This window comes from Thalassobellus citreus (assembly GCF_044385915.1).
Lineage (GTDB): Bacteria > Bacteroidota > Bacteroidia > Flavobacteriales > Flavobacteriaceae > Thalassobellus > Thalassobellus citreus.
Genome location: NZ_JBISCC010000122.1, coordinates 115344 through 230686 on the forward strand (window position 1 = coordinate 115344; position 115343 = coordinate 230686).

The 115343-nt window shown below is 31.6% G+C and carries 115 protein-coding genes, 1 tRNA gene and 2 pseudogenes (2 of these 118 cut by a window edge); 49 read left to right on the forward strand and 69 right to left on the reverse strand.

Features of this window, described 5'->3' with window-relative positions:
• Nucleotides 1-360, forward strand: partial view of a GNAT family N-acetyltransferase gene (locus ACH5TX_RS08015; protein ID WP_439339010.1) — the 3' portion only. Its footprint begins 87 nt before the window's first position; the window shows 360 of its 447 coding nt (coding positions 88-447); the start codon falls outside the window, past its left edge; its stop codon occupies nucleotides 358-360.
• A 242-nt stretch (nucleotides 361-602) separates the two neighbouring features.
• Here the strand turns inward: ACH5TX_RS08015 and ACH5TX_RS08020 are convergent, their stop codons facing one another.
• Entirely contained in the window at nucleotides 603-3239 is a 2637-nt protein-coding gene (locus ACH5TX_RS08020; RefSeq protein ID WP_439339011.1) for a valine--tRNA ligase, read from the reverse strand.
• Between the two features lie 272 nt (nucleotides 3240-3511).
• Between ACH5TX_RS08020 and ACH5TX_RS08025 the strand changes: the two genes are divergently transcribed.
• Nucleotides 3512-3937: a DUF1573 domain-containing protein gene (locus ACH5TX_RS08025; protein ID WP_439339012.1), complete on the forward strand. Its 426-nt coding sequence runs from the start codon at nucleotides 3512-3514 to the stop codon at nucleotides 3935-3937.
• Between the two features lie 54 nt (nucleotides 3938-3991).
• On the opposite strand, the gene ACH5TX_RS08030 is transcribed toward ACH5TX_RS08025, so the two are convergent.
• Nucleotides 3992-5329 carry a retropepsin-like aspartic protease gene (locus tag ACH5TX_RS08030; RefSeq protein WP_439339013.1) on the reverse strand — a complete coding sequence of 446 codons (1338 nt, stop codon included), beginning with the start codon at nucleotides 5327-5329 and terminating at the stop codon, nucleotides 3992-3994.
• Between the two features lie 120 nt (nucleotides 5330-5449).
• Here ACH5TX_RS08030 and ACH5TX_RS08035 point away from each other — a divergent pair, with 120 nt between their 5' ends.
• The 4 genes from ACH5TX_RS08035 to ACH5TX_RS08050 all read left to right on the forward strand — a co-directional run bounded on the left by ACH5TX_RS08035 (nucleotide 5450) and on the right by ACH5TX_RS08050 (nucleotide 9053).
• A complete protein-coding gene (locus ACH5TX_RS08035) occupies nucleotides 5450-6640 on the forward strand; it encodes a pyridoxal phosphate-dependent aminotransferase (RefSeq protein WP_439339014.1) in 1191 nt (396 codons plus the stop codon).
• Nucleotides 6640-7653, forward strand: coding sequence for a UDP-N-acetylmuramate dehydrogenase (gene murB / locus ACH5TX_RS08040; RefSeq protein ID WP_439339015.1), 1014 nt, complete (start codon nucleotides 6640-6642; stop codon nucleotides 7651-7653). The genes ACH5TX_RS08035 and murB overlap by 1 nt, the downstream gene beginning before the upstream one ends.
• 69 nt (nucleotides 7654-7722) lie before the next feature.
• On the forward strand, nucleotides 7723-8256 hold the full coding sequence (locus ACH5TX_RS08045; protein ID WP_439339016.1) for an RNA polymerase sigma factor: 534 nt from the start codon (nucleotides 7723-7725) through the stop codon (nucleotides 8254-8256).
• Between the two features lie 8 nt (nucleotides 8257-8264).
• Nucleotides 8265-9053, forward strand: a complete 789-nt coding sequence (locus ACH5TX_RS08050) for an anti-sigma factor domain-containing protein (protein WP_439339017.1) — start codon at nucleotides 8265-8267, stop codon at nucleotides 9051-9053.
• Nucleotides 9054-9129: 76 nt separating this feature from the next.
• Here the strand turns inward: ACH5TX_RS08050 and aqpZ are convergent, their stop codons facing one another.
• Nucleotides 9130-9816: an aquaporin Z gene (aqpZ, locus tag ACH5TX_RS08055; protein ID WP_439339018.1), complete on the reverse strand. Its 687-nt coding sequence runs from the start codon at nucleotides 9814-9816 to the stop codon at nucleotides 9130-9132.
• Between the two features lie 149 nt (nucleotides 9817-9965).
• Here aqpZ and ACH5TX_RS08060 point away from each other — a divergent pair, with 149 nt between their 5' ends.
• From ACH5TX_RS08060 to ACH5TX_RS08090, 7 genes are read left to right on the forward strand one after another with little or no spacing between them, the layout of a single operon-like run.
• Nucleotides 9966-10169: a membrane or secreted protein gene (locus tag ACH5TX_RS08060; protein ID WP_439339019.1), complete on the forward strand. Its 204-nt coding sequence runs from the start codon at nucleotides 9966-9968 to the stop codon at nucleotides 10167-10169.
• Between the two features lie 6 nt (nucleotides 10170-10175).
• Complete coding sequence (locus tag ACH5TX_RS08065; RefSeq protein ID WP_439339020.1) at nucleotides 10176-11288, forward strand: glycosyltransferase; 1113 nt, start codon at nucleotides 10176-10178, stop codon at nucleotides 11286-11288.
• Complete coding sequence (locus ACH5TX_RS08070) at nucleotides 11279-11824, forward strand: RNA polymerase sigma factor (protein WP_439339021.1); 546 nt, start codon at nucleotides 11279-11281, stop codon at nucleotides 11822-11824. Before ACH5TX_RS08065 ends, ACH5TX_RS08070 begins: the two co-directional genes overlap by 10 nt.
• Before the next feature lies 1 nt (nucleotide 11825).
• Nucleotides 11826-13040, forward strand: coding sequence for an Nramp family divalent metal transporter (locus tag ACH5TX_RS08075; protein WP_439339022.1), 1215 nt, complete (start codon nucleotides 11826-11828; stop codon nucleotides 13038-13040).
• Nucleotides 13041-13087: 47 nt separating this feature from the next.
• Nucleotides 13088-13966 (forward strand): lipoyl synthase, encoded by an 879-nt coding sequence (gene lipA / locus ACH5TX_RS08080; protein ID WP_439339023.1) that lies wholly within the window; start codon nucleotides 13088-13090, stop codon nucleotides 13964-13966.
• A 2-nt stretch (nucleotides 13967-13968) separates the two neighbouring features.
• Nucleotides 13969-14985, forward strand: a complete 1017-nt coding sequence (gap, locus tag ACH5TX_RS08085) for a type I glyceraldehyde-3-phosphate dehydrogenase (protein WP_439339024.1) — start codon at nucleotides 13969-13971, stop codon at nucleotides 14983-14985.
• Between the two features lie 27 nt (nucleotides 14986-15012).
• Nucleotides 15013-17244: an ATP-binding protein gene (locus tag ACH5TX_RS08090; protein ID WP_439339025.1), complete on the forward strand. Its 2232-nt coding sequence runs from the start codon at nucleotides 15013-15015 to the stop codon at nucleotides 17242-17244.
• Here ACH5TX_RS08090 and lpxK read toward each other — a convergent pair.
• Nucleotides 17241-18209: a tetraacyldisaccharide 4'-kinase gene (gene lpxK / locus ACH5TX_RS08095; protein ID WP_439339026.1), complete on the reverse strand. Its 969-nt coding sequence runs from the start codon at nucleotides 18207-18209 to the stop codon at nucleotides 17241-17243. The genes ACH5TX_RS08090 and lpxK overlap by 4 nt on opposite strands.
• Before the next feature lie 177 nt (nucleotides 18210-18386).
• On the opposite strand from lpxK, the gene ACH5TX_RS08100 reads away from it, so the two are divergent.
• The 3 genes from ACH5TX_RS08100 to msrA all read left to right on the forward strand — a co-directional run bounded on the left by ACH5TX_RS08100 (nucleotide 18387) and on the right by msrA (nucleotide 21417).
• Nucleotides 18387-19481 (forward strand): Nif3-like dinuclear metal center hexameric protein, encoded by a 1095-nt coding sequence (locus ACH5TX_RS08100; protein ID WP_439339027.1) that lies wholly within the window; start codon nucleotides 18387-18389, stop codon nucleotides 19479-19481.
• A 3-nt stretch (nucleotides 19482-19484) separates the two neighbouring features.
• Complete coding sequence (locus ACH5TX_RS08105) at nucleotides 19485-20264, forward strand: zinc ribbon domain-containing protein (RefSeq protein WP_439337003.1); 780 nt, start codon at nucleotides 19485-19487, stop codon at nucleotides 20262-20264.
• Between the two features lie 496 nt (nucleotides 20265-20760).
• Nucleotides 20761-21417 carry a peptide-methionine (S)-S-oxide reductase MsrA gene (gene msrA / locus ACH5TX_RS08110; RefSeq protein ID WP_439339028.1) on the forward strand — a complete coding sequence of 219 codons (657 nt, stop codon included), beginning with the start codon at nucleotides 20761-20763 and terminating at the stop codon, nucleotides 21415-21417.
• Nucleotides 21418-21631: 214 nt separating this feature from the next.
• Here the strand turns inward: msrA and ACH5TX_RS08115 are convergent, their stop codons facing one another.
• The 4 genes from ACH5TX_RS08115 to ACH5TX_RS08130 form a co-directional block, all read right to left on the reverse strand.
• Complete coding sequence (locus ACH5TX_RS08115; RefSeq protein WP_439339029.1) at nucleotides 21632-22090, reverse strand: carboxymuconolactone decarboxylase family protein; 459 nt, start codon at nucleotides 22088-22090, stop codon at nucleotides 21632-21634.
• 51 nt (nucleotides 22091-22141) lie between these two features.
• Entirely contained in the window at nucleotides 22142-22996 is an 855-nt protein-coding gene (locus ACH5TX_RS08120; protein ID WP_439339030.1) for an N-acyl homoserine lactonase family protein, read from the reverse strand.
• Nucleotides 22997-23052: 56 nt separating this feature from the next.
• Nucleotides 23053-23622, reverse strand: a complete 570-nt coding sequence (locus ACH5TX_RS08125; RefSeq protein ID WP_439339031.1) for a TetR/AcrR family transcriptional regulator — start codon at nucleotides 23620-23622, stop codon at nucleotides 23053-23055.
• Between the two features lie 224 nt (nucleotides 23623-23846).
• Complete coding sequence (locus ACH5TX_RS08130) at nucleotides 23847-24647, reverse strand: class I SAM-dependent methyltransferase (protein ID WP_439339032.1); 801 nt, start codon at nucleotides 24645-24647, stop codon at nucleotides 23847-23849.
• A gap of 33 nt (nucleotides 24648-24680) precedes the next feature.
• Between ACH5TX_RS08130 and ACH5TX_RS08135 the strand changes: the two genes are divergently transcribed.
• The 5 genes from ACH5TX_RS08135 (at nucleotide 24681) to ACH5TX_RS08155 (ending at nucleotide 30351) form a co-directional block, all read left to right on the forward strand.
• Complete coding sequence (locus tag ACH5TX_RS08135) at nucleotides 24681-25328, forward strand: hypothetical protein (RefSeq protein WP_439339033.1); 648 nt, start codon at nucleotides 24681-24683, stop codon at nucleotides 25326-25328.
• A gap of 242 nt (nucleotides 25329-25570) precedes the next feature.
• Nucleotides 25571-26842, forward strand: a complete 1272-nt coding sequence (gene kynU / locus ACH5TX_RS08140) for a kynureninase (RefSeq protein WP_439339034.1) — start codon at nucleotides 25571-25573, stop codon at nucleotides 26840-26842.
• A 251-nt stretch (nucleotides 26843-27093) separates the two neighbouring features.
• Nucleotides 27094-28491 carry an FAD-dependent oxidoreductase gene (locus ACH5TX_RS08145; protein ID WP_439339035.1) on the forward strand — a complete coding sequence of 466 codons (1398 nt, stop codon included), beginning with the start codon at nucleotides 27094-27096 and terminating at the stop codon, nucleotides 28489-28491.
• Between the two features lie 232 nt (nucleotides 28492-28723).
• On the forward strand, nucleotides 28724-29248 hold the full coding sequence (locus ACH5TX_RS08150; RefSeq protein WP_439339036.1) for a 3-hydroxyanthranilate 3,4-dioxygenase: 525 nt from the start codon (nucleotides 28724-28726) through the stop codon (nucleotides 29246-29248).
• 20 nt (nucleotides 29249-29268) lie between these two features.
• Nucleotides 29269-30351 carry an amidohydrolase family protein gene (locus ACH5TX_RS08155; protein ID WP_439339037.1) on the forward strand — a complete coding sequence of 361 codons (1083 nt, stop codon included), beginning with the start codon at nucleotides 29269-29271 and terminating at the stop codon, nucleotides 30349-30351.
• Here ACH5TX_RS08155 and ACH5TX_RS08160 read toward each other — a convergent pair.
• Together ACH5TX_RS08160 and ACH5TX_RS08165 are read right to left on the reverse strand one after the other, a co-directional pair.
• Complete coding sequence (locus ACH5TX_RS08160; RefSeq protein WP_439339038.1) at nucleotides 30343-31107, reverse strand: LytR/AlgR family response regulator transcription factor; 765 nt, start codon at nucleotides 31105-31107, stop codon at nucleotides 30343-30345. The two genes, ACH5TX_RS08155 and ACH5TX_RS08160, sit on opposite strands and share 9 nt — an antisense overlap.
• Before the next feature lie 12 nt (nucleotides 31108-31119).
• The gene (locus tag ACH5TX_RS08165) at nucleotides 31120-33027 is read right to left on the reverse strand and encodes a sensor histidine kinase (RefSeq protein WP_439339039.1); all 1908 of its coding nucleotides are present in this window, start codon (nucleotides 33025-33027) and stop codon (nucleotides 31120-31122) included.
• Nucleotides 33028-33178: 151 nt separating this feature from the next.
• On the opposite strand from ACH5TX_RS08165, the gene ACH5TX_RS08170 reads away from it, so the two are divergent.
• Nucleotides 33179-33820 carry an O-methyltransferase gene (locus tag ACH5TX_RS08170; RefSeq protein ID WP_439339040.1) on the forward strand — a complete coding sequence of 214 codons (642 nt, stop codon included), beginning with the start codon at nucleotides 33179-33181 and terminating at the stop codon, nucleotides 33818-33820.
• On the opposite strand, the gene ACH5TX_RS08175 is transcribed toward ACH5TX_RS08170, so the two are convergent.
• The 5 genes from ACH5TX_RS08175 to ACH5TX_RS08195 all read right to left on the reverse strand — a co-directional run bounded on the left by ACH5TX_RS08175 (nucleotide 33815) and on the right by ACH5TX_RS08195 (nucleotide 38849).
• Entirely contained in the window at nucleotides 33815-34102 is a 288-nt protein-coding gene (locus tag ACH5TX_RS08175; protein WP_439339041.1) for a Sec-independent protein translocase subunit TatA/TatB, read from the reverse strand. The genes ACH5TX_RS08170 and ACH5TX_RS08175 overlap by 6 nt on opposite strands.
• A 133-nt stretch (nucleotides 34103-34235) precedes the next feature.
• On the reverse strand, nucleotides 34236-36497 hold the full coding sequence (locus ACH5TX_RS08180; RefSeq protein ID WP_439339042.1) for a M1 family metallopeptidase: 2262 nt from the start codon (nucleotides 36495-36497) through the stop codon (nucleotides 34236-34238).
• Between the two features lie 110 nt (nucleotides 36498-36607).
• Nucleotides 36608-37111 (reverse strand): DUF6702 family protein, encoded by a 504-nt coding sequence (locus tag ACH5TX_RS08185; RefSeq protein WP_439339043.1) that lies wholly within the window; start codon nucleotides 37109-37111, stop codon nucleotides 36608-36610.
• Nucleotides 37112-37162: 51 nt separating this feature from the next.
• Nucleotides 37163-37957: a hypothetical protein gene (locus tag ACH5TX_RS08190; protein WP_439339044.1), complete on the reverse strand. Its 795-nt coding sequence runs from the start codon at nucleotides 37955-37957 to the stop codon at nucleotides 37163-37165.
• A 34-nt stretch (nucleotides 37958-37991) separates the two neighbouring features.
• Nucleotides 37992-38849, reverse strand: a complete 858-nt coding sequence (locus ACH5TX_RS08195; protein WP_439339045.1) for a carboxypeptidase-like regulatory domain-containing protein — start codon at nucleotides 38847-38849, stop codon at nucleotides 37992-37994.
• A gap of 106 nt (nucleotides 38850-38955) precedes the next feature.
• Between ACH5TX_RS08195 and pepE the strand changes: the two genes are divergently transcribed.
• A complete protein-coding gene (pepE, locus tag ACH5TX_RS08200) occupies nucleotides 38956-39663 on the forward strand; it encodes a dipeptidase PepE (protein WP_439339046.1) in 708 nt (235 codons plus the stop codon).
• Nucleotides 39664-39695: 32 nt separating this feature from the next.
• On the opposite strand, the gene ACH5TX_RS08205 is transcribed toward pepE, so the two are convergent.
• Nucleotides 39696-39768, reverse strand: a tRNA-Gly gene (locus ACH5TX_RS08205).
• Between the two features lie 48 nt (nucleotides 39769-39816).
• A complete protein-coding gene (locus tag ACH5TX_RS08210) occupies nucleotides 39817-40245 on the reverse strand; it encodes a GNAT family N-acetyltransferase (protein WP_439339047.1) in 429 nt (142 codons plus the stop codon).
• A gap of 60 nt (nucleotides 40246-40305) precedes the next feature.
• Here ACH5TX_RS08210 and ACH5TX_RS08215 point away from each other — a divergent pair, with 60 nt between their 5' ends.
• Nucleotides 40306-40758 (forward strand): GNAT family N-acetyltransferase, encoded by a 453-nt coding sequence (locus ACH5TX_RS08215; RefSeq protein ID WP_439339048.1) that lies wholly within the window; start codon nucleotides 40306-40308, stop codon nucleotides 40756-40758.
• 73 nt (nucleotides 40759-40831) lie between these two features.
• Here ACH5TX_RS08215 and ACH5TX_RS08220 read toward each other — a convergent pair whose 3' ends face one another.
• On the reverse strand, nucleotides 40832-41233 hold the full coding sequence (locus ACH5TX_RS08220; protein ID WP_439339049.1) for an ankyrin repeat domain-containing protein: 402 nt from the start codon (nucleotides 41231-41233) through the stop codon (nucleotides 40832-40834).
• A gap of 252 nt (nucleotides 41234-41485) precedes the next feature.
• Here ACH5TX_RS08220 and gpmI point away from each other — a divergent pair, with 252 nt between their 5' ends.
• The 5 genes from gpmI (at nucleotide 41486) to ACH5TX_RS08245 (ending at nucleotide 45935) form a co-directional block, all read left to right on the forward strand.
• Nucleotides 41486-43000, forward strand: a complete 1515-nt coding sequence (gene gpmI / locus ACH5TX_RS08225; protein WP_439339050.1) for a 2,3-bisphosphoglycerate-independent phosphoglycerate mutase — start codon at nucleotides 41486-41488, stop codon at nucleotides 42998-43000.
• Nucleotides 43001-43053: 53 nt separating this feature from the next.
• Nucleotides 43054-43458 carry a BT0820 family HAD-type phosphatase gene (locus ACH5TX_RS08230; RefSeq protein ID WP_439339051.1) on the forward strand — a complete coding sequence of 135 codons (405 nt, stop codon included), beginning with the start codon at nucleotides 43054-43056 and terminating at the stop codon, nucleotides 43456-43458.
• Between the two features lie 68 nt (nucleotides 43459-43526).
• Entirely contained in the window at nucleotides 43527-44345 is an 819-nt protein-coding gene (gene map, locus ACH5TX_RS08235) for a type I methionyl aminopeptidase (protein ID WP_439339052.1), read from the forward strand.
• 5 nt (nucleotides 44346-44350) lie between these two features.
• Nucleotides 44351-45151 (forward strand): DUF3050 domain-containing protein, encoded by an 801-nt coding sequence (locus ACH5TX_RS08240; protein ID WP_439339053.1) that lies wholly within the window; start codon nucleotides 44351-44353, stop codon nucleotides 45149-45151.
• A 19-nt stretch (nucleotides 45152-45170) separates the two neighbouring features.
• Nucleotides 45171-45935 (forward strand): class I SAM-dependent methyltransferase, encoded by a 765-nt coding sequence (locus tag ACH5TX_RS08245; RefSeq protein ID WP_439339054.1) that lies wholly within the window; start codon nucleotides 45171-45173, stop codon nucleotides 45933-45935.
• On the opposite strand, the gene ACH5TX_RS08250 is transcribed toward ACH5TX_RS08245, so the two are convergent.
• The 6 genes from ACH5TX_RS08250 to ACH5TX_RS08275 all read right to left on the reverse strand — a co-directional run bounded on the left by ACH5TX_RS08250 (nucleotide 45936) and on the right by ACH5TX_RS08275 (nucleotide 50777).
• The gene (locus ACH5TX_RS08250; RefSeq protein WP_439339055.1) at nucleotides 45936-46625 is read right to left on the reverse strand and encodes a uracil-DNA glycosylase family protein; all 690 of its coding nucleotides are present in this window, start codon (nucleotides 46623-46625) and stop codon (nucleotides 45936-45938) included.
• Nucleotides 46612-47343 (reverse strand): hypothetical protein, encoded by a 732-nt coding sequence (locus tag ACH5TX_RS08255; RefSeq protein ID WP_439339056.1) that lies wholly within the window; start codon nucleotides 47341-47343, stop codon nucleotides 46612-46614. The genes ACH5TX_RS08250 and ACH5TX_RS08255 overlap by 14 nt, the downstream gene beginning before the upstream one ends.
• 51 nt (nucleotides 47344-47394) lie before the next feature.
• Nucleotides 47395-48153, reverse strand: a complete 759-nt coding sequence (gene yaaA / locus ACH5TX_RS08260; protein ID WP_439339057.1) for a peroxide stress protein YaaA — start codon at nucleotides 48151-48153, stop codon at nucleotides 47395-47397.
• A gap of 31 nt (nucleotides 48154-48184) precedes the next feature.
• Nucleotides 48185-48838, reverse strand: a complete 654-nt coding sequence (locus tag ACH5TX_RS08265) for a VOC family protein (RefSeq protein ID WP_439339058.1) — start codon at nucleotides 48836-48838, stop codon at nucleotides 48185-48187.
• Nucleotides 48839-49183: 345 nt separating this feature from the next.
• Nucleotides 49184-50218, reverse strand: coding sequence for an RluA family pseudouridine synthase (locus ACH5TX_RS08270; protein ID WP_439339159.1), 1035 nt, complete (start codon nucleotides 50216-50218; stop codon nucleotides 49184-49186).
• A gap of 4 nt (nucleotides 50219-50222) precedes the next feature.
• Nucleotides 50223-50777 (reverse strand): PASTA domain-containing protein, encoded by a 555-nt coding sequence (locus ACH5TX_RS08275; RefSeq protein WP_439339059.1) that lies wholly within the window; start codon nucleotides 50775-50777, stop codon nucleotides 50223-50225.
• Nucleotides 50778-51139: 362 nt separating this feature from the next.
• Here ACH5TX_RS08275 and ACH5TX_RS08280 point away from each other — a divergent pair, with 362 nt between their 5' ends.
• The 3 genes from ACH5TX_RS08280 (at nucleotide 51140) to ACH5TX_RS08290 (ending at nucleotide 53101) form a co-directional block, all read left to right on the forward strand.
• Complete coding sequence (locus ACH5TX_RS08280) at nucleotides 51140-52114, forward strand: D-alanine--D-alanine ligase (RefSeq protein WP_439339060.1); 975 nt, start codon at nucleotides 51140-51142, stop codon at nucleotides 52112-52114.
• Between the two features lie 18 nt (nucleotides 52115-52132).
• A complete protein-coding gene (coaD, locus tag ACH5TX_RS08285; RefSeq protein ID WP_439339061.1) occupies nucleotides 52133-52588 on the forward strand; it encodes a pantetheine-phosphate adenylyltransferase in 456 nt (151 codons plus the stop codon).
• 66 nt (nucleotides 52589-52654) lie between these two features.
• Nucleotides 52655-53101, forward strand: coding sequence for a HEAT repeat domain-containing protein (locus ACH5TX_RS08290; protein ID WP_439339062.1), 447 nt, complete (start codon nucleotides 52655-52657; stop codon nucleotides 53099-53101).
• A 17-nt stretch (nucleotides 53102-53118) separates the two neighbouring features.
• Here ACH5TX_RS08290 and ACH5TX_RS08295 read toward each other — a convergent pair whose 3' ends face one another.
• From ACH5TX_RS08295 to gyrB, 7 genes are all read right to left on the reverse strand, one after another.
• Nucleotides 53119-53406, reverse strand: coding sequence for a YciI family protein (locus ACH5TX_RS08295; RefSeq protein ID WP_439339063.1), 288 nt, complete (start codon nucleotides 53404-53406; stop codon nucleotides 53119-53121).
• A gap of 9 nt (nucleotides 53407-53415) precedes the next feature.
• Entirely contained in the window at nucleotides 53416-55080 is a 1665-nt protein-coding gene (locus tag ACH5TX_RS08300; protein ID WP_439339064.1) for a SulP family inorganic anion transporter, read from the reverse strand.
• Between the two features lie 194 nt (nucleotides 55081-55274).
• Nucleotides 55275-58259, reverse strand: a complete 2985-nt coding sequence (secDF, locus tag ACH5TX_RS08305) for a protein translocase subunit SecDF (RefSeq protein ID WP_439339065.1) — start codon at nucleotides 58257-58259, stop codon at nucleotides 55275-55277.
• Between the two features lie 192 nt (nucleotides 58260-58451).
• The gene (locus tag ACH5TX_RS08310; RefSeq protein ID WP_439339066.1) at nucleotides 58452-59072 is read right to left on the reverse strand and encodes a hypothetical protein; all 621 of its coding nucleotides are present in this window, start codon (nucleotides 59070-59072) and stop codon (nucleotides 58452-58454) included.
• A 138-nt stretch (nucleotides 59073-59210) separates the two neighbouring features.
• Nucleotides 59211-60137: a malate dehydrogenase gene (mdh, locus tag ACH5TX_RS08315; protein ID WP_439339067.1), complete on the reverse strand. Its 927-nt coding sequence runs from the start codon at nucleotides 60135-60137 to the stop codon at nucleotides 59211-59213.
• A gap of 243 nt (nucleotides 60138-60380) precedes the next feature.
• Nucleotides 60381-61412, reverse strand: a complete 1032-nt coding sequence (locus tag ACH5TX_RS08320) for a DUF6588 family protein (RefSeq protein WP_439339068.1) — start codon at nucleotides 61410-61412, stop codon at nucleotides 60381-60383.
• A gap of 153 nt (nucleotides 61413-61565) precedes the next feature.
• Nucleotides 61566-63515: a DNA topoisomerase (ATP-hydrolyzing) subunit B gene (gene gyrB, locus ACH5TX_RS08325; protein ID WP_439339069.1), complete on the reverse strand. Its 1950-nt coding sequence runs from the start codon at nucleotides 63513-63515 to the stop codon at nucleotides 61566-61568.
• 572 nt (nucleotides 63516-64087) lie between these two features.
• Here gyrB and ACH5TX_RS08330 point away from each other — a divergent pair.
• The 6 genes and pseudogenes from ACH5TX_RS08330 to ACH5TX_RS08355 all read left to right on the forward strand — a co-directional run bounded on the left by ACH5TX_RS08330 (nucleotide 64088) and on the right by ACH5TX_RS08355 (nucleotide 71116).
• Complete coding sequence (locus tag ACH5TX_RS08330; protein WP_439336961.1) at nucleotides 64088-64354, forward strand: hypothetical protein; 267 nt, start codon at nucleotides 64088-64090, stop codon at nucleotides 64352-64354.
• 4 nt (nucleotides 64355-64358) lie between these two features.
• Entirely contained in the window at nucleotides 64359-65759 is a 1401-nt protein-coding gene (locus tag ACH5TX_RS08335; RefSeq protein WP_439339070.1) for an amidase family protein, read from the forward strand.
• Nucleotides 65759-67187 (forward strand): annotated as a pseudogene (gene gatB, locus ACH5TX_RS08340) (Asp-tRNA(Asn)/Glu-tRNA(Gln) amidotransferase subunit GatB); the annotation flags it as partial. The gene ACH5TX_RS08335 and the pseudogene gatB, both read left to right, overlap by 1 nt.
• Nucleotides 67188-67369: 182 nt before the next feature.
• Nucleotides 67370-69094, forward strand: a pseudogene (gene aspS / locus ACH5TX_RS08345) (aspartate--tRNA ligase); the annotation flags it as partial.
• Nucleotides 69095-69477: 383 nt separating this feature from the next.
• Nucleotides 69478-70272 carry a hypothetical protein gene (locus tag ACH5TX_RS08350; RefSeq protein WP_439339071.1) on the forward strand — a complete coding sequence of 265 codons (795 nt, stop codon included), beginning with the start codon at nucleotides 69478-69480 and terminating at the stop codon, nucleotides 70270-70272.
• Between the two features lie 301 nt (nucleotides 70273-70573).
• Complete coding sequence (locus ACH5TX_RS08355) at nucleotides 70574-71116, forward strand: DUF2911 domain-containing protein (protein ID WP_439339072.1); 543 nt, start codon at nucleotides 70574-70576, stop codon at nucleotides 71114-71116.
• A 92-nt stretch (nucleotides 71117-71208) separates the two neighbouring features.
• Here ACH5TX_RS08355 and ACH5TX_RS08360 read toward each other — a convergent pair whose 3' ends face one another.
• Nucleotides 71209-71838: a 7-carboxy-7-deazaguanine synthase QueE gene (locus ACH5TX_RS08360; protein WP_439339073.1), complete on the reverse strand. Its 630-nt coding sequence runs from the start codon at nucleotides 71836-71838 to the stop codon at nucleotides 71209-71211.
• 152 nt (nucleotides 71839-71990) lie between these two features.
• Here ACH5TX_RS08360 and ACH5TX_RS08365 point away from each other — a divergent pair, with 152 nt between their 5' ends.
• From ACH5TX_RS08365 to ACH5TX_RS08380, 4 genes are read left to right on the forward strand one after another with little or no spacing between them, the layout of a single operon-like run.
• Nucleotides 71991-73535, forward strand: a complete 1545-nt coding sequence (locus ACH5TX_RS08365; protein ID WP_439339074.1) for a helicase HerA-like domain-containing protein — start codon at nucleotides 71991-71993, stop codon at nucleotides 73533-73535.
• A gap of 46 nt (nucleotides 73536-73581) precedes the next feature.
• A complete protein-coding gene (locus ACH5TX_RS08370) occupies nucleotides 73582-74136 on the forward strand; it encodes a hypothetical protein (RefSeq protein WP_439339075.1) in 555 nt (184 codons plus the stop codon).
• A gap of 42 nt (nucleotides 74137-74178) precedes the next feature.
• A complete protein-coding gene (locus ACH5TX_RS08375) occupies nucleotides 74179-75006 on the forward strand; it encodes an alpha/beta hydrolase family protein (RefSeq protein WP_439339076.1) in 828 nt (275 codons plus the stop codon).
• Between the two features lie 19 nt (nucleotides 75007-75025).
• Nucleotides 75026-75793 (forward strand): pseudouridine synthase, encoded by a 768-nt coding sequence (locus ACH5TX_RS08380; RefSeq protein ID WP_439339077.1) that lies wholly within the window; start codon nucleotides 75026-75028, stop codon nucleotides 75791-75793.
• 85 nt (nucleotides 75794-75878) lie between these two features.
• On the opposite strand, the gene folD is transcribed toward ACH5TX_RS08380, so the two are convergent.
• The 3 genes from folD to ACH5TX_RS08395 form a co-directional block, all read right to left on the reverse strand.
• Nucleotides 75879-76757: a bifunctional methylenetetrahydrofolate dehydrogenase/methenyltetrahydrofolate cyclohydrolase FolD gene (gene folD / locus ACH5TX_RS08385; RefSeq protein WP_439339078.1), complete on the reverse strand. Its 879-nt coding sequence runs from the start codon at nucleotides 76755-76757 to the stop codon at nucleotides 75879-75881.
• A 105-nt stretch (nucleotides 76758-76862) separates the two neighbouring features.
• On the reverse strand, nucleotides 76863-78191 hold the full coding sequence (gene ffh, locus ACH5TX_RS08390; RefSeq protein WP_439339079.1) for a signal recognition particle protein: 1329 nt from the start codon (nucleotides 78189-78191) through the stop codon (nucleotides 76863-76865).
• Nucleotides 78192-78560: 369 nt separating this feature from the next.
• Nucleotides 78561-80312, reverse strand: coding sequence for a hypothetical protein (locus tag ACH5TX_RS08395; protein WP_439339080.1), 1752 nt, complete (start codon nucleotides 80310-80312; stop codon nucleotides 78561-78563).
• 114 nt (nucleotides 80313-80426) lie between these two features.
• Between ACH5TX_RS08395 and ACH5TX_RS08400 the strand changes: the two genes are divergently transcribed.
• From ACH5TX_RS08400 to ACH5TX_RS08425, 6 genes are all read left to right on the forward strand, one after another.
• A complete protein-coding gene (locus tag ACH5TX_RS08400; RefSeq protein ID WP_439339081.1) occupies nucleotides 80427-80942 on the forward strand; it encodes an RNA polymerase sigma factor in 516 nt (171 codons plus the stop codon).
• Nucleotides 80943-81050: 108 nt separating this feature from the next.
• Nucleotides 81051-81950: a FecR family protein gene (locus ACH5TX_RS08405; RefSeq protein ID WP_439339082.1), complete on the forward strand. Its 900-nt coding sequence runs from the start codon at nucleotides 81051-81053 to the stop codon at nucleotides 81948-81950.
• 37 nt (nucleotides 81951-81987) lie between these two features.
• Nucleotides 81988-84297, forward strand: coding sequence for a TonB-dependent receptor plug domain-containing protein (locus ACH5TX_RS08410; protein WP_439339083.1), 2310 nt, complete (start codon nucleotides 81988-81990; stop codon nucleotides 84295-84297).
• A 106-nt stretch (nucleotides 84298-84403) separates the two neighbouring features.
• A complete protein-coding gene (locus ACH5TX_RS08415) occupies nucleotides 84404-86044 on the forward strand; it encodes a DUF1800 domain-containing protein (protein WP_439339084.1) in 1641 nt (546 codons plus the stop codon).
• Nucleotides 86045-86047: 3 nt separating this feature from the next.
• Entirely contained in the window at nucleotides 86048-87679 is a 1632-nt protein-coding gene (locus ACH5TX_RS08420) for a DUF1501 domain-containing protein (RefSeq protein ID WP_439339085.1), read from the forward strand.
• A gap of 3 nt (nucleotides 87680-87682) precedes the next feature.
• Nucleotides 87683-88450 carry a DUF5050 domain-containing protein gene (locus ACH5TX_RS08425; protein ID WP_439339086.1) on the forward strand — a complete coding sequence of 256 codons (768 nt, stop codon included), beginning with the start codon at nucleotides 87683-87685 and terminating at the stop codon, nucleotides 88448-88450.
• 23 nt (nucleotides 88451-88473) lie between these two features.
• On the opposite strand, the gene ACH5TX_RS08430 is transcribed toward ACH5TX_RS08425, so the two are convergent.
• From ACH5TX_RS08430 to argS, 4 genes are all read right to left on the reverse strand, one after another.
• Entirely contained in the window at nucleotides 88474-88602 is a 129-nt protein-coding gene (locus tag ACH5TX_RS08430) for a DALR anticodon-binding domain-containing protein (protein WP_439339160.1), read from the reverse strand.
• 149 nt (nucleotides 88603-88751) lie between these two features.
• Nucleotides 88752-90959, reverse strand: a complete 2208-nt coding sequence (locus tag ACH5TX_RS08435) for a rhamnogalacturonan lyase family protein (protein WP_439339087.1) — start codon at nucleotides 90957-90959, stop codon at nucleotides 88752-88754.
• A gap of 506 nt (nucleotides 90960-91465) precedes the next feature.
• On the reverse strand, nucleotides 91466-92620 hold the full coding sequence (locus ACH5TX_RS08440; RefSeq protein WP_439339088.1) for a hypothetical protein: 1155 nt from the start codon (nucleotides 92618-92620) through the stop codon (nucleotides 91466-91468).
• Between the two features lie 389 nt (nucleotides 92621-93009).
• Nucleotides 93010-94794, reverse strand: coding sequence for an arginine--tRNA ligase (argS, locus tag ACH5TX_RS08445; protein WP_439339089.1), 1785 nt, complete (start codon nucleotides 94792-94794; stop codon nucleotides 93010-93012).
• A gap of 446 nt (nucleotides 94795-95240) precedes the next feature.
• On the opposite strand from argS, the gene ACH5TX_RS08450 reads away from it, so the two are divergent.
• The gene (locus ACH5TX_RS08450; RefSeq protein ID WP_439339090.1) at nucleotides 95241-97307 is read left to right on the forward strand and encodes a tetratricopeptide repeat-containing sensor histidine kinase; all 2067 of its coding nucleotides are present in this window, start codon (nucleotides 95241-95243) and stop codon (nucleotides 97305-97307) included.
• On the opposite strand, the gene ctlX is transcribed toward ACH5TX_RS08450, so the two are convergent.
• The 30 genes from ctlX to rplB form a co-directional block, all read right to left on the reverse strand.
• Entirely contained in the window at nucleotides 97304-98239 is a 936-nt protein-coding gene (gene ctlX / locus ACH5TX_RS08455; protein ID WP_439339091.1) for a citrulline utilization hydrolase CtlX, read from the reverse strand. The two genes, ACH5TX_RS08450 and ctlX, sit on opposite strands and share 4 nt — an antisense overlap.
• A gap of 4 nt (nucleotides 98240-98243) precedes the next feature.
• On the reverse strand, nucleotides 98244-99158 hold the full coding sequence (locus tag ACH5TX_RS08460; RefSeq protein WP_439339092.1) for a dimethylarginine dimethylaminohydrolase family protein: 915 nt from the start codon (nucleotides 99156-99158) through the stop codon (nucleotides 98244-98246).
• A 194-nt stretch (nucleotides 99159-99352) separates the two neighbouring features.
• A complete protein-coding gene (locus ACH5TX_RS08465; protein WP_439339093.1) occupies nucleotides 99353-100639 on the reverse strand; it encodes a citrate synthase in 1287 nt (428 codons plus the stop codon).
• Nucleotides 100640-100806: 167 nt separating this feature from the next.
• Complete coding sequence (eno, locus tag ACH5TX_RS08470) at nucleotides 100807-102099, reverse strand: phosphopyruvate hydratase (RefSeq protein ID WP_439339094.1); 1293 nt, start codon at nucleotides 102097-102099, stop codon at nucleotides 100807-100809.
• A 155-nt stretch (nucleotides 102100-102254) separates the two neighbouring features.
• A complete protein-coding gene (gene carA / locus ACH5TX_RS08475; protein ID WP_439339095.1) occupies nucleotides 102255-103361 on the reverse strand; it encodes a glutamine-hydrolyzing carbamoyl-phosphate synthase small subunit in 1107 nt (368 codons plus the stop codon).
• Nucleotides 103362-103449: 88 nt separating this feature from the next.
• The gene (gene rplQ, locus ACH5TX_RS08480) at nucleotides 103450-103923 is read right to left on the reverse strand and encodes a 50S ribosomal protein L17 (RefSeq protein WP_439336935.1); all 474 of its coding nucleotides are present in this window, start codon (nucleotides 103921-103923) and stop codon (nucleotides 103450-103452) included.
• Between the two features lie 59 nt (nucleotides 103924-103982).
• A complete protein-coding gene (locus ACH5TX_RS08485) occupies nucleotides 103983-104975 on the reverse strand; it encodes a DNA-directed RNA polymerase subunit alpha (RefSeq protein ID WP_415863350.1) in 993 nt (330 codons plus the stop codon).
• Between the two features lie 96 nt (nucleotides 104976-105071).
• Nucleotides 105072-105677: a 30S ribosomal protein S4 gene (gene rpsD / locus ACH5TX_RS08490; protein ID WP_439339096.1), complete on the reverse strand. Its 606-nt coding sequence runs from the start codon at nucleotides 105675-105677 to the stop codon at nucleotides 105072-105074.
• 175 nt (nucleotides 105678-105852) lie between these two features.
• Nucleotides 105853-106236 carry a 30S ribosomal protein S11 gene (rpsK, locus tag ACH5TX_RS08495; protein WP_298339242.1) on the reverse strand — a complete coding sequence of 128 codons (384 nt, stop codon included), beginning with the start codon at nucleotides 106234-106236 and terminating at the stop codon, nucleotides 105853-105855.
• A 97-nt stretch (nucleotides 106237-106333) separates the two neighbouring features.
• On the reverse strand, nucleotides 106334-106708 hold the full coding sequence (gene rpsM / locus ACH5TX_RS08500; protein WP_194766089.1) for a 30S ribosomal protein S13: 375 nt from the start codon (nucleotides 106706-106708) through the stop codon (nucleotides 106334-106336).
• 2 nt (nucleotides 106709-106710) lie between these two features.
• Nucleotides 106711-106827, reverse strand: a complete 117-nt coding sequence (gene ykgO, locus ACH5TX_RS08505; protein ID WP_013305171.1) for a type B 50S ribosomal protein L36 — start codon at nucleotides 106825-106827, stop codon at nucleotides 106711-106713.
• A 4-nt stretch (nucleotides 106828-106831) separates the two neighbouring features.
• Nucleotides 106832-107047: a translation initiation factor IF-1 gene (infA, locus tag ACH5TX_RS08510; protein WP_007094967.1), complete on the reverse strand. Its 216-nt coding sequence runs from the start codon at nucleotides 107045-107047 to the stop codon at nucleotides 106832-106834.
• An 11-nt stretch (nucleotides 107048-107058) separates the two neighbouring features.
• Nucleotides 107059-108417 (reverse strand): preprotein translocase subunit SecY, encoded by a 1359-nt coding sequence (gene secY, locus ACH5TX_RS08515; RefSeq protein ID WP_439339097.1) that lies wholly within the window; start codon nucleotides 108415-108417, stop codon nucleotides 107059-107061.
• 14 nt (nucleotides 108418-108431) lie between these two features.
• On the reverse strand, nucleotides 108432-108884 hold the full coding sequence (gene rplO / locus ACH5TX_RS08520; protein ID WP_439336932.1) for a 50S ribosomal protein L15: 453 nt from the start codon (nucleotides 108882-108884) through the stop codon (nucleotides 108432-108434).
• An 11-nt stretch (nucleotides 108885-108895) separates the two neighbouring features.
• Complete coding sequence (gene rpmD / locus ACH5TX_RS08525) at nucleotides 108896-109078, reverse strand: 50S ribosomal protein L30 (RefSeq protein ID WP_439336931.1); 183 nt, start codon at nucleotides 109076-109078, stop codon at nucleotides 108896-108898.
• Nucleotides 109079-109089: 11 nt separating this feature from the next.
• Nucleotides 109090-109614, reverse strand: coding sequence for a 30S ribosomal protein S5 (gene rpsE, locus ACH5TX_RS08530; protein ID WP_439336930.1), 525 nt, complete (start codon nucleotides 109612-109614; stop codon nucleotides 109090-109092).
• Nucleotides 109615-109620: 6 nt separating this feature from the next.
• Nucleotides 109621-109977 carry a 50S ribosomal protein L18 gene (rplR, locus tag ACH5TX_RS08535; RefSeq protein ID WP_439336929.1) on the reverse strand — a complete coding sequence of 119 codons (357 nt, stop codon included), beginning with the start codon at nucleotides 109975-109977 and terminating at the stop codon, nucleotides 109621-109623.
• A 10-nt stretch (nucleotides 109978-109987) separates the two neighbouring features.
• Nucleotides 109988-110530: a 50S ribosomal protein L6 gene (gene rplF / locus ACH5TX_RS08540; RefSeq protein ID WP_439336928.1), complete on the reverse strand. Its 543-nt coding sequence runs from the start codon at nucleotides 110528-110530 to the stop codon at nucleotides 109988-109990.
• Between the two features lie 17 nt (nucleotides 110531-110547).
• A complete protein-coding gene (gene rpsH, locus ACH5TX_RS08545; RefSeq protein ID WP_439336927.1) occupies nucleotides 110548-110946 on the reverse strand; it encodes a 30S ribosomal protein S8 in 399 nt (132 codons plus the stop codon).
• A gap of 75 nt (nucleotides 110947-111021) precedes the next feature.
• Nucleotides 111022-111291 (reverse strand): 30S ribosomal protein S14, encoded by a 270-nt coding sequence (gene rpsN, locus ACH5TX_RS08550; RefSeq protein ID WP_298239217.1) that lies wholly within the window; start codon nucleotides 111289-111291, stop codon nucleotides 111022-111024.
• A 3-nt stretch (nucleotides 111292-111294) separates the two neighbouring features.
• Nucleotides 111295-111846: a 50S ribosomal protein L5 gene (rplE, locus tag ACH5TX_RS08555; protein WP_439336926.1), complete on the reverse strand. Its 552-nt coding sequence runs from the start codon at nucleotides 111844-111846 to the stop codon at nucleotides 111295-111297.
• A 2-nt stretch (nucleotides 111847-111848) separates the two neighbouring features.
• Complete coding sequence (rplX, locus tag ACH5TX_RS08560; protein ID WP_439336925.1) at nucleotides 111849-112160, reverse strand: 50S ribosomal protein L24; 312 nt, start codon at nucleotides 112158-112160, stop codon at nucleotides 111849-111851.
• 14 nt (nucleotides 112161-112174) lie between these two features.
• Nucleotides 112175-112543 (reverse strand): 50S ribosomal protein L14, encoded by a 369-nt coding sequence (rplN, locus tag ACH5TX_RS08565; protein WP_069831953.1) that lies wholly within the window; start codon nucleotides 112541-112543, stop codon nucleotides 112175-112177.
• Nucleotides 112544-112545: 2 nt separating this feature from the next.
• A complete protein-coding gene (rpsQ, locus tag ACH5TX_RS08570; protein WP_019386276.1) occupies nucleotides 112546-112803 on the reverse strand; it encodes a 30S ribosomal protein S17 in 258 nt (85 codons plus the stop codon).
• A 12-nt stretch (nucleotides 112804-112815) separates the two neighbouring features.
• Nucleotides 112816-113007 carry a 50S ribosomal protein L29 gene (gene rpmC / locus ACH5TX_RS08575; RefSeq protein ID WP_298532135.1) on the reverse strand — a complete coding sequence of 64 codons (192 nt, stop codon included), beginning with the start codon at nucleotides 113005-113007 and terminating at the stop codon, nucleotides 112816-112818.
• Between the two features lie 13 nt (nucleotides 113008-113020).
• Nucleotides 113021-113440 carry a 50S ribosomal protein L16 gene (gene rplP, locus ACH5TX_RS08580; RefSeq protein WP_439339098.1) on the reverse strand — a complete coding sequence of 140 codons (420 nt, stop codon included), beginning with the start codon at nucleotides 113438-113440 and terminating at the stop codon, nucleotides 113021-113023.
• A 21-nt stretch (nucleotides 113441-113461) separates the two neighbouring features.
• Nucleotides 113462-114187 carry a 30S ribosomal protein S3 gene (gene rpsC, locus ACH5TX_RS08585; RefSeq protein WP_439337516.1) on the reverse strand — a complete coding sequence of 242 codons (726 nt, stop codon included), beginning with the start codon at nucleotides 114185-114187 and terminating at the stop codon, nucleotides 113462-113464.
• 7 nt (nucleotides 114188-114194) lie between these two features.
• Nucleotides 114195-114602, reverse strand: coding sequence for a 50S ribosomal protein L22 (gene rplV, locus ACH5TX_RS08590; RefSeq protein WP_439336923.1), 408 nt, complete (start codon nucleotides 114600-114602; stop codon nucleotides 114195-114197).
• Between the two features lie 6 nt (nucleotides 114603-114608).
• Complete coding sequence (gene rpsS / locus ACH5TX_RS08595) at nucleotides 114609-114887, reverse strand: 30S ribosomal protein S19 (protein ID WP_042499126.1); 279 nt, start codon at nucleotides 114885-114887, stop codon at nucleotides 114609-114611.
• Between the two features lie 3 nt (nucleotides 114888-114890).
• Nucleotides 114891-115343: the 3' portion of a 50S ribosomal protein L2 gene (gene rplB / locus ACH5TX_RS08600; RefSeq protein ID WP_439339099.1), read on the reverse strand. Its footprint extends 375 nt past the window's final position; 453 of the gene's 828 nt are visible here — the last part of the coding sequence; its start codon lies beyond the right edge, outside the window; the stop codon is at nucleotides 114891-114893.

Below are 115343 nucleotides of genomic sequence, written 5' to 3' on the forward strand. Positions count from 1 at the left end.
TTAAATCCAGATAAAGCAGAATCAATTATTAAAACTAGATTATGGGAAATGATGACTTATGATAATTATCAGCTCTTTGGGTTTTATAAATATGGCAGGCTTAAAGGAATATTAGGTGGTTGGACGTTGACAAAAATCTACTCAGGCAAGCAGTTAGAAATTGATAATTTTATTATCGATGACACCGTGCAATCTAAAGGTTATGGCAAACAATTTCTTGATTTAGTTCAAAATTGGGCTAAACAAAATAATTATCATTCTATAGAATTAGATGTTTATACCGAAAACCGTAGAGCACATAAATTTTATTACTCTAAAGGCTATGAAATTTTTGGGTATCATATGATTAAAGCTTTGTAACGTTACAGCTGATGTAATCTGTATTGGAAAGAATAAAAACTATTGTCACTTTAAATAATATAACGAGTAATTGATTAATTGTGAATAAAAGCACTATAGACAACAATGTGTATTGTTAATTACTACGTAATTCCTTCGCAGGAATTCACTCGAATTAATTAACTTCGTCGTACGTCGGAAAATCCTAACTGATTTTCCGTAACTAACCATACACAAACACGTTAAACGAACCTCCTAAAAACCTACCCCAAACTAGCCAAACTCGTTTTTAAAGTTTCAATTTTAGCTAAAGCATCGGCTTCTTTCTTACGTTCGTTTGCTATAACTTGCTCTGGTGCTCCTGCAACAAAACGCTCGTTAGATAGTTTCTTTTGTACCGATTTTAAAAAGCCTTCAGTATAATTTAACTCTTCTGTTAGTTTTTTAATTTCAGCTTCCACATCAATAGCTCCAACCATAGGAATAAAATACTCGTTAGATTTTACTCTAAAGGTTAAAGCGCCTTCAATAGCTACCGTAGTATCTACTATACTTTCAAGGTTTCCTAATTTTGCTATAACACCATTAAAAGTGGTATTCGCCTTTTCATTGTTTATTACTGAAAAACCAATAGCATCCTTAAAAGCAATATTCTTTTGTTTACGGATGTTTCTAATTCCTGAAATCACTTCCGAAGCAAATTCAAATTCAGTAATTAACGTTTCATTTATAGCTTTAGATTCTGGCCATTTAGCAACAATTAATGCTTCTTCTGGCGTTCTTTCAGAAATATACTGCCAGATATCTTCAGATAAAAATGGCATAAACGGATGCAATACTTTAAGATTATTTTCGAAAGCTTCAATTACCGATTTATATGTTTTAGCATCAATAGGTTTTTGATACGCTGGCTTGATAATTTCTAATAACCATGACGAAAAATCGTCCATGATTAACTTGTAAATAGCCATTAAAGCATCACTTAATCTGTACTTACTAAAATGATCTTCTATTTCGACTAAAGCTTTTTGAAACTTAGCTTCATACCACTCCAACCCTACTTTTGAGGTTTCTGGTTGTGGAATAGTTTCATCTATTTCCCATCCTTGAATCAATCTAAAGGCATTCCAAATTTTATTTCCAAATGCTTTTCCTTGTTGGCAAAGTGCTTCATCAAACATTAAATCGTTTCCAGCAGCAGAACTCAATAGTAAACCAACACGAACACCATCGGCACTATATTGCTCAATAAGTTTTAAAGCATCAGGAGAATTCCCTAAACTTTTACTCATTTTTCGACGTTGCTTATCACGAACCAAACCTGTTAAATATACATTATTAAACGGCTTCTCGTCTTTATACTCGTAACCTGCAATAATCATTCGGGCTACCCAAAAGAAAAGAATATCGGGTCCTGTAACTAAATCGTTTGTTGGGTAGTAATATTTTATTTCTTCGTTTTCTGGATTACGAATACCATCAAACACACTCATTGGCCATAACCAAGATGAGAACCAAGTATCTAGAGCATCTGTATCCTGACGTAAACTATCGGCTGTTAATTCTTGATTGTTAGCTGCTACTCTTGCTTTTATTACAGCTTCTTCAACATTTTTTGCAACTACAAAATCCTCTTTTCCATCACCATAGAAATATGCAGGAATTTGTTGTCCCCAAAGGAGTTGACGCGAAATATTCCAATCGCGAATATTTGTCATCCAATGACGGTAGGTATTTTCAAATTTCTTTGGAAACAATTTTATATCGGCATCTTCACCTAAAACAGCTTCAATTGCTGGTTTTACCAATTCTTCCATTTTTAAAAACCACTGATCGCTTAATCGAGGCTCTATAACAGCTTTGGTTCTTTCAGAAGTTCCTACTTTATTTATATGAGTTTCCGTTTTAACTAAAACACCAGATGCTTCTAATTCTTTAGCAACTGATTTTCTTGCCACAAAACGATCTTGACCTTCAAAATGAAGTCCAAAACTATTTAAACTAGCATCTTCATTAAAAATATCAATAACTTCTAGTTTGTGCTTATCACCTAAATTTTTATCGTTTTCGTCATGTGCAGGTGTTACTTTTAAACAACCTGTTCCAAATTCTACATCAACATATTCATCTTCAATAATAGGAATGACTCTATTACAAATTGGCACGATTGCTTTTTTTCCACGTAAGTGTACAAAACGCTCATCATTAGGATTTATACAAATTGCTGTATCTCCAAAAATAGTTTCAGGACGTGTGGTTGCTATAGTTAGCGTATCATCACTTCCTTCTATTTTATAATTTAAGTAATATAGGTTTCCTTGACGTTCTTCATGAATTACTTCTTCATCTGAAAGTGTTGTCTTTGCCTCTGGATCCCAGTTTACCATTCGGTAACCACGATAAATCAAGCCTTTTTCATGCAAATCTACAAACACTTTTATCACAGCTTCAGACATGTCAGCATCCATGGTGAACTTCGTTCTGTCCCAATCACAAGAACATCCTAGTTTTTTCAACTGTTCTAAAATAACACCTCCATACTCGTGTGTCCAATCCCAAGCGTGTGCTAAAAACTCATCACGTGTTAAGTCGTTTTTATCAATTCCTTGCTCTTTTAACTTAGCAACAACCTTCGCTTCTGTAGCAATTGAGGCATGATCTGTACCAGGTACCCAACATGCATTTTTTCCTTGTAAACGCGCACGACGAATTAATACATCCTGAATTGTATTATTAAGCATATGTCCCATGTGCAATACGCCAGTAACATTAGGCGGCGGAATGACTATAGTATAAGGCTCTCTTTCGTCTGGTGTTGAATGAAAATAATTATGTTTCATCCAGTAATCGTACCACTTACTTTCTACCTGATTTGCATCATACTTTGATGGAATTTGCATACTTTGGAATAGTTTTTGAATATTGATGAGCAAAAGTACTTATATTTCTTTTGTTGTGAAAGTTGATAACAAAGTGAAATATCAAAAACTACTTTATTTTAATATGAAGAACTATAAATCAAATGTTAAGTTTCATGTATTTCATCCAATATTTTTGCAGATGACAGCAAAAGAACCTATGTTTGACATAGAATACAACACAAAACAGGAACAAATAAGCCTTATAAAAAAGAATTAAGGTTTTTGATAAAATGATATAAACACAAAAAAATATGAAACAATTAATTACAATTTTATTTATCGGATTAATAAGTTTTAGCTTGAATGCTCAAGACAAAATAGCTAAAATTGAATTTAAATCGGAAACGATTGATTACGGAACGATTGAAAAAGGCGCTAATGGAGTTCGCGTTTTTGAATTTACAAATACGGGAGATGCCCCTTTAATTATTTCTAAAGTTACTTCTAGCTGCGGATGTACGGTTCCTAAAAAACCAGACGGTCCTATTTTACCTGGAAAATCGGGAGAGATTCAAGTTAAGTATGACACCAATAGAGTTAACCCTATTAGAAAAACAATCACTGTTATCTCTAACGCAGAAACCCCTACAGTAGCTTTAAAAATAAAAGGATTGGTAGTAGATACTAGTAAAGCAAGTGTACTTGAAAAGAAAGAAAAAAGTATTGTACAACAATAAAAGATTACAAACAGATAATTTTAAAAGGCTTAAGCATTATTGTCTAAGTCTTTTTTATTTTAAAACATCTTCTAATTGAAAATTAAAAGTTAATAATTCCCCATTTCTATCTACTCTTAATTTAATATGTTTTCCTTCCCTAGCATAAAACATATGTGTAAGCTGTTGTAAATTATAATGATATGCAGATTTTCCGTTAATTGATAAAACAACATCTCCTATCATCAAACCTACCCGCTCTGCAGGAGATCCTTTTCTTAGTTCTACAATTGTATATGATGGTTTTAAAACTAATTTATATTGTTGCTCTACAATAACACCATCACTACTTGAAGCTGCTTCACTTTCTCTAACTTCAGATTTATTCTTAAAATGCCGCCTTTCTTTCACTAATCTTTGGCCATCATATTCTAACTCAATACCACTTTTATTATAATTAAAAGCTTCATTAAAATAACTGTTCTTTTTGAGTCTAATTATTGCAAATTTATAATCTATAACAACATTAAATCGCTTTAACATATTAGCTCCTATACTTCCATTACGATCTTTAACATGTTTAGCAAACGCTACTGATAATGCTTCAGGAAAAGCTACATTAGAACCCTTTATTTCAAAACTTTTTAATAAAAAGGCATCCACTTTAGAGCGTTTACCGTAAACACTTCCGCTAAGACTATGCCCTAAAAAGTCATTAAAAAACTTATTACTTGGTATGATTCCTAAAGAATCATCTTCAAACAACCACAATGCATCACTACTTCCTGAATCAATTAATAATTTGACAGGAATCTTTTTTTCTTCAAGAACTACTTCTGCAGTAACATATGGCTTATTATTATAAAATTCTAAATTTAAATATTCGCATTTTCTGCATTTTTTATATTCAAATTTTTTGGGTTCTGTTAATCTTATATATTTCGAAGTATAATTTATTTCTACTATTAAATCTTTAAATAAATCATAACCTATTATTCCATGCACAGAAATACCTAGTCGCGAACTAAAACTAAGATTAATACCTTCTATAGCATATAATTCTTGGTTTAACTTTATAGCATCCCCTATTTTTAAAACATTATTTTTAGATTTAAAGGCTTCAATACTTTCTCCACCTCCTAAGCCACGTAAAGAAATCTTCTCTGCATTTTTTATTTTTAAAGTATCAGATACATTTAAAGAATTAAATATAAGAGGCCTACTAACGCCCGTATCTAATATAAATGATAAAGTGACCCCATTAATCTCTACAGGAAAAACAATTAAGTTATTTATTAATTTAAACTTTATTTTATCTGATTGCTTCTTATTCTGAATAGTGAATTTATGTTGAGAAAAACTCAAATTATTCACACAAAAAACTAATAATATGAGTATAAAAAGCTTTTTCATTATTCAATATTCAGTTTAAACATAATAAATTTACGAATCTTTAGAGTAGCCTTCTAATTTATAGTCATTTTTAAAAAAACTTTAAGATAATTTCTTCATATTTGCACCTAAATTAAACGCATGCCAACTATATCAAAAAAAGGGCACTTAATGCCAGAATCTCCTATACGTAAGTTAGTTCCTTTTGCTGAACAAGCTTTAAAAGAGGGTAAACATATATACCATTTAAACATTGGTCAACCAGATATTAAAACCCCTGAAATTGCTCTAGAAGCCGTAAAGAATAATGATGTAGAAATACTTTCTTATTCTAGATCGGAAGGCTCTGAAACATATAGAAAAAAACTTGCTGCTTATTACAAAAAACACAACATATTAATATCTCCAAAAGATATTATTGTAACCACAGGAGCTAGTGAAGCCCTTTATTTTTTATTTAGTAGCATTATAGATCCAGGTGATGAAGTTATTATTTCAGAACCCTTTTATGCTAATTACATAGCGTTCTCAACAGCTACTGGAGTAAAAGTAGTTCCTGCAATATGTAATATTGATGACAATTTTGCATTACCACCTGTTGAAACATTTGAAAAACTAATTACTCCTAAAACCAGAGCTATATTAATTTGTAACCCTGGAAACCCTACAGGCTATTTATATTCTGAAGAAGAAATTAAACAACTAGGTGCCATTGCTAAAAAGCATGACTTATTTTTAATTGCAGACGAAGTATATCGTGAATTTGTTTACGATGGTAACAAACATTTTTCTGTAATGCAACTCAATGGCTTAGATGAACACACCATTATAATTGACTCTGTTTCTAAACGTTACAGTATGTGTGGCGCAAGAGTTGGCTGTTTAGTAACAAAAAACAAAAGCGTAAGACAAACCGTTTTAAAATATGCCCAAGCGCGTTTAAGTCCTCCAACTTATGCTCAAATTGCTAGTGAAGCCGCTTTAGATACGCCTCAAAGCTATTTTGATGCTGTTACAAAAGAATATGTTGAAAGGCGAGATACTTTAATTACAGAATTGCAAAAAATTCAAGGTATAAAAATAGCTAAACCTAAAGGTGCTTTTTATTGTATGGTAGAATTACCTATAAAAAATTCTGATAAATTTGCACAATGGCTTTTAGAAGACTTTGACATTGATGGTGAGACTGTTATGGTAGCTCCGGCAGCAGGATTTTACTCCTCCCCTGGTATTGGTATAAACCAAATTCGCATTGCTTACGTACTTAATAAAGAGAAGCTAATAAAAGCTGTAAATATTTTAAAAGAAGCTTTAAAAGTATATAAAGACTAGTGCATATAGAACAAAACATATCTTTAAAACCATATAATACTTTTGGTATTGATGTTACGGCAGATTATTTTGTTTCAGTTTCTAGTTTAGACAGCTTAAAAAAAGCTCTATCTTTTAAAAACCATCCTAACAAACTTATTTTAGGTGGTGGCAGTAATATGCTACTTACCAAAAATCAAGACGCTTTAGTTATTCAACTAAATTTAAAAGGCATTTCTATTGTTTCTGAAGATGAAGATTTTGCCACAATTAAAGCCAGTGCTGGCGAAAATTGGCATGAATTTATTTTATGGTGTTTAAAAAATGATTTTGGAGGTCTTGAAAACATGTCTTTAATTCCTGGAAATGTAGGAACAGCTCCTATACAAAACATTGGAGCTTACGGCGTAGAATTAAAAGATCATTTTGTTTCATGCGAAGCACTATCTACAGAAACTTATAAAATAAGATCTTTTGATAAAGCTGATTGTAATTTTGGTTATAGAAATTCTATCTTTAAAAATGAAGTTAAAGGCAAATACATTATAACAAGTGTTACCTTCAAGCTTACAAAACGCAACCATAAATTGAATATTAATTATGGAGCTATTGCATCTCAACTTGAAGATTCAGGAATAAAAACGCTAACTATTCAAGATGTTTCAAAAGCAGTTATAGCTATTAGAGAAAGCAAACTACCAGACCCTAAACACATTGGTAACAGTGGTAGCTTCTTTAAAAACCCAGTAATATCAAAATCACAATTCGATATTCTATCTAAAAATTTTGAAGACATTCCTAGTTATATTGTTTCAGATGATGAAGTAAAAGTTCCTGCAGGTTGGCTTATTGAAAAAGCAGGATTTAAAGGAAAACGTTTTGGAAATTATGGAGTACATAAAAAACAAGCTTTAGTACTAGTAAATTATGGAAATGCAAAAGGTGAAGACATTTTAAATCTATCAAAATTAATACAAAAAACGGTAAAACGTCTTTTTAATATTTCTATTGAAGCAGAAGTAAACATCTTATAATCTAAAAGAAATTTCTAACTTTGATGTAATTAAGTATCATAGTTAAACATATACTAAACCAACATTATCTTGATTTCAGCTATAGAAAAAGAAATAGTTTATTTATTAGAACGTGGTGATAAAAAAGCCATAACACTGCTGTATGAAAACTACGCAGACTCGTTATTTGGTGTTATAAAAAAAATAATAAAAGACGATGATACTGCGCAAGATGTACTGCAAGAAAGTTTTGTAAAAATATGGCGTTATGCAAAAAAATACGATGCTAGCAAAGCGAAACTATTTACATGGCTTTATAGAATTGTATACAATACAGCCATAGACAAAACAAGGTCTTTAAAAAACAAAAGCGGTAAAGAAGTCCAAATAGAAACTTCAAACGTATATAAAATAACATCGAACGGTTTAAATGAAGATGTTTTAGATATTAAAAAGCATCTAAGTAGTTTAGATGAAAAATATAAAATAGTAATAAATGCACTCTTTTTTGAGGGTATGACACAACAGGAAGCCAGCGACGAATTGAATATTCCGTTGGGAACCATAAAATCGAGATTAAAAATTGGATTACGCGAATTGAAAAAAATCTATAATCCTAAATAAATAACGTCATGAATGAGAAAATAAATACTTTTTTAAATTCTGGCCTATTAGAAAAATATCTACTAGGTGAAACTACTTCTGCTGAAACAGAAATGGTTGAATCTTATATTTCAAAATACCCAGAAGTACAGAATTCGTACAATACATTACAATACAACTTAGAAATAGTTGCTAAAAGTAATGCTGTTGAAGCTCCTAAAAGCATCTTAAATAACATTTTAGATGAACTTGATGAAACGCCTGTAGTTAAAATGCAGACATCTTACAAACAAAAAACTTGGTATAAATTTAGTGTCGCAGCAAGTATTGCAGCATTAATTTTTGCTGGTACTGCGTATTCATTTTACTCACAAAACCAAAAATTATCTAGTGAAAACCAAGTGGTTGTTGATGAAATTTTTGATTTAAGAAGTGATATAGAAATGAACAACAAAAAGTTAGACGAAATTATGCAACAATTTAAAGAGCTTAATGACCCTAACACATACAAATATATTATGCAAGGTAATAACCGAGCAAAAAACTTAAAAACGGTAGCCTATATAAACCCTAAAGAAAAAACATCGATGATTGATGTGGTTTCTTTACCACAGCTCCCAGAAGAACAATGTTACCAAATTTGGGCAGAACTACAAGGTAAAATGGTTAGTTTAGGAATTTTAAGTGAAACAGACAGACAGTTAAAAGCTATTCCTTATACAGAAAACGCATTAGCTTTAAATATTACCATAGAACCTAAAGGAGGAAACTCTACAGCTTCTTTAGATCATATGGTAGCTGAAATAGACTTACAATAGAAAAAGAAAAAAAGCACAATAAAAAAGCCTCGTTTATTAAAAACGAGGCTTTTTTTATACAATAATTATTGTTGTTTTATTCTTTATCAAATAAAGCTTTGTGAATAAGTCCTCCTACAATAGCACCAGCTATAGGAGCAACCCAAAACAACCAAAGTTGAGCAGTAAATTCTGTACCTGCAAATAATGCTTGACTAGTAGAACGGGCAGGATTAACAGATGTATTAGTAATAGGAATACTAATTAAATGTATTAATGTTAAACCTAAACCAATAGCTATTGGTGCAAAACCTTTAGGCGCTCTATCATTAGTACTTCCTAAAATAATTAATAAGAAAAACATGGTTAATAAAAACTCTGCAATTAGTGCAGCAGTCATAGAATAACCATCTGGAGATAATTCACCATAACCATTAGCAGCAAACCCTCCAATAGTTGTAAAATCTGCCTTATTAGTTACAATTAAATACAAAGCACCAGCTGCAGCAATAGCCCCTATTAACTGTGCAACTATATAGCCTAGTAAATCTTTAGCTTCAAACTTACCCCCAGCCCAAAGCCCCAAAGATACTGCTGGATTAAAATGTCCTCCAGAAATATGACCAACAGCATAAGCCATTGTTAAAACAGTAAGACCAAACGCTAAAGCGACTCCTACAAATCCTATCCCTAACTCTGGAAAACCTGCTGCAAAAACGGCACTACCGCAACCTCCAAAAACAAGCCAAAATGTTCCAAAAAATTCTGCGAATAATTTTTTCATAAAATAAATAATTTAATTGGTTAGAATGTTAATTTACAAATAATTAACCATAAGACACATAAAAAATCAATTAGTCACGCAAATTTCTAGCATGTATCTTATTTTGCTTTTTACTAAAAGCATTATCTTTGTTTAAAATTTATAAACAAATGAAACTTCTTTTAATTACAATCGCTTTATTAGCTATAGGAATTGGTGGTATTGCTATTAAAATTTGGGCAAAAAAAGATGGCAAATTTGCTGGAACTTGTGCTAGTCAAAACCCTGTACTAAACCAAGAAGGAGAAGCTTGCGGTTTTTGTGGTAAAACACCAGATCAATTTAGTGATTGTAACAAACCTCAACACTCATAGCATTTTATGAGCATACTTGATTTTATTTTCTACAGCTTCTCTGTTGTAGTTTTTATTCAAGCCGTATTTTATTTTATTTTTTTTGGAAATTTTGCTTTTCTTAAACTTAGAAAAGAAAAACCAACTAACGCTCCAGTTTCAGTTATTATTTGTGCTAAAAACGAAGCTGAAAATTTAAAAAACTTTTTACCTTCTATAATTTCTCAAGATTATCCTGATTTTCAAATTGTTTTAATCAATGACTCTTCTAGCGATAACACTCTCCATGTTATGGAGCATTTTTCCGAACAGCACTCTAATATTAAAATTGTTGATGTAAAAAGCATTGAAGCCTTTTGGGGAAATAAAAAATATGCATTAACCCTTGGTATAAAAGCTTCAAAAAATGAGTTTCTTTTATTCACTGATGCCGATTGTAAACCTGTTTCGAAACATTGGATTAAAGAAATGAGCTCTCATTTTAATAATGAAAAAACAATTATTTTAGGCTACGGTGCTTATTCAAAAGTTAAAAACTCGTTCTTAAACAAACTCATTCGGTTTGAAACATTAATTACTGCTATTCAATATTTTTCTTTTGCAAAAATTGGTTTACCTTATATGGGAGTTGGAAGAAATCTAGCCTATACTAAGAAAGAGTTTTTTAATGCTAACGGTTTTATAAATCACATAAAAATTCTTTCTGGCGATGATGATTTATTTATAAACCAAGTAGCTACTAGAAAAAATACTGCTATAGCATTCTCTAAAGAAAGCTTTACAGAATCTAATCCTAAAACATCTTTTAAAAACTGGTTTAAACAAAAAAGGCGTCATGTTTCAACAGCTAAACATTACAAATCAAAGCACAAAATACTATTAACCTTATTATTTAGCTCTAATTTCTTGTTTTGGTTTTTATCTATATTTCTTTTCATTTCAAATTATAATTGGCAATTAATACTAGGCTTATTTTTATTCAGAATATTATTTCAATATATAATCATAGGATTTTCATCAAAAAAATTGAATGAAATAGATCTATTAATTTGGCTTCCTTTTTTAGAAATTTTTCTAATTATAACACAATTAACTATCTTTATAAACAATCTTATATCAAAACCTAATTTTTGGAAATAGAAGAAGCTATTAAACGTGCTAAAGCAAACGACCAAAAAGCATTTAATTTCCTATTAGATACTTATTGGGATGCTGTTTACGGATTTCAGTTAAAGCGCATTCAAAATGAAAATGATGCTGAAGATATAACCATTCAAACCTTTTCTAAAGCTTTTGATAAAATTGAAACTTTTGATGACAATTACAGGTTTAAGACATGGTTAATCACTATTTCTAAAAACATTCATATAGATTTAATGAGAAAAGAAAAAAATTCTATTTCTCAAGTTATTTCTAATGATGACAAATCGGTTTATCAAATTTTAGATGAATCTCCTTCGGCTGAAGATGAACTTATTACAGAACAGCATTTAGCTAAATTGCTACGTGATATAAAAAAGTTAAAACCACATTACCAAGAAGTAATTAATCTGCGTTATTTTCAAGAATTAAGTTATAAAGAGATTTCTTTTCAACTTAAGGAACCTATGAATAATGTAAAAGTAAAACTGCTTCGAGCTAAAAAACTGTTAGCTGAAATTATTCAGAAAAACTAAAATGCTTTCTAAACTCAAAAACCTTGGTCCAGGCTTATTATTTGCAGGTGCAGCCATTGGTGTATCACACTTAGTGCAATCTACTAGAGCTGGTGCCGATTTTGGTATGGGTTTACTTTGGGCATTACTTTTAGTAAATGTGTTCAAATATCCTTTTTTTCAATTTGGCACAAGATACGCTGCAGCTACTGGAAAAAGCTTATTAGATGGCTATAATAAATTAGGCAAAGGTGTTTTAGCAATCTATTTTATACTAAGTTTCGCTACCATGTTTACTATTCAAACAGCTGTAACTATTGTTACTGCAGGCATTGCTTTTTCATTGTTTGGCAATGCTTTAAGCATAGAAATATGGACTATTATTATTTTAGCAATATGTATATCAATCTTAATGTTTGGAAAATATAAATTACTAGATAAGTTAATGAAAGTAATTATTATAACACTTACAATAAGCACAATTATAGCAGTAGTTATTGCCTTAAACAAAAACAATGCTCCTATTTCATTTGAACAAATACTACCAAACAACAGTTTAGAAATTGCATTTTTAATTGCTTTTATGGGGTGGATGCCCGCTCCTTTAGATGTTTCTATTTGGCAATCTTTATGGACTGTAGAGAAAAATAAAAACACAACACAACCAAATACAAAATCTATATTATTTGATTTTAACATTGGCTATTTTAGCACTATCATACTAGGTGTTGGATTTTTAATGTTAGGCACTTTAGTTATGTTTAACAGCGGAGAAACATTTAGTAGTTCGGCTGGTGCTTTTTCTAGTCAACTAATAAACATGTATACAGCAAGCTTAGGTAATTGGGCGTATATTATTATTGGCATTGCAGCATTTACAACTATGTTTAGCACCACACTAACAACATTAGATGCATCTCCAAGAGCTATGGCAAAAGCCACACAATTATTATTTAAAAAATCCTCAAAATTTAATTATATTTTTTGGATTACTTTACTAGCTACAGGAACCATTTGCATCTTTTTATTTTTAGCATCAGAAATGGGACTTTTAATTAAAGTTGCTACTATTTTATCTTTCATAACAGCTCCTTTTTTTGCCATAATCAACTACGTACTAATTTCGAGTAAACACACGCCTAAAGAATGGCATCCTTCAAAAACACTTCATGTTTTAAGCTGGTTAGGCATTACATTTTTAATCGCTTTTAGTATTTGGTATCTTACCACTTTATAAAAAATTTAAAAGAATACTTTGTATCTTTGCTCCCTTATTATAACAGCATGAATAAAGACACCGCATCTAATATATTACCAGAACGTCAAGCTAAACCAAAATGGCTTCGAGTTAAGCTTCCAACTGGAAAAAAATACACAGAACTAAGAGGCTTGGTAGATAAGTACAAATTAAATACCATCTGCACTTCTGGTAGCTGTCCTAATATGGGAGAATGTTGGGGAGAAGGTACTGCAACCTTCATGATTTTAGGTAACGTTTGCACACGCTCTTGTGGGTTTTGTGGTGTAAAAACAGGACGCCCTGAAACTGTTGATTGGGATGAACCTGAAAAAGTTGGACGTTCAATTAAATTAATGAAAATTAAACACGCTGTATTAACAAGTGTTGATAGAGATGATTTAAAGGACATGGGAAGCATTATGTGGGCTGAAACTGTAAAAGCTGTTCGCCGAATGAATCCAGAAACAACCTTAGAAACTTTAATTCCAGATTTTCAAGGTATAGAACAACATATAGACAGAATTATAGATGTTGCTCCAGAAGTTGTATCTCATAATATTGAAACCGTACGCCGTTTAACTCGTGAGGTTCGAATTCAAGCACAGTACGACAGAAGCATGGGAGTTTTAAAATATTTAAAACAACAAGGTCAACGTCGTACAAAATCTGGTATTATGCTTGGACTAGGAGAAACTAGAGAAGAAGTTATTGAAACGCTTCATGATTTAAAAGCAAACAATGTAGACATAGTTACTATTGGTCAATACCTACAACCAAGTAAAAAACATTTACCAGTAAAGCATTTTGTAAGTCCAGATCAATTTAAAGAATATGAAAATATTGGTTTAGAATTAGGTTTTCGTCATGTAGAAAGTAGTGCCTTGGTGCGCTCATCTTACCATGCTCAAAAACACATCCATTAATCATGATTCGCATAGCAATAAATGGTTTTGGTAGAATAGGCAGGCGTGTATTTAGATTAGTTCAAGCCCATACAAACATTGAAGTTGTTGCCATAAATGATTTAGCCGATGCAAAAACTTTAAGTCATTTATTAAAATACGATAGTGTTCATGGAATTTTTAATGGAACTGTTACAAATAATGATGATGGCATTATTGTAAATGACAAAAAAATTCCTTTGTTAAATAAAAATCATCCTAAAGATATTAATTGGAAACTTTATGATGTTGATTTTGTAATTGAAGCTACAGGTAAATTTAAAACTGTTTCAGATTTACAAAACCATATTACAAATGGTGCAAAACAAGTTATTTTAAGTGTTCCTCCTTTAGAAGATGACATAAAAACTATTGTTTTAGGTGTAAACGAGCATAGTATAAATGGTACAGAGACTATTATTTCTAATGCATCATGCACCACTAATAATGCTGCACCAATGATTGACATCATTAATAAACTTTGCGGTATTAATCAGGCTTACATAACAACAGTACACTCTTATACTACCGATCAAAGTTTACACGATCAACCACATAGAGACTTACGTCGCTCAAGAGCTGCCAGTCAATCTATTGTTCCAACAACAACAGGAGCTGCAAAAGCACTTACAAAAATATTTCCTGAATTATCTGATGTTATAGGTGGTTGTGGTATTAGAGTGCCTGTAATTAATGGATCTTTAACAGATATTACTTTTAATGTAAAAAAGACTGTATCCATTGAAGATATTAACAGCGCCTTTAAAGAAGCCTCTCTAAAACAATATAAAGGTATTTTAGAATATACAGAAGATCCTATTGTCTCCATCGACATTGTTGGAAACACACATTCGTGTATATTTGATTCTGGTATGACTTCTGTTATAGGAAATATGGTAAAAATTATTGGTTGGTACGATAACGAAACAGGTTATTCTTCAAGAATTATTGACTTATTATGTAATTTATCGGAAAAAAAGTGTGTTTTATCGGTAAAATAATTATATTTGTCGGTAAGATTTAATGAAATGACCCAAATCAGAAACTACATATACATAGCAGTACTGTTATTTAGCCTCAGTATTTCTGCTCAAAAATCGATAGATAACGACCCAGAAATACTTAAAGGGAAGATTAACTTTCGAATAAAAGAAGCTCATTCTGCATTAGATAATTTTAATTATTTAGAAGCACAAAATAATATAAATGAAGCCTTCAAATTAGCCGAAAAACTAAACAACAAAAAAAGTTTAGGAATCATTCATACTATAAAAGCTAGATTACAGCTTCTTAATGATGAAAGTGATAATGCTATAACGTCACTTAATACGGCAATTGAAATCCAAAGAACTATAAAAGACGATGCTAATTTAGCAGATTCTTATAAAACTTTAGGAGAGGTTTATGTAAGTAAAAAAGACTACTCACAAGCAGCAGATTATTTTAAATCTGCAAGAAATTTATTTTTACAAGAAGATCTAGAGAAAAAATTATCAGAAACACTTCTTGAAGAAGGGAAAGCATATATGCTTTTAAAAAACTACAGAAAAGCAAGATCTGTAATTGATCAATCTTTAGCACTTGCTAAAAAAACAGAAGATTTAAAAACTCAAAGTAAAGCTCTTATAAAACAAGGCATTATTTATAGTAATTTAAATGATGACGAAAGAGCACTAAGTTATGCTAGCGAAGGATTAGAAATTGCTAAAAACAACAACTATGCTAGTGTACTAAATGAAGGATATTCAGTACTAAGTAATATTAATGAAAACATTAACAACTTCAAACAATCTAATGATTACTTAAAACTGCATATAAAACTATCTGATTCATTAAGAAGTCTAAAAACAGCTTATTCTTCAACAGATAGTGAAATACAGAACAAGCTAAACACTGAAATTGAAAAAAATAAAGAAAAGGATGAAATAATAAAAGAAGCTCAAGGAGACAAAAACCTAAACACGTTAACATCTATTTTAAGTGTTGCTTTAATTACTATATTATCACTTTTAACTTTATCGCTTTACAAGAATAATAACATCAGATTGAAAACCAATAATATGCTTCATAAAAAAAATGGAGAACTTATTATTGCTAAAGAAAAAGCAGAATTAGCATCAAAAACGAAAGCTAATTTCTTATCTACAGTTACTCACGAGTTACGTACACCTCTATATGCTGTAACAGGTTTAAGTAATATGTTGTTAGAAGAAAACCCAAAACCTGAACAAATTCAGCATTTAAAATCATTAAAATTTTCAGGCGATTACCTTTTAACCTTTATTAATGACATTCTTCAAATTAACAAAATTGAAGCTAATAAAGTTGAAATAGATCCAGAATCATTCAACTTAAAAAAGAAAATAAACAATATTATTCTTGCCTTAAATAATTCAGCAAACGATAATAATGTTAAACTTCATTTTGAATACGATAAAGATTTACCAGAAAACTTTATTGCCGATCAATTAAAAATTTCACAAATCTTAATTAACCTAATTGGTAACTCAATTAAGTTTACAAAAGACGGAGATATTTGGATAAGAATATATAAAATCGAGCAAGAAGGCAGCAAGTACACACTTCGATTTGAAATTGAAGATAACGGTATTGGTATTAGCCAAGAGAAGCAAGACAATATGTTTGAAAGCTTTTCTCAAGGTTCTATTCAAATTAACAGAAAATATGGAGGTACAGGTTTAGGTCTTTCTATTGTAAAAGGTTTAATAGACATTTTAAAAGGTAAGATTTACGTTAGAAGTGAATTAGAAAAAGGAACAACGTTCTATTTTGAAATACCTTTAGAATACACATCTGTTGAAGAAGCCAAAGAAAGGAAAGTAACATACTTTAGTGGAAATAAAGAGGATATCGATTTAACAACTGTTAAGATTTTAGTTGTTGAAGACAATAAAATAAATCAAATGATTACCAAAAAGATTCTTACTAAAATGAATCTTAAATGTGATATTATTGATAATGGTGAAGACGCTGTAGAAATGATAAAAGCCAACGACTACAACATTATATTAATGGATATTCACATGCCAGGAATTAGTGGAATGGAGGCAACCAAACGCGTTAGAGCTTTTGATAAAGAATTAACCATTTTTGCTTTAACAGCCGTAACCATTGAAGACAAAATGCACGAATTTGACGAAGCTGGCTTTACAGATATTATTCCTAAACCGTTTAAGCAAGAAGAGTTTGAGAAAAAACTTTACAATGCCTTAGCTGGTGATGCTAACAAGTCTGCCTAAGAATTTGCAAACGTTTTAATTAATGTATTAAATGCTGTGCTATCATCAATAACCGTAGTTATTGGTAAATAAAACAACTTAGCTTTTAAAGAGTCGTATTGTTTTAATCTCATAAAATCTTTTTCGGTAGTTACAATACGTGATTTTTTATTTAACACTGCAATATCTTCCTGAGAAAACTCATGATGATCTTTAAAATTTAAATGTTCAAACTTTAAGTTTTTATTATTTAAAAAATCAACTAAAGGGTTTGCATTTGCAATACCTGTTACCAAAGTAAAATCATTTAAATCTTCAACTTTAATACTGGAATCTAAAGAAAAAACCTCATTGGCATAAGCAATAGAACTAAAAAAAACATGCTGATGCGATTTTAGTTTTATCTGTTCAATAATTTTATTTTTTTCGTTCTCTGTTAATCCTATTGGACATTTAGTTACAACAATAATGTTTGCTCGCTTTGCACCACTTCTTGGTTCTCTTAAGTTTCCAGTTGGCAAAACAACATCATTAAAATACGGATTTCCGTAAGTAGTTAGCAAAATATTAAATCCTGCCTTTACTTTTCTATGCTGAAAAGCATCATCAAGTAAAATAACCTCTGGGGTATTATTACTTTGCAAAGTTTCAATACCATTTCGTCTATCAGAATCAACAGCAACTAAAATTTCTTTGTTGAATTTACTATAAAACTGAAATGGTTCATCTCCTATAGATTCAGCAGACGAAGATTCATTAGCCAATTGAAACCCTTTTGTTTTCCTTTTATAACCTCTACTTAAAGTTGCTACTTTATAATCGTCTTTAAGCAAAGTAATTAAATACTCAATCATAGGTGTTTTTCCTGTACCACCAACACTTAAATTCCCCACACAAATAACAGGAAAATTATAGGTAGTAGATTGTTTTAAACCTAAATCGTATAATTTATTTCGTAAACTTGTTACACCGTAATAAATAGGCATAATAGGAAAACATATTTTTCTAATTAACTTCACAATAACGAAATCGAAAATGATTATAAATACTAAGGCTCGAATATAATCAATATTTAAATCATTTAATATTACCCAAGACAGCTTAAAATAAAATTTTACTTGTGATAGTATAATATTTTATCTTTGATACAAACAAAATAACACATGATTGTTCAAGATATAATTAACCACCTAGAAGAACTCGCGCCATTATCGTACGCCGAAAGTTTTGATAATGTTGGTCTTTTAGTAGGTAATAAAAACACAAACGTTACAGGCGTACTCGTTACTTTAGATACACTTGAAGCCGTTGTAGACGAAGCCATAGAAAAAAACTGTAACCTAATAGTTAGCTTCCACCCTATTATTTTTAAAGGTTTAAAAAAACTAACAGGCAAAAATTATGTTGAGCGCGTCGTTATAAAAGCCATTAAACACGATATTGCTATTTACAGCATGCACACTGCTTTAGATAATGCTTTACTAGGTGTAAACGATATGATTTGCAATCAGCTAGAGCTAGTAAATAAACACATATTAATTCCGCAAAGCGAAAACATAAAAAAACTAACCACCTATGTTCCTAAGGATGAAGCCGAACAATTACGAGCTGCTTTATTCAATACAGGAGCAGGCAGTATTGGTAACTATAAAAATTGCAGTTTCAATGTAGAAGGTTACGGCACTTATAATGGCAACGAAAATTCTAATCCTACAAAAGGCGAAAAAGGAACAACACATCTTGAAGCCGAAACAAAAATATCCATCACCTTTCCCAAGCATTTAGAAAGTCAAGTTATTCAAACCTTATTTAAGTCGCATTCTTACGAAGAAGTGGCCTATGAAATTACGACTATAGAAAACAAAAACCAGAATATTGGCATGGGAATGATTGGCGAATTACCAACTCCTATGGACGAATTATCGTTTCTAAACCATTTAAAAACGAAAATGAATACACCATTCATTAGGCATTCTTCATTTCTTAACAAACCCATAAAGAAAATTGCCGTTTTAGGAGGCTCAGGAAGTTTTGCTATTCAAGCAGCTAAAGCATCTGGTGCTGATGTTTTTATAACTGCCGATTTAAAATATCACGACTTTTTTATGGCAGAAAACAGTATACTTTTGGCAGATATTGGACATTATGAAAGCGAACAGTTCACAAAAAACCTTTTAGTAGCGTATCTTACAAAAAAAATTACTAATTTTGCCATCATTTTATCAGAGACAAATACAAATCCTGTTAAGTATTTTTAAAGTATGGCTAAAAAGAAAGAAGCAACTGTAGAACAGCGTTTAAGAGCGCTTTACGATTTACAACTCATCGATTCTCGTATAGATGAAATTAGAAATGTACGTGGAGAACTTCCTTTAGAAGTTCGCGATTTAGAAGATGAAGTTGCCGGATTAAATATAAGATTAGATAAACTTGTTGCAAGTTTAGAGGTTACAGACAACGATATTATTGCTAAGAAAAACCAAATTGAAGAATCTAAGTCTTTAATTAAAAAGTATAGCGAGCAACAAAAAAATGTTAGAAATAACAGAGAATTTAATTCTTTAACAAAAGAAGTTGAATTTCAAGAACTTGAAATTGAATTAGCCGAAAAGCACATTAGAGAATTTAAAGCGCAAATAGAACAGAAAAAAGAAGTTATTTCTGGAACTAAAGATCGTTTAAAAGAGCGTGAAACACATTTAAAGCACAAAAAGAGTGAATTAAATGATATTCTTGCTGAAACTGAAAAAGAAGAGCAAGCTTTAATAGAAAAGTCTGAAGATTATAAAACTCAAATTGAAGAACGTTTAGTTGCAGCTTACAACCGTATTCGCAATAACGTAAAAAACGGTTTAGCAGTTGTGCCAATCGAAAGAGGAGCTTCTGGAGGATCTTTCTTTACTATTCCACCGCAAGTACAAGTAGAAATTGCTTCTCGCAAGAAAGTAATTACCGATGAGCATAGTGGACGTATTTTAGTTGATGCTGTTTTAGCTGAAGAACAAAAAGCAAAAATGGAAAAAATGTTTTCTAAACTATAATCCATTTTAAAACATAAAACTAAGAGCCTTCATTATATGGAGGCTTTTTTTATGCCTAATAATTTGGGCGTTTCCCTGTCGGGTCGGGCTTTCCGCTATATCTTTTTATTTTTGTCTTTCCTGCGGAGGCAGGAATCCAACATAAAAAGGATGCCGCATCAATCCCTAACGCGATTCAGTCCGCAGTAGTCAGTTCTCAGTCTACAGTCTAGTACCATCATAAAATTAGGCATCAATAAAAAACAAAAAAAACTCAGCAAAATATCAACACCCAATTTCCGACACAGTCGGAATCATCAATCTGCAGAAATAAAGAGAGTAGGAATGAAGACGCAAAGCGTAGCTTTAAGCGCGTAATTCCGAAGCGAATGGTGCTTTAGCAATTTCCTCAGATTGATTTGATTTTTTGGTTCGTTTAGCATCAAGGCAAAATGAACAAACATTTTTATTTAAGGTTTCATACATTTATACGTCTAAGAAAAGAAAAACAAAATACATGAAACGTATCATCCCATTTTTAGCATTAGCTCTATTCTTCAGTTGCCAAAACTCAGCACAAACAAATAAAAAACAAGAAGCCGTAATAAACGCAGAACCCGTTCAAGTACCTATTAAAAATGGAAAAGCAAAAGCCTATTTCGCTAGCGGATGCTTTTGGTGTGTAGAAGCTATTTTCGAAAGCGTAAAAGGCGTAGAAGAATCTATTTCTGGGTATTCTGGCGGACATACAAAAAACCCAACCTATGAGGCTAGTAATACCGGACGCACAGGACACGCAGAATCTGTAGAAATTATTTACGATCCAAAAGTAGTAAGTTTTGAAACCTTAGTCGATGTTTATTTTGCATCGCAAAATGTAACACAGGTCAACGGACAAGGCAATGATAGAGGGTCTCAATACCGTTCTATTATTTTCTACCAAAACGAGGCACAAAAACAAATCATTTTAAAAAAGAAAGCAGCCTTAGCTAAAAAACTGAATGCAAAAATAGCAGCAGAAGTCTATCCGTTTCAAAAATTTTGGAAAGCTGAATCTTATCACCAAAACTACGAAAGACTACACCCAAATAATAGTTATATAAAAAATGTTTCTATTCCAAGATTAAATAGGTTTAAAGCAAAAATGCCAGAAGTTTTAAAGGAAAATCATTAAATAATATTTAGGGTTTTACAAGAATTCATTCTCTTCTTAAAATTTTATTTTGTCAGAAATTTTAGCTAACTTCGTTTAACGTATGATATAAAACATAAAAACGATTTCATATCATACGTTAACAATAATTTCTGACTTCGTAAAAGAAATATTTTTCAAAAAGTAATAGCAGTTTGATAAATTTAGACCGCTATTACTAATCTACATTTTCTGACTATGCCAATTCTTTGACCTGATAATTTCCCGGAGTAAATTTGAATGTCTTCATTAATCTAGTCCATGTATTGATTTGAGAAATAGCTAAGGTTAGATAACAAATTTCCTCTTTGTTAAAATAAGGAATCAATTCATCAAAAACTATTTCTGGTAATGGGTCTCTACTTAATTTAGTAAGCACATCTGTTAAGCTGAGAACTGCCACTTCTTTTTCGGTAAAATATGGTGTCTCTTTCCAGACACATAAGGATGACAATCTTAAATCAGTTTCTCCAAGATGTTTAAGCTCCTTGTGATGCATATCTACACAATAGGCACAGCCATTTTTTTGCGCTACTCTTAATCTGATTAATTCGAGTAAATGTGTTTCTAATGAAGAGCTATTTATGTAGTCTTCAGTTGTCATTAAATTTTCGAACATTCCTTTTGGAATATCTCGATACGAAATTCGTTCCATAATATTTGTTTTTATAGTTAATAATTATTTTTGATGTTCTATGCTTTTACATTAATTCTTTGAAAGTTTAATTTTTTCTATAAATGGAATAACCTCTTTGTTAGTCATTCTTTTTGGAACCAATGGATCGTGAGATGGTAAATAAATTGTGGGATTAAATTTCGAAAAGGAGAGTATATTTTTAAGTGTATTTACACTTTCAATGGTCCCAATGCCATCTGGAATTTCATTTAACAAATTTTCTTGTGTATATGAAGTATCTCCCGCTAAAAAATAATTCAGTCCATCAACTTGTGCAATAACAGATATATGGTTTTCTACATGACCTGGCGTTGCAACTATCATTACTTTACCATCTTTAGTAATTGCCATACTCCTACTAAATGTAAAATAACGGTCGTTTGGTAAATCTACTAATGTAGGCTTTAGCCACTTTGGCCATCTATGAGGTAGATAACCAGCTAGTATGCCTTTTAATCCTGATGCACTCTTAAACTCATTCCTATCAATAATAATTTCTGAATTTGGAAAATGATGTAACCCTCCAGCATGATCCGTATGCATGTGTGTCATAATTACTTTTTTAACATCTTTTTCAGGATTGATTTCCAATTTTAATAACTGAGTACCAATTTCATCTTCAGGTTTAACATCAAAATCTACTGCTAAAGCATAATAAGGATGCCATTTAGGAAGATAGCCTTTAATACTTGTTTTATGAGTTTCTCCTGTATCTACAACAATGACGCCTTCTTCGTGTACAATAACCCAAGCATATATGGGGACCCAATCTGCCCATTTCTTTCCAAATAAAACATTAAGCATTTGCGGAGCATATCCTTTAGATTTACTTATTTGGTTTTCTTTAATTCTAACTTTTCCTGTTTGTATTTTAAATATTTTCATAATTTTAATATTTATGTACTATTATGGTTTTTTTAGTACTATTATGGTCAAAAAAATTATTCCCTTATTATTCCATTTAAAAATATATCGGTAGTTAACTCATAAATGTTTTGATTGTGGAGACCTAAAAATTCTTGATATTGCGTTTTTAAAGGCAATTCCATCAAATTCATATATACTGCAAGAACAACATTAATATTAATGTCATCTCTTATAATGCCTTCATCAACACCAATAACAAATAGTTTTCTATAGTAGTTGTTGATTCTTTCAATTCTTGTTTGTTGATAATAGTCCCAAATGTCTGGAGTGTTAACCTCTAAATCTTTCAAAAACTCTCCACTTACATTACTTAGAAGATTTTTAGTAAATTCAGATACTTCAATTAATTTTCTTTTAAAACTTAATTTATCATTATTTACTATTTCATCTAAAGCAGAATTAATATCAATATTTAATTGATCAATAACAGCTTTTACAAGTTCATCTTTAGAAGAAAAATGATTATAAAGACTACTTTTACTCGTCCTTAGTTCTTTAACAAGACTATCCATTGAAACTTTATAGAAGCCATTTTTTAAAAACTTTTTCTTTGCTATTCTTAGTATTCTCGTTCGAACATTCATAAATATATATGTACTGTTTTAGTTCTATTAGTACAAATCTAATAAAAAAAACCATAATTCCAAACTTTAAATAAAAAAAATACCGCCAACAACACATATAATTTATTGCTAGTTCTAGCCTACCTACGAAAATCCTCGCGGATTTTCTAGTTGGTTTTTATTTACTAAATTCAGTGCTTGAAACACGCAACAAATCATATATAAACACGTTAAACGAACACCTTCTAAAACTTAGTCGCCTTCAACTCAAAAATCAAAGGATACAATTTATCTTTTGTAACAAACATACCGTTTTCAGTTTCAACTAAATCTGGCAACACATTATACGGGCTTTCATCATATTCTTTTAAATACTCAATATGCAAACCCGCTTCGGTTAAAGCAGATACTACTTCTCCTAAACCATGATTCCAACCATATTCTTTACTCATCATTTTAGAGTCTTGGTTAGCATAAGTGCCTTCATATTCCTCATAAATAACTTCATCTTGCATATAACCATATGTCATAATAGGTTTACCTTTTAAATAATCAAACATCCAAACAATCGGATGAAATTCTGCCATGTAAAACGTACCGCCTTTTTTCAATCGTTCAGCAATCATTTTGCCCCAAGGTTTTAAATCGGGCAACCAACCAATAACACCATAACTCGTAAAAATAATATCAAAGGCCTCTTTTATAAACCGTGAAGTATCTAATACATTACAACAAACAAATTTAGCATCAAGTTGTAATTCTTTATTTAAATTCTGTGCCAATTTAATACCTTCATCACTCAAATCTACCCCAACACATTTCGCTCCCATTCTACTCCAACTTAACGTGTCTTGTCCAAAATGACATTGTAAATGCAATAACGATTTCCCTTTTACATCACCTAAAGCTTTCAATTCATAAGGCATTAAAGAGGTTTCCCCATTCTTAAAAGCTTCTAAATTATACATATCACTTTTAGCATGCACTTTCACCTTATGATTCCAAGTGGCTTTATTGGTTTCAAAATATTTTTTATTCGTATCCATCTTCAAGTTATATCTTTACTAAAATTCTAAATTATGAAAAATTTACTAGTCATTATCTGTTTAACAATTATCTGTCTTTCGTGCAAGCAAAAAAAAGAACAAACAATCGCTGAACCAGAAATTTCGGTGGCTCATAAAATAGCAAATGCGCATGGTTTTGAAACCTGGAAACAAGTGTCTGAAATTCAGTTTACCTTTTTCGGAAAAAGAAACTGGACATGGAAACCCAAAACAAACGACGTTACATTAATTACAGAAACAGACACCATAAATTACAACAGAAAAACACTTGATAGTCTTTCTCAAAAAGCCGACAAAAATTTTATAAACGATAAATTCTGGCTGTTAATTCCGTTTCAATTGGTTTGGGACAGTAACACAACCATTTCTAACCCTATTAAAACCAAAGCACCAATAAGTAAAACCGAGATGAATAAAATCACAGTAGTATATCCTAACGAAGGTGGCTACACACCAGGTGATGCTTACGATATTTTTTATGGCGATGATTATATTATTAAAGAATGGGCATTTAGAAGAGGCAACCAACCCGAAGCGGGACTTGTAAACACGTTTGAAAACTATCAAAATTTTAATGGTTTAAAAATAGCTTTAGAACATAAAAAAGAAGCAGGCGATTGGAATCTTAAATTATCTAATATAAAAGTGACTTTAAAGTAGTTTTGGCACGATGATTGAAATATAATTAATAGAAAAATTAATTATTTATAATGTAAGTTAAACATCTAACGTACGACTAAATATCGTATATAAAGTATATTAGAATTTTCCGCAATATGCGTCTATATATATTCAAAGCGCTTCAATCAATGGTTGAAGCGCTTTTTCTTTTTTTGGTTTTTTTACAGTTCATTTCTAAGTTAATAATTCCTATTTTTGTTAGAAACCTAAATTAATTCACTTTGCACAATTACAAACAAGGTCTTGATTACGCTAAAGAACAAGATCGAAATGACGCATTGTCTTCTTATAGAAATCAATTTCATATTCCGAAAGACAAACATGGAAACGATTTGATTTACATGACAGGTAATTCATTGGGATTACAACCAAAAACTACCAAAGCATACGTCAACCAAGAACTTGAAGATTGGGCTAATCTTGGTGTTGAAGGACATTTAGAAGCTAAAAATCCGTGGTTACCGTATCATGAGTTTTTAACCGAGAGTATGGCGAAAGTAGTTGGAGCAAAACCCATTGAAGTTGTAGTTATGAATACGCTTACTGCTAACTTACATTTTATGATGGTGTCGTTTTACAAGCCAACCAAAACACGCTATAAAATCCTTATTGAAAGTGATGCTTTTCCATCTGATAAATATGCGGTAGAATCGCAATTACGTCATCATGGATTTGATGATAAAGAAGGTGTTATTTTATGGGAACCTCGCAAAGGTGATGAATTATTAAACTACGACGATTTAGAAACTATTTTAGAAGCACAAGGTGATGAAATAGCACTTATTATGATTGGCGGCGTTAATTATTACACAGGCCAAAATTTCGATTTAAAACGCATTACCAAACTCGGACATAAACACGGATGTACCGTTGGCTTTGATTGCGCACATGGCGCTGGAAATGTCGCGTTGAATTTACACGATTCTGGAGCCGATTTTGCCGTTTGGTGTACTTATAAATATCTTAATTCGGGTCCAGGAAGTTTAGCTGGTTGCTTTATACACGAACGACATGCTTACAACAAAAACCTTAACCGATTTACAGGTTGGTGGAGCCACAACAAACAAACCCGTTTTAATATGCGAGATGAGTTTGACCAATTACCAGGTGCCGAAGGTTGGCAATTAAGTAATCCACCTATATTATCGATGGCTGCTATAAAAGCATCTTTAGATATGTTTAACGACGTTGGTTTTGAAAAATTAATAGAAAAATCTAGAAAACTAACAGCTTATTTTGAATTTCTGTTAAACCAATTGGGAGACGATGTTATTAGCATAATTACCCCCAACAACCCTGAAGAACGCGGTTGCCAACTATCTATTCAAGTAAAAAATGCCGATAAAACATTACATGATAAATTAACCGAAGCTGGCGTTATTAGCGATTGGCGAGAGCCCGATGTAATTCGTTGTGCCCCTGCTCCTCTTTATAATTCGTTTGAAGATGTGTATAGGTTGGTTGAAAAATTAAAAACCATTTTAAATGAATAGAATTATTTTAAATGAAAACCGAAATAATAATTGAACTTGAATTTCCGACGATAGTCGGAATCATCAAAATCAAAAAATAATGAACGAAGGAATGAAGATGCAAAGCGTAGCTTTAAGCACGTAATTCCGAAAGAGAATGATGCTTTAGCAATTTTCTAATTTTGATTTGATTTTTTGATTCGTTTTGTATCAAGACAAAATGAATAGAAACATAATAAGATTCCCGCCTTCGCGAGAATGAAAGAATAAAAATGAAAGAACAACAAAACATACTCATTATAGGCGCAGGACTTTGCGGAAGCCTACTCGCTTTACGTTTAGGACAACGTGGATACAACGTATCTGTTTACGAAATGCGCCCCGATTTACGTAAAGTAGATATTTCTGCTGGTCGTTCTATAAACTTAGCCTTTTCAAATCGTGGTAACAACGCTATGAAACTGGTTGGTATTGAAGATAAAGTAAAAGCACTTTGTATTCCTATGAACGGTCGCATGATTCATGATAGAGAAGGTAATACAGCCTTATCTAATTATAGTGGACGCGAGGATGAATATATTAATTCCATTTCTCGTGGCGACCTCAACGCATTACTTTTAGATGAAGCTGAAAAGCATGAAAACGTAACTATCCAGTATAATAAAAAATGTAAATCTGTTGATTTTGAAAAAACCACAGCTTTATTTAAAGATTATAATACAAAATCTGAGTTTGTAGAAGATGCCGATGTTATTATTGCTACAGACGGCGCTGGTTCTGCGATGCGCAAAAGCTATTATTTAGGCAAGAAATTCTTATTCAGTTTTTCGCAAAACTATTTAACACACGGTTATAAAGAACTTAGTATTTTACCAAATGAAAATGGCGATTATAAAACGTATAAAAACGCACTTCATATTTGGCCTCGTGGTTCTTTTATGCTCATTGCACTACCAAATTTAGACGGTAGCTTTACGGTAACACTCTTTTTAAGTTATGATGAAGGTGCATACAATTTTAATAACCTGACTGACGAAGCCATTGTGCTAGAATTTTTCCAAAAAGAATTTCCAGATGCTCTAGCTATCATGCCAAACCTTGTTGATGATTTCTTTAAAAACCCCACAGCCTCTTTAGGCACTATAAAATGTTCGCCTTGGCATTATAAAGGCAATACGCTTTTAATGGGAGACGCCGCTCATGCTATTGTGCCGTTTTACGGACAAGGTATGAATGCATCCTTTGAAGATGTTGTTGAGTTTGATAAGGCATTAGACCAAAACCTTGAAAGTTGGGAAGCTACATTTACCGCCTATGAGAAAGGTCGTAAAAAAGACACCGATGCCATTGCAGATTTAGCGATTGACAATTTTCATGAAATGAAAGACCACGTGGCTCATCCTATTTTTAAAGAAAAACGCAAGTTAGAAATGGCTTTAGAAAAAGCATTTCCTAATGACTATGCTTCAAAATATTCGTTAGTAACATTTAACGAAGCTATTGGTTACCGAGAAGCGATGCTTAAAGGAAGAGCACAAGACAAGGCTATTTTAAATCTGTTATCAGATAAATTAATAACTCTAGATGCTGATTTAAAAACAACTTTAGAAAAAATAAAACAAGAAACAAATGCTATTTTAGAAGACGATAGAATTGCTGGATTGAAATAATCTTGATGATTTTTTAACAACAAAATATCCGTTTTTTATTGTAATTTTATTGAATTGATGAACCCGCGTTAAGGATTGTAGTGGCATCCTTTTTGCGAAGCCATATAATTGAAATACACTTTAAAAACTAAAAGCTGTAGATCATGAGATCACGAACTAAATTCGAGATTGCTTCGCAAAAAGATATAACGGAAAGCCTGACCCGATAGGGAAACGCCCAAAACATATAACTATGAGTAAATTAGTATCGCCTTTAAATTTTAAAGCTTGGATTGAAGAAAACAGGCATCTTTTAAAGCCGCCAGTTGGTAACAAATGTGTTTGGAAGGATGGTGATTTTATTGTCATGGTTGTTGGTGGACCAAACAACAGAAAGGATTACCACTATAATGAAACGCCTGAGTTTTTTCATCAAATTGAAGGTGATATGGTTTTAAAAATCATGAATAATGGCGTGCCTGAAGATATACCTATAAAAGAAGGTGAAATTTATTTATTACCACCTAAAGTGCCGCATTCTCCGCAACGTGGCGCCAATACTGTTGGGCTAGTTATTGAATATCCGCGTTCTAAAAAAATGAAGGATGCTTTAGAATGGTACTGCGAAAATTGCAACAATTTATTATACAGAAAAAAGTTTAAACTTGGTAATATAGAAACCGATATGCCTAAAATTTTTGACAAGTTTTATAGCAGTGATAAAAAATGTACCTGCGACAAATGTGGTACTAAAATGGAAGCTCCAAACAAAATATAAATATTGTATTTTAAATATCTATGAAACGTAAACTCCGTATAAATGGTCATTCGCATTTGCTTCCTTATCCCGAGCAAATCCCTCAGTTCATGAAGGAAAAAGAAATATTTTGGGTTGATGATGAGCGTAAACACATGCTACAAAAAGGATGGAAAAGACCTGTAACGCATTCTAGTTTTTTTTTAGAAGAGAAGCTTGAGTGGATGGACAGAAATAAACTTGATCATGCTGTTGTTTTAAATTTATCGCAGTTGTACGGAAATGGTTTGCGTTTAGAGGAAATGAAAAAAGCATTGCGTTTTCAGAATGATTTTAATGCTAAAGTACAGCACGATCATCCTTCTAAATTTACTTGCGGTTTTGTGGTGCATCCTGGTTTTATTCATGGTGCTTTATATGAAATTGAACGCTGTGTTGAAGAGCTAGACATGAAAGTTTTATGTCTTCCTACGCATTTCATGGATTCTATTGGACAGTGGCGATCCGTTTTTGATAAGGAAAATGATGCTATTTTTGAATTGGCCAATAAGTATAAATTAGCGATTGAAATCCATCCGTATGATGGTGATAAAATGATAAATCTGGAAAATACCGCATGGCGTTTTCACCTTATTTGGATGTTAGCTCAATGTGGTGACGCCTATCATTTTTACACTTTAAATGGCATGCAAGAACGTTTTCCTAATATTAGAACCTGTTTTGCGCATGGCGGCCAACTAGCACAAATGAATTTAGGTAGACGTATTCAAGGTTTTGATGGCAGACCCGATTTATTTGAAGGCAAACATCACCCTAGAAAAGCTGTTGGCCATCCAAACATCTATTTTGATACTTTAGTACATGATACTGATTCTCTAAAACTAATGATAGACCGTCAAAGTAGTAACCAAGTTATTATGGGGCTAGATGATCCTTATCCGTTAGGCGAAATGGAAAGTGATGCGCAATCATCATACCCAGGCAAGTTATTAGACTTAGCGATTGAAAGGGATATTATTAACCAAAAACAGTATGATGACATTTGGGAAGATAATGTACTGCGTTGGCTATTTGGTGATGATAAAGTTGCTAAAGAAACACTAATTGATAAAATTTTAAGTTAATTGCATCCAACTTTTTATTTGATTTAAATAACTTCTTCCTGTAGTAATTTTTGTTTGCATTTTATTATTAAGTGTTATTACATACCTACTATTAAAATGTTTTTGAACTTCTATTACGCTATTCGTATTTATTATTACACCGCGATGAACTCGTAAAAAATGTTCTGGTAATTTTTGTTCTAAAGCTGAAATAGCAATTTCTAAAAGATAATTACCGCCTTTAGAGAAAATAGTAACATAATTATTATCCGATTGAAAATAAAAGACATCTTCTAGTTTTACAAAAATAAGTTTATCCTTTTTCTTTACCGTTATTGAAGTCATTTGCTTCTCCTTCTTTTCTTCTGATAATTCTTTTATAACTTTTAAAATATCATGATTAGATACATTTTTATTAAAAGACTTTAGCTTTTTAACCGTTTTCTCTAAACGTTCAAATTCTACAGGTTTTACTAGGTAATCAATACTATTAGTCTCAAATGCTTTAAGAGCATAATGTTCGTAAGCTGTACAAAAAACGACTATTGGCATAGTATCTATTTCTTGTAAAACATCAAACCCATTACGTTTTGGCATTTCTATATCTAAGAAAATAAGATCTGGCTTTAGCCTATTTATTTTCTCAATAGCTTCCGTTGCATTTTGCGCGACATCAATAACATGAAATGTTTCAGGGAATTCCAATAATAAATTTTGCAACCCTAATCTTGCTGGTGGCTCGTCGTCTATAATTATGGTTTTATATACCGTACTCATTTTGTATGCTTGTTAAGGTATTAAAATAGTTATTGCTTTTTCTGGTTCGTTCTGCCAATTTAAAGAAGCTTTATTACCATAAGTTAATTGTAATAAATCGTAAACTGTTTGCAAACCATGACCGCTTATTAAATCGTCAGGAAAATGTGGTCCATTATCTTTCACTTGTATTTCTATTCCGTTTGACACCTTTTTTATACTTAAAGAAACAACACCTCTTTCTTCAATTTGTGAAACTCCATGTTTAACGGCGTTTTCAACAAGAGGCTGAATAATGAATTTCGGAATTTCGTTAGCTTCTAACGTTTCATCAACATCAATTTTAAATGTTAACCGGTCTCCAAAACGTATTTGTTCAATCTCTAAATACGTTTTTACCATAGTAACCTCATCACTTACTTTATTCATTTTTTCACTATTACGGTTAATACTGTATTTAAACAGATGTGATAATGAGTGTGCCATTTTCTGTGTTTTCTTTGAATCTACAGATGCTAAACTTGCAATAGAATTTAAAGCATTATATAAAAAATGCGGATTTATTTGCGACTGTAACAATTGTACTTGTGCTTGCGCATTACGCTCTTTAAGTTGATTTAATTCGACGTCTTTTTGTTTTACTAAGTTTTCTGAAAAATTATCTAGATACAACAAAAGCCCTCTACCTACAGAAAAAGCAAACACTACTAATAAAAAAGGATTCAATTGAAACCACCTCGCATTATGATTATTTTCTAATAGATAAATAACAACTACTGGTGATAAACAAACGAAAAAAGTAAAACCAACTTTTAAAACCAATTGCATGGTAAAACTCATATTATTTTTAATAAAAAACCTATCAAAAAGCATTAAGAATAAAGCTATTATAGCTCCTACAATTACAAAAAGAATATGAATAGCTATATATTGTCGCCAATCTTCAAAACTACTAGGAACTGTTATATAAATGTAGAGTTTATACACATACAAAACAGTTATCATAATAAACAGAACTGATAAGAAATACGCTAAAAATTGATTTTTAATATTCTTTTTATAAAGTAGTCCAAATCCAATCCAAAATAATATTATTGCTAATGAAACACAAATCCAAATGGCTAATACTTTTGTTTTTGATTTGCCAAAATAATTACTAACAAAACGCCAAGGATATGTTTCATACATATATGATTTCATTGCTTTCATTGTATTTGAATCATATAACTTTTGTATAAAAAACTTATCTAAATCAGTAAAATCTTGATTCTCGAATGCCCCCATTCGTCCTTCATTCAAAATAGAAGATTCCGAATTTACAGTTCTTCTAGAATCTTTAAAAAAATTTGCAATTCCAATTAATCTTATAAACTCGAACTGAATCCTTTGCTTTCGTTCCAAATCATCCAAATCAGTAGAGAATCTAAAACCTACCTCTGGCTTATTATACCCAGAAACTGGTTTAGAACGTTCCATATATAAATATTGACTATCGTTATTTGTAACAACGGTATATTTCCCAATACCTTCTTTAAAGTAAAATGGAATAGTGAATCTTTTTAAATCCTCTATTTTATAACCATTTACTATACTTTCGTCGTTAGTTTTATAAATTAAATCTAATTCTGTATAATTTTTATAATATCCAATAAATTTATCTGGAATCAACCTCCTTAATTCTTGAAACAAATCATTAAAAACTAAACTATCTTTTTTTGTAGCATTATAGAGTTTAACTAGAATAGGGCCATTATACTTGTTAAAATCACTTTTATTACCATCTGTTTTTGAAAAAACACGTTCTCTAAAAAACTCCCATTTTTTATCCTTAGGTAAATCTGGATAATTACAACCAGGAAGTGGCACACCGGTACCATCATAGCTTACAACAAAAACAGGAATAGTTAAAACAATAAGAAGTAACAAAACAATTTTCTTCATGACAGTAAATTTAAGTATTTATAAGCCAAAGAAACTTTAATAAAAGAATTGGTAGAAATAATTTTATGCTAACTGCATATATACATTGTAAACTGCATTATTAAACAACAGAAGCGAATCTATTGTTATATTTGTTGTTTAATTATATAGCATGTACTTTTTACCAGAAGACTTAGACGATTATGTAGTAGCTCACTCTGAAGCAGAACCTGAGTTATTACAGCAACTAACCCGAGAAACTTACCAAAAAATATTGCAACCTATTATGCTTAGCGGCCCTTATCAAGGACGTGTACTAAGCATGATTTCTAAATTAAAAACACCTAAAACTATTTTAGAGCTTGGTACTTTTACTGGCTATGCGACGCTTTGTTTAGCGGAAGGTTTACAAAATGATGGCGAAATACATACGATTGATGTTAATGAAGAATTGGTAGATTTTCAGCGCAAATATTTTGATAAATCTGAATACGGCCATCAAATTCATCAGCATTTGGGTAGTGCTTTAGATGTTATTCCTAAGCTTGACAAAACGTTTGATTTAGTTTTTATTGATGCCGATAAGCCTAATTATGTAAATTATTTTCATGCCATTATCGATAAGTTAAATACAGGTGGCATTATTATATCAGACAATGTTTTGTGGCACGGAAAAGTTATTGAGGCTTTAGACCCTAAAGATAAATCGACTAAAGCTGTGTTAGACTATAATACGCTTTTAAAAGAAGACTCTAGAATTGAAACGGTATTACTCCCAATAAGAGATGGGTTAACGATTAGTAGAAAGTTATAATTTTCGTTTTACAGAGCCTGTAAATTCTTCTACTTCGTCTTTTACTTTATCTAGCTCTTTTTTAACATCGGAAACAATACTGGTATCTAGACCATTGTTATCGGCAGTCTTCGTGATTTCGTGCTTAATATCATTAGTTGCATCTTTAAGCGTACGCATACCTTTGCCTAAACCTCGAGCAATTTCAGGCAACTTATCGGCACCAAAAACCATAATAACAATAAATAGAATAAATGCTATTTCGGCACCACTAATAAATAAAAATGTAGTATGTAATTTCACGGTACAAATATAGTGAGATGATTTAATAGAATGAAGAAATATTATTCTCTTTAACAGTAATTTTCAAGAAGAGAATATTATAAAAGCAAAAAGCCAACTTAAAAAGTTGGCTTTTTGTTTAAAAATTTAATATTTATCCTTTTATTTTTTCTTTAAATTTATCAAAACTACTCTCCTCTACTTTTCTTGGCCATGAATTATTAGAAGTATCAATATCTGCAGTTTCTAAATCTGGATCTATCTCGAAATTAGTAATTGCTTTTTGTGTTTTAAAAACCTTGGTTACTTCGTTTTCGTTATATCGCCATATTTGAGCTGGATACGTTTTTCTTTCTTTAGTGCCATCTTCATAAGTTAACTCTAAAATAATTGGCATAACCAAACCTCCTGGTTTTTCAAAAGTAACTTCGTAAAAATATTTTGGAGCTTCTTTTAATTGTGACCTTTGGGCTTCAGTTAAACTAGCTTTATATGCTTCTAAAACTTTAAATTCTGAAGCATTTTTAGCGTTTTTAGGCGAAACACCTTCTTTTTCTTCAGCATAATAAATAAGCCTCCCTTTATAATCTTTAAGATTAATATTATATTTTTTTGCTGCTTCTTCTGCTTTTTCGGTAGGCTTGTCTGTTAAATAATATTTCTTAACACCTTTTACTCCTATATCGCTTACATCTGTTGTATAAAACCAACCTCTCCAGAACCAATCTAAATCCATTGCCGAAGCATCTTCCATAGTTCTAAAGAAATCTGCTGGTGTTGGGTGTTTAAACATCCAACGTTTTGAATAGGTTCTAAAAGCATGATCGAACAATTCTGGTCCCATAATGGTATGTCTTAACATATATAATACCGCTGCTGGTTTCGTATAAGCATTAGGTCCAAATTGATAAACATAATCGCCTTGTGACATAATAGGTGAAATGTGACTTTGATCGCCACTCATATATGGCACAATATCTTTTGGTAAATTGCCTGTTACATAATTAGGATCGTAATCTAACTCTGCTAAAGTTTCAACAAAAGAGTTTAAACCTTCATCCATCCATGTCCATTGACGCTCATCACTATTTACAATCATTGGAAAGAAATTGTGTCCAACTTCATGTGTAATAACTCCAATCATACCTCTTTTTGTACGCTCAGAATAAGTACCATCTGGATTTGGACGTCCGTAGTTAAAGCAAATCATTGGATACTCCATACCTTGTCTTTCTGAATGAACAGATACAGCTTTACTATACGGATAATCAAATGTTAGTTTTGAATATTCTTCTAAAGTATTAGCAACAACTCTTGTAGAATGTTCTTCCCAAAGCGGGTTTCCTTCTTTAGGATATAACGATATTGCCATAACAGCACGACCATTAATTTTAACAGCCATAGCATCCCAAATATATTTTCTTGATGTTGCAAAAGCAAAATCTCTAACCTTGTTTGCTTTAAAATGCCATGTTTTAGTTTCTGTACTTCTTTGTTTTTCTGTTGCCTCAGCTTCTTCTTGAGTTACAATAAACACAGGATCTGTAAATGATTTTTTAGCAGTCTCGTATCTTTTTATTTGTTCTTTAGTTAAAACCTCTTTCGCGTTTTGTAAATCACCAGTAGCTTCTAAAATATGATCTGCTGGAACTGTTAGCTTAACATCAAACTCTCCAAATTCTAAAGCAAACTCGCTACGTCCCCAAAACTGCATATTTTGCCAACCTTCGACATTATCATAAACGCAAAGTCTTGGATAAAACTGAGCAATGGTATAATTGATATTTCCATCAGGAAACCTTTCTAACCCAGATCTACCACCATCTTCATTAATATCGTTAATATTATAATTCCATTTAACACTAAATTTAAATGTTTCTCCAGGCGCTAATGGTTTTACTAAATTAATACGCATCATGGTTCGATTTATTAAATATGATAAATCTGAACCATCTGAATTTTTAACGGCTTCTATATTAAAACCACCATCAAAACGTTCTTTTAAATTACTTTTAACAAAGTATTCTGGACCAGCAAATGGATCATTAAAATTCTCCGACTCAATATCTGGTGATTTAGAATCTTTAGCACGTGTATTTTGATCAAGCTGAACCCATAAATATTCTAAATGATCTTTAGAGTTATTATGATAAGTTATTTTTTCGCTGCCGTAAATTTTATTTTGATCTTCATCTAAGCGAATATCCATAACATAATCTACTTTTTGTTGGGTATAAGCATAACCAGGAGCTCCAGAAGCTGTTCTTGTTTCATTAGGAGTCGCTAGAACATCTTTCATTTGTCTGAATTTGTTCTGGTCTGTATGCCCTTGTGGCTTTACTTTTTCTTGATTTTGCGCAAACAAACTAGTAGAAATAAGAACCACTGCAAAAAAACAGTACTTTAATTTTTTCATCGTCAATTTTTATGATTTATTTAATGATTTTCGCTTTTTAGCTAAAAATATTTACTAAAAATAACTAAAACGGATCGAAAATAACAAAAAAGAAAAGCTTTAAGATAATTTTAATTAAAATTTAACACTGCTTTAGGATCATTAATAGTAAGAATGAAACTTTTTTGCTTGGAGTTTATTTTTGTTTTGATAATATTTTGCTGTTCTTGAATTAAATCGAACAAAACGGTATTTGTAATTTCAAATGAGTCAATGCTTTTTACGTCTTCAATTTCTATATAGCATTTCATTATATCATAATCATATTCTTCACCTAAAAAAGTGAAGTTTACTTTTTCACCATTAATTTTAATACTTATTTTTTCATGCAGATAACTTTCAATATAAGTATCAACGTTTTTAGGTTTTAACTCTTCTCCAAAAGTGATGTCTTTATCATATCGTTGACGCAATAAACTTTCAATATCTGAAAGAAACAGTCTTGAGGTTATTTGTACAGACTGTTTTTCTTCAATATAATCTATTTGAGTTGTACTTATATAATAATCATGAGCAGTCTCAAAGGCAAAAAAAGACAACGAACAAAATAATATTATAGCTTTAAAAAATTTCATCTTCTATTATTTATTACGAAAGTAATCTTTTCAAAAAGTATTCCAAAAACATTAGTCTTCATTCTCTGCTTTATTATCTATATACTGCCTATATTTCATTCTCAAGAAAATTAATACTTTAAAATCGGTTTGATTTTTACAATACTTAATAAAATTGGGATCATCGGCACAGAAATAAAAAAAGTCTAATCTTGAATCTTCTTCTAATGGATTTGAAGCAAAAAAATCTTTAGACAGCCTGCCTTTTATACGTTGCATTAAACTTTCTTTCTCTTCAATTTCAACTCTATTCTTAAGCATTTTTGTTCTGCCTGAAATTCCATTTAAAATTGGATTTAAAGGCAGCCCTCCTCCTAAAAGCCCCAAAAGCATCGTTGGTTTAAATTCTCCTGCTTCGCTTAAACGCCGTTCACTTTGTGTTTTAATTCTACCTGTATATCCTGGAATACCGACATCGTAAAAATTAATAGGTCGTTTTCCATCTACGTTTTTAATATCTGATAATAAATTTCCCGTTAAAACTTTACCTACTAAAACCTCATCTAGAGTATTCATTTTATCATCTAGCAACACCAACATGGCTTTATTTAAAATAATGTCTTTTGAAATTACAACTTCTTTAGGGTTATAAAGAATGGATGAAAACACTAAGGTATCATTCAACTTTGCTGTAATATCAAAATCACCATCTTTACTTGTTATTGTAAAAACCTGTGCTGTTTTATTAATGACATGAACATTTTCAACATCGGTATCACTTTTAACGCGTCCTTGAATTTCTATTGATTGACCATTGATAGAATAACACGAAAAAATAAGTATTAAAAATAGTAATGTTTGCTTCAAATTATCGCTCTTTAGAGTATATAAAGAACGTATTTCAAATCTTAAAGAAAATGTAATGCACCTCTAAGGTTTTGTTAAAACATAAAACGCTTAGTTTTTTTGGTTTTAAAAACTCTAAACTTTTTTTATGAAGAAGCTCTAAAAACTCCATTTCTTTACCATAATTAAGTAATGAAAAATCAAAATCACTTCCTTCAACATAAGCTATAAATTCTTCAACGCGATGTTCTGGAATGTTAAAATTATCAACTAAAAAATCTGAACCAAAATAATATTTAATAGCATCTACAGGAACCTCTGGTATACCTTTTTCTTTTTTATTATTGGCTTTAGACCTAAATAAAGGTAGCAATAATTCACCTACTACATTTTTTATATTAAGCCCATTAACCATAGTAACATGCTGTGTAGCTATAGCTGTATTTTCTACTTTTGTTTTATAGTCATTTTCAAATTCAAATTCTTCTTTATGCTTTATACCATAATACAAAGCATCTAATTTTGGCTTAAACAGTTTTGTTTCTTGCATATCTGTCTGTAAATTACCCGACAAATTGTTTGGCAACAAAATAATTTCATCCAATCTATTTATTTGTTCTATTAAAAATATTTTTATTGTTTTTGAAGCAATAATATCCTTATTCACATTGAATTTAATATTTTGAAATTGTAAAGCGCTCACCTCAATAACATCATTTAATCTTACTGTTAATGTAAACTCCCCGTTTTCATCACTAACGGTTCCTTCGTTTAAAGACGTATTAAAAATAGTTATACCAGCAACATCGTTACTTTCAACTATAACTTTACCTTTTGCTTCAACACTATTTAAAGTTTGAGATACGCTATGTAACGAAGTTAAAATCAATAAAACTAGAATAATTTTTTTCATCTTATTTTTTATCCTAATTTAATACATATAACTTACTTAAATAGTATTATGTATATAAAATTTTGTTATAGCTTATATTTGTAGTTCCTATACTTAAGAATTAAATATGCGACAAATTATTATTGCAAGTACCTCAACCATTCATGGAAGTGGATATTTAGAATACATTTTAAACGATTTAGAATTATTTTTTAAAAACACTGAAACCATACTTTTTATACCTTATGCAAGACCAAGTGGTTTATCTCATGATGCTTACACGCAAATAGCAAAAACGGCATTTTCAAAAATCAATAAAACGGTTACAGGCATACATGAATATGAAAACCCCATTGAAGCCTTAGAAAACGCTAAAGCTATTTTTGTTGGAGGCGGAAACACCTTTGAACTCACCTATCAATTATACAAGAACAAGCTAATTACACCTTTACAATTGGTTGTTAATAAGGGTATCCCTTATTTAGGCACAAGTGCTGGAAGTAATATTTGTGGACTAACGATAAAAACCACTAACGATATGCCTATTGTATATCCGCCTAGCTTTAATGCATTAGCATTTGTTCCTTTTAACATTAATCCGCATTATCTAGATCCAGACACTAGCAGTAAGCATATGGGGGAAACTAGAGAAACCAGAATTAAAGAATTTCATAATTTTAATACGCAACCTGTTGTTGGTTTAAGAGAAGGTAGTTGGCTTCATGTACAAAATGATTCCATTATTTTAAAAGGAACATTAACTGCACGTATTTTTGAATATAACAAAACGCCTTATGAAGTTGAAACAGGCACAGAACTAAATACTTTAAAATAAAAAAAGCTCCATATTTCTATGAAGCTTTTAAGAGCGAGAGACCGGGTTCGAACCGGCGACATTCAGCTTGGAAGGCTGACGCTCTACCAACTGAGCTACTCTCGCATTAGCGGTTGCAAATATATAATCTATTTGTTAAAATACAAGAAAAAATTACAAAGTTTTTAGAAAATGGAAGCCCAAAATTTTAAACCCCTCATTATAATAAAACTTATGTGACGGAGCGTTAGCAACATAGGTATTTAATTCTACTGCTTCGCAACCTTTATTTTCTTTTACATAATTATAAATCCACTTAAAAAAGGTCTTCCCAAGCCCTTTTCCTCTATAAGCTTCATCTATATAAACATGATCTGGCTCGACACTTTTTCCTGAATAGTGCCTGGTACAAAACCATAAGCCACAAACTCCTATTAATTTATCATCATCATAAATAACAGCACATTCGTAATTTTGATCTTTCATTTCAGAAAAACGCTGTTCTAAAACTTCATAAGACACTCTGTTATTATTTAATTTTTCAACCAAAGGAACCACCATATTTATACGTTCCTTATCTATAATTTCAAACCTAAATGACATTGATTCTTTTTTTACGTGAAGATAATAATTTTGTTTAAGTTTGATTTTATTCCATTGATTATGACAAAAGAAAAAAAATATTCAATAAAAATAATTAATGCTAAAGACACCTACCAAGTAAGGCTGCCTGTTTTAAGAGCTGGAAAACCTATAGAATCTTGTGTTTTTGATGGCGATAATTTAAATACAACCATTCACATAGGGGTTTTTGTGAAAAATGAATTAATTGGAGTTTGCTCATTTTTTAAAAATAATCAGGATTTAATTTCTGAAGATTCACAATACCAACTTCGAGGCATGGCTATATTAGAAACATTTCAAAGTTTTGGTTTTGGCAAAACTATTTTAAATTATGGAGAATTATATCTTAACAACAAAGGCATTAATACCATTTGGTGTAACGCTAGAGAAATAGCCGTTAATTTTTACAAAAAAAATGGCTATCAAATTACAGGATCTCCTTTTAATATAAAAGATATTGGTATACATTATATTATGCACAAAACTTTATAACATAAAAAAGCCTTGAAAATCAAGGCCTTTTTTATAAGTGACTAACTCAAAACAACTATATACTTCTTTATAATTATTTTTTCTTTTTAGCAGCTAAAGCCTCTTTAATAATAGCTTTAGCTTCATGAGCTCCGTGTAGTTGTGCATATTTTAAAGCTGTCATCCCTTTATTAGATTTTGCTTTTAAATTAGCGCCTTTTGAAATTAAAAGTTTTAAAATCTCAGTTCTATTATACTTTGCAGCATACATAACTGGCGTCATGCCATTAGATTTTTCATTTACATTTTCTCCTCTTAATAATAATTTTTTTACAGTTTCTACATCGCCTTTTGCAATTGAAACACAAAATGAGTTGACCTTTACTGAATAATATTCTTCAATATTAGTATTTACAGTTTTGTTAATAGGTGTTGCATTTACAGATACTATTGAAAAGCATAATGCGATTGCGGAAATAATGATTGATTTTTTCATGATGAATGATTTTAATTTGTTTTTGATTAATGATTTGATTTGATATACTATAGAGACGACAATCATTTTAATCTGTTACATAAAAAACAGTTTATTATATATTTTTAACGTTTCATTCACATTTTTTTAACGTAACCATTCTTTTTTTAAACACTCTCAAAAAGCCTAAAAATATTAGCTTTTTGCAAGGTTTTATACACCGTAAGAGAACAAACTTCTTTATCTTTGTTTTACAATAAAATTTCAATAAAAATGAACAAAAAAGTTATCTTAATGATACTTGATGGCTGGGGAAATTCACCAGATCCAAAAGTTTCAGCAATCGATCATGCCAATACACCTTTCATAGATTCTTTATATAAAAAATACCCTTTCGCAACCTTAAGGACCGATGGTTTACATGTAGGTTTACCAGAAGGCCAAATGGGTAATAGTGAAGTAGGACATATGAATCTTGGTGCTGGACGTATTGTATATCAAGATTTGGCAAAAATTAACCTTGCTATTGAAAAAGATACTTTAAAAGACGAAAAAGTATTAGTTGATGCTCTTAAATATGCTTCAGATAATAATAAAAATGTACACTTTTTAGGATTATTAAGTGATGGTGGTGTACATGCACACACAAGTCATTTAAGAGGATTTATAGATGCCGCAAATAAAGCTGGTGTTAATTCTTATGTACATGCATTTACAGATGGTCGTGATGTAGACCCAAAATCTGGAAAAGGGTATGTTGCCGATTTAGAAAACTATATTGAAGGCACAAACACAAAAATAGCAACTATAACAGGTCGTTATTATGCCATGGACAGAGACAACCGTTGGGAACGCGTAAAATTAGCTTATGATGCTATAGCAAATGGTGTGGGTACAAAAACATCGAATGCAACGGCTTCAATACAATCTTTTTATGATGAAGATGTAACTGATGAATTCATCAAACCTTTAATTCTTACAGATAACAATAATGAACCTGTTGCCAAAGTAGAAAAGGATGATGTTGTTATCTTTTACAACTTCAGAACAGATAGAGGTCGTGAGTTAACAGACATGTTAAATCAGAAAGATTTTCCAGAATATGATACTAAAAAAATTGACTTATACTATGTAACAATCACTAATTACAGTGATGCTTTTAAAGGCATTAAAGTCATTTTTAATAAAGATAATATTACTGAAACGCTTGGTGAAGTATTATCTAAAAACGGTAAAAAACAAATTAGAATTGCCGAAACAGAAAAATACCCTCACGTAACGTTTTTCTTTTCTGGTGGTCAAGAAACACCTTTTGAAGGTGAATCGCGTATTTTAAAAAATTCACCAAAAGTTGCTACTTACGATTTACAACCAGAAATGAGCGCTTATGAATTGCGTGATGCCCTTGTTGAAGATCTTAAAAAAGGTGAAGCTGATTTTGTTTGCTTAAATTTCGCAAACGGAGATATGGTTGGTCATACGGGTATTATGGAAGCTGCCATTAAAGCTTGTGAAGCTGTTGATGCTTGTGCTAAAGATGTTATTACAACAGGTTTAGAAAACGGCTATACCACCATATTAATTGCAGATCACGGAAATTGTGAAACTATGATTAACCCTGATGGTAGTCCACACACAGCACATACAACAAATCCTGTACCAGTTATATTAATTGATAACGACTTAAAAGAAATTAAAGATGGTGTGTTAGGTGATGTTGCTCCAACCATTCTAAAATTAATAGGCGTTGAACAACCTGAAGCCATGACACGTTTCCCTTTAATATAAAAAGCTAAAAAGAAATTATTGTACTTTTGTGTAAACGCAAGTCTTTAATTTAAATGAATTTTAACAAACAACTTATTATTGCCGTAGATTTTGACGGCACCATAGTTGAAGATGCTTATCCTAAAATAGGGAAACCCATGCTTTTTGCTTTCGAAACTTTAAAAAAGTTACAGGAAGAAGGACATCGCCTTATTTTATGGACATATAGATGTGAAGACAAATTAGAAGACGCCGTTAAATTCTGTGAAGATAATGACGTCTTTTTCTATTCTGTAAATAGCAGTTTTCCTGAAGAAGAATATACAAATGATATTAGCAGAAAAATTCATGCCGATTTATTTATAGATGACAGAAATATTGGTGGATTTTTAGGCTGGGGAGAAATATATCAAATGCTAACAAATACAACACCTCCTATTAAAGAAAAAAAGAAAGGCTTTTTTAGTTTTTTCAAATAATTCTTTAAAAAACCAAATTAGAGGCAATCGTTCTATTTTAAGTATCTTTGCCATTATTTTTTTGAAACATGATAGTTATAAAAACCAGAGAAGAAATAGAATTAATGCGCGAAAGTGCTTTAATTGTATCTAAAACATTAGGTGAAGTTGCTAAAGCAATTAAACCAGGTGTCACCACCTTACAACTTGATAAAATCGCAGAAGAACATATAAGAGACCACGGTGCTATACCTGGTTTTTTAGGTCTTTACGATTTTCCTAATACACTTTGCATGAGCCCGAATACTCAAGTAGTTCATGGAATTCCTAATAGTGAACCACTTGTTGAAGGTGATATCATTTCTATAGATTGTGGTGCTTTAAAAAATGACTTTTATGGCGATCATGCATATACATTTGCTGTTGGAGAGATTGCACCTGAAACAGAAAAATTACTTCAAGTAACAAAAGAATCTTTATACGTAGGTATTAAAGAATTCAAAATTAATAATCGTGTTGGCGATGTTGGTTATGCTATTCAAAAATATTGTGAAGATCATGGTTATGGCGTTGTTAGAGAATTAGTAGGTCATGGTTTAGGTAGAAAAATGCATGAAGACCCAGAAATGCCAAACTATGGAAAGCGTGGTCGAGGCAAAAAATTTGCTGAAGGTATGGTAGTAGCTATCGAGCCTATGATTAACTTAGGAACTCACCGCATAAAACAACACAGAGATGGTTGGACTATTACTACTTTAGACAATAAACCAAGTGCACACTTTGAGCACGATGTTGCTATTGTTGATGGTAAACCAGAACTACTTTCTACATTTGCTTATATATATGACGCTTTAGGCATTACCTCTAATGAAGAAGATGAATTTAGACAAAAAGCTTTAGTTCTTTAATCTTTATGAACCAAATTGATTTTATTGAAAAAGAACTCCATACCTTAAGAGTTCAGCTTAACAATCATGAATTATATAGTCGTTTAAAATCTATTGAAGATATTAAAATTTTCATGGAACAGCATGTGTTTGCTGTTTGGGATTTTATGTCGCTTTTAAAAGCTCTTCAAAACCATTTAACAACGACAACAATACCTTGGACTCCCTCTAAAAACCCTAAAATATCAAGATTTATTAATGAAATTGTTTTAGGAGAAGAAAGCGATATAAATGAATTGGGAGAAACCAAAAGTCATTATGAAATGTATTTAGATGCCATGACGCAAGTGGGAGCTAATACAAATCAAATAAAAAAATTCGTAGACTTTATAAAACAAGGTATACCGGTAAGTAACGTTGTTTCAGAATTAAATTTAAACAAAGCGACTTCTAGCTTTATCAAATTTACTTTTGATATTATCAATACAAAAAAACCTCATTTAATAGCTTCAGCATTTACATTTGGTAGAGAAGATGTTATACCTGACATGTTTTTTCAAATTATTAATCAGTCTAATACAAAAGACAATTCATATAATAAACTAACATATTATTTAAATAGACATATAGAACTAGACGGAGACACACATGGTCCCTTATCATTACAAATGATTGAATCATTATGTGGCAAAGACGAACAAAAATGGCAAGAAACGCTTGAGATTGCTAAATTAGCATTAAAACATAGAATTTCTCTTTGGAATAGTATTTCAAATTTATTAGAAACAGAAACAAACAAAACTAAAAAGGACACCATTACTTGTTAAGAATCTTAGTATAACAACTATGAAAAAGTTATTCAAAATAATTCTAAACATTATACCTAGACCTTTATTAATCAGGTTAAGCTATCTTATTCGTCCTATTTTAGCATTCTTTTTAAAAGGGAACACATTTACAGATCCTATTGATGGTAAAAGTTTCAAAACATTTTTACCTTACGGATACGGAACCCAACGTAACAATGTATTATCGCCTTCAACTTTAAGTTTAGAACGTCACAGATTGCTTTGGCTATATTTAAATAATGAAACCAATTTATTTTCTGCTGAAAAAAAAGTGCTTCATTTTGCACCTGAACAATGCTTTTTAAAACGTTTTAGAAACCTAAAAAATCTTGATTATACAACAACAGACTTGCTCTCTCCTATTGCTGATGTAAAAGCAGATATTTGCAATCTTCCTTTTAAAGATAATAGCTATGATGTGATTTTATGTAACCATGTTTTAGAACATATTCCTGACGATACGAAAGCTATGCAAGAACTGTATCGTGTTTTAAAACCAGGTGGCATGGGCATATTTCAAATTCCTCAAGATTTATCTCGCGAAACTACTTTTGAAGATGATAGTATCACAGACAAAAAGGAACGTGCTAAAATATTTGGACAATATGACCATGTTCGTGTTTATGGTCGCGACTACTTCAATAAATTAAGACATATTGGCTTTAAAGTTAAAGAAGTTGATTATACCGCAACACTTTCCGCGGAAGCGATAGAAAAATATTGTTTAGCCAAAGGCGAAATTATTCCTGTTTGCTATAAATAATTACAAAAACTCCCGATACTGTAGTACTCTAAAATCAAACGTATTGAATTTAGGGTTTTTAGCTTTTAATTGTTTGTACAAAGGTAATCTGCTTATTGAAATATTAGCAGCTCCAGAACCAGATGTTAAAGACACTGTTTTTATGGTTCGTTTTAATTCATGACGTTGATTTATTTTATCACCTACAACAGGTAATTCAAACTCATGTATTCGTGGTACTTCATTAGAAACAACTTGTAACTTTATTCCAAATTCTTTAATATGCCTTCTAAAAAAATATTCTGGTCCATTTTTACTATTTCCACCAGTAAATAATAAGGTATCAATACTAGGGTTTTCATTTAAATACGAAATAATATTTCGAAGCTTAACATTTTTCATCCCCAAATCGGACGCATCAATTTTATCGCGCTCACAACTATCTACAATATCGCAAACGCCTATTTTATGTTGTAATAAAAACTGCTTTCGTTCTTCTATAGCTTCAACTGAATTATCGTAACGCAAATTCAAATTATGAATTTTATCAATAAACAACCAAAGTGAATTGTAACAACTTCCGTAGCAAAAATTGACATCCTTTTCTAAAAGTTGCCCTGTAGAAAATCGTGGAGGCGGCAATGTTCCCACTATGAGTTTCTTTGTGTTTTCCTTAATAAAAGGTTTGTATGGATGTTTATGAAGAAACATTGTAGTCCTTTAAAAGCATTTCAGCTTCTTGTACGGCAGCTCTATAAAGCCTTTTGTTTGGTTTTGTCATGTGTAAAGACTCGGTTTTAATTTCCTCCAAAACCTCTTTAGCTGCTTCTGTTTCGCCTTTAGTATATAAAAACTTAGCATAAATTATGCGTTCATTATAAAAAGAGTAGCGTATATCTATGGCTTTTAAATTGTCTTCAGCTTCATTTACTCTACCTATTTTTTCTAAAGCTAATCCGTATAAAAACTGTGTTCTAGATTTCTTGAATTCTAGGTGATCTTTAATTTTTTCGGCATACAAAACAACTTTTTCATAATCTTCAATATTAAAATAACACTCTATAAGTTGTTTAAAAACATATAGATCGTTTTGCAAGTTTCCCTCTATAGATTCTAAATAATGAATAATTGCATTATTAAAATCTTTGATTCCTAAATAAGCATCTGCTAAATTGACTCTGTTTTGATACGATTCTGAAAACTGAAGTTGCTTTTCTAAATCCTTAATCTTTTTAGTTGGGTTGATGATATTAGTAATTTCAGACGTAATTTTTTCTGCATCGCGTTTATTATAAACATGAATTATTAGATAAATTATAGAACCAAACGGAATAATAAATATTAGAAAATACCAATAATAAGGACTGTTATTTTTGTATGCATGATATATGCAATAAGCTTTCAAAGCAATTAATAAGTAGTAAAGCATGTAAATTTATTTCCCTTAAAATTAAAATTTTCTATGAAAGCATCAACAAAATTATCTAATAAAAACTAAATCTGTTTCAGTAGACATGTCTTCACTAAAACCATAGCCTTCGTAATTAAAGCCTTTTAAATCTTCAATAATTTGTGCATTGTTATCAATAATATAACGTGTCATTAAACCTCTTGCTGCTTTAGCATAAAACGAAATAATTTTATACTTGCCATTTTTAAAATCTTTAAAGTTTGCTGTTATCACAGGTACTTTTAATTTTTTTGTATCTATGGCTTTAAAATATTCATTACTAGCTAAGTTTAAAAACAGCTCACCATCTTCTAATTCTTCATTTAAAGCATTGGTGATTGGTTCTTTCCAAAACTCATATAGGTTTTTGTTTCTGCCAACAGGGAATTTAGTCCCCATTTCTAATCGATATGGCTGAACTAAATCGGTTGGTTTTAACAAGCCATATAAACCTGAAAGAATACGAATGGTATTTTGTGCCGCATCTAATTTTTCTTGCGGAATTGTATATGCATCAAGCCCTTTGTAAACATCGCCACTAAAAGCATACATAGCAGGTCGTGCATTTTCAGGTGTAAAAGGCAATTTCCAATCTTGATTACGCTGAAAATTTAATCGTCCTAAAGCATCAGAAATACTCATAAGTTTTGATAAACTATTTGCCGATTTACTTTTAAGCAACTTATTAATACGCTCTGAATGTGATAAAAAACTAGATTCGGTGTATTGAGTTGTTGGCAATGGCGTTTCAAAATCGAGTGATTTTGCAGGCGATAATACTAATTTCATGTATCTATATTATTTTTTTAAAATATCTAAATTACGACAATTCTTTTATTTCTCCGTTTATAAAACTAAAGTTATAATCGCCTTTTATTATGAAGTCTGATGTAAACGCATCTTCTTGTCTAGGATGCCATTTTTTAAGAGATTTATTTATTAAAATGAATAATCCTTCGTCGTTTCCTAATGCACAGAACCTAGAAAAATCGCCATCAAAAACAGAGATTGGTCTTATATTATTTATAGCATTGTAAACAGCTTCAATATTGGTAGTTGCAATTGCCATTTCGCTAATTGAAATAATAGACTTTGATGAGAAAAAAGATGTACTATTTAATTCTAAATTATGTCTTGCAATAAACTCAACAATATTTTTATCGGCATCGTAAAAATAAATGGCTTTGGAATTCCAACTTTTAAAATCGGATATAAGACTATCTCCATCAGGTAAAATTGTTACTCTCTTTTTTAACCAAGAAAGCGCTTCTTCTATTTTATTTGAATAAATATTGAATGCTATATGCGATGGTTTTATTTCCTTTTTATATTCAAAAGATAATATGCTTTCTTGTGTATTAAAAGAAATTTTTTCTTCGGAATTATAAACCAATTCTAGGTCTAAAACATTTTGATAAAACTGTTTTTGCTTTTCAATGGTATTAGTAAAAAGTATGATTTCTTTTATTTTCATACTTCAAATATAGTTTAGCTATATATAACTTATGCGTTATTTAAAATGATAATTTTTATTCTTGAATAAATGATTTTTATAGTTTAATTCTTTTCTAAAAAAACAAATTAAGGAGAAGCCATAAGTGTGATTCCTCCTATCGTCGAAATGACTAAAGTTTCTTAGTTAACGTGATTTATGCGTTAGGGATAGTAGCGGCATCCTTTTGTTTTCTCTGAAAGTAATTCCCTTATTTTTAGAAAAAAACCATAGATTATTAAAAGATTCCTGCCTTCGCAGGAATGACAAAAACAAAAGATATAGCGGAAAGCCCGACCCCTTGTGGGTAACGCCCAAAACTTTAAACTATGCGCCTTGATGCTTAGAATAGGTTCGCCACTTTTCTATACATTGTTGCATATCGTCTGGAATTGGCGTCTCAAATTTTAAAAACTCTCCTGTTTTAGGATGTACAAACCCCAATGTTTTTGCGTGTAGAGCTTGCCTTGGTAACACTTTAAAACAATTATCTACAAACTGCTTGTATTTGGTAAAGGTGGTTCCTTTTAAAACTTTTTCGCCACCGTAACGTTCGTCGTTAAACAAGGTATGCCCAATGTGTTTCATGTGCACACGTATTTGGTGTGTACGTCCTGTTTCCAGCTTACAAGACACTAAAGTAACATAGCCTAAGCGTTCTAAAACTTTGTAATGAGTAACGGCTGGTTTGCCTTTATCGGCTTCATCATCTAGATATACCGTGTTTTGTAATCTGTTTTTTGGGTGACGCCCAATATTGCCTTCTATAGTACCTTCATCGTCGGTCATGTTACCCCAAACAATAGCTACATATTCGCGCTCGCTGGTTTTATTTGCAAACTGCGCCGACAAATGTGCCATAGCGGTTTCGGTTTTAGCAACCACTAAAAGTCCGCTTGTATCTTTATCTATTCTATGTACTAAACCAGGACGTTCACTGGAGTTATTTGGTAAATTATCGAACCTATAAATTAAAGCATTTATAAGTGTTCCTGAGTAATTTCCATGACCTGGATGCACAACAATGCCTGCTGGTTTATTAACTACCAAAAGCTCATCGTCTTCATAAACCACATCTAGCGGAATATCTTCACCTACCAATAAATTCTCGAATGGCGGATGTGCAAACAATACTTTAATTTCATCAAAGGGTTTTACTTTGTAGTTAGATTTTACAGGAACATTGTTTACATAAATACTTCCGTCTTTTGCTGCTGCTTGAATTTTACTTCGAGTTGCGTTTTCAACAAAATTCATTAAGTATTTATCAATACGTAATGGCGTTTGTCCTTTATCTACTGTAAAAGCATGATGCTCGTAGAGATTGTCTTCGTTTGGTAATTGAGGTGTATAATCTTCCATTTTTTTATGGTCTGTTTCCATTACCAAGTACCAAATCTATTATAGATGTTTTGGCAAGTTTATCTCCGGGCTTTATGGTTTTTCCTTTATAAGTCATTTTAAGCACTAAATCTTTCCCTATATTATCTTCGTAAGTTAGTTTACCAACTTTAAAACCTAAAGCTTCTAACATAGGTTTAGCTTGTCTGTAAGTACGTTCTCTTAAATCTTGAACTTCTACTTTTCTATAACCAGACGGGTTTAGTGTTAAATATATTTTTCTATCTTCTTTTACTTTTGTTCCTGCTGGCGGTTCTTGTTCTATAACCGAAAACTTAGGGTAATCTGGGTTAAAATTTGCAGAATCTTGAATTTGCATAACCAAATTATTCTCGTTCAATTCTATTTTAGCAACGCTAATAGATTTTCCTGTTAAATCTGGTACTGTCTCAAAATCGCCATGGTTTGTTGATACGTTTAACCACTTTAACGCCATAAAGCATATAACTACCAATGCTACAACAGCTAATAGAATTTGCTTTAAAAATGTTTTACTAGTAAGGAATTTAATAATACTCATCTATAGAATTTTCAATTAGGCAAATATATAAAAACAGAACTGTTTTTTCTTTTGCAATATATATGATATTTTAGCTTAACTAATAATAGATACGGTTTATTGTTGGTTTTTGGTTGTAAATAAAGTCAATTAGTATTTACGGTTTAAAGTTTTAATGTTTTGGGCGTTACCACAAGGGTCGGGCTTTACGTTGCAAGTCCTCGCTTCCCTATCGGTCGCTGTGGGCTTTCCACTGCAATCCCTAACGCGCAGCAGAACTTATTTTAAACAGTATTAAACTAACATTCATATTTTTACTATCAATAAAAAAAAGTGATTAAAAAGATTCCCTCCTATGAGGAATAAAAAAAACAAGCATCTGAATGAAAAAAAATATAGCCATTATTATGGGAGGATATTCTAGTGAATATAAAATCTCTTTAAAAAGCGGAAACGTTGTTTTTGAAAATTTAGACAAAGCTAAGTATGACGCTTATAGAATTCATATTTTTAAAGACAAATGGGTTTATGTAGATACTAATGATGCCGAATTTCCTATTGATAAAAATGATTTTTCGGTAACTATAAACAACTCTAAAATTACGTTTGATTGTGTTTTTAATGCCATTCATGGTTCACCTGGTGAAGACGGATTTATGCAAGCTTATTTTGAACTTTTAAATATTCCGCACACAAGCTGCGACATGTATCAAGCTAGCGTAACCTTTAATAAGCGCGATTGCTTAAGTATATTAAAACCCTACGGTATAAAAACAGCCGAATCGTTTTTCTTGAACCTAGGCGATGCTATAAATGAAGATGCTATTATTGCAAAAGTAGACTTACCTTGTTTTGTAAAAGCCAATAAAGCAGGCAGTAGTTTTGGTGTTACTAAAGTGCATAAAAAAGAAGATTTAAAAAATGCTATTGATGTTGCTTTTAAAGAAGATGATGAAATTATTATTGAATCGTTTTTAGATGGTACCGAAGTTTCTGTTGGCGTTATAACCTATAAAGGAGAAACTAAAGTATTGCCCATTACTGAAATTGTTAGTGAAAATGATTTTTTCGATTATGAAGCTAAGTATTTAGGAAAATCACAAGAAATAACACCAGCGCGGTTAACAACAGAACAAGAAACGAAAGTAAATACCGTTGCAAAAAAGGTTTATGAAGTTTTAAAAATGAAAGGCTTTTCTAGAAGCGAGTTTATTTTTAAAGATAATGAACCGCATTTATTAGAAATGAATACCGTACCTGGCTTAACTCAAGAAAGCATTTTACCTCAACAAGCTGCTGCGGCAGGAATTAGCATGAGTGATTTATTTGACAATGCTATTGAAGAGGCTTTGAAATAAAAATTGTAATTTTAAAAAATGAACAGAGCTATTTTTCCAGGATCTTTTGATCCGCTAACAAAAGGACACTACGATATTATAAAACGTGGCATTCCACTCTTTGATGAAATTATTGTAGCCATTGGAGTAAACGGCTCTAAAAAATATATGTTCTCTTTAGAACAGCGTAAAGCTTTTATTGAAAAATCTTTTGCCGACGAACCTAAAGTCACAGTAGTTACATACACTGGCTTAACTGTTGAGTTTTGCAAAGAAATTGGTGTTGAATTTATTTTACGTGGTTTACGTAATCCTGCCGATTTTGAGTTTGAGAAAGCTATTGCATATACCAATAGAGACCTTGCTCCTATTGAAACTGTTTTTCTATTAACTTCGGCTAACACATCGCATATCTCATCCTCAATTGTGCGAGATGTTATTAAAAATAATGGTGATTATACCAAGTTGGTTCCTGATAGTGTACGTGTGAAATAAACTTGAACTTTGTAACATTTCTTACTTATTCTATACTAATAAGTAAATGGTTATATTTTAAAGTTCATGTTATATCAAATTACATATATACTTTTTAAACTGAAATTAATTCAGCCATCTGAGAGTACAATTAACTTTTGGATGCAGAATAATGATGTTGAAAAACTGGAATATGCTTTAAAATTTGGTAACTACAAAACAAGACAATTAGCTGCTGAAGCTTTAGAACAAATTGGAAAACCGTCTTCTATTCCAGCGCTACTTATTGCTATACGCGATAAAGTTCAAAACGTATCAATTGCTGCTTTAAATGCATTAGAAAGTATTGGTTATGAAGATGACATTATTAAAACCGTGATTAAAAAACGTTTTAATTGGGTAACACAAATGCGTGAAACTGCAAAAAAGCGTGAAGCCAATAAAGAAAAAAAGCATACCATTTACAGATGGGAACGTGCTAGTAAAAAATCTTTTGAACGTGTTAAAGAACAACTAAAAAGACCGATGCGATAAGTGTTTTAAATTCAAATTTACTCCATCAAAAACTTAAGTGCTTCTGACGTTTTACTTGGTATAAATTCTGTTATTTTATAGTTAGCCAAATCACGAATGCTAAAAGGATCTTTTTCTAGAATTTCCAATAATTCCTTTTTATTAGAAAGATTACTTAAAATAACACCTCCCGTTCTTGGAATTTTTCTTCCTGAGGCTATGAAATTCCCAACGGCATATTGTTCATCTAGATATTCTACATGATCTTTTAAATGCTTATCTATAATATCTAAAGATACCTTATAAGTAATATTTACGATAAACATATTTACTAATTAAAATTTATATTCAGAAAGCCCTTTGGTAAAAGCCTCAGGGTTTTCGGCTAAATAGTAACGAGGATCATCAACAGCTTCAACAATAACTTCTCTAAATTTTGGGTTTGATTTATAAAGTAATATTTTACAATCGTCACTTAAATGCTTTAGCTTAATTGTTTTTCCTTCTGCTTCATATTTATTCACTAAATTGAATATTGCCTCAATGGCAGAATGATCGCTTACTCGAGATTCAACAAAATCAATTTCTACTTTTTCTGGGTCATTTTTAACATCAAACTTTTCATTAAAAGCTTGTATAGAACCAAAAAATAGTGGGCCCCAAATTTCGTAAGTTTTAGTTTTACCATCTTCAGAAATCCGTTTTCTTGCTCTAATTTTCTTTGCATTTTCCCATGCAAAAACTAATGCAGAAATAATAACACCTACAAATACTGCAACAGCTAAATCTACAAACACAGTCACTAAAGATACTGTTACAAGTACAACAGCATCTGCCTTTGGTATTTTCTTTAAAATTCTAAAACTAGACCATGCAAAGGTTTCGATAACCATCATAAACATAACACCAACTAAAGCTGCAATTGGAACCATTTCTATCAACTTATCGGCAAATAAAATAAACGACAATAAAGTAACTGCCATCATAACTCCTGATAATCTTCCGCGTCCACCAGCGTTAATATTAATTACGGTTTGACCAATCATACCACAACCACCAGTTGCACCAAACAATCCACTAACAATATTTCCTGCGCCTTGTGCCACACATTCTCTGTTTCCATTACCACGTGTTTCGGTTATTTCATCAACTAAATTCATAGTCATTAAAGACTCTATTAACCCTACTGAAGCTGCTAAAAATGCAGGTAATGCAATAAATTTTAAAGTATCTAAATTAAATGGTAATTTTTGCCAAAGCTCTAAATTTGGTGTTGGGAACACGCCTTTTAAACCTGTTCCGCCTCCTTCAATAATATAAGATCCTACTGTTGAAACTTCTATATTAAAACCTATAACAATTAAACTTGTTATTAAAATGGCTGTTAAAGCAGCTGGTAATTTTTTTGTGATTTTTGGCAATCCCCAAATTATTAGCATCGTTAACAACACTAAACCAATCATGGTATATAATTCTGAACCTTGCATATAAGTACTTACATACTCTTTTACGCCTTCTTTAGAAACTTGTAAAGATTTATGCGAAAACATTTTTACTTGTGCTATAAAAATAACTATAGATAGGCCATTAACAAACCCCATCATTACTGAATGCGGAATTAAACGCACAAAACGTCCTAATTTAAAAACACCTGCAGCTATTTGTATTATTCCCATTAAAATGACACAGGCCATTAGGTAGAAAAACCCCATGTTTTCGATTGGAGTATCAAACAACATACCTTTAGTATGTCCTTCTGCTATCATATGAACAAAAATAACAGCAACAGCTCCTGCTGCTCCAGAAATTAAACCTGGTCTTCCTCCAAAAATTGCTGTAATTAAACCTATAATAAATGCTCCTGACAAAGCCATTAAAGGATCAATTTGTGCTACAAAAGCAAAGGCAACAACCTCTGGAATCATTGCTAATGACACAGTGATACCGCTTAAAATATCATTTTTGGCATTTGGAGTACGCTTTCTAAAAAATTCAGTCATGAGTGCTTTTTGAAGCTGCAAATTTACAGTTAATTAAGAGAAGCACAAGAATTTATAACAATTTTACTTTAGTAGAGGACTAAAACGTTTGAATATAAGGCTAGCTATTGAATGTCTAACTTGGAATAAATACTAAAAAAAAGCCTATCAACTAAAAAGTTGATAGGCTTTTACATTAAACAAAAATATTTGTTTTAGTTTTTCTTTTTATCTTCTAATTTCTTTATTGTATCATACATAATTGGAGTTGCAATAAATAGAGACGAATAAGTACCTACTATAACACCTACTATTAAAGCAAACATAAATCCTCTAATAGAATCACCACCAAAAATAAAAATAGCTAACAGCACTACTAAAGTTGTTAATGAGGTATTTAATGTTCTACTTAAAGTACTGCTCAATGATACATTTACTACTTTATCAAAATTCCAGCTAGTATGTTCGTTAAAGAACTCACGAACTCTATCAAACACTACCACGGTATCATTTAACGAGTAACCAATTACTGTTAGTATAGCAGCTATAAATGCTTGATCTATTTCCATACTAAATGGCATGAATTTATATGTTAAAGAGAACACTCCCAATACAATAATAACATCATGGAATACAGCGGCAACTGCACCAAGAGAATATTGCCATTTTTTGAAACGGAATAATATATAAAGGAATACTACGATTAAAGATCCTAAAATAGCCCAAAATGATGCTTGTTTAATATCATCGGCAATCGTTGGACTTACTTTAAATGACTCCATTAAACCTACTTGTTTATTTTCATCATTTAAATCTATAAAGTTTTCATAGCTAACTCCTGATAAATGTGGTTGTAAAGTATTATATAACTTCAATCTTATCTCTTCATCTACCGCAGCACTTGCTTCGTTAACTTTATATTTAGTTGTAATTTTTAACTGATTAGCATCTCCTACTGTTTTTGCATCAGCACTACCAAAGGCATCAGCTAACGTTTTAGAAATCTCTGAAGCGTTAACATCTTGAGCAAAACGCACTTGATATGTTCTACCTCCAACAAAATCGACACCTTGATCTAATCCGTTAGTGAATAAAGACCCTAAACTTACTACGATAAACACTCCTGAAACGATATAAGCAATTTTACGTTTAGATAAGAATTGGATGTTTATATTTCTGAAAAGGTTTTTAGTAATTACTGTAGAGAAATCTAACTTACCTCCTTTATTTGCATACCAATCAACCAATAATCTTGTAATAAAGATTGCAGTAAATAACGATGTTAAAATACCTATTATTAAAGTAGTTGCAAATCCTTTAATTGGACCTGTACCAAAAACAAATAATATTAAGGCCGTTAAACCTGTTGTAATGTTAGCATCTAAAATTGAAGATAACGCATTACTAAACCCATCTTTAATAGCTTCTTTTTGTCCTTTACCTTTAGCTAGCTCCTCTCGAATCCTTTCAAAGATAAGTACATTCGCATCTACCGACATACCAATAGTTAATACAATACCGGCAATACCTGGCAATGTTAATACCGCTCCTAACCCAGATAAGATACCGAAGATTAAAAGAATGTTTAATAACATAGCAACATCTGCAAACGCTCCTGCTTTACCATAATAGAAAACCATCCAGATTAATACAAGCGCTAAAGCAATCATGAAAGACATTTTACCACTATCAATAGCTTCTTGACCTAAAGACGGTCCTACTACTGTACTTGATATAATATCTGCTGATGCTGGTAATTTACCTGCACGTAATACGTTAGCTAAATCAATCGCTTCATTTAGAGTGAAATCTCCAGATATAGAAGAACGACCTCCAGCAATTGGCCCTGTAGGTACTCCTGGCGCAGAATACACAACATCATCTAAAACAATAGCAATTTGGCTTCCTTGAGTGTATGCCTTTCCAGTCATTTCTTCCCAAATCTTAGCACCTTTCGCATTCATTTGCATAGATACTTCAGATTTTCCTGTAGGTCCAAATTGATTTCTAGCATCTGTAACTACAGCTCCACTTAATTCTGGTGTGTTATCTCTATTACCAATTAAAGCATATAAATCTACTATTTCACTATTCTTTTTAGGTTTACCAAAAGCAAATTTTGCGTAACGCATTTCTGCAGGAAGCAAAGCTCTTACTTGTGGCATGTTTAAATAATTAAGAACTGTTTCTTTATCTTTTATTGCAAATCTTGCAATAACTGGACCTCCTTGGTATCCTTGACCTTTAATTAGATCGAATATTGGATTTACTGTAGCTACTGCTGTAGAATCTGTTGTTGCATCTCCTAAAAGATCATCAATAGCAGAATCAGTTGCATCTTCTTCATCACTAGGTTCTTGGTCTGCAACTTCTGTTTTAGGAGCTACTATATCTTTTAAAACTTCATTAGCTTGTCCTAAAAAGCCAAAGAACTGTTCGCCTTTATAAGCATCCCAAAACTCTAATTGAGCAGTACTTTGTAATAAAGCAGTTGCTCTTTCAATATCTTTAACACCTGGTAACTCTACCAAAATACGTCCAGAATTCCCTAAACGTTGAATATTAGGCGATGTAACACCAAACTCATCAATACGCTTACGTAATACTTCAAAAGCAGAAACAATAGATTCGTCTATTTTAGTTTCAACAATACCTTTAACTTCTTCATCGGTCATGTTTCCATTAATCTCACCATCTAATGCTTTGGTGTAAAAAATATCTGGAGACGCTAATTTTGTATCACCTTTTATTTTATCAAAAGCAATAAAGAAATCTTCTAAATAAGTATTTTGACTATTCTTCTGTAATTCTGAAGCATCATCTAAAGCTTTATTAAAAACTGGATCTTTAGTATTATTTGCTAATCCACTTAAAATGTCTTTAACCGACACTTGTAAAATAACGTTAATACCACCTTTTAAATCTAAACCAAGATTCATCGCTTTTTGTTTCACCTCATTATAAGTGAATTTAGCAATCCCAATATTAAAAACAGTATCGGTTGCTATAGCTTCTAAATAGCTTGCTTCTTCCGCACTACGTTTAGAACGATAATCGTCTTCTGTATCTGGAAATTTGCTTATTGCAATTTCTTCTGCTTTGTTTTCAATTTGCTTAGATTTGAATGTAAATGATAATTGGTAAAGACTTACCAATCCAAACAAAATTGCAAATAATTTTACTAATCCTTTGTTTTGCATTTTATATTTTTTTTGTGGTCAAATTTTTTAAAACGGGCAAATATATGCTTTACCGCTAAATTTGACAATTTTTTATTTTTAAATAAGGTTTTCAGCTTCATTGTATTAAAATGAATACCGAACTTTAATTATAAGAATACTTGTAATTCTTTTTGTGAAGTGTTTTATAATCTAGAAGAAAATAAACCTTCGTTAGCAAACTGGACCAGCTCTAACTTCGGGTATTTTATGTAACGTATTATCTATTGTAATCGTAATATTTCTACGAATTTTATAGGCTACTTTTACAATACTATCTTTTTCTGCAATGTTTACAACATTAGCAGTTAAATACACATTAGGATTAAAAAATCGATCAATTTCAGATTTTGGCTCTAAAACATACTTTCCATTTAAACCTGAATCTAAATGATTGTCTTTATTAATTTCGTAGACATCAAGATCATAACTAGATAAATCGTCGTTTGAAGGTAATTTTAAAGGGTTTCCTTTTTGATTAAAATGAGCGTAATCAAGTACTACATTTTTCTCTTTAGAAAAGGTTTCTTTTATACTAGCAACATCTGTATTACTATAATACCTTATTCTTAAGCTACCTTCTTCAATTTCGTTTACTTGTATATTTTCAACGCCTAAATCTTGCAATTGTTTTTTTACAATTGCAATGGTTTTTTGAGCTTGATTAGTAGTTGTATCAACATTTGCAAACTGCAATACAATTTCCTGATTGGGTACAGAAACTTGTTGATGACAAACAGCACCTAAAACGGTAAGAATAATAACTAGAGTACTTATGTACCACCTTTTCTTCATGTGTCAAATATAAAAAAATAAAGACTGTATTTCTACAGTCTTTATATAAATATCTATTTTGAGGTATTAGATTCCTGTTTTTACAGGAATAACGGCTTCAAAAACACATCGAAATGAACACCGATGCAATAATTTCTACTATAATTCTAATAAACCATTCGTTTTTCTAACACCTTCTGCACTCGCTTGCATGTGTGCTTTTTCAGCATCAGTTAATTCAATATCAACAATACTTTCTATACCGTTTTTACCTAAAATTACAGGTACACCAATACAAATATCATTTAAACCGTATTCTCCTTCTAATAACGTAGAACATGGGAATAATTTCTTTTGATCACAAGCAATAGCTTGCACTAAACCGCTTACAGCAGCTCCTGGTGCATACCAAGCAGATGTTCCTAATAATTTAGTAAGTGTTGCTCCTCCTACTTTCGTATCGGCTGCTACTTGCTCTAAACGTTCTTCTGATAAAAACTCAGAAACTTTTATACTATTTCTTGTTGCTTGAGATGTTAATGGCACCATACCAACATCACTATGTCCGCCAATAACCATACCATCTATATCACTAATTGGAGCCTCTAAAGCTTCTGCTAATCTGTATTTAAAACGTGCAGAATCTAAAGCACCACCCATACCAATAATTCTATTTTTAGGTAAACCTGTAGATTTATGAACTAAATACGTCATAGTATCCATTGGGTTACTTACTACAATTATAATAGTATTAGGAGAATGTTCTATCAAACTTGCAGATACAGTTTTTACAATACCAGCATTAATTCCTATTAACTCTTCACGAGTCATACCAGGTTTACGTGGAATTCCAGAAGTAATTACACAAATATCACTTCCTGCAGTTTTACTATAATCATTAGTAATACCAGTAATTTTTGTATCAAATCCATTTAAAGATGCACATTGCATTAAATCCATTGCTTTTCCTTCAGCATATCCTTCTTTAATGTCTAATAATGCCACTTCAGAAGCGAAATTTTTAATAGCAATGTACTCTGCACAACTTGCACCTACTGCTCCTGCTCCTACAACTGTTACTTTCATAATTTTAATTTTAAGTTTATTTTTATTAGTATATGTAATTTGAATCAAAAATATCTATATAAACTGAAATATTAATTGTACAAATTTCATAATATATATAATTGAATTTTATGACTTTAGTCATGCAAAATTACGAATTTAAATACTCTAAATAAAAAAAGTGCAAGATTAAATCTTACACTTTTTTAATAACTAACTAAACTAAAACTAACTAAAACTAAACAATTATTTATTCTATATTTTTTATCTAAAACTAAATGCTATACCAGCCGAAATTGTATTATATTCTTGAAGCGTATAATCTCCAAAAATCTTAAAAAACCCAAGACTTAATCTTGCTCCAATTGTAGCTCTAAAACCACTAGTATTAAAATCTAAATTTAAAGGATCTGATACGCTTACTACAGCTTGCTGACCATTAAACGCTCCACCATCAATAGTATACCTTAAATCATATTCTCCTAGCATTTTTAATGTTGACTTTCCGCCACTATAGCCTACTCCTCCATAAACATTTATAATGGGGAAGTTTAATGAAGCTATAGCTTGAGCTGTAAAAGCATTCAATTTAAATTCTGCTAATTGATTTTGACCTGGAATTTCTGAACCATCCATAGCATAATCTACATTCATAGACGTATATGCCGCTAATACAGAAACATGTAAAGGCAATTTATCTAACGGACCAAATAAACTTGTTATTTCTTTTTTAAGTCCTAAACCTAATAGTTTTCCTTTTACATCATCATCTCCAACTTCGGGAACCAAACGTACCATGACATCAAATTTATATGGTAAACCAACACTTAATTGTACTGCTGGAGTTGGCACCGCACTTAAAGGCAAATCTTCACTAATACCAGAAGGCATTTCAAAAGAAGCACTTACCGTTTGAGTTGTTCCGTTAAAATCTATATCTGTTGAAACATTCATTTGAGCACCATCACCTTCACCTAAAACAGTAGGACTTGTAGTAGAACTCGAACTTATACTTGTTAAACCTAAATTAGCAAAAGTTATAAGCTCATCTTTTTGAGGTACTACAGACGCATTAAGCCCTATAGAAATATCGAAACCTAATTTTTTATGAACTTTTGCTGTATGATACCATCCACTGTTCATTCCATAAATTAACCCTTTCATTGCAGGACTAATATAACCTTCTGTTAATTTATTAGCATCATCTTGAGCTGCTAGCAAAATACTTTCTAACTCCTGTGCTTTAGATATCTGTGTTGCTATAAAAAGCAACATAAATAGGGTAATCTTTTTCATTTTTTTCAATTTGATTGAAACAAATATAATAAAAAAACTACACTAAACAACACTTAATCGTAAAAAAGTGTATTTTAACGATGTGTTTTAACAAAAAAATAACCCTGACGCAATAAACATCAGGGTTATCATATGTAATTAAAAACTTATTATTTACGCATCGATATTAGCATAAATAGCATTTTTCTCAATAAATTCTCTACGAGGTGGTACTTCATCACCCATTAACATAGAGAAAATTCTATCGGCTTCAGTCCCATTATCAATTTGAACTAAACGCATGGTTCTAAATTCAGGATTCATTGTTGTATCCCAAAGTTGTTCTGCATTCATTTCTCCAAGACCTTTATAACGTTGAATTTTAGATCCATCTCCAAATTCTGAAACAATCTGATCACGCTCAGCATCGGACCAAGCATATTGTTTTTTAGCACCACGCTTCACTAAATATAATGGCGGTGTTGCAATATAAATATGTCCGTTTTCAATAAGCTCCTTCATATATCTAAAGAAGAATGTTAAAATAAGAGTTGCAATGTGACTACCATCAATATCGGCATCACACATAATAACCACTTTATGATAACGTAATTTTGAAAGGTTAAGCGCTTTACTATCTTCTTCGGTACCAATAGTAACACCTAAAGCTGTAAAAATATTTTTAATCTCTTCGTTTTCAAAAACCTTATGAGTCATTGCTTTTTCAACATTCAATATTTTTCCACGAAGTGGAAGAATAGCTTGAAAAGCTCTATCTCTACCTTGTTTTGCAGTTCCACCCGCCGAATCTCCCTCTACAAGGAATACTTCACATTTTGCAGGATCTTGTTCTGAACAATCAGATAGTTTACCAGGTAAACCTCCAATACTCATAACCGTTTTACGCTGCACCATATCACGCGCTTTTTGTGCTGCATGACGCGCTTGCGCTGCTAGAATTACTTTTTGCACAATGGTTTTAGCATCATCTGGGTGCTCTTCTAAATAATCAGTTAACATTTCTGAAACGGCTTGACTTACCGATGCAGAAACCTCTCTGTTACCTAACTTTGTTTTAGTTTGCCCTTCAAATTGTGGTTCTTGAACTTTTACCGATACAATAGCCGTTAAACCTTCACGGAAGTCATCACCTGCAATATCAAATTTTAATTTATCTAATAACCCAGATTCATCAGCATACTTTTTAAGCGTATGTGTTAAACCACGACGAAAACCAGAAAGATGCGTACCACCTTCATGCGTATTAATATTGTTTACATACGAATGTAAATTCTCTGCATACGATGTATTATAAATCATAGCAACTTCAACAGGCACACCATTTTTTTCACCTTCAAACGCAATAACATCTTTCATTAAAGGCTCACGAGTTGCATCTAAATACTTTATAAATTCTTTAAGACCTTCATCTGAATGAAATGTTTCACCTTCAAATTCACCATCTTCTTTTTTAGATCTTTTATCAATTAAATGAACCGTAATTCCTTTATTTAAAAATGCTAGTTCGCGTAAACGACTTGCAAGTGTATCATAACTATACTCTAAAGTTTGAGTAAAAATGGTAGGATCTGGTTTAAAAGTAACTGTTGTACCTCTTTTATCAGTTTCTCCTATTTTCTTAACCGGATAGATTGCTTTTCCACGTTCGTATTCTTGCTCCCAAACCTCTCCTTTTCTATATACCGTCGCTTTTAAACTTTCTGATAAAGCATTTACACAACTAACACCAACACCGTGAAGTCCTCCAGAAACCTTATAAGAATCTTTATCAAACTTACCACCTGCCCCAATTTTAGTCATTACAACCTCAAGCGCAGAAACACCTTCTTTTTTGTGTAAATCTACAGGAATACCACGACCATCATCTTCTGTCGTAATTGAGTTATCCTCATTAATGGTAACAGTAATATTATTACAATGCCCCGCTAAAGCTTCATCAATAGAGTTATCTACAACCTCGTATACTAAATGGTGTAACCCACGCACACCAACATCTCCAATATACATTGAAGGACGCATACGCACATGCTCCATACCTTCTAAAGCCTGAATACTATCTGCTGAATAATTATGCTCGTTAAAAGCTTCTTTTTCTTCGCTCATATTATATATCTATAATTTAAAGTTTAGTTTCATTACATAAAAAAAATGACACATTTGCATCATTTTCGTTACTAACAAATATACAGCTTTTTAAATCGTTTTAAAAGTATTTTATCGATTCTACCCAATAATTATCAACATTTGTTAATTACTCAAAACCATCTTAAATCGTCTAAAAAGCACCTTATTTTAGATTTCACCATTTTATTTACCCTTACAGAATTAGTAAAAACTAAAAAAGAGCTAAAACGCGATGTTTTAAGTTTCATTTTTCTTTACAAAGTCTCCAAATAACGACTTGAAGAACATAAAATCATCCTTTTTTTTCAAAAAAATTATAGTCACCTTTAAAACCCGACAAACAAACCTCACAAACACCCTTTCACATTTTCAACTTATACCATTTTTCCATATAAATTTATAACAAAATTCCGCTAATTCTAAATATTTTAAAACAGCTTATAACAAGAACTGTCTAATATTAAGTTTAAAAGCTTTAATACTTAAACTCAGTGAAAACTTTTGTAATTTTACCTCCTAAAATTTCCACTATAAAAATTAAGATTTAAAGTATGAGTAAAATTATGACAGTCGACATTTTGTCGAGTATTAAAGGAGCAGAACCCTCTGAGGCTGTGAACAAATTATTTGAAGTAATTAAAAACGCTAATTCAACAAATAACACCTTTAATAATGTTAATAATAATTACGTGTCTTTAAATGATTTAAGAGATGATGTTGTAATTGAAAGTTCTGAAACCGAAAAACAAATCATCAAGGAAAACTTCCCAAAAGAGAAAGATGGTTATTTAGTAGTAGCTAAAGTTATTGAAGAGTAAAATTATGGAATCTCAAATAAAACAAATACACCAACAATTGGTGTCTAAACAGGTGCGTTGTACAGATTTTGTACAACAAAAATTAGATTTACTAAAAAGCAATACTCACAATACTGTTAATGCTCTATTAGATACTTTAGCATTGAATTTAGCCGCCAAGGTAGACGCTAAAATTGCTAAGGGAGAAACCATAGGTTTACTAGAAGGCATTCCGTTTGGAATTAAAGATGTGTATATGCTTCAAGGCACGTATACAACGGCAAGTTCTAATTTATTAAAAAACTACAAATCGGCATACACAGCAACAGCTATACAAAAGCTTTTAGATGCTGGCGCTATTCCTATTGTAAAAGAAAACTGCGATAGTTTTGGTCATGGTTCTTCTAGCGAAAACACCATATTCGGCGCTGTTAAAAATGCTATAAATACAGATTTAGTTTCAGGTGGCTCAAGTGGAGGATCTGCAGTTAACGTGGCTAAAGATTACACAGTGTTTTCTATTGGTGGCGACACAGGAGGCTCGGTACGTCAACCTGCTGGCTACAATAACATATATGGTTTAAAACCTAGTTACGGACGTATTTCTCGTTACGGACTAATGGCTTATGCATCGTCCACAGACTGCGTAGGACCTTTAGCAAAATCTATTGAAGATATTCGAATTGTGTTGAATGTAATGAGTGGAAAAGATATTAAAGATCAAACTACTTACGCTTCCGCGGAAATAAACGAAGATTCAATTTTAAATTCCGATAGCATTAAAACGGTTGGTTACTTCAAAAATTTTATTGAAAGTGATGCGATTGATGCACAAGTAAAAGCTGATTTTTTAGCAACTATTGAAAAAATAAAAGCAAAAGGTATTGCGGTAAAAGCTTTAGATTTCTTTGAATCTGAAACTTTAGTTTCTACTTATTACACTTTAGCAATGGCAGAAACAGCCTCTAACCTATCTCGTTTAGACGGCACCAACTACGGCAACAGAATTGAAGCCGAAAATTTAAAAGAAACCTATTCGGTAACACGTTCTGAGAATTTTTCAGAAGAAACAAAACGCAGAATTGTTGGTGGCAACCAGGTATTATCTCAAGGGTTTTCAGATGAAATCTATTTAAAAGGCTTAGCGATTCGCGATCAAATTTCAGAAAATTTTAATAACGATTTTAATGAAGTTGATATCATCCTATCGCCAGTTACACCAAGCACACCTCCAAAAATAGGAGATAGCTTAAAAGACCCACACGCCATGTATTTATCTGATGCGTATACAGTAGGTTTTAGCTTAGGACAATTACCAACGCTAACCATACCGCAAGGTACTGCAACAGGATTACAAATTACGGCAGCAAAAAATAATGATGAACTTGTTTTGAAGTTTGCTAACTTCTTAAAAGATACAATATAATGGAATTAGAGCAAATAAACGAGGCTTTAAAAGCCCACGATTTAGAATTGGTAATTGGACTAGAAACACACGTTCGATTAAACACCAAAACCAAGTTATTTTGTTCTTGTCCTAATCAAGAAATAGATACACCAAACCAAAATATTTGTTCAGTATGTACAGGACAAATGGGGGTTTTACCAGCCATAAATAAAGAAGCTATCACCAAGGCTATTTATTTTGGTAAAGCTGTAAAATCAACGTTTGAAAACGAAGTCATTTCTTGGGACAGAAAGCATTACGAATACCCAGACAACCCTAAAAATATACAAATTACGCAGTTTCATAATCCTGTGATTCCAGACGGACAAGTGTCTTGTTACCGTAATGATGGCTCACAGTTTACCGTGAATTTAACACAAGTTCATATTGAAGAAGATGCTGCTAAATTGATGCACGAAAAGAAAACATCGTTAGTCGATTTTAATAAAGCAGGAGTTCCGCTTATTGAAATTGTTACCGAACCTTGTATTCGTCATATTGAAGACGCTTCAACATACGCACAATACATACAACGTATTGTTCAAAATTTAAAAATAAGTGAAGCTAACCTAGAAAAAGGTGAGTTTAAATCGGACGTTTCAGTATCGCTTCGTAAAAAAAGAAGTTACGATTTAAATCCACGTACCGAAATAAAAAACCTAAACTCCTTTAAGTTTATGGTTGACGCCCTAAAAGAAGAAGTTGAAAAACAACTCAACTACTTTTTAGAGCATAAAGAATTTAGACCAGATCAAACAACAGTTTTATGGGATGCCGAATTGAAGCAAACCAAAACCATGCGTAAAAAAGAGTTTGAAGCAGATTATCGCTTTATATCTGAACCCGATTTACCGTTTGTTTCTATTAAAGACGTAATTGAATCTATTGATGTTGATTTAAGCACACTTCCTTATGCCGTAGAATCCATTTTAATAAAAGGTGGTGTTTTACCACAAGATGCTAAGTTTTTTACAGCCGATTCTTTACGTTCTGAAACTTTTGTAGCTATTAACAATGTTATAAAAGACCCATCTTTTGTTGCTAAAACTTTAGTAAACAATATTGGCGCCGATGAATATGCAGATATACACAGAATCGAACATCTTATTGAAATCTTCCAACTTTTTAAAGACGAAAAAATAACGTCTGTTCTCGTTCAAAACGCTATTACAAGATATTTAAAAGACAGAGATTTTAACTACAACAAATACTTTGAAGACAATACCATTTCTGAATCTGATATAAAAAATGCTATTCAAAAAGTAATATTAGAAAATGAAGCCGTTGCCAACGATATAAAAGGAGGTAACCAAGGTAAAGCAGGAATCTTAGTTGGAAAAGTGATTGCTATTATTGGAAAAGGAGCTTCAGGAAAAGTAATTCGTCAAGGTATTTTGAATGTACTTTCTACTAATATTGAAAGCCAGAAGACGGAAGAAAGAGGTAAAGAAACTGCAACAAACAATAACCAACAAGAAACAACTCAAGCCGAAGAAGTACTTCCTGAGATTCCTTTAATTATTAAAGACGAATATAGAACACATAAAATATCCGATTTATCGGAAAGTTCCATTTCAGAAACTGTTACACTTGCCGGTTGGGTGTCTAGTGTTCGAGATCATGGCGAACTTATGTTTATTGATTTACGCGATTCTAGCAACGAAATTTTCCAAGTCCGTTTAAGTAGAGAATCGTTTGCTAATCTAGACGATCTTGTAAAGCTAAAACCAGAATCGGTAATTACAGTTACAGGAACGGTTGTTCAGCGTAAAGAAGATGATTATAACGCGTCACTTCGTGCAGGAACTATAGAATTAGAAACATCTCATTTAGATATTTTAAACCTATCTAAAACTTTGCCTTTCGAAATAAAGAGAGCCACAAAATCAAATGAATCTGTTCGTTTTCAATATAAATATTTAGATCACAGAAATGACGATGTTCGTAGAGCCATCATTAACCGTCATAAAGTCATTAAATTGATGCGTGATATTTTAGACGAACAAGAATTTATTGAAGTAGAAACACCAATACTAACAGCTGGTACCGATGAAGGTGCTAGAGAATTTATTGTACCTACTAGAAAAAAGGCAGGTTCTTTCTATACATTACCACAAGCCCCTCAACAATTCAAACAAATTTTGATGGTGTCTGGTTATGAGAAATATTTCCAAATAGCACGTTGTTTTAGAGACGAGGATTCTCGTGGCGATCGTCAACCAGAATTCACACAATTAGATATTGAAATGGCATACGCAAGTATGCAACAAATTATAGATTTGAATACGACTATGTTTAACAACATCGTATCAAAAATATATGGTAAAAAATGGATTTTACGTCCGTTTGAAGTTATCACTTATAAAGATGCCGTGGATAAATATGGTTGCGACAGACCAGATTTACGTTTCGGATTACAGATGGAAGATATTACTGATATTGTAAAAGAAACAACCTTCCAAGTATTTAGTAAACCTATTGATGATGGTGGTATTGTAAAATGCATCAAAGTATCGAAAGAAGAACAAGGCAAAAAACGTTTATCTAAAGGACAAATAGAAAAACTAACGGCAACTGCACAACAAAACGGCTTAGGTGGTTTAGCTTATATTATTGTTAACGAAAATGATTTACAATCGCCAATAATTAAATTCTTAGGCGAAGATATTGCTGCTGGCATTATTAAAACTACCAATGCTCAAGTTGGTGACATTGTATTCTTTTCTGCTTCCGATTATGAAACTGCCAATAAAGCTTTAGACGCTGTGCGTCAAGAATTAGGAGCGATGTTAAAATTAATCAATCCTAAAGAATTAAGACCTGCATGGGTAGTTGATTTTCCTATGTTTGAAAAAACAGATGAAGGCCGTTGGACATTTACGCACAACCCTTTCTCTATGCCAGCAACCTATGATATTGACAAGCATATGAATGGTAAGGAAGATGAAATAGGAACCATCATTGCACAACAATACGATTTAATACTAAATGGCTACGAAATTGGCGGAGGATCTGTCCGTGCTCATAAGCCAGAAATATTAGAAGCAACCTATAAAAATATGGGTTACAATAAAGACGAAATGCTTAAAAGTGTTGGCACGATGTACGAAGCATTCCATTATGGCGCACCACCACACGGCGGTATTGCCTGGGGTGTTGACAGATTGATGATGATTTTAGAGAAAAAAGCTTCTATTAGAGAGGTTATGGCGTTTCCTAAAACAGGAACCAGTGAAGATTTATTATTTGGATCGCCATCTCCGTTATCTGATAAAAAAGTTGAAGAAATGAATGTTAGAGTTATTAAAAAGTAGATCGTTTTTTTTATAACTCTATTACTATTTTATTAAGTATAATAATTTCAAAAACAAAAATCCCGATAGAAAACTATCGGAATTTTTTGTAAAAAGACAATCACATTTAATAAAAGGTACTAAATATCGAGTTGTACCTCATTGCTCAACGCACTCTTAACCAAAAAACAGAAATTAATAAAAAAATAACATCAAGCTATCAATAACTCAACAGCGAACATCTTATAAAACAAATAGCAAAACGTATAAATAGGTCATTAAAATAGGAATAATTTTTAAGTAAATGATTAAAACTTTACAATTAATTTTTTGAGTTTTTTTGTTTTTGACTAAACCTTTTGTAGTTTCACAAATTAAAAGGGTAAGCCAAATCTAAAAAAATCATGAAATCAATTTTCAAAATAATTGTATTAATTTTAATCATTTCTATTTCAAATTCATGTTCTTCAAATGATGGTGAGTCTACTGATGAAAACACACCAAACAGATATTATAAAAAATCCTTATTATTTCAAAACGACCAACAAACAGGAGAAACGGAAGTCTTTTATAACGATAACAAACAAGTTACGTCAATAGTTAAAACTTATTTTGAATCTAATACGATAACATTCAACGTTTCTTACTCTAAAAATATTATTTCTTCAATAAATGAAGTTAATACTCATTATTCAGGAAATGTCGTTTCTAGTAGCACTTTAAATGTAACCTATAAGGAAAATATTATTATTTTAAAATACAAGGACATCAATACAATGTTTGAAATTTATCATTCTAATGGTTATGTTGACAGGTTGAACGCATTTGATACATCAACTGGCACAAATTCACTTATACAAGAAAATGTTTTCACTAGAAATTCAAATGAAAACCTTATATCTTATTTATCGTCAAATGGTAGATTGATTGAATATTCAAATTTTGATTCTGGTAAAATGGAAAATCCGTCAAACGAAGTATTAATGCTTTCATACGGACACTTCTATAGAATATTTAATCTAAAAACATCAAAAAACAACCCACAAACTTCAATATTCACTTTCCTTAACCCACCATCATCAGGCACTATAAATAATCTATTTGAGTATGATGATTTAAACTACGTAATAAAAACTTCCTATTCTGACGTATCAAACACAATTCCAGAATATACTTTACATGAGTATATTGAGTTTTAATTTTAGAACAATTAAACTTTAAGTCTAAAAAAAATCATTCTAAAATGGAAATAAATACAAACCTTAGAAACAGAATTTGATTAATAAAAAAGTGAATAAAACAAAAATTAGTCCTAAAAAAATGACACACTTACAGCCTTTCAATTTCGCTCATGACAAACTTTAAGACTAACTTTAATTCAGGATAAAGATACTCCCAAATAAATATTAAGATTAAAATGTAAACTTTAACATTCCTAACCGACTTTTATAAAAACTTTAAGACAGTTTCAGTTTATCTTTAAAAAAATCTAAAAACATTATGAAAAAATCAACTTTTTTAACAACCATGGCTTTGGCATTTGTAATGCTATTATCTGTTAATGTAAATGCTCAAGACTTTGCAAAACTAGATAAAAGTCCCATGGACGCTGCGGCATTACCAGCTAGCTATAAAGAAGCTAACAAACTTATTAAAATAGTTTATAGCAGACCTCAACTTAAAGGACGTGAATTAAGCAAACTTGCTCCTAACGGAAAAGTATGGAGAACAGGCGCAAACGAAGCCGCTGAGTTAACACTTTATACTGACATGAAACTAGGAAATACTACGATTAAAGCTGGCACTTATACATTTTATGTAATTCCAGGTGATAAAGAATGGACAGCTATTATTAGTAAAGACCTAAACGTTTGGGGATCTTATTTCTATAACGAAGCAAATGATCTAGCGCGTTTAACGGTCCCTGTAACCTCAGGAGAATCTGTTGAAGCTTTTTCTATTGCTTTTGATGAAGCTGATGGAAATATAAATATGCATTTAGGATGGGGAACGACAAGAGTTGCTGTGCCTTTTACAAAATAAACTAGCTATTAGTAAAATTAAAAAAGTTCCGATAGTACATTTACGTATCGGAACTTTTTTGTTATATTTTAGTAGTAATTAAATACTGAAACTTAAGGAATATTCAAATACTTATGTGTTTGTAAAGACACTTTCCATTTTGGGTTTGCCATGACATAATCTACAATTTCTGGCACTACTTTATCGCGTTTGCTCCATTCGGGTTGTAAGTATAAAATACAATCTTTATTAACCTTGGCTGCTTGTTCTTCCGCGAAGCGAAAATCGTCTTTATTATAAACAATCACTTTTAACTCATGGGCATTCTTATAAACTTCTTTAGTAGGAAGCTTCATTTTTTTAGGCGATAAACAAATCCAATCCCAAATACCAGTTAACTTATAAGCTCCCGATGTTTCAATATGCACTTGCAACCCTTCTGCTTTTAACTGCGTTGTTAAAGGTGTCATATCCCAAGTTAAAGGTTCACCTCCTGTAATCACAATAGTATCACTGTACTTTTTTGCGTTTTCTACAATTTTTGTAATAGCTGTAGGCGGATGTAAATCGGCATTCCAACTTTCTTTAACATCGCACCAATGGCAACCAACATCGCAACCTCCAACACGTATAAAATAAGCTGCTGTTCCTTTATGAAAGCCTTCGCCTTGAATGGTATAAAACTCTTCCATTAAAGGTAGCATCTCGCCTTTATCTACTAACTCTTGTATCTCTTTTTTCATCGTTTGCAAAGATACATATAACTTAAATTACTTTAGTAATTTTAAGTTTCAATTCTAAAAAACACTTTTGGTTATTATATATGATATAAGAATTAAAAAGTCTATTTTTTTCTTGTTCGTTTTTCCTGTATTTTTACGCAAATTTATTTGGCATGAGTAACAAGGACACTTTTTTAAAACACATAACAGAAGGCAATACTACAAAGGGCGATTTTATTCCCGTTGGAGCTGCTATGTTAGATGGCGAAACCATAACAGGGGCTCATGTAAAAATTCCGCTAAAAACTCTAAACCGTCATGGTTTAATTGCTGGAGCTACAGGAACAGGAAAAACAAAATCGTTACAGGTTTTAGCCGAAAATTTAAGCGACAAAGGTGTTCCTGTATTACTAATGGATATTAAAGGTGATTTAAGTGGATTAGCACAACCAAGTCCTGGACACGCTAAAATTGATGAACGTCATGAAAAAATAGGCCTTCCTTTTGAAGCTAAATCATTTCCAGTTGAAATTTTAACTTTATCGGAACAAGATGGTGTACGTTTAAGAGCTACCGTTAGTGAATTTGGACCAGTACTACTTTCAAGAATTTTAGATTTAAGTGAAACACAATCTGGCGTTGTTGCTGTTATTTTTCAGTATTGCGACGACAACAAAATGCCCGTTCTTGATTTAAAAGATTTTAAAAAGATTTTACAATATGCTACCCAAGAAGGTAAAGCAGAATTTACCGAAGCTTACGGAAGAATTTCTACCGCGTCAACAGGTGCTATTTTAAGAAAAATTGTAGAACTTGAACAACAAGGAGCTGATTTGTTTTTTGGAGAAACCTCGTTTGATGTTGATGATTTATTAAGAGTTAATGATGAAGGTCGTGGCTATATTAATATCATGAGACTAACTGACATTCAGGATAGACCCAAATTATTTTCAACATTTATGTTGAGCTTATTAGCTGAAATTTATTCAACATTTCCTGAACAAGGTGATAGCGACAGACCTGAGCTTATTATATTTATAGATGAAGCGCATTTAATTTTTAATGAAGCTTCAAAAGCATTACTAAGTCAAATTGAAAGTATTGTTAAACTAATACGTAGTAAAGGTGTTGGTTTATATTTTGTTACGCAAAATCCAACCGATGTTCCAGAAGGTGTATTAGGGCAACTAGGTTTAAAAATACAGCATGCTTTAAGAGCTTTTACTGCAAAAGATAGAAAAGCTATAAAATTAACAGCAGAAAATTATCCAGATTCTGAGTATTACGATACTACCGAAGTTTTAACATCGTTAGGTATTGGAGAAGCTTTGGTGTCTGCTTTAGATGAAAAAGGACGTCCTACACCATTAGCTGCAACCATGATGCGCGCACCTATGAGTAGAATGGATGTTTTAACAGAAACAGAGTTAAGTAATTTACTTTCAAAATCTAAACTTGTAAAAAAGTATAACAAAACGGTTGATAGAGAAAGTGCTTATGAAATGCTTAATGAAAAAATTAAATTAGCTGAAACCGAAGAAGCTAAAGAAAAAGCAAAACAAGAAAAAGAAGCTCTTAAAAAAGCCGAATCTAAGAAGCGTACACGTTCTACATCAAGAAGAAAAAGTACTGCTATGAATCCTATTGTTAAAGTACTTACCAGTGCTACATTTATACGTAGCGTTTTTAGTATTTTAACTAAAGTCATGAAAAAATAAGTCGGCAACACGACATTTAATTAACAAGATAAACAACCCCCATTTAATGCGTCATTCATTTTTAGGCTTTTTAGCCATTACCCTATTATTAGCTAGTTGTAACCAAGAACAAAACCCATTTGAAATTAGCAAACAACATGTAGGTTCTTTAACAGATTCTACTCAAATAAAAGATTTAAAAACTATTTTCAGCAACGATTCTATTGTTAAATTTATTAGTGGTGATGAGTTTACTGGAAACAGAAATAATATTGATATCTTTGAGAAAGGCGGTAAAAAACTGTTAATTCTTACTCCAAAGCAAGCTTTAGATTCAACATCTATTATTGAAAATATTCAAGTTATTGATCCACGCTATAAAACATCTAAAAACATATCTACATTAAGTACGTTTAAAGATATATCTAGTGCATATAAAATTTCAAAAATTAGTAACTTAATAAACTCTGTTCTTGTAACTGTTAATGAACTAAATGCTAGTTTTGTAATAGATAAAAAAGAACTTCCTGCTAATCTTAGATTTGATATGAATTTAAAGGTTGAAGCTATGCATATTCCAGATGATGCTAAAATCAAATATTTTTTCTTGAACTGGAATTAAAATACGACTCTTAAAAATTCATTGTAAACACAAATCATCTAAATGAGTAAATATATTCCTAAAATCATAGGACATACCATAAACTTTACAAGTTATTTTTCATCTAAATATGCTGCAAAATTGGCTGTTAAAATATTTTCGACACCCACGAAAGGTAAAATAAGTGAAGAAGAAGCAAGTTACCTTAAATCGGCTGTTCAAGAAGATTTAACTTATAAAGATTTTTCTATAAAAACATATCGCTGGAGCGGAAAAAAAGACACCGTATTATTAGCTCATGGTTGGGAAAGTAATGCTTATAGATGGAAAGACTTAATCGATCTATTAAAAAAACACGACTATAATATTATTGCTATTGATGCACCAGCACATGGTAATTCGGGCAGTAAAATATTTAATGCCGTTTTATATTCTGAATGTATACATCTGGTTGCTAAAAAATTTGATACAGACATTATTATAGGGCACTCTATAGGTGGTACTGCTGCTGCTATTTCTTTAAACAAGTATAGTTCGCTAACTACAAAAAAACTAATATCGTTAGGAGCGCCTTCTAACTTTCGCGGATTGGTTAATAACTATATTCATATAATGGCTTATAACAAAAAGGTTTCAAAAGCAATGAATGCTTATTATTTGAAACATTTTGGACAATTACCGGAATACTTTTCTGTTTCGAATTTCACAAAAAACATTCGAGCAAAAGGACTTATTATTCACGACAAAAAAGATAGAATCATTTCATATCGAGATGCTTTAGACTATTCTAAACACTATAAAAACTCTGAACTTATAAGAACCATTGGTTTTGGACATGGTTTAAAATCTGAAAAGGTTTACAATCATATTTTAGACTTTTTAAAGGCATAAAATATTGTACTTTTGCCCTATGGAAGAACAACTAAAACGCATCAATAAATTTTTAAGTGAAGTTGGTTATTGCTCACGTAGAGAAGCCGATAAACTTATTGAAGCAGGACGTGTTACCATTAATGGTGTGATACCTGAAAAAGGAACCAAGATAGCACCTAATGATGTCGTGCATGTTGATGGTGTAGAAATAGCAAACAAAAAAGAAGCTTTTGTTTATTTAGCTTTTAACAAGCCTGTTGGCATTGTTTGTACAACCGATACTGGTGTTGAAAAAGACAATATCATTGATTTTATAAACTACCATAAACGTATTTTTCCTATTGGTAGATTAGATAAACCAAGTGAAGGCTTAATTCTTTTAACAGATGATGGCGATATTGTAAACAAAATTCTTCGTGCTAGTAATAACCATGAAAAAGAATATATTGTAACAGTAGACAAACCTATTTCTCAAACTTTTTTAGAGCGTATGCGCAATGGTATTTTACTGGAAGAGTTAAAGAAAACAACTAATAAATGCGCTGTTAAAAAGATAAACTCACATACCTTCAGTATTATTTTAACCCAAGGATTAAATAGGCAAATTAGACGTATGTGCGAATACTTAACGTATGAAGTTGAAACGCTTAAACGGGTTCGTATTATGAATATTAATTTAGATGTTCCTGTTGGGGAATACAGAGAACTTACTAAAGAAGAGTTCTTAGAATTAAATAAACTTTTAGAAGATTCTACTAAAGAATATAAAGCTAGTTTACCTAAAAAAAGTAAAAAACGCTTTTAATACATTTACAAAAAGCATAAAAAAACGCCTTATAAATTAAAATTTATAAGGCGTTTTTACTAAGCTATACTTAACTTAATCTTTTTTATTTCAAGTTTCTTTCTCTAGCAAGTAATGTGTTTTTAAGTAGCATAGCAATTGTCATTGGACCCACACCACCAGGAACTGGTGTTATATAACTCGCTTTTTTACTTACGCTTTCAAATTCTACATCGCCAGCTAATCTGTATCCGTTTTTCTTGGTAGCATCTGGAACACGTGTAATACCAACATCAATAATAACAACATCTTCTTTAACCATATCTCCAGTTAAAAACTCAGAAATACCAATGGCAGCTACTATAATGTCTGCTTGCTTAGTAATGTCGGTTAAATTTTTAGAACGACTATGAACTACGGTTACTGTAGCATCACCTGCTTGTCTTTTCTGACTCATTAAAATACTCATTGGGCGACCAACAATATGGCTTCTTCCCATGACTACTACATTTTTACCAGAAGTCTCTACTTGATATCTTTCTAACAGCTCAAGAATTCCGTATGGTGTTGCAGGCAAAAAGGTTGGTAAATCTAAAGCCATTTTTCCAACATTTGTTGGATGAAACCCATCAACATCTTTATCTGGATCTACCGCCATTAAAACCTTTTGTTCATCAATATGATCTGGTAAAGGTAATTGCACTATAAACCCGTCAATATCATCATTGTTATTTAGGTCATTTATTTTACTTAGCAATTCTTCTTCACTAGTATAATCTGGTAAATCTATAAGTGTAGAATTAAAGCCAATACGCTCACAAGCTTTTACTTTAGCATTTACATAAGTCATACTTGCACCATCTGTACCTACTAAAACAGCTGCAAGATGTGGCACTTTTTCTCCTTTAGAAACCATTGCCTTAACATGCTCAGCGATTTCATCTTTTATATCGTTACTTACTTTTTTACCGTCTAAAATTGTCATGCTTTATCTGTTTTTGCCACGAATACACGAATATTTTTTTTATCGTAAAAACGCAAAGGCTAAAAATTTATTTTTTATTTATTAAACACTAATAATTATCAATACTTACTTCATGTTCTTCATCATCTGCATCATCTTTTTACCGCCACCGCCTTGCATCATCTTCATCATTTTACTCATTTGGTTAAACTGTTTTAAAAGCTGATTTACTTGCTGAACAGACGTTCCTGAACCTTTTCCTATTCTAATTTTTCTGCTTGCATTTATTATTGAAGGGTTCGTTCTTTCTTTAGGCGTCATAGAGTGAATTATAGCCTCAATACCTTTAAAAGCATCATCGTCAATATCAACATCTTTCATCATTTTTCCAGCACCAGGAATCATGCCCATAAGGTCTTTCATGTTCCCCATTTTCTTGATTTGCTGAATTTGCTTTAAGAAATCGTCAAACCCAAATTGGTTTTTGGCAATCTTCTTTTGAAGCTTACGAGCTTCTACCTCATCAAACTGTTCTTGTGCACGTTCTACTAACGACACCACATCTCCCATACCTAAGATACGATCTGCCATACGAGATGGATAGAACACATCAATAGCTTCCATTTTTTCACCTGTACCAATAAACTTAATTGGTTTATTTACTACAGATTTAATAGAAATAGCAGCTCCACCACGAGTATCACCATCTAATTTAGTAAGTATAACACCATCAAAATTCAAGACATCATTAAAAGCTTTTGCTGTATTTACAGCATCTTGCCCTGTCATAGAATCTACAACAAACAAAGTTTCTTGTGGCTTAATAGCGCTATGAATATTAGATATTTCGGTCATCATCGCCTCATCTACAGCTAAACGACCAGCTGTATCTATAATAACAACATTAAATCCGTTTGCTTTTGCATGGGCAATACCTGCTTTAGAAATAGCAACAGGGTCGTTATTTCCTTTATCGCTAAAAACCTCAACACCAATTTGATCTCCAACTACATGTAATTGGTCTATTGCTGCAGGACGATACACATCACAGGCTACTAATAAAGGTTTCTTTGTTTTTTTATTTTTAAGGTAATTAGCTAGCTTACCAGAAAAGGTTGTTTTACCAGAACCTTGTAAACCTGACATTAAAATAACGCTTGGTGTACCAGAAAGGTTAAGCCCTTCGGCATCGCCTCCCATAAGTTCGGTTAACTCGTCTTTAACGATTTTAACCATTAATTGCCCTGGTTGTAATGTTGTTAAAACATCTTGTCCAAGAGCTTTTTCTTTAACTCTAGTAGTAAACTCTTTTGCTATTTTAAAGTTAACATCGGCATCTAGTAAAGCGCGTCTTACTTCTTTTAAAGTTTCGGCAACGTTTACTTCTGTAATACTTCCGTGTCCTTTAAGAACGTGTAAGGCTTTATCTAATTTATCGCTTAAATTATTAAACATAGGTTTATATATTCTGTAAGCAGTATGGTATTAATAATCTGCTTTATGATTAAAAATGAAGTTGCAAAGTTAATGATTTGCTATGTATTAATAAAGTTGGTTTTTATAAAAAAAATGATTGTTTTTTGTTTGCTTGTTTTTTGCGTTAGGGATTGAACGGTCTGTTTGAGCTCGCCGACGATAGGAGGAAGCGAGTAGTGAAAGCCCGACCTTTATCCTGAAATTAATTCAGGATAAAGGTAACGCCCAAAATATATTTATAAAAAAAAGGTTGCCAAATATAATTGACAACCTTTATAAAGGAAACTTAACTTGTAAATTAACCTAACAAACCGAAAAGATAAGAGCTTCCTTTTTTACCAAAACATATTATATTTTCTTTTCCAGTACTAATATGCGTTCTATTGCTCCAGTAGAACTATAGTCTTTCAATTCTATTCTATCGCTAGTAATTTCTTTAATTTTCCATCTGTAGTTTAAATTATCAAACGGTGCATTATTTCCGAAAAACAACCCAAGGTGCAAACCTTCGTTTCTATATGCTAACCAAGAACCGTTGAAAATACCATCATTAGGATCGGTAACTTTTACACGTCCCGTTTCCATAAAATTTAAAGTGTACATATAAAATTCTTCTGGTTTATTTTCTCCATCTACATGATAAGCAGCAACTTCCCACTCACCATTAATTAAAGTATTATCCACAACGGTTAAATTGTCATCGGCATCTGGACAATGTCTTTTTAAAACCATTTTGTTGTTAGCGTTTTCAAGCTTAATTAAACCTGACTCCAAGAAAGTAATTAACCATTCCAGTTTTAAATTTGGTCGTCCTTCTAAATCAACTTGTAAAATAAAACCAGCATTTCTAACACCTATTTCATAAGTACCTGCTACCAATTCGCCATTAACTCTTAGTTTAACAACATTATTTTCTAAAAATTTAAGAGGTGTACCAATATATTCTTTTTCATTATTTGCTCCGTTTACATTTAAACGAGATACTCTCCAGAAACATTCTTGTAAATAATTTTCTATTCTTTCTTTAGTAATATCTACAACTACATCGCAGTTTTTCTTTAAAATAATTCTGTTTCCACCGGCTTGATATAATTTAATTTTACCAGGTCCTAAATCGTAAACAAACCATTCTAAACTAAAATCTGCTAAATTATCGAACTCTAAGTTTATTAAAGCCCCATTAGGTGTTACACGAGTTGACCATGTTCCTGTTAACATATCGCCTCCTCTAGCACGCATTTTAACAACATTATCTGCTTTAAAATTAATAGCGTATTCTTTATACTTTTCATTTAAATTATCTTCATTTCTTTCAAATTCGTGAACAACCCAAGGACAAGTCATTAATAAATTATCTAAACGTTCTTTATCAAAATCGTTATCATGATAATCGTTATCATCATCTTCATCACAAGCATTTTTTGCTTCTTTAATAGTTCTTTGCAATTCTTCATTGTTAGTTACAACAATTTCAGATCCATCAGCTAAAACCATAGTTACAGGAAAGTTTATACTAGCTAAAAACTCTGAGTTTCTAACACGTTTTAAAAAACGGTGTAATGCTCTATCGTTTTCAATAGACTTAACATTTATAACTTGAAAATCGGTATCGTATACTGAAAACGCTATTGGATATTGAAAATCGATACACTCGATATCATCATCTTCCTCGTTTTCACCAACACAATCTTGAACTAATTCTTGTAAGGCTTGACGGTTTTCTATCACAATTTCGTCAAAGTCTGATGTAATAATAGTAATTGGAAACACAATATCTAAACTATCATCGTCATCATCAAACTCATCAAAAAGCGCTTTAATAACGTTATAATCTTCTTCAGAATCAATAATAATTTCAAGACCTCTTACAACAACAGTAACTGGCAGCTCTATAGATAAACAACTTGCTTTATCAATAATATTATCTTTAGATCCATCTAACTTAGCGGTAGAAGTCATTAATGTTGTAAGTTCTGAAGTTGCAGTAAGCGCTTCGGTCTCTGCTGGTAGTGTAATATCTGTTACTTCATCTTGACAAGAAGTAAATATTAAAAGGGCAAAAAAAGGCAATAGTAATAATGTTCTTAATTTAGTTTTCATAATATTTGAATTTGGGTTAAACATAGCTTTTTAAATATAAAACAGGATAACTTTAAAAATCCCTACCCTGTATCTCCTTTTTTTTTATTTTAGTGCAACCAACCATTAATAATAATGACCAAACAACTACATGAAAATATTTGCGAGGAACGGGCATTTTCTTCTATTTTTAATAAACATTCTAAAGATTTACATAACTTTTTATACTATAAGTTTGGAGATTTATTAAACCCAAAGGATAAGGTACAGGAAGCTTTTGTTAAGTTATGGCAAAACTGTGCTAAGATTTCTCCTGATAAAGCAAAGAGTTTTGTGTTTACTACCGCTAATAATTTAATGCTAAATGAGGTTGCTCACCAAAAAGTAGTTTTAAAACACCAGCAAACAAAGCCTAAAATGTATACTAACGAGAATCCTGAGTTTTTAATGCAGGAAAGTGAGTATAACGATAAACTACAAAAAGCTCTAAGTAATTTAACTGAAGCACAACGCGAAGCTTTTATGATGAATCGCGTTGAAGGAAAACGTTTTAAAGAAATTGCTGAGATATTAGATATTTCTACCAAAGCGGTTGAAAAACGTATTTATGGTGCTTTGACTAAATTACGGAAGGATATTAAGGAGTTGTAAAAAAGACTGAAGACTGAAGACTGAAGACTGAAATTTAAGTTTTTGAAAAAAAATTAATTAAAGGGTAGGAAAAAATAAAACACAACTGTTATATAATTGAATAAGCAAATGATGAACAGAGAAAAGCTCATATTGAAATGGTTAGATAACAATCTAAATGATCTAGAACTTGAAGCGTTTAAAAACCTTGAAGACTATGATGATTTAATAAAGTTAGACAACAGTTTACAGGCTTTTAAGGCAGATGATTACGACACATCTAAAGAACTAGAAACCGTATTATCTACCATTAAAAGTAAAAAGCAAGAATCAACACATTGGTTTAAACCTTTTATGCGTGTTGCAGCTATACTTGCCATTTGCTTTAGCTTATACTACTACACAACAACTATAGATACTACCATAACAACTACGGTAGCTCAAAAAACAACTATTGAGTTACCAGACGCATCTAGTGTTTCCCTTAACGCTAAATCGTTATTAGTTTTTAATAAAAAAGATTGGAAAAACGAACGCGAAGTAGAACTTCAAGGTGAAGCTTTTTTTAAAATTGCCAAGGGCTCTTCTTTTAACGTTATTACAAAACTAGGTACTGTAACGGTTTATGGTACTCAATTTAATGTAAAACAACGTGACAATTATTTTGAGGTTATTTGCTACGAAGGTTTAGTTGGAGTTACCCATAATTCTCATGAAACGAAATTAAAACCTGGAGACAGTTTTTTAATTATAGATGGGAAAATTATTGCTAAAGAAAAAGAAAATCGCTCGACACCTTCGTGGTTAAATAACGAAAGCACTTTTAAAAGTTTGCCTTACAAGACAATTATTGCCGAATTTGAAAGACAATATGATGTAAATATTACTTTAATTAACATTGATTCTACTAAATTATTTACAGGTAGTTTTACCCACAATAATTTAGAAGTTGCTTTGAAATCTATTTCCTTACCCTTACATTTAACATATAGTAAAACCAACAATACTATTATATTAAAAGGTGAATAAAAACAGATGTTTTTCTATTTTTATATTATTGTTTTTTTTGAATATTGCTTATCTAAAAGCTCAAACCATTCAAGAAGAAAAGCAGCCTCTTATCTCCATTTTAAAAACATTCGAAAAAACCTATAACATTCGTTTTTCTTATGTAGATGAAACTATTAAAGACAAAAAAGCAGCGCCTTTAAAAAACGATCTAACGCTACAAGAAGCTTTAGAGTTTTTAAAGCTAGATACCAATCTAGATTTTGAACTATTAAACAATAGGTTTGTGGTTATAAAAAAACCACGAAAAAGCAATCATCTTAACAGCACACAACGATTAGAAGAAATTGTAGTAAATAATTATCTTACTACGGGTATCACAAAACTTAACGACGGATCAATTACTATAAAACCTGAAACGTTTGGTATTCTTCCTGGATTAATAGAACCCGATGTTTTACAAACTATTCAAGCGCTTCCTGGTGTTTTAAGTGCCGATGAAACTGTATCGAACATTAACATTCGTGGTGGGACACACGATCAAAATCTATTATTATTAGATGGTATTAAAATGTATCAATCTGGGCATTTTTTCGGACTTATTTCTGCCTTCAATCCTTATACAACTAAACATGTTAATGTATACAAAAACGGATCGCGTGCTAAATACGGTGATGGTATTTCTAGCATCATAGATATGCAACTATCAGATAAGATTGATAACGAATTTAAAGCAGGCTTAGGCTTTAATTTAATAAATGCCGATGGGTATGCTAAAATTCCGTTATCTAAAAAAACCGAATTACAATTATCAACACGTCGTTCTATAACCGATTTAATAAATACCTCAACCTTCGAGCAATATTCAAAGCGTATTTTTCAAGATTCCGATTTTAACACGGCTAAAAATGATGACAATTTTATTTCACAAAACGAATCGTTTTTCTTTTACGATGTTACTACTAAATTTCTATATGATATTACTAAAAAAGATAAAATAAGACTTCACTTTTTAAATATCTATAACGATTTAAAATATGATGAACAATCTACTATTAACGACAGAGACGAAGCTTTAAACAGTAAATTATCACAGCGTAATACAGCTATCGGGGTTACTTACACAAGAGATTGGAGCAAAACACTATCTACAACCTCACAAATTTATGTATCTAATTATGATTTAGATGCCACCAATTTTGATGTTATAAATAACCAACGCCTTATTCAAGAAAACGAAGTGTATGATGGCTCTGCTAAAATGGATATTAATTTTACCCCAAATGACCAATTTAAAATTAATGGAGGTTATCAGTTTAGTGAAGTTGGTATCAGTAATTTAGAAGATGTTAGCAACCCCAATTTTAGAAGCTATATAAAAGAAGTTATAAGAAGCCACGCTATTTATGCCGAAACTAACTTACTATCGAATAATGCACAAACTAAATTAGTTTTAGGTGGACGCATAAACTATTTTGAAAAACTAGATATGGTTATAGTAGAACCTAGGTTAAGTTTTAGTCAACGGTTTTTAAATTATTTTAGATTTGAGGCTTTAGGCGAATTTAAAAGTCAGACAACTACACAAATTATAGATTTACAAAACGATTTTTTAGGTATAGAAAACAGACGATGGATTTTAGCAAACAACAACAAAGAGGTTGAAGTCAACAATAATAAAACCACATATCCTGTACCCGTTTTAAAAAGCAAACAAGCTTCTGCAGGTATACACTACAACAAAAACAAACTACTAATAAGTGCCGAAGGTTATATTAAAAAAGTAAATGGTATTACTGCAAGAAGTCAAGGGTTTCAAAACCAATATCAATTTGTAAACAGCATTGGAAATTATAACATTAAAGGTATTGATGTTTTATTAAACAAACAGTTTAATGATATCGTTAGCACTTGGGTATCTTATTCGTACAGTAGTAACAATTATACGTTTAACAATTTAAATGAAGGCCAACCATTCCCTAACAATGCCGATATAAAACACGCTATTACTTTTGCTGGTACTTACACGTATAAAGATATAAAAGTAGCTTTAGGATTAAATTGGCATTCTGGAAAACCTACAACATTACCAGACCTTAACACTCCTGTGGAGGATGGAAAAATAATCTACCAAAGTCCAAATAACTCTAATTTAAACGATTATTTAAGAACAGACTGTTCTGCAACTTATGAGTTTTTCATTTCTGATACGGCACGCGCTACAATTGGCGCATCTGTTTGGAATATTTTAAACAAAAAAAATATCATAAACACGTATTACACATTAGATGATGAAAACACCATTAATAATATTGAAAAACAATCACTTGGAATCACTCCAAACGTAAGTTTTAGAGTACTATTTTAGACGAAATACCATTTAAAAGCGACAAACACCTTCTTTTTAACGAAAAAAAAAGGGTTTTAAGAACTTCACTTCATTTTTTATCTATTTTACTCAAAAAAAAGAATGCATGGCATCACTCAATCCTCTTGGTTCAAATTTAGATTTACGAAAGGCAAAACACTTATTAAGACGTGCTACTTTTAATTTCACAAAAGAGCAATTAGATACTTTTACAGGTATGTCTGCTACTGCTGCTGTTAATAGTTTAACAACAGCTTCAGCCAATACTTTAGCAGAGCCATTCGATCCTTTACCAACAGATTCTCCTGATGGATTTTGGACTTCATCTCCCGAACTCCCAAATTCATTTAACGGACAAGGTAGAAAACGAGCGCAGATTACTGCTTGGTGGTGGTATAATGCTATGCAACAAAGCTCCTTGAAACACAAACTTTCTTTCTTTTTACATACAAGTTTCACAGTAGGAAAAGACTCGGGAGTTGGTGCTTCAACCTATTTTTTCGATCATCTAAATTTATTAGATTTTTATGCTTTAGGAAATCTTAAAACCTTAGCCAAAAAGATCACTCTAGATAACGGTATGCTTGATTATTTGGATAATACACAAAACAACAAAAATAATCCAAACGAAAATTATGCTCGTGAATATTTAGAACTTTTCACCGTACTTAAAGGCGAACAAATAGGCGAAGGGAATTATACTAATTATACAGAAATAGATATACAGCAGGCTGCAAAAATATTTTCTGGATTCAAAAAACGTGCAGACAGAAGCGATATTGACGCTGATACAAATATACCAATGGGGTATATTAATATTAATCAGCATGACACTAACGATAAAACATTTAGTAGCGCTTTTAACAATCAAATAATTACTGGAAAAAGTAGTGAATCTGAAATATTTGACGAATTAGATGATTTTGTTGAAATGGTTTTTTCACAACCAGAAACAGCAAAAGCTTATTGCAGAAAACTTTATCGTTATTTTGTAAAAAGTGAATGGAATGATGACGTTGAAACAGATATTATTACACCACTTGCACAAATACTTATTGATAACGACTATGAAATATTACCAGTAGTTACAACACTACTTAGCAGTGAGCATTTCTATGATGCTGATGATAGTGATCCTACCGATAATATTATAGGAAGTATTATAAAAAGTCCTTTACAATTACTTTCAGAAATCTGCTCGATGTTTGAATTAGAGTATCCAGACCCAAGTACTGAGGCTTTAAATTATTACAATAATTTCTTTGTTAGATTTATTCACAACCATTATTTTCAAGCAGCTGGTATGGAATTTTACAACCCAGATTCAGTGGCGGGTTATCCAGCATATTATCAACAACCTAATTTTGATAGATACTGGTTTTCTTCAAACACACTCATAGGAAGGTATAAACTTATTGAAAGCTTAATCGAAGGCAAAAACACCATTGGTTCTGGTATAATATATGCAAAACTAGATACTGTCAAATTTGTAAAAAATAAAATTGTAAATGCAGCAGACCCCAATTTAATTATTTCTGAAATAACCGATTTATTGTACCCAGAATCTATTGACTCAGATAGAATAAATTATTTTAAATCTTTTTTAATTGATGAAGGTTTTCCTGATTATTATTGGACAGGTGTATGGAATCAATATCTAAACGATAATGATGACACTACTATAAGAACTCGTTTAAATGCTTTAGTTATTGCTATGATTAATGCTGCAGAATTTCAATTAATGTAAACCATGAATAGAAGAAATTTTATAAAACTTTCGGCATCAGCTTCGGTAATTGGCTTAACGCCTTTTCAACTGCAAGCAGCATTAAAATCTTTTATGCCCTATATGGAGTGTCCAGATATTTCAAATAGAAAACTGGTTCTTATAAATCTGGCTGGTGGAAATGACGGATTAAATACTATTGTTCCGCTAGACCAATATGATATTTACAGCAATTTAAGGCCCACAATAAAAGTTCCTATTTCAGGAGCAAATAAGTATATTAAATTAGATAGTACTTTACCAGACAATCAACAAATAGGTTTAAATCCTGCACTTACAGGGTTTAAAACTTTATACGATAAAAGTTGGTTAAGAATTATGCAATCTGTAGGATACCCATCTCAAAACAAAAGTCATTTTAAATCAACAGATTTATATTTAACAGGAAATGATGGAAACAGTCTTTTAAATGGTGAAGACACTGGTTGGATGGGACGTTTTATGGAATTATTTTATTCAGATTTAATTATAGAATCTTATCCGCTTGCTGTAGAAATTGGATCTAACAAAACATCGTTAGGCTTTCATGCCGAAGAAGCTCACGGATTATCATTAAACATTAGCGGTCAAGATCCTGCTGGTTTTTATTCTGTTTTAAACGGATTAGGAGGTGTACCGCCATTAAACATTCCAAATTCCGATTATGGCAAAGAATTAGAGTTTATTACAAACACCGATTCGTTATCAAATACGTATGCCGAATCTATTTCAAAAGCTTTTAATACAGGCAAGAACGATGTTAGTTATCCTGATTCCGATCTTTCTAATCAATTAAAAACGGTAGCGCGATTAATAAGTGGCGATTTAGGCTCTAAAGTATATATGGTGCGCATTTCTGGATTTGACACACATAATGCACAGGTTCAAGGTTCTGGCGAAGTTATAGGAAAGCATCACGAATTACTAACTGATCTTTCTGAAAGTATGGAAGCATTTATGAATGATTTAGATAGTCAAAATCTCGCAGATGATGTTGTTGGACTTACCTTTTCTGAATTTGGTAGAAAAGCAAGTGAAAATGGTAATCTGGGTACAGATCATGGAGAAATAGCACCTATGTTTGTTTTTGGAAAACCTGTTGCGGGAGGTGTTTCGGGTACAAACCCAGATTTAAACGAAGCTACAGACTCTAATAATTACCAAATACAAACGGCACAATACGATTACAGACAAACATTTGCAACCTTACTTCAAAATTTTCTTGGTGCCGATAATACTACTATTGATGCTACATTTTTTAATCACACTCTAAATGATAGTTTCAATAATTTAAAAATAGAAGACCTTTTAAAAGGAGCATTTGATATATCTAAAGGTTGTGTAGCAGATATAAATGACCCTTCAAAAGAAAATAGAAATTGGTTAATTTACCCAAATCCGTTTAGAGATACTGTTAACTTATCGAGTATCGATACTACTGAAACTGTTTCTTTTAGAATATATAATGCTACAGGTATACTATTAATAGAAAAAATAAGCGATGTAATTAATGGTAAAGCTAGTATTAACCTATCTAAATACAGTAGTGGTGTTTACTTTTTTCAAATTCTCTTAAAAAATAATAAAACTGAAATTCATAAAGTTATTAAAATATAGTTTATGAAAACCCTAAAATATTTTTTCACATTACTCTCTTTAGCAATTTTATCGTTTTCATGTAATTATGATTTAGACGATATAACTGAAGGTCCTGCTTTAACTGAAGACCCCGTAATTAATGAAACAGACTCTATTAAAATTTGGATACTAACTCATAAAAGATATGAAAGCCCTGGCATATATCTTTATAATGAAACAAGCTCTACAATTGAATTAAAACTTGAATTACCTAAAAATTTAAAATCACCTCATGCACTAGCATTTGATGGAGAATCTTTATGGGTTGGCGGAGAGGTAGAAAATGAATCTATCTATCAGCTTAATCCTGAAACAGGAGCTATTATATCTGAAATTAAAAACATTAGTACAGAAGGAATAGCTGTTAAAGATGATTACTTGTATTATTCAGGTTTAAGCTCCATTAACAAAATTGAAAAGAACGGAACACTTGTTGAAGAAATCTCTACAAAAAATTCTTCTTATAAAATACCCGATATAACTATTGATGGAAATGATTTATATTACTTACGCTATTCAGAAAAAGAACCTGTTGTAAAATTAAATTTATCTAATAAAAAAGAAAATAGAATTACACTTGCAGAAAGTACAGGTACTTATTGCTTAACTGTTTTTAATAATGAAATAGTTACTATTATGCCATTCAATGAAATTAGCCGTTTTAATCTACAAACGGGGCAACTTATTTCAACCAACACAACAGAACTAAAAGGTTGGATAACAGCAATAGCTCCGTATTATGAAAAGTAAACAGCTAGTTTCTATCTAAAATCCTACATCCTAACCAGAACTTGGATTCCTAAAACGCTAAAAGCATTTTTTATAGTATTAGCTACCGTGTTAGAAAACTGTATTCTAAGTAACTTTTCATTTTCGGTATCCGCTCCAAAAACAGATTGAATTCCGGCATATGCATATTAAGTAAAAACCCCTGTATTTCCTTGAAAATTGATAGACTCTTTTGGTTCTTAATTATAAATAAACTTATCCCCTACTCATAAAAAAATAAAAATGCCATAAAACTTTCAATTAACTACTTCTTCATAGCTAATTAATCCGTTTTTAGAATCTTTATAGTTACTGGTTCTGTTAAATTAATTTTTAAGAAATACATTCCAGCAGGTTTGTCTGTAATATCTAGTTTAAAGCTCTTTCCATTTAACTCATGATTTTGGTTAGAAATCAATGCTCCATTAGTGTTATATAATTCGCTATTAACGTTATTAATGGATACTGGTAGGCTTATATCGAACACCCCATTAGAAGGGTTTGGATAAATATTAATGCGCTCTGTTTTTTCTTTTTCAAAGAGGCCTAATCCTCCTCCAGTCACCAATTGAATATTAGGTACTGGTGGTGTATCCATTCCTCCTCCAAAATAAAAGCCAAGATTTGGAGGCTGGTTATACGAATTGTTCTGCCATGCAATAGCTGACCTGTAGTTAGGATCATGCATTAAAGTATACATTCTTTGCTCAGTATTGAAAGGAGTAATAAAAACAACTAAACCTGTGTTGTCTGAACGTCTGTATATAACTTCTTCTCGCCAATCCCCTAAAATATCAGCCATAAGACAAGGATTCGATTTAGTTGAATTATTGTCACTAATTGGTGCTATATTATATAATGAAGCTACCCTGTCGGTCCCATTTCCATTCCATTTAGTTATTACAGTTCTGTCGAGTATTTCACGTTGAACATCATCATCCCACCATACACCAAAATTATAAGAAGATCCGTTACCCGCAGTAGTTGGGAGAGAATTTGATATAAGTTGCCCAGTACAGCTACGGAGACCAGAACCATCAGAACCCCATACTTCCATGCCATAATAGTCTGGATCTACATCAGCAGCCATACATCTTCCAATATCACCACTTGACCAATTTGCCCATTGTACTGTACCTGTTTCAGCATTTCTTATTGAAATGCCCGGGATTGCTCCGCCAGCATGCTCTTGACAGCTAAAATATTCCAAACCAGGAATATCAGGATTAATATCTGCTAAATGAGCTGCATCACCATGACCAAAAGTAGTGGAGTAAAGACCATTACCATATTCATCAACTGTCATGGCTCCATAAGTTATCTCGTCTCTACCGTCACCATCAACATCACCGGCTGCAAGATTATGGTTTCCTTGTCCATGATAATCAGAGGCAACACCATCAGGACTACTATCCCAAGCCCATTCTTGTGTTAATTGACCATCTCTAAAATTCCATGCTTCAAGTTTTGTGCGCTCATAAATCCCTCTACCGATTACAAAGCTTGGATTTACACCATCTAGATAAGCAACTGCCCACATGCATTTGGTAGCCCTATGCCCAAGTTGTGAAAGGTTTTGTCCTGGTTGCCCCCATTGTTCTATTGGAGCTAAACTTATGTAAAAATCCCATGCAATTTCTGCACCTGTCATACCATCAAAAATTGATATATAATCTGGGCCGTAAGTTCTGAACCAAAAAGGACCGTTTTGTTTTGCTGAAGCACGATAATCGATAAATCCATCTTCATCTCTGTCTCCAATATCATTACCTAAACCGTCAATCATACCATCTGAAGTTCTGGTAGCAACTTCAGCTTTTCCATCGTTATCAAAATCGTAAACCAAAAAGTTTACCTCAACTGCGTGTAATAAATTAGGTCCCAAATCGATAGCCCACATAAATGTGCCATCAAGTTCATACGCTTCAAGATAGTGATTATAAGGTGAGGTAGGAGATTCATCATTTGAAAGTCTTTTTATAACAATTTCGTATTCTCCGTCTCCATCCAGATCACCAACAGAAGCATCATTAATATTATGAGTCGTGTAACTACCGTTAATCGACCTGACAGGAATATTAAAAAATGATTCTGATATACGACTTTTAGCTTCGGAACGTGCTTGCTCTACTCCATCAATAACAGCAGACACACTGTAATCTCCAGGAAAGAATCCCTGGGTATCAGTATAATTTGAAACGCTAAGGTTGGAAGCAATTTGTGCCCCCCCACGGTATACGTTATAGGTAGCATTCTGAGCATATTCATCACCAGGAATTCGCCAACTTACTAGTACTGAATTACCTCCTGTTGCCATTGCTATTAGTCCTCTGTCGAGTTTTTCCATGTAACGTTGCCCGAAAAGCGAGGAGCTCCAAAGCGTCATGATACTAATTAAAAAGAGGCTCATTACCAACCTGTTTTCAAATATTTTTTTAACCATAAATTGATAAGCTAATAAGGTATTTTTAATGGTAAATTTCGTTTTCATGAATAAGCTTTTAGACTAAAAAAACAACTTTGATACAATAGTAATTATAATATTGAATGTTTCCATGAATTGATTATTATTACAGGGAAACAAATTAGTTTAGTTGATAATTTGTAAACGTTTTGAATACAGCTATTTTTTTTATGATAAAAATATTTATGTTTTCGCACTATTCTGTCCTGTACTTACCTGTTATAAATGTATTATTTACAAATATTTCGAAAAATCGCAAATTAAAGTTTAATTCTAGGGCCGGAAATAAGATATGCTTGTATTGTAAACGGGATTTTACAACTTGAAACTTTTTTGTAGAGATAGAGATTGGAAAATATATTTTTGCGGAGCAGGAGCTGCACTGTCAATTTAATTATAAAATGAAACGATTTCGTTTATTTTTGATAATTGTATTTTCTTTTGCTAGAGCTCATCCTATAAAGATGACTACCAGACGCATTTATTATGATAAAAATCAACAAAAATATTTTCAGATATAAAAATTTGTTCTTTTATTTTTTTTTAAAATACACCTGATTCCATTTATCAGGAAAATCATTGTAACGCAGGACTGCCCATGTTTGTTTTTTGCATTCCTCACTAAGCTTATAATGATTTAACATAAGAACGATTCCTTTCTTAGAAAGATAAAAATCGGGAAAACGAAAAGTTTTTTCATTAGCATAAGAACACTTTGAATTCTTTATTTCTTTTGAATAAGAATCATTTAGATATTTCTCTATTTTTCCCTCAAAAACATCTATTCGATATTTAAAATATTCTCGAGATCCATTTCGAGGAACTTCTCCTTCTCCAAGCCAGAGTAAATCTTCAAGATTTAATGTTTTAAGATTTTTTAAATCTAGAGTTAAGTAAACAATAGAATCAGTTGCTTTAGTGTTACTAATATTACTTTTTATTGATTCTACAATACTTAGTAAATATGGACTTGCATAGTGAATATTTATTTCTGTTTCATAATTTTCGTAATTATAACCTTTAAGTATATCTTTTATAAAAAATTGTTCAAGGTAATTATTTATTTTAACCATTGTTGAATCAGGATACCCTTCAACGAAACGAAATATTTTAATTTGAGATACTGTTTCAGTAAGCCATTCTATTTTTACCCCCTTTTTTAACTTTTGAATCGATGTTGATTCATATTTTATATCACTAAGCAGGCTATAGTTATACGGTGATAATGTCTTTTTAAAATCTTCATTTTTTATAGCATGAGGTTTAGATTGATTTATTTTAATAGGACGAAGAAAAACCTCATAAATCTTACCGTCTGGAGTTCTTTGTTTCCCAGACCAATTATGAAACGAATCTTCAGTTATAACAATCTGCTCAAATGATTCCTGTTTTTTTGTTTCTAAATTGTATCGCAACGAATTTAAGGTGAATGTAAGAGAATCAAACTCAACCTCCATGTAAATAGTTTTTTTTTCATCACGAAAACTATATCTCCCGTTATAATACCCCTCAACACTTCGAAGCTCCATAATTACTTCTCGATCACCTATAGTACCTTCTAGACTGTACACCTTTTCTACATGCGCTATTACAGTCATAGTAGTAAAAAAAAACAACAGACATAATAGAATGCCTTTTTTAAAATTGGTCATAGTAATTGGTTTCGTGAATTCAAGTGTCCAATTCAATAATTTATAATTTAAAACACAGTGCAAATTAGCATAAATTTAGCTTAGTTTAATAGACGTGTACATTTTTTTATAAATCTAATAGTTGAGCTCGCATGTTCACACTCCTTTTGTTTTTTGTTTTAAAGTTTAACTTAACATAGTTAGACTGAACATTTGTATGCTAGATTTAAAGTAACCAGAATTAACTTTGAATCATAAAAAAGAGAATGGAAGATTTAAAGCAATATGTGAAATACCAATTTGCCTGAAACTACAACCGAATATTTAAACTAAAAATACTATTTGAAACAACACCAATGATTGAATGAAGTTTATAAGTAAGCCTTCTTTGGTAATGATTTCTAATTTTCACTCCATCTCATAACTAGACGTTAAACGAACAAAACCTACATTCTTTCAGGAACTTGAATTCCTAAAACACTAAAAGCATTTTTTATAGTATTTGCTACGGTATTTGAAAGCTGTATTCTAAGTAATTTTTCATTATCGGTATCAGCACCAAGAATAGATACATTTTGGTAAAAAGAATTAAATTCTTTTACTAAATCATATGTATAGTTTGCTACTAATGCTGGACTATGGTTCTCTGCAGCATTTTGTATAACCTCTGGAAACAATTGTAATTGCTTAATAAGTTCTTTCTCTTTAATATGTAAAGGCAACTCTTCAACAGTTTTTGAAACAGCCTCTTTTACATTTGCTTTGCGTAAAATAGATTGAATTCTAGCATAGGTATATTGAATAAAAGGCCCTGTATTTCCTTGAAAATCTATAGACTCTTTCGGGTCGAACAAAATACGTTTTTTAGGGTCTACTTTTAATATGTAATATTTTAAAGCACCTAGACCGATAGTTTTATACAAGTCTTGCTTTTCTGCATCACTGTAACCATCAAGTTTGCCTAATTCTTCTGAAATCTCACCAGCAGTACTTGCCATTTCCTCAACTAAATCGTCTGCATCAACAACAGTACCTTCTCTACTTTTCATTTTTCCACTAGGTAAATCAACCATACCATAACTTAAATGATATAAATTTTCAGCCCATTCAAATCCTAATTTTTTCAGAATTAAAAACAATACTTGAAAATGATAATCTTGTTCGTTTCCAACCGTATAAACCATACCTCCAACATCTGGATAATCTTTAATACGCTGTATAGCCGTACCAATATCTTGCGTCATATAAACGGCAGTTCCATCGGCACGAAGTACTATTTTTTTATCAAGTCCGTCTTCGGTTAAATCACACCAAACAGAACCGTCTTTTTCTTTTACAAAAACACCTTTTTTCAATCCTTCTGCAACAAATTCTTTTCCTAATAAATAGGTGTTACTTTCATAATATAAGGTATCAAAATCTACGCCCAAGTTTTTATAACTTTCAGCAAACCCTTCATAAACCCAACCGTTCATTTTTTTCCAAAGCGCTACCACTTCTTCGTCCCCTGATTCCCATTTTAAAAGCATGTTTTGTGCTTCTAATAATAATGGAGCATTCTTTTTAGCATCTTCTTCTGTTTGTCCTTCAGCTATTAAATCTTGAATTTCCTTTTTATATTCTTGATCGAACTTTACATAGTAATTCCCTACTAATTTATCGCCTTTTAAACCTGTACTTTCTGGAGTCTCTTCATTACCAAACTTTTCCCAAGCCAACATACTTTTACAAATATGTATACCACGGTCGTTTATAATTTGTGTTTTATAAACTTTTTTTCCTGATGCTTTTAAAATTTCGGCAACACTATATCCTAAAAGATTATTTCTAACATGTCCTAAATGAAGAGGTTTGTTAGTATTAGGCGATGAATACTCAACCATAATAGCTTTCTCTTCGGCGGTAGGAGAAACAAAACCATAAGATTCTTTCTCTTTAATGCTATTAAAAAAGTTTATATAATAAGAGTCACTTATTTCAATATTCAAAAAACCCTTAACAACGTTAAATGCTTTTACATCTTCTACAAACTCAACCAAATAGTTACCAATGGTTTCTCCTATTTGTACTGGGTTTCCTTTTACAAAACGCAACATAGGAAAAATAACAACAGTAATATCGCCAGCAAACTCTTTTCGGGTTGCCTGAAATTCTACCGACTCTAATGTTGTATTAAAACTTGTTAAAACAGCTTGTTTTACGTGGTTTGATAAGGTTTCTTGAAGACTCATTAATCGTTACTTTTTTAAGAGAGCAAAGATAAAACTTTTATTTATGCTTCATTATAAAAATTAATTTTAATAAGACTATACCTTTAACAATTAATCCAATATCAAAACAATAAGAAATGACTTATAAAAAATATTTTAGAATTCAAAAAAATAATATGTATTTCATCGACAAAAGCGTTCTTTTTCTATAATTTTTACCGTTTATCTATTCGTCGATTTTTTACCCAAAAAACACCCCTCCGTTCATCTAATTTTTTGGTATTAAAACCTATAAATTAGATTTTAACAAGCCTTTTCACAATTTTTGCTAAGTAAAGCTATTAATATTTTTTGTGTTTTATAAAAAACACTAATAACAAATTACAGAATACAATTAAACTTCTTTATTTCCCTCAAATAAAGACAGCTATTATTTTGTATAAAATACTGTAATACGAATAAATTGTATGAGGAAAATAATTACTTTAATTATTACATGTTTATCTATATCCTTTGGGTTTTCTCAAACTAAAGAGATAGATAGCATTTCCATGCAATTAGCATTTCAAAATCAAGATTCTACAAAAGTTGAAACATCTTTAAAGTTAATTAAATCCCTTTATGAAATTAAAGAATATGATAGAGCTTTAAAATATATTGTTTTAAGTGAAAAACTTTCTTCAAGTTTAAACTACAATAAAGGTATAGCTGAAATAACGTATTACAAAGCCTTAATTTACGCTGCAAAAGATGATTACATTAATGCTACCAGTGGCTACAATAAAGCAAAAGAATTATTTATTCAACTAAATGATACTTTAGGTGTTGCCAATGTAAATAATAGTATAGGATTAATAGAGATTAAACGTGGTAATTATGCTAAAGGTTTAAAACACTTATTATCTGCCATTAAAGAATTAGAAGGCAGACAGCTTAATAAAGAGCTTTCATTAGCTTATTGTAATATAGCAAAAGCTTATTATAAAATTAATGACTACGACCAAGCTATAGATTACAATTTAAAGGCTTTATATATTCAAGAACTACTAAATGACATTATAGGAACTAGTAAAACTAACAATCAACTTGCAGAATTATATTCAATTAAAAAAGAATATAGAAAAGCTATTGATTATTATGAAAAAGTTATTGAAGGCAACGTTGAAGCTAATGACACTATTCGTGCGCAAATATTCCCTAAACTAGGTGGTGAATATTTAAAATTTAATGATTATGAAAAAGCATCTAAATATTTAATTGAAGGCTACAATTTAAATACACGATTAAAAAACGAAGCTAATTTATTAATTACATTAAATAACCTTGGAGATTTAAACTTACAACAAAGTAGATTAATTTTAGCTGAAAGACAACTACTTCAAGCTGGATCTATTGCCGAAAAAATCGATAATAAAATAGAATTATTAAAGTATTACAAATTAATGACAGTGTTAGATTCTACTAAACGTAAATTCGACAAAGCTTTAATTTGGCAACGTAAATACTACGATTTAAAAATTAGCCTTGACAAAAACTCAGTTATTTTAAACACAAAAACTAAAGTTTCTACTGAATTAGAATTAAATTCTGATTTTGAAAAAGAAACATTAATTCAACCTAAAGAAAAAGTAGTTATCGTTGAAAACCAGGATTTCTTTAACAAATACAGGCTTATATTTTATGGATTAATAGCAGCCTTAGCCATTGTTACTATATTTCTTGTTCTTGTTTATTTAAAAAGAAATAGCAATATAAAATACACTCAAGAATTAGAAGAAAAAAACATTAAAATTGAATTACAAAACGAAGCATTTTCAGAACAAACTAAGCATTTAGAGAATGTAAACAATGTAAAAGATAAATTATTTTCTATTGTCTCTCATGACTTAAAAGACTCGCTTTCCTCTATTAATGGCTTTATAGATTTACTTAGAGAGGGTTCTTTAACTAGAGAAGAATTTGATAACTTAATTCCCGAATTAAGTGAAAATGCTAATAATGCATCATTATTGTTATTCAATTTATTAAACTGGTCTAAGTCGCAAATGCAATCATTAGAGCCTAAACCAACTTTATTTGACATTCAAGAAGTTTTTGAAGACAAAGTGAAACTTATTGAACAGCGCATGGAAAGTAAAGGCATTGAATTAATAGATCATTCACTTCGTGATTTTGCTTACGGAGATAGAAGCATGTTTGAAATTGTTGTTCAAAATTTACTAGCTAATGCTTTAAAATTTTGTAAAAACGGGGATACTATCACTATTGCAAACCACATTAGTAATGGTAGTTGTATTGTAAGTATTGCTGATACGGGTATAGGCATATCTAAAGAAAATATTGATAAATTATTTAAGAATAGTACGTTTACTACCATGGGAACCAATAATGAAAAAGGTACTGGTTTAGGATTGTCTATTTGTAAAGAATTAATAGAACTCAATAATGGTAAAATTTGGGTAGAAAGTACTCAAGGCATAGGTAGTACATTTTATGTACAATTACCAAAATCTAGACCTAATGGAGACCGCTAAGCTTTAGGTAAAAATACTTCTGCCATCATACATCTGGCACTACCACCACCACAAATTTCTATAGTATTTAAAGAACTAGAAAGTATAGCAGTATGTTTTTCTAATTTTTGTATTTGAGAAGCTGTTAATGAATTATAAGCAGATTGACTCATTATTAAAAATAACTCATCATTAGTCCCTCTCACCTGCAACATATTACCAGCAAAATTATTAACCTGATCTTCTGTTATATCAATAATTTCTTTTCCGTCTTCTTTTAAATGTTTAATTACATTTTTACGTTCTTTCTTATCATCAATACTACTTAAACACACAACTGCAAAGGTTTCACCTAAACACATCATAACATTAGTATGGTAGATTGCTTTACGCGTATTATCTACAGTTTGATTTGCTGAAAAAACAACAGGAAAATATTCAAAATCTTCACAAAACTCAATGAATAAATCTTCATCTGCACGAGGTGATAATGCACAATATGCTTTACGATTTACTCTATCTAATAAAAGACTTCCTGTGCCTTCCAAAAAAACATGTTCTTCTTCAGCACTTGTATAATCTATAACATCATTTATTAAAAACCCAGCTTCTTCTAATTTTAAAAGAATATCTTCTCGACGCTCGAAACGTCTATTTTCGGCAAACATAGGATACAAACCAATAGTTCCATTTTCGTGAAACGACACCCAGTTATTAGGAAAAATAGAATCGGGAGTATCAAACTCATTAGTATCATCAACTACCACAACATTAACACCTATTCCTCTAAGCTTTTCTACATAAGCATCAAATTCTTGTTGTGCTTTTGCATTAACAGCAGCTGGTAACAAACCTGCTAATTCCTTTTGGTAATAATTATTAACCGCAGTTTGCTCATTCATCCTAAAATTAATAGGACGAATCATTAATATAGTATTTGTAGTTTGTTGCATATTTTTAATCTCTAATTAACGGCATCGTTGTACAACGTAATAAGCCTTCTTGTTTTGAAATTTCAGAATAAGATACTTTTTCAACCGTAAACCCTTGTTGTTCTAGCCAAGTATTTAAACGCGTAAAACTTTTATCTGATATAATAACATCTTCTGAAATAGAGAAGATATTACTATTCATATTATACATTTCGTTTTTATCTATTTCGAATACGTTTTCTTTTCCGAAAAAATCAACTAACCATAGATATTCACTTTCAACCAAAAACCCGTTTTTATGAATAATAGCTTTATCCTTTCCTATTGGCTGAAAACAGCAATCTAAATGTAATGCATTTTCTTTAGCATTGATATTAGACTTTCTAAGCTCAAATGATTTTACAATTTTATGAGGGAACAATTCTTGTATTGCAATAACCGCATCCATATTTGTACGTGCAGTAATTAAATCTGGATAATCAATACCAGAATAAGTACCTATAAAAATATAATCGTTCCATGTCATGACGTCTCCACCCTCAATATGACATTCTTCTGGTAAAACAATACGATTAGTCTCACTTACTTGATCCCAAATATACTTGATGGCTTCAACTTCTTCTTCTCTATTAGGCAATATATTAGACCGTAACATCTTATCTTCAATGACAAAAGCAATGTCTCTAGAAAATATTTGATTGCAATTTTCTATAACTTCTGGTCTTAAAACAGTAACGTCATATTTTTTAAAAACAGCAGCTACAGCTTCTAATTCAAGAATCATATCCTCTTCTTTAGGGTAAGTACCGGCCAATACATGTTCAATACTTTTAGGGTCATAACAGTCTTCTACTTTAGGTGTAGAACCATTACTTATTGCAGTTCCTAAAACAACTGTACGTAACCTAGAGGTTTCGTTATTTACATTTAATTTAAGCATGCACAAACCTAAAAAATATATTTTGTTTTGCTTAAACAATTAACAATATAATTTACATTTAACTAAGAATATTCTATTTAAAAATCAAAAAATGCCTGAATATTAAATTAAAAGTATAAAAAAGAGCTTCTTAGAAAGTAAAAAAGCTTCATAGTTACCTATGAAGCTTTCAATATTATAAATATAAAAGTTATTTATCTTTTCTCTATTGGCACAAATGCTCTTTCTGTTTCACCAATATACATTTGTCTTGGTCTACCAATTGGTTCTTTACGTAAACGCATTTCACGCCATTGTGAAATCCAACCTGGTAAACGTCCCAAAGCAAACATAACAGTAAACATATCGGTTGGTATGCCCATAGCTCTATAAATAATTCCAGAATAAAAATCTACATTCGGGTATAATTTTCTATCAACAAAATATTGATCTTCTAAAGCTTCTTTTTCAAGACCTTTGGCAATATCTAAAATAGGATCAACAACTCCTAGATCTCCTAGAACTTCATCTGCAGCTACTTTAATTATTCTTGCTCGAGGATCAAAGTTTTTATAGACTCTATGTCCAAAGCCCATTAAACGGAAAGGATCTTCCTTGTCTTTAGCCTTAGCCATATATTTTTTGGTGTCTCCACCATCTGCCTTTATAGCTTCTAACATTTCTAAAACAGCTTGATTTGCACCACCATGAAGTGGCCCCCAAAGTGCAGAAATACCCGCAGAAATTGAAGCAAATAAACCAGCATGTGATGAACCAACGATTCTAACTGTAGATGTAGAACAGTTTTGTTCATGATCTGCATGTAAAATTAAAAGCTTATCTAAAGCATCAACTAAAATTTTACTTTGTGTATACTCTCCATTAGGTTTTACAAACATCATTTTTAAAATGTTTTCAACATAACCTAAAGAATTATCTCCATAATCAAGTGGTAAACCTTCTTTCTTTCTTAAAGTCCAAGCTACTAATACCGGAAATTTACCTAATAATCTTACTACAGATTTATACATATCTTCTTCTGAAGATACATCAACCGAAGATGGATTAAAAGCTGTTAAAGCACTTGTTAAAGATGAAATAACGCCCATTGGATGCGCTGATTTAGGGAAGGCATCTAATATCTTCTTTACATCTTCATCAACAATAGATTCTGCTTTAATATCATCATGAAACTTATCATTTTGCTCTTTTGTAGGAAGTTCTCCAAAAATTAAAAGATAAGCAACCTCTAAAAAATCTGCTTTTTCAGCTAACTCTTCAATAGAATAGCCTCTATATCTTAAAATCCCTTTTTCTCCATCTAAAAAAGTAATAGCACTTTCGCAAGCACCTGTGTTTTTATAACCAGGATCTAAAGTAATAACGCCACCAGTAGCGGCTCTAAATGTTTTAAAATCAATTGCAATCTCATTCTCTGTTCCTTTAACTAAAGGAAATTCATGTTTTTTACCATCAATTTCAATAGAAGCAGTGTTTGCCATATTTTGAATATTTTTTTATAATTAGCGGAGTGCTAAATTACGAAATTAGTACTGATTTTAAGAAAGAGATTAAAAAAGCTTTTAATATTTAACAAATCATTAATATTCATGCATAAAAAAAGCGATTATTAAAATTAATAACCGCTTTCTTAAAAAAAATAATTTTCTTATTTTACTTTAAATGCTTTTTCTTGTGGAAAATAAGCAACTTCTCCTAACTCTTCTTCAATACGAAGTAGTTGGTTATATTTAGCCATACGATCACTACGTGATGCAGAACCTGTTTTTATTTGACCACAGTTTAAAGCTACTGCTAAATCGGCTATAGTATTATCTTCTGTTTCTCCAGAACGGTGAGACATTACTGAAGTATAACCAGCATTTTTAGCCATGTTTACAGCTGCAATAGTTTCTGTTAAAGAACCAATTTGGTTTACTTTAATTAAAATTGAATTAGCAATACCTTCTTCAATTCCTCTAGATAAACGCTCAACGTTAGTTACAAATAAATCATCACCAACTAATTGTACTTTATCTCCAACTAATTCAGTTAAATATTTCCAACCTTCCCAGTCGTTTTCATCCATTCCATCTTCAATAGAAATGATTGGATATTTTGCAACTAATTCAGCTAAATATTCAGCTTGCTCTTTAGATGTTCTTATAACACCTGTATCTCCTTCAAATTTCTTGTAATCGTATTTTCCATCTACAAAAAACTCAGCAGAAGCACAGTCTAAAGCTATTTTAACTTCATCTCCAAATTTATAACCTGCATTCTCAACTGCTTTTGCTATAGTATCTAGAGCATCTTCAGTACCTCCAGCTAAGTTTGGTGCAAAACCACCTTCATCTCCTACTGCAGTACTTAAATCTCTATCATGAAGAACCTTTTTTAGGTTATGAAAAATCTCAGATCCCATTTTCATTGCATCTGTAAAAGTTTTTGCTTTAACAGGCATAATCATAAACTCTTGAAATGCTATCGGCGCATCACTATGAGATCCTCCATTAATAATATTCATCATTGGTAATGGAAGCGTATTAGCAGATACACCACCTACATAACGATATAATGGTAAACCTAACTCTCCTGCTGCTGCTTTAGCAACTGCTAAAGAAACACCTAAAATAGCGTTGGCTCCTAATTTTGATTTGTTTGGTGTTCCATCTAAATCAATCATTATTTGATCGATTGCATTTTGTTCAAAAACAGATACACCCAATAATTCTTGAGCAATAATTGAATTTACATTCTCAACTGCTTTTAAAACACCTTTACCCATATAATCACTTCCACCGTCTCTTAATTCGACAGCTTCATGCTCTCCTGTTGATGCTCCTGATGGTACAGCAGCTCTACCTAATACATCATTTTCTGTTACAACATCTACTTCAACAGTAGGATTTCCTCTAGAATCAAATATTTGTCTAGCGTGAATATTAATTATTACACTCATAATTTGTTTATTTTAATCTTAATTATTACTTCAAATTTACGGTTATTTCTTATTTATTTTCGGATGTTTTTAAATAAATATTGAAAAACACGTCTATAACGTTTTAGTAAAGAAAATCCTCAAAAAACAATGCTTTTTTTGAGGATTTACAAGTATTACTTATTTTTTATATTTTCTATAAACTGATCGAAAAGATAGGATGAATCATGTGGTCCAGGACTTGCTTCTGGATGATACTGTACCGAAAAACAATTTTTATTTTTCATAGCTAAACCAGCTACAGTATTATCATTTAAATGCACATGCGTTATTTCTAAATCTTTATTAGCATCAGCTTCTTCTCTATTCACAGCAAAACCATGATTTTGAGATGTAACTTCACCTTTTCCTGTAATCATATTTTTTACAGGATGGTTAATACCTCTATGTCCATTATGCATTTTATAAGTAGAAATGCCATTTGCACGAGCTATAACTTGATGACCAAGACAAATACCAAACAAAGGTAAATCTCTTTTTATAATTTCTCTAGCAACTTCTTGAGCTTCTACTAAAGGTTCTGGATCTCCAGGTCCATTTGATAAGAAATACCCATCTGGATTAAAGGCTTCTAAATCTTCGAACTTTGAATTATATGGAAACACTTTTATGTAAGCATCTCTTTCTGCTATATTTCTAAGAATGTTCTTTTTAATACCAATATCTAAAGCAGCTACTTTATAGGTAGCATTTTCATCACCAAAATAATAAGGTTCTTTTGTTGATACTTTTGAAGCCAACTCTAAACCTTCCATATTTGGAACTTCGGCTAATTGTTTCTTCAATCCTTCAATATTATCAACATCTGTAGATATAACGGCATTCATAGCACCGTGATCTCTAATATAGCTTACTAAAGCTCTAGTATCTACATCTGATATTGCTAATAGGTTATTTTTATCTAAGAAATCTTCTAAAGAACCATCAGCGGCATCTCTTGAATATTCATAGCTAAAGTTTTTCACTATAAGACCAGCAATTTTAATAGAATCTGATTCTATTTCATCTACATTGGTACCATAATTACCAATATGTGCATTGGTTGCTACCATTAGTTGTCCATAATAAGATGGATCTGTAAAAATCTCTTGGTATCCAGTCATACCGGTATTAAAGCATACTTCTCCAAAAGAAGTTCCTTGTTTATTACCTACTGCCTTACCGTAAAAAATAGTACCATCGGCTAATAATATGATGGCTTTTTGTTTCTTTTGATATTTCATCTATTCGCTAAAAAAGTTTTACAAAATTGCACAAAAAAAAGGATAAACTAAAATAGTTTATCCTTTATATTTAAATGCTTATTAACATTTATTCTTCTTCGTTTGATGCTTTAGTTTCTACAACAGGAGCAGCAGCTGGTTTAGAACCACCTCTTCTACTTCTTCTAGTAGTTTTCTTAGCTTTCTTATCTGCATTGTAAATTTCATTGTAATCTACAAGTTCGATCATAGCCATATCAGCATTATCACCTAAACGATTACCAAGTTTAATAATTCTTGTATAACCTCCTGGTCTATCTGCAATCTTAGGAGCTACATCTCTAAACAATTCTGTTACAGCATCTTTTTGTCTAAGTTTTGCCATAACAATACGTCTGTTATGCGTTGTATCTGCTTTTGATTTAGTAATCATTGGCTCAACAAATTGTTTTAATGCTTTAGCTTTAGCAACTGTTGTATTAATACGTTTGTGTTCTATTAAAGAACAAGCCATATTAGCTAACATTGCTTTTCTGTGAGCAGTTTGTCTGCCTAAGTGATTTACTTTTTTTCCGTGTCTCATGACATTTGTTTTATCATCTTGCTACTAAACTCGATTAGCGAGGAGCAAAATATGATTAATTAATCTTTATCTAATTTATATTTGCTTAAATCCATTCCGAAGTTTAAACCTTTAACATTTACAAGCTCTTCAAGCTCTGTTAAAGACTTCTTACCGAAGTTTCTGAATTTCATTAAATCATTTTTATTGAATGATACTAAGTCACCTAAAGTATCAACTTCTGCAGCTTTTAAACAGTTAAGAGCACGAACAGATAAATCCATATCGATTAACTTAGTTTTAAGCAACTGTCTCATGTGAAGTGATTCTTCATCATAAGTTTCAGTTTGTGCTATTTCATCAGCTTCTAAAGTGATACGCTCATCAGAGAATAACATGAAGTGGTGAATTAATGTTTTAGCTCCTTCTGTTAATGCATCTTGAGGTGTAATTGATCCATCAGTAATGATTTCAAAAACTAATTTTTCATAATCAGTTTTTTGTTCAACACGATAGTTTTCAATACTATACTTAACATTTTTTATAGGCGTGTAAATTGAATCTGTAAAGATTGTTCCAATTGGAGCAGAAGCTTTTTTGTTTTCTTCTGCAGGCACATAACCTCTACCTTTTTCAATAGTAATTTCCATATTGAAATTCACTTTAGGATCTAAGTTACAGATAACTAATTCTGTATTTAACACTTGGAATCCTGAAATAAATTTTTGAAAATCTCCAGCTGTAATTTGTTCTTGACCTGAAATTGAAATAGATATTGATTCGTTATCAATATCTTCAATTTGTCTTTTAAAACGAGCTTGTTTTAAGTTTAAGATGATTTCTGTTACATCTTCAACAACACCTGCTATTGCAGAAAACTCATGGTCTACACCTTCTATTCTAACCGATGTAATTGCAAATCCTTCTAATGAAGATAATAAAACTCTTCTTAAAGCATTTCCAACTGTTAAACCATAACCTGGTTCTAACGGTCTAAATTCGAATTTCCCTTCATAATCGGTAGAATCAATCATGATTACCTTATCGGGCTTTTGAAAATTAAATACTGCCATATTGTTCTTCGTTTTAATTGTTATTTGGTTGCGCGGTATAAAAGTTTGAAGAAGTACTTATAAACCCTTTGGCCAAATACCAATGTTAATAATTTATTATTTAGAGTATAATTCGACGATGAATTGTTCGTTGATGTTTTCTGGAATTTGGAGTCTTGCAGGTACAGAAACATAAGTTCCTTGTTTTGTATCTGAGTTCCAAGTAATCCATTCGAAAACTTGACTTGAGTTTGAAAGTGATCTTTCAATAGTTTCAAGTGATTTAGATTTTTCTCTAACAGCAACAACATCTCCTGCTTTTAATGAATAAGAAGGTATGTTTACCAACTCTCCATTTACAGTAATGTGTCTGTGAGAAACTAATTGTCTAGCAGCGCTTCTAGTAGGAGCAATTCCCATTCTAAAAACTACGTTATCTAATCTAGACTCACAAAGTTGTAAAAGAACTTCACCAGTAATACCTTGTGCAGCTCTTGCTTTTTTAAATAAACCTCTAAATTGTCTTTCTAAAATACCGTAAGTATATTTAGCTTTTTGCTTCTCCATTAATTGGATAGCATATTCAGATTTTTTTCCACGACGTCTAGCGTTTCCGTGTTGACCTGGAGGGTAATTTCTTTTTTCAAAAGATTTATCTTCTCCGAAAATAGCTTCGCCAAATTTACGTGCTATTTTAGTTTTAGGACCAGTATATCTTGCCATTTTAAATTGTTTTTTTAAGAGTGATTATGAATTAAGGTCTTAATCTTATCCTTCGATAATCGTTGATCTCTTGTTGATACTTGTTAATTATTTTTTTCAGTTTGCAAATTTACATATAAAAAAGTTAATACCAACTGTATATTGAGTTGATATTAACTTTTAATATTTATGTAGATTATACTCTTCTACGTTTTGGAGGACGACATCCATTATGTGGCAATGGAGTAACATCAATAATTTCTGTTACTTCAATACCTGCATTATGAATAGAACGAATAGCAGATTCTCTACCATTTCCTGGTCCTTTAACGTAAACTTTTACTTTCTTTAAACCAGCTTCTTGTGCTACAGCAGCAGCATCTTCAGCAGCTAATTGAGCAGCATAAGGTGTGTTTTTCTTAGAACCTCTAAATCCCATTTTACCAGCAGAAGACCATGAAATAACGTCTCCTTTTTTGTTGGTAAGTGAAATTATGATGTTATTGAAAGATGCAGTTACATGCGCTTCTCCAACAGCATCTACAATAACTTTACGTTTTTTTGTGCTTGTTTTTGCCATATTATTTTAGTTTCTAGTTGTTAGTTGTTAGTATTAGAATCCTAAACTTTTACATTTCAAACAGATTCAATCTAACTACTAAATACTAATGACTTAATTATTTAGTTGCTTTCTTTTTGTTAGCAACAGTTTTTCTTCTACCTTTTCTAGTTCTAGAGTTGTTCTTAGTACGTTGCCCTCTTAAAGGAAGACCCGATCTGTGACGAATACCTCTGTAACACCCAATATCCATTAAACGTTTAATGTTTAATTGAGTTTCAGAACGTAATTCACCTTCGATTGTAAAAGTTCCAACAGCTTCACGAATACCACTAATTTGGTCGTCGGTCCAATCTTGAACTTTTGTACTTTCATCAACTTTAGCCTCAGCTAAAATTTCTTTTGCTCTACTTCTACCTATTCCATAGATATAAGTTAAAGAGATCACTCCTCTTTTGTTTTTTGGTATGTCTACACCTGCAATTCTTGCCATAATTACCCTTGTCTTTGTTTAAATCTAGGATTCTTTTTGTTTATCACGTAAAGTCTACCTTTTCTACGCACGATTTTACAATCTGCACTTCTTTTTTTAACTGATGCTCTTACTTTCATCGTATTAGTATCTATAAGTTATTCGAGCCTTCGTTAAATCGTAAGGACTCATTTCTAATTTAACTTTATCTCCTGGTAAAAGTTTAATATAATGCATACGCATCTTACCTGAGATATGTGCTGTCACAATGTGACCATTTTCTAATTCAACACGAAACATCGCATTTGATAATGCTTCTATAATGGTTCCGTCTTGTTCTATTGCTGCTTGTTTTGCCATAGTATAATAAATTAAGCTATTGCTTTTCTGTTTTTACCAGTTTTCATCAAGCCATCATAGTGTCTATTTAACAAATAAGAATTTACTTGTTGCATAGTATCTATAGCTACTCCAACTAAAATTATTAATGAAGTACCTCCAAAAAACAACGCCCATCCTTGTTGAACCCCCATAAGATTAACTATAAATGCTGGGAACACAGCAATAAGTGCTAAAAATATAGAACCTGGTAAGGTTATTTGAGACATTATTTTATCTAGATATTCTGAAGTTTCAGAACCCGGACGAATACCAGGAATAAAACCACCACTACGTTTTAAATCGTCTGCCATTTTATTTGTAGGCACAGTAATCGCTGTATAAAAATATGTAAATACAATAATTAATAAAGCGAATGTTATATTATATGCCACTCCAAACATATCAGAATAATTAGTTTGTAACCATGCTCCAAATGTTGAATCTTTCAAAAAAGAAGACCCTCCAATCCAACTTGGTACAAACATAATTGCTTGAGCAAATATAATTGGCATAACTCCAGAAGCATTAAGCTTTAATGGAATATATTGTCTTGATCCTGCCATGGCACTTTTTTCATAGCCACCAGAAGCTGTTCTTCTTGCATATTGCACTGCTATTTTTCTAACGGCCATTACAAGTAATATTGCAGCAAGAATAATTGCAAACCAAACTACAAGTTCTATTAAAATCATCATTAATCCACCATTACCACCACCTTCGATTCTAGAAGCATAATTTTGAACAAAAGATGCAGGCATACGAGCTATAATACCAACCATTATTAATAGTGAAATACCATTACCAATACCTTTATCTGTTATTTTTTCACCTAACCACATAGCGAATATACAGCCAGTTACTAAAATAGTTACTGAAGAAAAGTAAAAAGTAAAACCAGTACCTAATAAAAAGGCTGATGCTGGTATACCAAAAGCAGGTTGTAAACTAGCTAAATATCCTGGTGCTTGAAATAAACATATCAAAATAGTTAACCAACGTGTAATTTGATTAATTTTCTTTTGACCACTAGCACCTTCTTTTTGTAGTTTTTGTAAATAAGGAATTGCTATCCCCATTAATTGTACAACAATAGAAGCAGAAATGTATGGCATAATACCTAATGCAAACACTGAAGCTTTAGCAAAAGCTCCACCTGTAAAAGCGTCTAGTATACTTAATATTCCTGTATTAGTACCTTTAGCTAATCCAGATAATTGAGTTGCATCAATTCCTGGAAGTGTAACTTGTGCACCAAAACGATAAACTAATAACAGACTCAAACTTACAATGATTCTGTTTCTTAGTTCTTCTATTTTCCAAACATTCTTTAATGATTCTATAAATTTCATACTTATAATAAGTCTTATAAAGTTACAACTTCTCCTCCAGCAGCTTCTATAGCAGCTTTTGCTGAAGCAGTAAACTTATGAGCAGATACTTTCAATTTTGCTTTCAACTCTCCTCTACCTAATATTTTAACTAGATCATTTTTTCCAGCTAAACGGTTTGCGAATAATAAATCGAAATCTACTGTATCCTTAATTTTCTTGTCATCAACCAATTGTTGTAAAGTATCTAAATTGATACCTTGATATTCAACACGGTTAATATTAGTAAAACCAAATTTAGGAACACGTCTTTGAAGAGGCATTTGACCACCTTCAAATCCTAATTTCTTAGAATAACCAGAACGAGACTTAGCACCTTTGTGACCACGAGTTGCAGTACCACCTTTACCAGAGCCTTGACCTCTACCTATTCTTTTTCCTTGATTTTTTACTGAACCTTCTGCAGGTTTTAAATTACTTAAATCCATTTTCAGTTATATTATTTTGTTTCTTCTACAGAAACTAAATGTGAAACTTTAGCAACCATACCAAGTATATTTGGTGTAGCTTCATGCTCTTTTACTTGACCAATCTTTTTAAGACCTAGAGCTTCTAAAGTTCTTTTTTGTCTTAGTGGGCGATTGATTGCGCTTTTAACTTTTGTTACTTTAATTTTTGCCATCTCTGTCTTTATTAAGCGTTAAAAACTTGTTCAAGTGAAATACCTCTATCTTTAGCAATAGCATTCGCATCTCTTAATTGTAATAAAGCATCAAAAGTAGCTTTTACAACATTATGAGGATTTGAAGACCCTTGCGACTTAGATAATACATCGTGTACTCCAACTGCTTCAAGTACTGTTCTTACAGCACCACCAGCAATAACTCCTGTACCTGGAGCTGCAGGAATAATATTTACTCTTGCACCACCGTATTTACCTTTCTGTTCGTGTGGTAACGTTCCTTTAATAATAGGAATTCTAACAAGATTTTTCTTAGCATCTTCAACAGCTTTTGCAATTGCACTAGCAACGTCTTTAGATTTACCTAAACCTTGTCCTACAACACCAGCTTCATCACCAACCACAACGATTGCTGAAAAACCAAATGCTCTACCACCCTTAGTTACCTTAGTAACTCTTTGTACACCAACTAAACGATCTTTAAGATCTAATCCACCTGGTTTTACTAACTCTGCACTTTTATATTTTTGAAACATAATTTCTTAGAATTTAAGTCCTGCCTCTCTGGCTCCTTCAGCTAATGATTTTACTCTTCCGTGATATAAATATCCTCCTCTATCAAAAGCGATAGTTTCAATACCTGCCTTTAAAGCTTTTTCAGCAACAGCTTTCCCTACTAGAGTAGCTACTTCTGATTTATTTGCTTTAGCAGAACTAATATCTTTATCTCTTGAAGATGCAGCGCTGATAGTTTTACCAGATACATCATCAATTATTTGAGCATAAATTTCTTTATTACTTCTATAAACAGCTAATCTAGGTCTTGCTTCTGTACCAGAAACAACCTTACGGATTCTGTTTTTTATTCTTAATCTTCTTTGATTCTTTGTTAATGCCATAACTAATTTTTTAAGCTGATTTACCTGCTTTTCTTCTTATTTCTTCACCAACAAACTTAACACCTTTTCCTTTGTAAGGTTCTGGTCTTCTAAAACCACGAATTTTTGCAGCAACTTGACCAACAAGTTGTTTATCAAATGATGTTAATTTCACTATTGGATTCTTCCCCTTTTCTGAAATAGTCTCCACTTTTACTTCTGGAGCTACATTTAAAATAATATTATGAGAAAATCCTAAGGCTAAATCTAATTTTTGACCTTGGTTTGAGGCTCTATAACCTACACCAACCAATTCTAATTCTTTAGTCCATCCTTTAGATACACCTTCAATCATATTATGCATTAAAGATCTGTATAAACCATGTTTAGCTTTTTGATCTTTAGAATCAGAAGAACGAGTAACCCAAACGCTACCATCTTCAACTTTTATTTCAATAGAATCGTAATTTTGTGTTAACTCTCCTAATTTTCCTTTTACAGTAACAACGTTATCTTTAACATCTACTGTTACACCTTCTGGAATGGCTACTGGATTATTTCCTATTCTTGACATTTCTTCCTGGCTTTAAATTAGTGAACGTAACATAAAATTTCTCCACCTACATTATCTCTTTTAGCTTGTTTACCTGTCATTACTCCGTGAGAAGTAGAGACAATAGCAATACCAAGACCATTAAGAATTCTAGGTAATTCATTAGCACCAGCATACTTACGTAAACCTGGAGTACTAATTCTTTGAAGTTTTTTAATTACTGGTTCTTTTGTTTCTTTGTTGTACTTAAGAGCAATTTTAATTGTTCCTTGTACTGTTGAATCATCAAACTTGTAACTTAAAATATATCCTTGTTCGAATAATATTTTAGTAATGTCTTTTTTCAAATTAGATGCAGGTATCTCAACCACTCTGTGGTTAGCACGCACTGCATTTCTAATTCTCGTAAGATAATCCGCGATTGGATCTGTATACATATTTATTAATTTGCGGTAGTGGTTTTCAAAAAACTCTTTTTCTTGAACCTAAAACCAATTTATAATCTTTTTTTATTACCAACTTGCTTTTCTAACACCTGGTATTAAACCTTGGTTAGCCATTTCTCTGAAAGTTACACGAGATATACCAAAAGTTCTCATATATCCTTTAGGTCTTCCAGTTAATTTACATCTATTATGCATGCGAATTGGAGAAGCGTTTTTTGGTAACTTTTGTAATGCTTCATAATCTCCAGCTTCTTTTAAAGCTTTACGTTTTTCAGCATATTTTGCTACTGTTTTAGCTCTTTTTACCTCACGGGCTTTCATTGATTCTTTAGCCATAACTTAGTTCTTTTGAAAAGGTAATCCTAATTCGGTTAATAATGATTTTGCTTCTTTGTCAGTATCTGCGGTTGTTACAAATGTAATATCCATACCTGAGATTTTATTAACTTTGTCAATATTAATCTCTGGGAATATAATTTGTTCAGTAACTCCTAAATTGTAGTTACCACGACCATCAAATCCTGTAGCTTTTATTCCGTTAAAATCTCTTACACGTGGAAGTGCAGAAGTAACTAAACGATCTAAAAACTCATACATTCTTTCTCCACGTAAAGTAACTTTTGCGCCGATTGGCATTCCTTTACGTAATTTGAAAGTTGCAACATCCTTTTTAGATAATGTAGAAATCGCTTTTTGTCCAGATATTGTAGTTAATTCTTCTACAGCGTAGTCAATTAACTTTTTGTCTGCAACGGCAGCTCCAACACCTTTAGATATTACTATCTTAGTAAGTTTAGGAACTTGCATTACATTTTTATATCCAAATTCGTCTGTAAGAGCTGCAATTACTTTGCTTTTATACTCTTCTTTAAGTCTAGGTGAATATGCCATAACTATATTACTTCATTAGATTTTGTTGAAAATCTTACTTTTTTATCGCCTTCTACTCTATAACCAACTCTAGTTGTTTCTCCTTTTGAAGTTAACAAAGATAAATTAGAAATATGAATAGCAGCTTCTTTCTCTACGATTCCTCCTTGAGGATTTTGTGCACTTGGTTTAGTATGTTTCTTAACCATGTTTACACCCTCAACAATCGCCTTGTTCTTTTCTATCAATACTTTTTGTACAGTACCTTCAGATCCTTTATGATCTCCAGCAATTACTTTTACAGTATCTCCAGTTTTTATTTTAAGCTTTCCCATCTTAATATTCTGTATTAAAGCACCTCAGGTGCTAATGATACGATTTTCATGAATTGTTTATCACGAAGCTCTCTAGCAACAGGACCAAAAACACGTGTTCCTCTCATTTCACCCGTTGGGTTTAATAAAACACAAGCATTATCATCAAATCTTATATAAGATCCGTCTGGTCTTCTTACTTCTTTCTTAGTACGTACAACAACTGCTGTAGAAACTGCTTTTTTCTTAATGTTTCCATTAGGAGTTGCATCTTTAACAGAAACAACTATCTTATCTCCAACAGAAGCGTATCTTCTTTTAGTTCCTCCTAAAACACGGATAACTAAAACTTCTTTAGCTCCAGTGTTGTCTGCTACTTTTATTCTTGATTCTTGTTGTAACATAATTATTTAGCTCTTTCTAGGATTTCTACTAATCTCCAACATTTAGATTTACTTAAAGGTCTTGTTTCCATGATCTTTACTGTATCACCAATGTTACAATCGTTCGTTTCGTCGTGTGCAACATATTTCTTTGTTTTTAACACGAACTTACCATACATAGGGTGTTTTACTTTTTTAACTTCTGCAACAACTATTGATTTTTGCATTTTGTTACTAGTAACAACTCCTATACGTTCTTTTCTTAAATTTCTTGTTTCCATCTTTCAGCAGAATTATTGTAATTCTCTTTTAGTTAATTCTGTCGCAATTCTAGCTACTGTTCTTCTTACTGAACGTAATTGAATTGGATTTTCTAAAGGAGATATTGCATGAGCCAATTTTAGGTCTGAATAACTCTTTTTTGTTTCACCAAGTTTCTCTTGTAACTCAGCTACAGATAATTCTTTAATTTCTGATTGTTTCATAATATCAAATAAATTATGCTTCGTAATCTCTAGCGATTAAGAACTTAGTTTTTACTGGTAATTTTTGAGCTGCTAAGCGTAATGCTTCTTTAGCTACATCAAGAGGTACACCTCCGATTTCAAAAATAACTCTTCCTGGTTTACATACTGCAACCCAGTATTCAACAGAACCTTTACCTTTACCCATACGTACTTCAAGAGGCTTTTTGGTAATTGGCTTGTCTGGAAATACTTTTATCCAAAGTTGCCCTTCTCTTTTCATGTAACGTGTAGCGGCAATACGAGCTGCTTCGATTTGACGTGAAGTCAAAAAGGTTGAATCTAACACTTTTATTCCAAAAGTTCCGTTTGAAAGTTGGTTTCCTCTTTGAGAAAGACCTTTCATACGTCCTTTTTGCTGTTTACGAAATTTTGTTCTTTTAGGCTGTAACATTTTTCTTTACTTTATAAAAAATTACTTTCTACGACGAGGGTTAGATTTATTTCCACCACGTCCTCCGGCTCCACCTTTTCCTTGCTTTTTGGACATTCCAACAAGCGGAGAAAGTTCTCTTTTACCATATACTTCACCTTTCATGATCCATACTTTAACACCTAATCTACCATAAGTAGTGTGTGCCTCAACTAAAGCGTAATCAATATCGGCTCTGAAGGTTGATAAAGGAATACGTCCTTCTTTGTAGTGCTCCGAACGTGCCATTTCAGCACCATTTAAACGACCACTAATTTGGATTTTAATTCCTTCAGCGTTCATACGCATTGTAGCAGCAATAGCCATCTTAATTGCACGTCTGTATGAAATTCTATTTTCAATTTGACGAGCGATGCTAGATCCTACTAAAAATGCATCAAGTTCAGGTCTTTTAATTTCAAAGATGTTAATCTGAACTTCTTTACCAGTAATTTTCTTAAGCTCTTCTTTTAACTTGTCTACCTCTTGGCCGCCTTTACCAATAATGATACCTGGACGAGCCGTTGTGATAGTAACGGTTACAAGTTTAAGAGTTCTTTCGATAATTACTCTACTAACACTAGCTTTAGATAAACGTGCGTGAACGTATTTTCTAATTTTATCGTCTTCGGCAAGCTTATCTCCATAATCATTACCTCCGTACCAGTTAGATTCCCATCCTCTGATAATACCTAAGCGATTCCCGATTGGATTTGTTTTTTGTCCCATATCTATCTTAGCTTTGTGTGTTATTGTTTGCTCCAACTACGATTGTTACGTGGTTTGAACGTTTTCTAATTCTGTGTGCACGACCTTGAGGAGCTGGACGTAATCTTTTTAACATAGATCCGCTGTCAACTTTTATCTCTTTAACGATCAATTCAGCCTCTTCAATATTAGCTTCTTCGTTTTTAGCTTGCCAGTTTGCAATTGCAGACAATAACAATTTCTCTAAACGACCAGATGCTTCTTTTTGGTTGAATTTTAATATATTAAGTGCATGTTCTACTTTTTCGCCTCTTACTAAATCAGCTACTAAACGCATTTTTCTTGGTGATGTAGGACAATTATTAAGTTTAGCAAAAGCAACTTGCTTTTTAGCTTCCTTAATAGCGTCTGCCATTTGTTTTTTACGACTTCCCATAGCTTACTACTTTTTACCTTTATTTTTAGCACCTGCATGTCCACGGAATGAACGTGTTGGTGAAAATTCTCCTAATTTATGACCTACCATATTTTCTGTAACATATACTGGTACAAATTGACGGCCATTGTGAACTGCAATTGTTTGTCCTACAAAATCTGGAGTAATCATACTTGCTCTAGACCAAGTTTTGATTACTGTTTTTTTGTTAGATTCAACATTAACAGCTACTTTCTTTTCTAATTTATAATGAACGTAAGGTCCTTTTTTTAGTGATCTTGCCATGTCTTATTTCTTTCTACGTTCTACAATATATTTATTACTTGCTTTAGTCTTAGAACGGGTTCTATAACCTTTAGCTGGTATACCGTTTCTAGAACGAGGATGTCCACCTGAAGATTTACCTTCACCACCACCCATTGGATGATCAACTGGATTCATAACTACTGGTCTAGTACGTGGTCTTCTTCCTAACCATCTTGTTCTACCTGCTTTACCACCTACTAATAATTGGTGATCTGAATTAGATACAACACCTATTGTAGCCATACAGTTAGCAAGAATTAATCTTGTTTCTCCTGATGGTAATTTAACAGTAGCAAACTTACCATCTCTTGCCATTAACTGAGCAAAGGCACCAGCGCTACGAGCCATAACAGCTCCTTGACCCGGACGTAACTCTATACAAGAAATAATAGTTCCTAATGGAATTTGACTTAATGGCATTGAATTTCCAATTTC

Excerpts from the sequence above, each read along its gene's own strand:
- ACH5TX_RS08020 (WP_439339011.1), bottom strand. The coding sequence starts at position 3,239 with ATGCAAATTCCATCAAAGTATGATGCAAATCAGGTAGAAAGTAAGTGG.
- ACH5TX_RS08025 (WP_439339012.1), top strand. The coding sequence starts at position 3,512 with ATGAAACAATTAATTACAATTTTATTTATCGGATTAATAAGTTTTAGC.
- ACH5TX_RS08030 (WP_439339013.1), bottom strand. The coding sequence starts at position 5,329 with ATGAAAAAGCTTTTTATACTCATATTATTAGTTTTTTGTGTGAATAAT.
- ACH5TX_RS08035 (WP_439339014.1), top strand. The coding sequence starts at position 5,450 with ATGCCAACTATATCAAAAAAAGGGCACTTAATGCCAGAATCTCCTATA.
- ACH5TX_RS08050 (WP_439339017.1), top strand. The coding sequence starts at position 8,265 with ATGAATGAGAAAATAAATACTTTTTTAAATTCTGGCCTATTAGAAAAA.
- aqpZ (WP_439339018.1), bottom strand. The coding sequence starts at position 9,816 with ATGAAAAAATTATTCGCAGAATTTTTTGGAACATTTTGGCTTGTTTTT.
- ACH5TX_RS08060 (WP_439339019.1), top strand. The coding sequence starts at position 9,966 with ATGAAACTTCTTTTAATTACAATCGCTTTATTAGCTATAGGAATTGGT.
- ACH5TX_RS08065 (WP_439339020.1), top strand. The coding sequence starts at position 10,176 with ATGAGCATACTTGATTTTATTTTCTACAGCTTCTCTGTTGTAGTTTTT.
- ACH5TX_RS08075 (WP_439339022.1), top strand. The coding sequence starts at position 11,826 with ATGCTTTCTAAACTCAAAAACCTTGGTCCAGGCTTATTATTTGCAGGT.
- lipA (WP_439339023.1), top strand. The coding sequence starts at position 13,088 with ATGAATAAAGACACCGCATCTAATATATTACCAGAACGTCAAGCTAAA.
- gap (WP_439339024.1), top strand. The coding sequence starts at position 13,969 with ATGATTCGCATAGCAATAAATGGTTTTGGTAGAATAGGCAGGCGTGTA.
- ACH5TX_RS08090 (WP_439339025.1), top strand. The coding sequence starts at position 15,013 with ATGACCCAAATCAGAAACTACATATACATAGCAGTACTGTTATTTAGC.
- lpxK (WP_439339026.1), bottom strand. The coding sequence starts at position 18,209 with ATGCCTATTTATTACGGTGTAACAAGTTTACGAAATAAATTATACGAT.
- ACH5TX_RS08100 (WP_439339027.1), top strand. The coding sequence starts at position 18,387 with ATGATTGTTCAAGATATAATTAACCACCTAGAAGAACTCGCGCCATTA.
- ACH5TX_RS08105 (WP_439337003.1), top strand. The coding sequence starts at position 19,485 with ATGGCTAAAAAGAAAGAAGCAACTGTAGAACAGCGTTTAAGAGCGCTT.
- msrA (WP_439339028.1), top strand. The coding sequence starts at position 20,761 with ATGAAACGTATCATCCCATTTTTAGCATTAGCTCTATTCTTCAGTTGC.
- ACH5TX_RS08115 (WP_439339029.1), bottom strand. The coding sequence starts at position 22,090 with ATGGAACGAATTTCGTATCGAGATATTCCAAAAGGAATGTTCGAAAAT.
- ACH5TX_RS08120 (WP_439339030.1), bottom strand. The coding sequence starts at position 22,996 with ATGAAAATATTTAAAATACAAACAGGAAAAGTTAGAATTAAAGAAAAC.
- ACH5TX_RS08125 (WP_439339031.1), bottom strand. The coding sequence starts at position 23,622 with ATGAATGTTCGAACGAGAATACTAAGAATAGCAAAGAAAAAGTTTTTA.
- ACH5TX_RS08130 (WP_439339032.1), bottom strand. The coding sequence starts at position 24,647 with ATGGATACGAATAAAAAATATTTTGAAACCAATAAAGCCACTTGGAAT.
- ACH5TX_RS08135 (WP_439339033.1), top strand. The coding sequence starts at position 24,681 with ATGAAAAATTTACTAGTCATTATCTGTTTAACAATTATCTGTCTTTCG.
- ACH5TX_RS08145 (WP_439339035.1), top strand. The coding sequence starts at position 27,094 with ATGAAAGAACAACAAAACATACTCATTATAGGCGCAGGACTTTGCGGA.
- ACH5TX_RS08150 (WP_439339036.1), top strand. The coding sequence starts at position 28,724 with ATGAGTAAATTAGTATCGCCTTTAAATTTTAAAGCTTGGATTGAAGAA.
- ACH5TX_RS08155 (WP_439339037.1), top strand. The coding sequence starts at position 29,269 with ATGAAACGTAAACTCCGTATAAATGGTCATTCGCATTTGCTTCCTTAT.
- ACH5TX_RS08160 (WP_439339038.1), bottom strand. The coding sequence starts at position 31,107 with ATGAGTACGGTATATAAAACCATAATTATAGACGACGAGCCACCAGCA.
- ACH5TX_RS08165 (WP_439339039.1), bottom strand. The coding sequence starts at position 33,027 with ATGAAGAAAATTGTTTTGTTACTTCTTATTGTTTTAACTATTCCTGTT.
- ACH5TX_RS08170 (WP_439339040.1), top strand. The coding sequence starts at position 33,179 with ATGTACTTTTTACCAGAAGACTTAGACGATTATGTAGTAGCTCACTCT.
- ACH5TX_RS08180 (WP_439339042.1), bottom strand. The coding sequence starts at position 36,497 with ATGAAAAAATTAAAGTACTGTTTTTTTGCAGTGGTTCTTATTTCTACT.
- ACH5TX_RS08185 (WP_439339043.1), bottom strand. The coding sequence starts at position 37,111 with ATGAAATTTTTTAAAGCTATAATATTATTTTGTTCGTTGTCTTTTTTT.
- ACH5TX_RS08195 (WP_439339045.1), bottom strand. The coding sequence starts at position 38,849 with ATGAAAAAAATTATTCTAGTTTTATTGATTTTAACTTCGTTACATAGC.
- pepE (WP_439339046.1), top strand. The coding sequence starts at position 38,956 with ATGCGACAAATTATTATTGCAAGTACCTCAACCATTCATGGAAGTGGA.
- ACH5TX_RS08210 (WP_439339047.1), bottom strand. The coding sequence starts at position 40,245 with ATGTCATTTAGGTTTGAAATTATAGATAAGGAACGTATAAATATGGTG.
- ACH5TX_RS08215 (WP_439339048.1), top strand. The coding sequence starts at position 40,306 with ATGACAAAAGAAAAAAAATATTCAATAAAAATAATTAATGCTAAAGAC.
- ACH5TX_RS08220 (WP_439339049.1), bottom strand. The coding sequence starts at position 41,233 with ATGAAAAAATCAATCATTATTTCCGCAATCGCATTATGCTTTTCAATA.
- gpmI (WP_439339050.1), top strand. The coding sequence starts at position 41,486 with ATGAACAAAAAAGTTATCTTAATGATACTTGATGGCTGGGGAAATTCA.
- ACH5TX_RS08230 (WP_439339051.1), top strand. The coding sequence starts at position 43,054 with ATGAATTTTAACAAACAACTTATTATTGCCGTAGATTTTGACGGCACC.
- map (WP_439339052.1), top strand. The coding sequence starts at position 43,527 with ATGATAGTTATAAAAACCAGAGAAGAAATAGAATTAATGCGCGAAAGT.
- ACH5TX_RS08240 (WP_439339053.1), top strand. The coding sequence starts at position 44,351 with ATGAACCAAATTGATTTTATTGAAAAAGAACTCCATACCTTAAGAGTT.
- ACH5TX_RS08245 (WP_439339054.1), top strand. The coding sequence starts at position 45,171 with ATGAAAAAGTTATTCAAAATAATTCTAAACATTATACCTAGACCTTTA.
- ACH5TX_RS08250 (WP_439339055.1), bottom strand. The coding sequence starts at position 46,625 with ATGTTTCTTCATAAACATCCATACAAACCTTTTATTAAGGAAAACACA.
- ACH5TX_RS08255 (WP_439339056.1), bottom strand. The coding sequence starts at position 47,343 with ATGCTTTACTACTTATTAATTGCTTTGAAAGCTTATTGCATATATCAT.
- yaaA (WP_439339057.1), bottom strand. The coding sequence starts at position 48,153 with ATGAAATTAGTATTATCGCCTGCAAAATCACTCGATTTTGAAACGCCA.
- ACH5TX_RS08265 (WP_439339058.1), bottom strand. The coding sequence starts at position 48,838 with ATGAAAATAAAAGAAATCATACTTTTTACTAATACCATTGAAAAGCAA.
- ACH5TX_RS08270 (WP_439339159.1), bottom strand. The coding sequence starts at position 50,218 with ATGGAAGATTATACACCTCAATTACCAAACGAAGACAATCTCTACGAG.
- ACH5TX_RS08275 (WP_439339059.1), bottom strand. The coding sequence starts at position 50,777 with ATGAGTATTATTAAATTCCTTACTAGTAAAACATTTTTAAAGCAAATT.
- ACH5TX_RS08280 (WP_439339060.1), top strand. The coding sequence starts at position 51,140 with ATGAAAAAAAATATAGCCATTATTATGGGAGGATATTCTAGTGAATAT.
- coaD (WP_439339061.1), top strand. The coding sequence starts at position 52,133 with ATGAACAGAGCTATTTTTCCAGGATCTTTTGATCCGCTAACAAAAGGA.
- ACH5TX_RS08290 (WP_439339062.1), top strand. The coding sequence starts at position 52,655 with ATGTTATATCAAATTACATATATACTTTTTAAACTGAAATTAATTCAG.
- ACH5TX_RS08295 (WP_439339063.1), bottom strand. The coding sequence starts at position 53,406 with ATGTTTATCGTAAATATTACTTATAAGGTATCTTTAGATATTATAGAT.
- ACH5TX_RS08300 (WP_439339064.1), bottom strand. The coding sequence starts at position 55,080 with ATGACTGAATTTTTTAGAAAGCGTACTCCAAATGCCAAAAATGATATT.
- secDF (WP_439339065.1), bottom strand. The coding sequence starts at position 58,259 with ATGCAAAACAAAGGATTAGTAAAATTATTTGCAATTTTGTTTGGATTG.
- ACH5TX_RS08310 (WP_439339066.1), bottom strand. The coding sequence starts at position 59,072 with ATGAAGAAAAGGTGGTACATAAGTACTCTAGTTATTATTCTTACCGTT.
- mdh (WP_439339067.1), bottom strand. The coding sequence starts at position 60,137 with ATGAAAGTAACAGTTGTAGGAGCAGGAGCAGTAGGTGCAAGTTGTGCA.
- ACH5TX_RS08320 (WP_439339068.1), bottom strand. The coding sequence starts at position 61,412 with ATGAAAAAGATTACCCTATTTATGTTGCTTTTTATAGCAACACAGATA.
- gyrB (WP_439339069.1), bottom strand. The coding sequence starts at position 63,515 with ATGAGCGAAGAAAAAGAAGCTTTTAACGAGCATAATTATTCAGCAGAT.
- ACH5TX_RS08330 (WP_439336961.1), top strand. The coding sequence starts at position 64,088 with ATGAGTAAAATTATGACAGTCGACATTTTGTCGAGTATTAAAGGAGCA.
- ACH5TX_RS08335 (WP_439339070.1), top strand. The coding sequence starts at position 64,359 with ATGGAATCTCAAATAAAACAAATACACCAACAATTGGTGTCTAAACAG.
- ACH5TX_RS08350 (WP_439339071.1), top strand. The coding sequence starts at position 69,478 with ATGAAATCAATTTTCAAAATAATTGTATTAATTTTAATCATTTCTATT.
- ACH5TX_RS08355 (WP_439339072.1), top strand. The coding sequence starts at position 70,574 with ATGAAAAAATCAACTTTTTTAACAACCATGGCTTTGGCATTTGTAATG.
- ACH5TX_RS08360 (WP_439339073.1), bottom strand. The coding sequence starts at position 71,838 with ATGAAAAAAGAGATACAAGAGTTAGTAGATAAAGGCGAGATGCTACCT.
- ACH5TX_RS08365 (WP_439339074.1), top strand. The coding sequence starts at position 71,991 with ATGAGTAACAAGGACACTTTTTTAAAACACATAACAGAAGGCAATACT.
- ACH5TX_RS08370 (WP_439339075.1), top strand. The coding sequence starts at position 73,582 with ATGCGTCATTCATTTTTAGGCTTTTTAGCCATTACCCTATTATTAGCT.
- ACH5TX_RS08375 (WP_439339076.1), top strand. The coding sequence starts at position 74,179 with ATGAGTAAATATATTCCTAAAATCATAGGACATACCATAAACTTTACA.
- ACH5TX_RS08380 (WP_439339077.1), top strand. The coding sequence starts at position 75,026 with ATGGAAGAACAACTAAAACGCATCAATAAATTTTTAAGTGAAGTTGGT.
- folD (WP_439339078.1), bottom strand. The coding sequence starts at position 76,757 with ATGACAATTTTAGACGGTAAAAAAGTAAGTAACGATATAAAAGATGAA.
- ffh (WP_439339079.1), bottom strand. The coding sequence starts at position 78,191 with ATGTTTAATAATTTAAGCGATAAATTAGATAAAGCCTTACACGTTCTT.
- ACH5TX_RS08395 (WP_439339080.1), bottom strand. The coding sequence starts at position 80,312 with ATGAAAACTAAATTAAGAACATTATTACTATTGCCTTTTTTTGCCCTT.
- ACH5TX_RS08400 (WP_439339081.1), top strand. The coding sequence starts at position 80,427 with ATGACCAAACAACTACATGAAAATATTTGCGAGGAACGGGCATTTTCT.
- ACH5TX_RS08405 (WP_439339082.1), top strand. The coding sequence starts at position 81,051 with ATGATGAACAGAGAAAAGCTCATATTGAAATGGTTAGATAACAATCTA.
- ACH5TX_RS08415 (WP_439339084.1), top strand. The coding sequence starts at position 84,404 with ATGGCATCACTCAATCCTCTTGGTTCAAATTTAGATTTACGAAAGGCA.
- ACH5TX_RS08420 (WP_439339085.1), top strand. The coding sequence starts at position 86,048 with ATGAATAGAAGAAATTTTATAAAACTTTCGGCATCAGCTTCGGTAATT.
- ACH5TX_RS08425 (WP_439339086.1), top strand. The coding sequence starts at position 87,683 with ATGAAAACCCTAAAATATTTTTTCACATTACTCTCTTTAGCAATTTTA.
- ACH5TX_RS08435 (WP_439339087.1), bottom strand. The coding sequence starts at position 90,959 with ATGAAAACGAAATTTACCATTAAAAATACCTTATTAGCTTATCAATTT.
- argS (WP_439339089.1), bottom strand. The coding sequence starts at position 94,794 with ATGAGTCTTCAAGAAACCTTATCAAACCACGTAAAACAAGCTGTTTTA.
- ACH5TX_RS08450 (WP_439339090.1), top strand. The coding sequence starts at position 95,241 with ATGAGGAAAATAATTACTTTAATTATTACATGTTTATCTATATCCTTT.
- ctlX (WP_439339091.1), bottom strand. The coding sequence starts at position 98,239 with ATGCAACAAACTACAAATACTATATTAATGATTCGTCCTATTAATTTT.
- ACH5TX_RS08460 (WP_439339092.1), bottom strand. The coding sequence starts at position 99,158 with ATGCTTAAATTAAATGTAAATAACGAAACCTCTAGGTTACGTACAGTT.
- ACH5TX_RS08465 (WP_439339093.1), bottom strand. The coding sequence starts at position 100,639 with ATGGCAAACACTGCTTCTATTGAAATTGATGGTAAAAAACATGAATTT.
- eno (WP_439339094.1), bottom strand. The coding sequence starts at position 102,099 with ATGAGTGTAATAATTAATATTCACGCTAGACAAATATTTGATTCTAGA.
- carA (WP_439339095.1), bottom strand. The coding sequence starts at position 103,361 with ATGAAATATCAAAAGAAACAAAAAGCCATCATATTATTAGCCGATGGT.
- rplQ (WP_439336935.1), bottom strand. The coding sequence starts at position 103,923 with ATGAGACACGGAAAAAAAGTAAATCACTTAGGCAGACAAACTGCTCAC.
- ACH5TX_RS08485 (WP_415863350.1), bottom strand. The coding sequence starts at position 104,975 with ATGGCAGTATTTAATTTTCAAAAGCCCGATAAGGTAATCATGATTGAT.
- rpsD (WP_439339096.1), bottom strand. The coding sequence starts at position 105,677 with ATGGCAAGATATACTGGTCCTAAAACTAAAATAGCACGTAAATTTGGC.
- rpsK (WP_298339242.1), bottom strand. The coding sequence starts at position 106,236 with ATGGCAAAAACAAGCACAAAAAAACGTAAAGTTATTGTAGATGCTGTT.
- rpsM (WP_194766089.1), bottom strand. The coding sequence starts at position 106,708 with ATGGCAAGAATTGCAGGTGTAGACATACCAAAAAACAAAAGAGGAGTG.
- ykgO (WP_013305171.1), bottom strand. The coding sequence starts at position 106,827 with ATGAAAGTAAGAGCATCAGTTAAAAAAAGAAGTGCAGATTGTAAAATC.
- infA (WP_007094967.1), bottom strand. The coding sequence starts at position 107,047 with ATGGCAAAACAAGCAGCAATAGAACAAGACGGAACCATTATAGAAGCA.
- secY (WP_439339097.1), bottom strand. The coding sequence starts at position 108,417 with ATGAAATTTATAGAATCATTAAAGAATGTTTGGAAAATAGAAGAACTA.
- rplO (WP_439336932.1), bottom strand. The coding sequence starts at position 108,884 with ATGGATTTAAGTAATTTAAAACCTGCAGAAGGTTCAGTAAAAAATCAA.
- rpmD (WP_439336931.1), bottom strand. The coding sequence starts at position 109,078 with ATGGCAAAAATTAAAGTAACAAAAGTTAAAAGCGCAATCAATCGCCCA.
- rpsE (WP_439336930.1), bottom strand. The coding sequence starts at position 109,614 with ATGTTTCAAAAATATAAAAGTGCAGAGTTAGTAAAACCAGGTGGATTA.
- rplR (WP_439336929.1), bottom strand. The coding sequence starts at position 109,977 with ATGGCATTAACAAAGAATCAAAGAAGATTAAGAATAAAAAACAGAATC.
- rplF (WP_439336928.1), bottom strand. The coding sequence starts at position 110,530 with ATGTCAAGAATAGGAAATAATCCAGTAGCCATTCCAGAAGGTGTAACA.
- rpsH (WP_439336927.1), bottom strand. The coding sequence starts at position 110,946 with ATGTATACAGATCCAATCGCGGATTATCTTACGAGAATTAGAAATGCA.
- rpsN (WP_298239217.1), bottom strand. The coding sequence starts at position 111,291 with ATGGCTAAAGAATCAATGAAAGCCCGTGAGGTAAAAAGAGCTAAAACA.
- rplE (WP_439336926.1), bottom strand. The coding sequence starts at position 111,846 with ATGGCATATTCACCTAGACTTAAAGAAGAGTATAAAAGCAAAGTAATT.
- rplX (WP_439336925.1), bottom strand. The coding sequence starts at position 112,160 with ATGGGAAAGCTTAAAATAAAAACTGGAGATACTGTAAAAGTAATTGCT.
- rplN (WP_069831953.1), bottom strand. The coding sequence starts at position 112,543 with ATGTTACAACAAGAATCAAGAATAAAAGTAGCAGACAACACTGGAGCT.
- rpsQ (WP_019386276.1), bottom strand. The coding sequence starts at position 112,803 with ATGGAAACAAGAAATTTAAGAAAAGAACGTATAGGAGTTGTTACTAGT.
- rpmC (WP_298532135.1), bottom strand. The coding sequence starts at position 113,007 with ATGAAACAATCAGAAATTAAAGAATTATCTGTAGCTGAGTTACAAGAG.
- rplP (WP_439339098.1), bottom strand. The coding sequence starts at position 113,440 with ATGTTACAGCCTAAAAGAACAAAATTTCGTAAACAGCAAAAAGGACGT.
- rpsC (WP_439337516.1), bottom strand. The coding sequence starts at position 114,187 with ATGGGACAAAAAACAAATCCAATCGGGAATCGCTTAGGTATTATCAGA.
- rplV (WP_439336923.1), bottom strand. The coding sequence starts at position 114,602 with ATGGGAAGTCGTAAAAAACAAATGGCAGACGCTATTAAGGAAGCTAAA.
- rpsS (WP_042499126.1), bottom strand. The coding sequence starts at position 114,887 with ATGGCAAGATCACTAAAAAAAGGACCTTACGTTCATTATAAATTAGAA.